Source organism: Arthrobacter sp. V1I7 (assembly GCF_030817015.1).
In the GTDB taxonomy this organism is placed as follows: domain Bacteria; phylum Actinomycetota; class Actinomycetes; order Actinomycetales; family Micrococcaceae; genus Arthrobacter.
On record NZ_JAUSYS010000001.1, the window covers coordinates 2,392,322 to 2,507,664 of the forward strand.

Sequence of the window (115,343 nt, forward strand, 5' to 3'; positions counted from 1 at the left end):
CGTACAACGGCTTCGAATTTCCTGATGTCAGCAGACGGCAAGGAAAAGCTTGAGGATATGTGGGGCAACCCCAAGGGCGATACCAAGGGCTGCTACGACCCGGAAACGTTCAACTACGACGTGAAAAAGCTGGGCGGGTCCTCTCACAGCCGAAGCTGAAGGTCGAGGGGCCCCAGCATAGGACGTTCAGGGCGACACTCCCCGGCGGCTCCGACGCGCCATCGGTTTCTGGTGGATAACGGGAGGCACTTCTTTACGGGTGCCTGATCCGGACTGCCCGTGCCGGTGGACATGTTGTGTGCAGCGGTGGCCGAGCGTGTTTCCGGCTCCTCGTAGTGTCAGCACCCCACCCCTACGATGGTCACCCAGACGAAGGAACAGGTGGTCTCGGGTGAACGAACAAGGCAGCGGCAAGGCGGCCCCGGCCATGTCGCGGAAGTGTGGATCGCGGCATCCGCCTGGCCTTGGCGCTGCTCCGCACAGTGTTCGATGTGCTTGAAGTGATGGGACGGTGAACGGCTGCCAGCGGTGAGCGGTCGCGGTGGGTCAGAGATTCGCGGGCCGATGTCGACCAGTATTGCAACTGATGCAATAATCGTCGCCCGCGGCCCGTCTCCGGCACCACGATGGTTTGTCGATGCAGCCCGTTGGGCTGGCGCGTAGCCGGACGTCGCTACCTTTCCCGTGCGAGGGCGGCCTGACCTATCAGGAGTTTCAGGGTTGTAGGGCATGTCCTCGGTATTGGGGGCAATTCAGATTATGGCAGCAATTTCTTCGACTGCTTCTGACAATGCCGCCATGTATGCAGGGCTAGCGTGCAAAAAGGCATATGTCAGAGCCGTGACCCAAGCTTCCGGAAGCCACCCAACCTCTTTCGGCCCTGAGACTGCGCGCTTCCCCTGCAGCTTCGCGCAACTCCACCCGCGTCATGCTGCCCCGCTCCAGCAAGTAGCACTCCGGACCCTCCTACCCAGCGGTGATCCCTCTATCAGGACGGCACCCAAATCCAACGACCACAGTCAGGGTCATGAAAATACCATCTACGGCCACTACACGGGCCGCGCGACAGTCCTGGCTAGACCGTTCGCATGATCAATCGGATGAAATCCGAACATTTCAGTGGCTATCTCATGTAGCCATCCCGCGCAAGCGAATGAATGGGTATGAAGAAAACGACCACTCAACGGAGTACCCCTCCCGCAACCTGCCCGATCATGTCGTCCCGGCTAGCCGAGCCCATGAAGTAGCATCACGGCAGAAAGGCCGCGACGCTCAGGAAAGGAAGCAATCGGCCACAAGAACGGCCAGCGATAAATACGGCCTGATCTTCCAGGACAGGGCGCGGACACTGTCCACGCGGTCAGAAGCCAAATAGGCCCTGACCCGCGGAAACACTGTGCCCGAGGTGGGACTCGAACCGGACTCCAGCCCTCCGAAAACCGGCACTCCTCCGAAAACATCGCCAATACGGCCCAGTCTGACCGAGATACGACCCAACCCGAGGCCCAGCAAGGCGAACGGAGCGAAGCCCGCCACAGTCCGGCACCGGAACGGATTCCGAAGGTTTCGGCCACCGTATCCCGCATCGCGGCCAGCTGCCGGTGCGTATAGAGCACCCCTTTAGCGGGACCGGTTGACCGGACGTGAAGAGTAGCGCGGCTGGGGCAGTTGGGTCCAAAGTGCGAGACATCTATGCATCGGCGGCTTCTGCTTGCCCACCAACGCATCCGACAGCTCAGGGACGAGAACCGCCGTCTGCAGGATCGGCTGGCACGGGCGCATGGAACGCTGCGGGAGGCCCGACCTTGACGTCACACGGTTTCGGCCGTGCAACCGCGTCACACCGTCGCCGTCGTCTTTCCATATTGCATTCCTTCACCGAATGGTTGACAGGACGGGACCTACGCAACTTCATCTGACTGACGCTCTAGGATTTTGAACCGGGTTTAGAGACCGAGGTGCTTGTTGAGCTCATCCAGGGACTTCACGGTGGTGTAGTCATAGCCTGGAGTGATGGGGTCACAGCCACGGTCCAGCAAAACCAGGTTCCGGAAGCCCATTTCGTGCATCGGCATCAGGTCGTACCTGGTGTGGCAGGAGACGTGCAGGAAGTCCTCCGGCTTCGCGTTCAGGGTGTCGAGCATGTACTCAAACGCCTGGTAGCGCGGCTTGTAGGCCTGGGCCTGCTCGGCGGTGTAGACGGCATGGAAATCAGCGCCGAGCCTCGGAACGCTGATGTCCAGGAAGCTGTCGTCCGCGTTGGACAGAATCACCAGCTTGTAGTTATCGCCCATGAGCTTCAGCGGAGCCGGCACATCGTCGCGGGCACCCCAACTGCGTACAGCCTCAGCGAATTCTGCGCCAGCACCAGGGGTCGACCCAATGCCAAAAAACTTGCACACGCGGTCAAAGGAGTCCTGAAGGATCTGCTCGTAGGGCTTGTAGTCGCCGCTGACCTCGTCGAACCGGTACCCGCGGAACACCTTCTTGAACGCAGGCCACTGCTCTTCGGGCAACCGGCCCGCGAGCAGCCGGCGGGTAGTGGGATCAGTATCCCAGTTGATCAGCGTGCCGTAGCAATCAAAAGAGATGTACTTCGGCCGGAAGTTCGTGTCTGCCATATTTCGTCCGTTCATAGCCCTGCTGGCCCAGCTGGAGCAGGCCGAGGAAGTTTACCGGGACGACGATTTCGTCCCAACCGCTCAGTTCACGATCCCCGATGATGCCCCACGCAGTCCCACACATCCAGGTCTTCCCCGTCACCGTAGGGTATGAGGCGGAGACTGGCCTCCCGCTGCAGGTGATGCTGCAGATCTACGACGGCAAGCTGGAGCACCTCGCCATCGATACGGTCGCCGAAACCGAGGAAGCGGTAGAGGATCTGCTGGACCGCTGGCCGAACCCGGACGAGGTGCAGTACGTGGCCGCCGATTATCGCCGCAGTGGTTCTGTCTCAGAAACGTCCGTCGTAGCTGTCCCGCAGGCCCTGCGCGGTGAACCTCCAGCCTTCGACCAGTTCGCTCAGGTCGTTCTCCGGAGTTGCCCTGCCAAGCCCACGGACCAGCTCCATCTCAGCCTCCATGAACGCGGTCATCCTGTCCGCGTAGTCGATCAGGGCCCGGATCTTATCCGGCTCCAGCTCAGGCGGTTCAGGCGGCGGCATCTCGATCATGCCGGCCATTGAGATCCGGCTTGGAGCTGGCCGGATTGCCCGCTCCGTCGCTCAGACCACAGCCGGTCAGGGTAAGAAGGGCCACCCGTCCGATGGCCGCTGTCGACCGCCTGAGTACACGCAAAAGAAACCGCCTAGATGGATGCCCGAATCCGAAGGAATTGGGCATGGGAAAGACAAGGACGATTTAGGTTGGCCTTACCTCCCTACGTCGTAACAAAAGGCCGCCGGTCATCCGAGCTTTCCGCCGTCGAGCACTCCCGGCGCTCGAAGCCCCAGCCCCGCAATCAGGGAAGCAACGAGGCAGCTTCACGGCGCAACAACGGCTAGAACGTCTTGGCATCGATGACGAAGCGGTACCGCACATCACTGGCGAGGACGCGTTCATAAGCGTCGTTGATTTTGCTGGCCGGAATGACCTCCACCTCGGCCCCGAGCCCATGGGCAGCGCAGAAGTCGAGCATCTCCTGGGTCTGCCCGATGCCGCCCATCTTGGACCCGGCAAGGCTGCGCCGGAAACTGGCCAGTGACCAGGCGCGGTGCGTCAGCGGCTTCGAAGGCAGCCCCACGAGAACCATGGTGCCGTCCAGAGCAAGCAGCGAAAGGTATTCGTCAGTGTCGATATCAGCGGAGACCGTGTTGACGATCAGATCGAAATGACCATTCAGGACTTCGAAGGTGGAGGGGTCGGACGTGGCATAGTAGTGCTCCGCCCCCAGCCGGATTGCGTCCTCCTGCTTCTTGAGGGACTGGCTGAGTACTGTGACCTCCGCGCCCATGGCAGCCGCGATCTTGACACCCATATGGCCGAGCCCGCCCATGCCAATGATGGCCACGCGCTTCCCCGGTCCGGCATCCCAGGTCCGCAGCGGCGAGTACATGGTAATGCCCGCGCACAGCAGGGGCGCGGCGGCGTCCAGCGGAATGCCGTCAGGAATCCGCAGCACATACTTCTCGTCCACGACGATGCTGGTGCTGTAGCCACCCGCAGTCGGCAGGCCGTCCCGGCCCACAGAGTTGTAGGTGCTGGTGGATCCCACGAGACAGTGTTGTTCCTCGCCGGCACGGCAGTTGACGCATTCACGGCAGGAATCCACAAAGCAGCCCACGCCCACACGGTCCCCCACTGAATGGCGCGTCACCTTGGCTCCGACAGCCTCCACGACGCCGGCAATCTCATGCCCAACGACCACCGGGTAGTTCACGCTCGCCCAATCGCCCCGCGCGGTGTGGATATCAGAGTGACAGATCCCTGTGAACTTGATGGCGATCTGCACCTCGAACTCCCCGGGTTCGCGGCGTTCGACGGTTCCCGGCTGCAGGGGCGACGTGGCCGAGACTGCGACATAAGCTTTGGCAAGCGTGGGCATAGGGGCTCCTTTTCTATATCGATGCTGTCGTGAGAGGCAACCGGTCCGCGGTGCGGGCGTGAGGGTTTGCCAAGTGTTCGGGACGGAGGATCTCCTCGAGTTCATCGGCCGTGAGCAGTCCGTGTTCGAGGACAAGCGAGGTGACGCTGCGGCCGGTGGATAGTGCCTGGCGGGCGATGGAGGTTGCGGCGTCGTATCCGATGAGCGGGTTGAGGATGGTGACGACGCCGATGCTCGCTTCGACCTGGGAGCGCAGGTATTCCTTGTTGGCCGTGATCCCGTCGATGCAGTGGTCCGCCAGTGTGGTGCATGCCGCCGTGAGGTGGGACAGGCTGGCGAACAGGGAGCGCGCGATGATCGGTTCAAACGCGTTTAGCTGCAGCTGCCCGGCCTCGGCCGCCATGGTGATGGTCAGGTCATTGCCGACAACTTCAAAGGCGACCTGATTCACCACCTCCGGAATGACCGGGTTCACTTTCCCGGGCATGATGCTCGATCCAGCCTGGCGCGGGGGAAGGTTGATTTCGGCGAAGCCTGCCCTGGGTCCGGAGGAGAGCAGCCGCAAGTCGTTGCAGATCTTCGACAGCTTTACGGCCACACGTTTCAAGGTCCCGGAGAACAGCACGAAGGCACCGCAGTCCTGGGTCGCTTCCACGAGGTTGCCTGCCGTGATCAGCGGCAGCCCGGTGATGCGCTGCAAGTGCGTGCAGGCCTCGGCAGCATATCGTGGATGGGTGTTGATGCCGGTGCCGATGGCGGTCGCACCGAGGTTAATTTCGTGCAGGTGAACCATGGCTTCGCGAATGCGGCGTTCGTCCTCGTCAATCATCACCGCATAGGTGCTGAACTCCTGACCAAGGGTCATGGGCACCGCATCCTGCAGTTGCGTCCTGCCGACTTTCACCACGTCGTCGAACTCCACAGCCTTCCGCGCCAGCGCGCTGCGAAGATGTGCCATGGAGGCCAACAACACAAGGGCGCCCTGGATGGTGGCGATCTTGATCGCCGTGGGGTACACGTCGTTGGTTGACTGGCCCAGGTTCACGTCCCCATTCGGATGAATGGTGGAGTACTCACCCTTGTTCAGCCCCAGATGCTCCAGTGCACGGTTGGCGATGACCTCGTTGGCATTCATGTTCGTCGAAGTACCTGCCCCGCCCTGGATCACATCGACCACGAACTGCTCCAGCAGCCGGCCCTGCTCGATGTCCTGGCAGGCGCGCTCGATTGCGTCCTTTTTCACCTGATCAATCAGGCCGAGATCGAAGTTTGCGAGCAGCGCCGCATGCTTGACCTGGGCCACCGCTTTAACGAGCATCGGGTACGCGGAGATCGCCGTGCCGCTAATCGGGAAGTTCTCCACTGCACGCAGGGTCTGGATCCCCCAGTAAGCGGCGGCTGGGATCTCCCGGGCGCCCATGAAGTCGCTCTCCGTCCGGCTTCCTGTGGTTTCCAAAAGGGACGATTTCTCGGTCATGTCTCAATCCTTGTGCCGATTGCTCCGTAAGTGCCCTTGTGGGCGCCCCGAAACGGCTCATACGGAGCAATCGATGGGTTAGTTGGTTAGGGAGGGTTCAGGAAGCGGAGACGAAGCCAAGTTCCTTGTCCACGACGTTCTGCAGTGGCTCGCCTGTGCAGTACCGCATAAGGTTATCGAGAAACACCAGGCCGAGATCGTCAAGATAATCCTCGGTGTCCCCGCTCATGTGCGGAGTGATGATGACGTTCTCCATGCTCCACAGCGCGTGGCCGGCAGGGAGAGGTTCGGGGTGCACGACGTCCAGGGCGGCGCCGGCGATGGAGCCGGTGGCCAGTGCTTGGGTCAGGGCCCCGGTGTAGACGAGTTCACCGCGCCCGACGTTGATCAGATACGCGGAGGGCTTCATCGCGGCCAGCACCTCGGCGTTCAACAGTCCCCTGGTCTCGTTCGTCAGGGGCGCAGCGAGGACCAGGTAGTCGTAGTCCTGCACGATCCGGGCCAGGTCCCGGGAGGAATGGATCCGCCCGAAGTCAGCATCCCCGGCCCGGGCGGTGCGCCCGGCACCATCGACGTCCATGCCGACGGCGCCGAAGAGCCGGGCGGTTTCGCGCCCGATGGAGCCGGTCCCGACCACCAGCGCGCGCTGTCCCTGGATCTTGCGGGTGACCCGGTGCTGCCAGCGTTTTTGCTGCTGCAGCCGGAAGGAGCCCTGGGCGTCCTTGGCCAGATCCAGCACAAACCCCAGCGCGAACTCGGCGATGGACCGGCTAAGGACACCGCGGGAATTGGTGTAGGTGATGTCACTGCGGATGAGTTCATCAAAGAGCAGCTGGCTCACCCCCGCGGCCGAGACGTGGACCCATTTCAGGGACGCGGCCGCGCCCCAGTTCTCCTTCAGCGCCGGCGAGAAAGAGTGCCACTGGTACAGCACGTCCGCGCCGTCCAGCGCCTCGGCCAGACCATCAGCCTTGGTCAGCCGGACCTCCGCGAGCTCCTGGACCTCGGCCAGGCGGGGCGGCAGCGCCTCCCGGTACAGGGCCGCGACAACCGGCCGCCTGCGTTCCGCTGCAGCCGTCATGACGCCGGCACCGCCCCGGCGGTGGCCTGGTTCGTAGCGGCGAGGGTGTCGACGGCGGCCAGGACCGCGGCGGTGAACTCCATGGTTGAGGAGGTGCCGCCGACGTCGCGGGTGCCGTGACCGTGACGCAGGGCGGATTCGAACGCCGCCTGAAGGTGCGCGGCGGCTTCGGGGTGGCCGAGGTGCTCGAGCATCATGGCGCCGGACCAGATCTGCCCCACTGGGTTGGCCAGGCCCTTCCCGGCAATATCCGGCGCCGACCCGTGGACCGGTTCGAACAGGGACGGGAAATCGCCCTCCGGGTTCAGGTTCGCGCTGGGAGCGAGGCCGATGGACCCGGTCACGGCACCGCCAAGGTCCGAGAGGATGTCGCCGAACAGGTTGGAGGCGACAATAACGTCCAGGGTCCAGGGCTTCAGGACCAGGTGCGCGGCCAGTGCATCCACCAGTTCGCTGGTGAGGGTGACATCCGGGTACTCGCGGACCGTTTCGGCAACGACCTCGTCCCAGAACGGCATGGTGTGCACGATGCCGTTGCTCTTGGTGGCCGAGGTGAGCTGTCCGCGCCTGGACGCGGCCAGGGATGCGGCGAACCGTGCGGCCCGGGAAACCCCGAGGCGGGTGAAGACGGTGGTCTGCATGGCGCTTTCCTCGGGCACGCCCCGGTACATCCGGCCGCCGATCTCCGAATATTCCCCTTCGTTGTTTTCCCGGACGATGAGCATATCGATCGGATGCCCGGCTGCAAGAGGCGATGTGACGCCGTCGAGCGTTTTGACCGGGCGGAGGTTGATGTACTGCTGGAACTCCCGGCGGATGGGAATCAGCAGCCCCCACAGGGATTCCGTATCGGGGACCTCCGGGGACCCGACCGCGCCCAGGAAGATCGCGTCATGGTTGGCCAGCTGTTCCAGCCCGTCCTCGGCCATCATCCGGCCGTGCCGGGCATAGTAGTCGCATCCCCAGTCAAAATGCGTGAACTCCAGGTCCAGCGAATACAGGTCCGCGATCCGCTCCAGGCAGCTGATAGCCGCCGGAACAACCTCCTTGCCGATGCCGTCACCGGCGATAACTGCGATGCTGTGCGTGCTCATGAAGTCTCCGTCAGGCCGCCGAGGCTTTGCCAGCGCGGCTGCTCTCCAAGGTTGATGATGGTGCTCTTAGGTTCGGTCATTTCCCGGACGGCGTGCCGGACGCCTTCGCGGCCGACACCGGATTTTTTGAACCCGCCAAAGGGCATGGAGTCGATCCGGACGTCACTGGTTTCGTTGATGACGACGGCGCCGACGTGGAGCCTGTCGGCAACAGCCATGGCCACATCCACTGACTGGGTGAAGACACCTGCCTGCAGCCCGTAGGCGGTGTTGTTGGCCTCGTGAATAGCGTCAGAGACCTGGATGAACGGGATGAGGGAAACTACGGGGCCGAAGACTTCCTCGCGGATGACCCGGCAGTCTGAGGGGACATCGGTCAGGACCGTCGGTTCGTAGTACGCGTTGCGGCGCTGCCCTCCGGCGTGCACGGTGCCACCGGCGGCTTTGGCTTCCTCGACCCATTCCTCCACACGGCGGGCCTCTGCCTCGGAAATGAGCGGGCCGACGTCGGTGGTACGGTCGAACTTGGGTCCTGTTGTGAGGGACTTGGTGCCGCTGGTTACCTGTTCCAGGATGTTCTCGAACAGGGAGATGTGGATGTAGACGCGCTGCACGGACAGGCAGTTCTGCCCCGCCACACCGAAAGCTCCGGCAACAATGGCCTTGGCCGCAGCTTGCGCATCAGCGTCCGCGCAGACAATCGTGGCGTTGTTGCCGCCCAGTTCCGAGAGGATCTTCTTGGACCCGGCAGCGGCGGCGATGCGGTCGGCCGTCGCCGGGCCACCGGTGAAGGAAATCAAATCCACCTCGGTGTCCGTGATCAGCGCATTAGAGACACCGGGACCGGTCACTATCGCGGCGATGCGTCCCGTCGGGACGCCCGCTTCCAGCAGCAGCCGGACAAAGGCCAGCCCGGTCAGCGGAGTACGCGTCGAGGGCTTAAGCACGACGCCGTTGCCTCCGATGAGGGCCGGGCCCAGCTTGTGCGCCACCAGGTTCAGCGGATCATTGAACGGGGTGATCGCCGCGACAATGCCCACAGGCTTCCGGCTGTACCAGCCGATCTTGTTTCCGCCGGCCATGCTGTCCTCAAACCCCAGGGTCTCCCCCACCAACTCGCCGGAGGCGGCGGCCGAGAGCCTCAGGGTTTCGATGCAGCGGCGCACCTCGCGCTCCGCCTCGGTGATGGTCTTGCTGCTCTCGGCGGCAATGATCCCGGCGAACCGTGCAGACTGCTCAGCGAGCAGCACGGCAGCCTTTTCCAGCGCCTCCCGGCGGGAGCGCAGCGGCCACTCGTGAATCTGCAGGTGGCGGTGAACGTGCGCGACAGCACGCCGCACATCCTGGGGAGTTGACGTGCAGACCCGCCCCAACAACAGGGCGTCCTCCGGATCCCGGACCTCCACGGTCATGTCAGCGGTCTGCCACTGTCCTTCAAAGAAGGCACCCCCGGGGAGGTTGGCGATTGTTGCACGGCTGTAACCCGTTTCCGGGCGTGCGTCAGCGAGGATTGTCGATGGCGACATGTGATCCCTTGTCTCGGTGGTTCGGGTGGGTAGTCTGTCTCTGGGGGTTCGAAGTTGTCCGGCCGGTTCAGCCGACTAGCTGAACCGGCCGTCTACTTAATTCGGCTGTCTACTTGACTCGGTCGATCATCTTGGCTGCTGCGCCGATGAAGGGCAGGAACCAGGGCGGGCCGAAGTGGCCGGGCACGGGCGGGTTTTTCAGGTCTTCCCAGACATTTGCTGACTTGTCGCCGGCCATGTAGTGGGCCATCCGCTTGCCCATGTGGGCTGCCATCTGTACTCCGTGTCCGCTGTAGCAGAGGGAGTAGAAGAGCCCGTCGTGGACACCGGCGTGGACCATCTGGTCCATGGAGAGGTCCACCAGGCCGCCCCAGATGTAGTCCACCTTGGCGTTGGACAGATAGGGGAAGAGTTCGAGCATGGCCTTGCGCAGGATCTCCGCGCTCTTGACGTCCGAATCCGGGCTGGACAGCGCAAAGCGGGCCCGGCCGCCGAAAAGCAGACGGTTGTCCGGGGTGATCCGGAAATAGTAGGTCAGCATCTTGCTGTCCGAGGCCTGGCGGCGGTTCGGCAGGATGCGATTCACCACGTCCTCGGGAAGGGGCTCGGTGCAGATGATGAAGCTGCCCACCGGGATCACGCGGCGCTGTAGCCACGGGGTCACACCGCCTGTGTACCCGCTGGTGGCGACCAGGACCTGCTTGGCCCGGGTGATGCCGCGGAAGGTGTGCACATCGTGCACCGTGCCCGAGACCTTCTTCAGCTCCGTGACAGCGGCGTTCTCGCAGATAGCCGCCCCGGCGTCAGCGGCCACTTTCGCCAACCCATGCACGAACTTCCCCACGTGCAGGCCCGCACCGAGCGGGTCAAGCATGGCCCCCTGGTAGAAGTCCGTGCCGATTTCACTGTGGATCTCGGACTTGGGGATGACCGTAACGTGGTGGTCAACCAGCTTCGCCAACAGCTCCTGGGACTTCAGGAAGCCGTCGTAGTGGGACTCGTGGAACGCCAGCGACAGCTTGCCGAAGCGTTTGTAGTCGCAGTCGATGCCATTGTCGTGCACCAGCTTTTCGATGGTGTCGATGGCGTCGTTGTATTCGCGGAACATCTCCACGGCACGGGTTGCTCCGTACCGCTTGACTGCCGTGCTGAAGCTAATGGCCAGACCAGTGGTCGCCATTCCCCCGTTACGGCCCGATGCGCCCCACCCGACAGTGTGGCGTTCGAAAACAGCAACACTGGCGCCCCGCTGGGCAAATTCCAGGGCTGCGGAAAGTCCGGTAAAGCCGGCGCCGATGATGGCGACGTCGACGTTCTCGGGAACCGGCGTGCGCCGATAGTCCCCGGATGGTTCGGCTGTATCCAGCCAGTAAGGGATGAGTTTCACGGGTTGACCTTTCGCCTCAGGATCGGTTTAGAGACCCAGGTGCTTGTTGAGCTCGTCCAGGGACTTAACAGTGAAGAGGTCGTAGCCCGTGGTGATGGGGTCATAGCCACGGTCCAGCATCACGAGGTTCCTAAAGCCCATGTCGTGCATCGGATGCATGTCGTACCGGGTGTGCGAGGAGACGTGCAGGAAGTCCTCCGGCTTCGCGTTCAGGCTGTCCAGCATGTACTCGAACGCCTGGTAGCGCGGCTTGTAGGCCTGGGCCTGCTCAGCCGTAAGCACCGCGTGGAAGTCTGCACCCAGCTTGGGAATACTGATGTCCAGGAAGCTGGTGTCAGCGTTGGACAGAGCCACCAGCTGGTAGTTATCGCCCATCGTCTTCAGCGGAGCCGGCACGTCCTCGTGGGCAACCCAGCCGCGTACAGCCTCAGCGAACTCTGCGCCGGCACCCTCGGTCTGCCCGATACCCCACCGCTTGCACACCCGGTCAAAGGAATCCTGAAGGATCTGCTCGTAAGGCTTGTAGTCACCAAGGACCTCGTCGAACCGGTACCCACGGAACTGCTTCTTGAAGGTCGGCCATTGCTCTTCAGAGATGCGCCCATCAAGCAGACGACGCGTGGTGGGATCAATGTCGAAGTTGATAAGCGTGCCGTAGACATCAAAAGAGATGTACTTCGGCCGGAAATTTGTGGTCGCCATAGTTCGTCCGTTTCTTGAAGTTGTGTTGAGGGCGCGGGTGCCGAGCCTCATTTTCGTTCCAGGGCATGTACAGAACGAGTTGGAGCTTCGCCGTGGCAGGAGGCTCTGCTGTCCGATACATCGACTCTAGAACCGCAAATTGTAAATTGTCAACAACTTTCCGCTCCGCCCGCCGATTGGATAGCCTATCGATTTTTCTTTTCGTCAATTGTTGACAATCTGCAGTTCAAGGGGTTGCATTGGCTTAGATGCGGAACGAGATCGGGATCACAACCCCCGCATGAAGCACGACACGTCAGTACCACCCCAGCGCCTCGAAGTCAGGGATGCCGACCGGGCGGTCCCCTACATAAGCACTCGTTTTGGCGGATCAACTTCAGCCGAAACCATTCGAAGGGAAACACTATGAAGACCAGAAACAAAGTTCAGACCGCAGCTGCAGGCTTGGCTCTCCTGCTGGCGGTGAGCGCTTGCGGCGGCGCAGCCACTGGCACCACCGCCTCAGAAACGTCCAAGACCTCAAACACGACCGATATCTCCGAGGGCGTCCAGCCCAACGAGGCAGCTGTGAAGCTGCTCCCCCAGTCGTACAAGGACAAGGGTGAACTGACGGTCGCGATGGATCTTCATTACCCGCCCACCACCTTCCTGGCTGATGACAACGCCACCCCGATCGGCCTGAACCCGGATGTGGCGCGCCTGGTGGCGAAGAAGCTGGGGCTGAAGCTGAAGTTCGAGAACACTGCCTTCGACACGATCATTCCGGGTATCGACGGCGGCCGCTACGACTTCACGGTGACCACCATGTCCCCCACGGAAGAGCGGTTGAAGGTGCTGGACATGGTTACTTACCTCAACAGCGGTCTATCGGTGGCGGTAGCCCATGGCAACCCGCTGAACATCAGCAACGACGGCATGTGCGGTAAGAACATTGCGGTCACCAAGGGCTCGAACGCCCAGCTGAAGCACCTGCCGAACGTGTCGAAATGGACCTGCGAGGAAAAGGGCAAGCCGGCCATCAACGGAGTGACACTGCCAAATGTCCAGGAGGCGCTGACGCAGCTGGCGTCCAAGCGGGTTGACGGCGTCTTCTACGACACCCCGTCACTTGTCTGGGCAAACGAGCAGCAGCCGAACACCTTTACGGTCCTGACTCCGCAGGTGGATACCCGCACGGACCACATCAATGCCATGGGCCTGAAGAAGGGCTCTGCGCTGACGCCGGCGCTGCAGAAGGCCGCGCAGTCTGTCCTTGACAGCCCGGAGTACAAGGAGTCGCTCGACACCTGGGGTATGGGCGGCGCAGCCATCACCACGGCCAACCTTAAGTAGCAGGGGCGTCCCATGCAGCAAATGACTATCGAAAGAAGTGAACCCAACATGAGTGGGACGGACCCAGCGCTCAAGCCCCGGCTTCGGCGGCGAAGCACTTTCGAATACGTGGCGTGGGTTGTGTGCAGCCTGATCGGCATCGGCATCCTGATCTCGGTCTCGACGAACCCGAATTTCAAGTGGGGCGTTGTTGCCCAGTACTTCACGCACGAAACCATCCTCCGTGGGCTGATGCTCACGATCTTCCTGACCTTTGCCAGCATGGCCCTTGGAACGCTCTTGGGGCTGGGGCTGGCGATCATGAGGGCCTCGAGCATCAAACCGATCGCAGCCACCGCAGGTGCCTACATCACCTTGTTCCGTGGTACCCCGGTCCTGGTGCAGCTGATCTTCTGGTTCAACGTCTCCGCGCTGTACCCGAACCTGTCCATCGGCATTCCGTTCACGGACATCAGCACCGCGATCGACATGAACGCCCTGATGGCCCCCATCACCGCGGCATTGGTCGGCCTGACCCTCAATGAGGCCGCCTACATGTCAGAAATCATCCGCGGCGGCTTCTCCTCGGTCGGCAAGGGCCAGATCGAGGCCGCCGACTCGCTGGGCATGAGCGGTGCGATGAAGATGCGCAAGGTCATCATCCCCCAAGCGATGCCCTCGATCATCCCGGCCACAGGTAACCAGGTCATCGGCATGTTCAAGGGAACCTCCCTGGTCAGTGTGCTGGGCGTGGCCGAACTGCTCCAAAGCGCCCAGCTCATCTACGCCCGCACCTATGAGACCATCCCGCTGCTGATTGTCGCCAGCCTCTGGTACCTCGTGATGACGCTGCTGCTCAGCTACCCGCAGTCCAAGCTCGAGCAAAAATACTCCCGCGCAACTTCCAGGCTTCCCCGGAAGGCGAAGACGGTTGTGCTGACAGACCCGGAAGGTATTGCCCGATGAGCAACGACGGCACCATTCTTGCCCAGGGAATCCGAAAGTCCTTCGGCCCCAAAACCGTCCTGAAGGACATCAACCTGGACATCGCCAGCGGTGAAATCTGCTGCATCATCGGCCCCAGCGGCTCCGGAAAGTCCACTGTCCTGCGCTGCATCAACGGCCTGGAGACCGTCGACTCAGGGGTCCTGAAGGTCAACGGTGAAGACTTCGGCTACTACGAAACCGAGAACGCCTACCACGCCCTGCCGCCGAAGAAGCTGGCTGAGCAGCGTACTAGGGTTGGCATGGTGTTCCAGCAGTTCAACCTGTTTCCGAACATGACGGCCCAGGAAAACATCATGTCCGGACCCGTCCTGGTCAAAGGCGCCGACAAGAAGCAGGCAGCCAAGCGAGCGCACGAGCTGCTCGCCAGCGTCGGCCTGGCCGGGTTCGGGGACTACTACCCCGCCCAGCTCTCCGGCGGACAGCAACAGCGCGTCGCCATCGCCCGGTCCCTGGCGATGGACCCTGAGATCATGCTCTTCGACGAACCCACGTCCGCCCTGGACCCCGAAAAAGTCGGCGAAGTCCTGGCAGTCATGAAGGAGCTCGCCAAGAAGGGCATGACCATGGTGGTGGTCACCCACGAAATGGGATTCGCCCGCGAAGTGGCCGACTCCCTGGTCTTCATGGACGACGGCTACATCGTCGAACGCGGCGACGCCCGTGAGGTTCTTTCCAACCCCAAGGAGCGCCGCACGCAGGCCTTCCTGGAACAGGTGCTGTAACCGTGGACGGAAAGCTCGCCGTCATCGGCCTCGGAAGCATCGGAAGCATGACCCTGTGGCAGGCCTCCCGCCTGACCGACTCCGTCGTCGGATTCGAAGCAGCAGCCCCCGCCCACGGCCGCAGCGCCGTGGGCGGGGACACCCGCCTCTTCCGCATGCTCTACCGCGGAATCCCCGGCTACTACCCCATCCTGCAGCGCTCCCGCAGCCTCTGGGCCGAACTCGAAGCCGAAACCGGCCAGGACATCCTCACCCGCTGCGGCGGACTCTCGATCGGAACAGCCGATGGGCCCTACCTCCCCAAGCTCCTGGAAACCACCAGGACCAACGGCGCCGAACACGAAATCATCAGCCGCGAGGAAATGGCCGAACGCTACCCGCAGCACAAACTCCGCGAAGACGACATCGCCGTCTACGACCCCCACGCCGGGGCCCTGCGCACCGACCGTGCCGTCACCGCCGCGGTCGCAGCCGCCGAAGCCAACGGCGCCACCGTCCACACCAACACCCCGATCGACAGCATCACCGAAACCGGCGACGGCGTGGTCATCACCTCCGGCGACAAGTCCTGGACCTTCGAGAACGTCATTGTCTCCTCCGGCGGCTGGTCCCAAAAGCTCATGCCCGACTACCTCAAGGCCGCAACCCAGACCAAACGGATCTTCCTCACCTGGTTCGTAGCGAGGGACGCGGCCGAATTCTCCCCGGAGAGGTTCCCCATCTTCATCCGGATCTCCGGTGACCGCTCCATGTACGGGGCACCCACAGTCGATGGAGTGACGGTCAAAGCAACCCTCGATGGCCGCGGAGCACCCACACCGCAGGCTGATTCAGTCCCCCGGGAACTCACTCCCGCGGAAATCGCTGAAACCACCGAGACCGTCACCGAGTTCTTCCCCGGCCTGTTCCCCAACATCGTCCGCTCAGACGCCTTCCCGGACCTCTTCACCAAGGACGGCCACCCCCTCCTTGGCCCGTTCAGCGAAGGCAGCAGAATCTACTGCGCCACCGGCTTCTCCGGAGGAGGCTTCAAAAATGCCACCGGCTACGGCGAAATCGCCGCACACGAAGCCCTCGGCAAACAAACCTTCAACGGCCTCGGCTTCGTGCGGCCGCAGCGTTTCAGGACCCGTTAGTTCGCTCCTTCCACAAGGGATCTTTCGGCGAATTGTTGACAATCTACAGTTTCTAGGAAAGTATGAAGCCATGGCAACTCTTAGTCCTATCCTCAAGCAGGCCACGCCCGTAATCGTCGACCATGCCCTTGGCAGCTGGATCTATGCGACCGACGGCAAGAAATACCTGGATTTCACCACGGGAATCGGCGTCACCAGCACCGGTCACTGCCATCCTGACGTCGTGGCAGCTGCCCGCGAGCAGGTGGGCAAGATTGTCCATGCCCAGTACACCACCGTGATGCACAAGCCACTGCTTGAGCTCACGGAAAGACTGGGAGACTTCCTGCCCTCGGGGCTGGACAGCGTCTTTTACGCCACGTCCGGCTCCGAGGCTGTAGAGGCTTCCATCCGTCTGGCCCGTATGGCCACAGGACGGCCCAACATCATCTCCTTCCACGGAGGTTTCCATGGCCGCACCGTAGGTGCTGCGTCCCTTACCACTGCCGGCACAAAATTCCGCTCCGGATTCTCCCCGCTGATGGGCGGTGTTCACATTGCCCCATTCCCCCACGCCTACCGGTACGGATGGGACGAAGAAACCGCCGTTGCCTTCGCCCTGAAGGAACTGGACCAGCTCCTGGCTAGCATCAGCAGCCCGGCTGACACAGCCGGTTTCATCATCGAACCGGTCCTCGGAGACGGCGGCTACATCCCCACCCCCGTGGCTTTCCTGCAGGGCCTGCGGGAACGCGCCAACAAGCACGGCATCGTACTCATCATCGATGAAGTCCAGGCCGGCGTCGGACGCACCGGAAAGTTCTGGGGACACGACTGGGCAGGCATCACCCCCGATATCGTCATCACCGCCAAGGGCCTGGCCAGCGGATTCCCCATCTCCGCCATCGCAGCCTCAACCGAACTCATGAGCAAGGCCTGGCCCGGCTCCCAGGGCGGAACCTACGGCGGAAACGCCATCGCCGCCGCCGCCGGCGTTGCAACCCTCGGTGTCATCGAGCGCGAAAACCTGGTGACCAACGCCCTGGTCCGCGGCGACGAGCTGCGCGCAGGGCTGGAAAACCTCAAGGGCGACTTCGCGTCCATCGGAGACGTCCGGGGCCGCGGCCTGATGCAATCGGTCGAATTCACTGCAGCAGATGGAACGCCTGACGCTGCAACCGCACTCTCTGTCCAGCAAGAGGCAGTCAAGGAAGAGCTCCTTCTCCTCACCTGCGGACCGCACGGCAACGTCATCCGCATCATCCCGGCGCTCAACGTCACCAGCGACGAGATCCAGGCCGGCCTGGCCAGGTTCACCCAGGCGCTGAAGACAACAGCCATCTAATCCTTCCTTCGATCATTGAAAGCGTGACATGTCTTCCTCCTTTGACCCCACCAACATGCACACGGACCTGTTCATCGATGGCGCCTGGCAGAAGGCCGCCAATGGGGCGACGTTCCCGGTTGAGAACCCCGCCACCCATGAGATCATCGCGCACGTAGCCGACGGCGGCCCTGAAGAAGCCCGCGCAGCCATCGAAGCCGCAGGCCGCGCCCAGTCGAAGTGGGCGAAGTCCACGCCCCGCGAACGGGCCAACATCCTGCGACGCGCCTTCGAGCTGGTTATTGAAAACACTGACCGTCTCGCAGCGATCATGACCGCCGAGATGGGCAAGCCCCTGGCCGAGGCAAAGGGCGAAGTGGCCTACGGCGCGGACATGCTTCGTTGGTTCTCCGAAGAAGCCGTCCGCATCGGCGGAGACCACGCCACTTCCGTGGACGGCAACACCCGGATCATGATCACCAAGGAGCCGGTCGGCCCCTGCGTGCTGGTGACCCCGTGGAACTTCCCGCTGGCCATGGGTGCCCGCAAGATTGCCCCTGCCGTCGCCGCGGGCTGCACCATGGTCTTCAAGCCTGCCGAACTGACACCGCTGACGTCCCTTGCTTTGGTGCAGATCTTCAGGGAGGCAGGCCTTCCCGACGGCGTCCTCAACGTGGTCACGACCTCCAGCGCTTCCAGCGTGGTTGGGACCTGGACCAGCAGCGGCATCGCCCGCAAGATCAGCTTCACCGGTTCCACCGAGGTCGGCAAGATCCTGCTGCGCCAGGCGGCCGATAACGTCATGCGCTCCTCGATGGAACTGGGCGGAAACGCCCCATTCATCGTCCTCGCCGACGCCGATATCGAGAAGGCCGTTGAGGGCGCCATGAAGGCCAAGATGCGAAACATGGGCGAGGCCTGCACCGCCGCGAACCGCTTCTTCGTGCACCGGTCGGTGGTGGAGGAATTCAGCGAAAAGTTCGCCAAAAAGATCTCCGAACTACGGGTGGGTAACGGAGCCGTGGAAGGAACCGAGGTCGGCCCCCTGATCGAGCAGAAGGGCCTGGACAAGGTTGAGAGCCTGGTCCGCGATGCGGTGTCCAAGGGCGCGCGCATCCTGACCGGAGGAAGCCGCCCGGAGGGTCCGGGATACTTCTACACCCCCACCGTCCTGACCGACGTGCCCGTGAACGCGGAGCTGATGACCACTGAGATTTTCGGTCCGGTCGCGGCCATCACCCCCTTCGACAGCGAGGACGACGTGATTCGCCTCGCCAACGACACCGAGTGGGGTCTCGTTGGCTACGTCTTCACAGAGAACATGGACAAGGCCCTTCGCTTCTCCGCCGAACTGGAAGTAGGAATGGTCGGGCTGAACACTGGCCTTGTTTCCAATCCCGCAGCCCCGTTCGGAGGCGTCAAGCAATCCGGGCTGGGACGCGAAGGTGGCAAAATTGGCATCGAGGAATTCCTTGAGACCAAGTACACCGCAATAGCGGTCTAGAGAGCACAGTAAGCCGAAGAATGAAATGAGGGGGATCTCCATGGCCGCACCAGAAGGACTGTTTGTCCTGGAAGGAAGACCCACGGCGCAGCTGATCGCTGATCAGCTGCGGGAACAAATCGTCCAGGGGACCTTCCGCCCGGGACAGCAAATCAATGAATCTGCAGTGGCAGGCCAGTTGCGTACGTCCAGGGGCCCACTCCGGGAGGCACTGCAACGCCTGTGCCAAGAGGGTCTCCTGATCAGCCACCGTAACCGTGGAGTCTTCGTCCTGGAGCTTTCGACCGACGATATTAAGGAGATCTACGCCGTCCGCGAGGCGGTGGAACTCGCTGCGTCAAACACCTTGCTGGACGCCACACAGGAGCAGATCAACGATATCTGCCAGGTGCTGGAGAAAATCCTCAGGGACATGGCGAAGCAGGTTGCCGCATCGGACTGGCAAGCGATTGCAAGGCTGGATATGCAGTTCCACACCTCCTTCGTTGCCGGCACTGGAAACTCTCGCCTCATTCGGATTTACGAAACGCTGGCAGCCGAATCCAGAATGTGTATTCTCAACCTGGAAGTTTCCTATCCCCGCCTGGACGTACTGGTCCAGGAACACCAGAACCTGTTGGACCTGCTCCAGGCAGGCGACAGGAAGGGCCTGCAGCAGGCCGTCAAACGGCACCTGCACAAGGCTGTCGAGGATCTGACGGTTTCGAAGCAGGACGACGTGATTACCGCTTAGGGCTTTCCCCGGACAGCATGCGTAGTGAAAAGGTGGCCAGGTCTCATGGACCTGGCCACCTCTTGCTTTTCCGCCATTGTCGGATTCCCTCGAGGGCTACCTGAGACAGTGGGCGCTCCCGGGCGACCCGCCGAAAATACCCGGAAAACCTGTGTGAATTGTCGATGATCTGCGATTGGGCTGGGTGCATGATTAGTTAAGAACATTTAGGTGCCCCCGATCAGGACCCGGCTCCAGCACCACCCCGCAATGGGAGAGTAGTGATGAAAACCAGAAGCAAAGTCCAGAGCGCCGTTGCCGCATTGGCAGTTCTGTTTGCACTCGGCGCGTGCGGTCCCGGCGGCAGTGATCCGGCGCAAGAGGGCTCGAAGATCTCAAATACAGCTGACATCTCCGAGGGAGTCCAGCCCGACGAGGCCGCCGTCAAGCTATTGCCACAGTCCTACAAGGACAAGGGAGAACTGACGGTGGCGATGGACCTGCACTATCCCCCGACGACGTTCCTGGCTGATGACAACACAACCCCCATTGGTTTGAACCCGGACATGGCACGGCTGATTGCCAAGAAGCTTGGGCTCAGGCTGAAGTTCGAAAATACCGCTTTCGACACCATCATTCCCGGTCTTGACGGGGGCCGCTATGACTTCACCGCAACTACCATGTCCCCCTCCGCCGAACGGCTGAAGGTGCTGGACATGATCGACTACTTCAATGGAGGGGTTTCTGTTGCCGTGGCCCACGGCAACCCCCTGAACATCAGCAATGACAATATGTGCGGCAGGAACATCGCTGTCACCAAGGGCTCGAACGCCCAGCTGAAGCATCTGCCGAACGTCTCCGAATGGACATGCACGTCTAAGGGCAAGCCGGCCATCAATGGCGTTACACTTCCCAACGTCCAGGAAGCCCTCACGCAGTTGGCTTCCAAGAGGGTCGACGGCGTCTTCTACGACACCGTTTCGCTCGTGTGGGCAGACCAGCAGCAGCCAAACACCTTCACGATTCTGACTCCGCAGGTGGACACCCGCTCAGACCACGTAGTTGCCATCGCCCTGAAAAAGGGATCGCCGTTGACACCCGCTCTGCAGGCAGCGGTGCAGTCCGTCCTGGACAGCCCGGAATACAAGAAGTCACTTGCCACCTGGGGCCTTGAAGCAGGCGCCATCACCGAAGCCAAGCTCAACTAGCGGGTGCGTCCATGCGGCAAACCTTCTCCTTAAAGAAGTGAAACGACGATGCCTGGGATAGACCCTGTGCTCAAGCCACGGCTGCGGCGGCGAAGTGCCTTTGAATACGCCGCCTGGATTGCATGTTCCCTCTTGGCCGTGGGCATTCTCTACTCCGTATCGACCAATCCAAACTTCAAGTGGAACGTGGTCGCCAGATACTTCACCCACGAAACCATCCTCCGCGGCCTGATGCTGACCATCTTCCTGACGGTTGCCAGCATGGTCATCGGAACCCTGCTGGGTCTGATGCTGGCGATCATGAGGTCCTCCAGCATCAAACCCATTGCCGCCACAGCTGGCGTCTACATCACCTTGTTCCGCGGGACACCTGTCCTGGTACAGCTCATCTTCTGGTTCAACATCGCCGCCCTGTACCCGAATCTGACCATCGGAATTCCATTCACTGACATCAGCACTGCGGTGGACATCAACGCACTGATGGCGCCCATCACGGCAGCCCTGATCGGCCTGAGCCTCAATGAGGCCGCCTACATGGCCGAGATCATCCGCGGAGGGTTCTTATCCGTTGGCAAGGGCCAGATCGAGGCTGCCGACTCGCTGGGAATGAGCGGCGCAACAAAAATGCGCAAGGTCATCATCCCCCAGGCCATGCCCTCGATCATCCCGGCCACCGGCAACCAGTTCATCGGCATGTTCAAAGAGACCTCGCTCGTCAGTGTGCTGGGCGTCGCTGAACTGCTCCAAAGCGCCCAGCTCATCTACGCCCGGACCTACGAAACCATCCCACTGCTGATCGTCGCCAGCCTCTGGTACCTCGTGATGACCCTCGCACTGAGCTACCCGCAGTCGCTGCTGGAGAAAAAGTACTCCCGTTCAACCTCCAGGCTTCCCCGGAAGGCAGCAAAGGTTGTTCTGACCGACCCGGAAGGCATTGCCCGATGAGTACCGACGGCACCGTTCGAGCCCGCATAAACCAAGAGCGAAATGAGGGGATGTCCATGGCCGGAAAGGAAGGATTGTTTGTCCTGGAGGGAAGGCCCACGGCGCAGCTGATCGCCGATCGGCTGCGGGAATTAATCGTCCAGGGGGCCTTCCGTCAGGGACAGCAAATCAATGAATCTGCAGTGGCCAGCCAGCTGCGTACGTCCAGGGGCCCATTGCGGGAAGCACTGCAGCGCCTAAGCCAGGAAGGGATCCTGGTCAGCCACCGTAACCGCGGTGTATTCGTCCTGGAGCTTTCGAGCGATGACATCAAGGAGATCTACGCCGTCCGCGAGGCCGTGGAACTGGCCGCCGCAAACACGCTGATGGATGCCGGGCAGGAGAAGATCAACGAGACCTGCGACGTGCTGAAGGGAATCATCAAGGACATGGCGAAGCAGGTTGCCGTGTCCGACTGGCCGGCAATTGCACGACTGGACATGGAATTTCACACCTCCTTCGTTGCCGGCACAGGGAATTCCCGCCTCACCCGGATTTACCAGACACTGGCCGCCGAATCGAGAATGTGCATTCTCAACCTTGAGGTTTCCTACCCCCGGGTGGACGCTCTGGTACAGGAGCACCAGGTCCTCCTGGATCTGCTGGAAGCAGGCGATAGGAAAGGACTCCAGCACGCCATCAAACAGCACCTGCGGCAGGCCGTCGAGGATCTCACCGCCACAATGGCATCGGACGGACAGACGCCATCGAAACGATAACCGTCCGGCCGCGAAGAGCCCCCGGGCATCTGCTGCACAGGGGCTCTTGCACGCTGAACGTGGCGAACTAGGCGGGAAGATCCGCCACGACCCACATCTTGCGGAGCGTCTCGTGGATGGTCCAGGTGCCCTCCCAGCCGGCAGGGGTCACAAACAGAGAACCGGGACCGACATCGAAGCTGCTCCCATCCGGCTCAGTGATGGTGGCGGTCCCGCTCAGGATCTGGCAGATCTCGTCATAGCCGGGCCGTGTGCTCTTGAACTCTCCGGGAGTTACTTCCCAGATGCCCGTCTTCAGGCCGTCCCTGGCCCACAGGCGCAAGGACACCTCGGTCTGGCCGGGCGTGACTGACGTTTCCTTGGACTTGTGCTCCCCCGGGTTCTCGGTTGTTGCATCACTCATGACGGTCGCCTTGACCATAGTTACTCCTTCTTGGGCCATGCCGTGGATGTTCGTGCGGACGTGCCCACCTTCTTTGGTTGGGCACGATATATACCATACCAATTGTCAACAATTGACGATAGAATGGGAAGTGAAATTTCGCATTTGTGTATGAAACAGCTGACAGCCCGAGGACTCCAACAGAACCGGCCAGTGCGGAGGGGAAGGCCGACGGGGGTGGGGCATGGATGTCGGGCTGATCCTAGGGGCACACTTGCTAACGAAGACGGACCAGGAAGGCAGCAAAAATGCGACAAAGCCGTCGTGTATCAATGTGGACGTCCCTCGAGCGCGGAGACGTCGTCACTCTCAGCCTGAAGGGCGTTGAGTGCCACAAGGGCTCCGTTGACGATCGAACTGATGACGGTCGTACGATCTGGGTTATCGACAGAATTGGTGACCGGCGGCTGTTCCACATAGAGGACGACTACGAGTTGCTGATTTCCGGCGATGACTCCTCTTACTAAGACGGCTATGGGGGCGCCGGGCTACAAGAGCTATTTCGGGACGTCGAACGAGGATGCGCAATGCTCAGCCTGATCGTGCTCATCACAGCAGCGCTCGTGACCAGCTTTGGCGCAGCCTCGCTCTTACCCTGGTCAGCTACAGGAGCAAGTCCTAAGAAAAGGTTCAAAGATATGTCGCTGTTGCACATTGGCACCGGAGTACTTGCCCTGGGTTCGGTCCTCCTTGCTGTTCACATTCAACAAGGGGCGTTCCAGTGACTGCTCCGTCGCCAAAGGGGCCCGAGATGGTGTTCCATGACCCTCTCTCTAACGCAGCCCAGCAGCATACAGGCGGCTCCGACGTCCCCATCATGTATCGACGTGGCACACACGGACAAAGCCGATTCGAATCTAAACGCTCAAGGAGGAGAAGTTCTGCTACCAGAGCGGATGCGGTAAAAGCTGTTTCGCGGGACCTGGAACTCCTTGCTCGAAGCAAAGGAAACGCGCCGGGCTAGTGTACGCGCGACCGTGAGCGACGGAAGAGCACTGCATGAGGCATGGAAGACCCCTGTGCGGAGATAAGCTTCAGAGGAGCTTCGCTCCACCCCGGAGGGCTACCTCATGTCAGCGGGCATTAGTCTGATCGCGGGTCCGGGTCCAATAGCTGGGCAAGATGGAGCGTTGCCCTGGCGCCGTCGAGCTGCCTGACCTGCATCGCGCAGGAGAAGCCGTCCGCGAGAACGGGGGTGCCGCCGTCGGTACCCCGCATCGCGGGTGCCAGTGCGTTGTCGGCGACTTTCATGCCACCGAACACGGAATATTCATGGCAGTGGGTCTGGAGCACAACCTCGGACGGCACCGGGACCGCGGGGATGGCTTCCATCCTGTGGCCGCGAGTTCCCCCACATGGGCGGCAAAGCTGCGCACCCGTGCCGCCACCCGCCGGGCCTGCTCGGCGGGAACAAGTTCCGTAAGGTCCTTGCGCAGGGCCGCGGCGCAGCTGGGCTCGATGACGACAATCGGCCGGTCCGTTCCGTCGTCGAGTAGTTGAGCCGCACGTTGAAGCCCTTCTCTGGAAGGAGGTTCGCCAGATGGTAGCCCGAGACCTGCCGCTGGATACGGCCCAGCTCAGTGCGGAACTCGGCCAGATGCCCGTGCGCCAGGTCCCTGAGGGCGGCATTGAGTGATTCTGCCCGCACCGCCGACGGACGGTCTTCGGGATCGGTGGCGCACAGACCGGTGGAAGTGGCTGTGAGGCGGGCGCCGTCGGAGGTGACGACGTCCAGTTCCGCTACGTGGTCCGACATCCGGCCATAGCGCACTGAATGGTTGCCACAGGCGTCGTTGGCCACGGAACCGCCCACTGTGGCCCTGTTCTTCGATGAAGGGTCCGGGGCGAAGGTCAGACGCCGGCCGGTAGCCTGCTCCACTTTGCCGGACAGTACGGACAGGATGACGCCAGGCTCGACGTCGGCCACCCCCGATTGCTCATCGATTGCAAGGACGCGGGCCATGTGGCGGGAAAAGTCGATGACCAGGCCCGGGCCGATAGCGTTACCCGCCATCGACGTCCGCCGCCTCGCGGGACAACGGGCGTGCCGGTCTCGCGGCAGGCCTCCACGGCGGCGACGACGTCGGCGACGCTACGGGGGTACAGCACCGCCACCGGAGACACTCGGTAATTGGAGGCGAAGAAGGAATATTCGGCCAGCTGGCGAGGAGAAGTCTCTACGGGATGCCTGCTTCTTTAAGGCGTCGCACCAGGCCCGATGCATCTGCGGACGGCGGGGATGCTGCAGGCAGACGTGTTGGGAGGCCGGGTTTCCCGGCTGATTGCTACTCCACAGCCGAGGCGGTGCTTCCGGTCATGTCGAGGCTCCTGTCGCCGTTTGATGATCATCCTGGTGCTTCAGGCTGCCGAGGTGGCGGATCCAGCTACCGGGGGGCGAGCCGAGGCCTGCCCAGGTGGGTGCTCTTGCCCTGGCCATACCGGAGCAGGGTTGCCGCTGACTCAACGGAATCCCGGTCGCGAAGTCCTAAAAACGCCACTTGGAGCCTATGGTGAGGGATCAAATGTGCCTCTTCGCGCATGATTTGGACAAGGCGGGCGTCTGGAATCGAGGGGCGGGCAAGAGTAGCGTCGGAGGAACATCGCGGTGCCGGCACCAGCATGACGTTGGGGGGCCAGGCGCGCTGGACTTTGGTTTCTTGGAGGGACCGCGGTATGGCTGGTTGGAACGCTGACACTGCTGCCGGACCTGTCGGGGCCGGAACGATCACGTTGGTGGAAGGCACGTCCTTCTGCATTTCTCTGCCCAATGGGGACATCCATCCCGAATATCCGCATGGAGTCTTCTTCCAGGACACGCGCATCCTGTCCCGCTGGAGCCTGACGGTCAACGGCCAATCGCTGGAGCCGCTGGCCGCGGAAACGAAGGAACCGTACCGGGCTCTGTTTGCAGGGCGCGTTACCCGGTCGGACGGCTATGCCGACAGCCCCCTGATCGTGGAACGGCTGCGGGAAGTGGGCGCCGGCATACAGGAGCAGGTCACGGTCCGCAATTACTCTTTGGAACCGGTTGAATGCGTGATCTCGGTCCGGCCCGAAGCGGATTTCGCGGACCTCTTCGAGGTTAAGGAGGCACGGATCCAGCGGCGTTGGGAAGAAACGCGCGAAGTGGACGGTGATTCGCTGACCATCCAGGGCCTCTGGCAGGATGTCCGGAAGGGCATCATTGTTCAGGCGCCTGGAGCCGATGTCCTGCAGGACGCTCTCAGCTACAGGGTGTCTGTCGGGGCCCACAGCCAGTGGAGCACCATCCTGACCGCCGTGCCCAGCACCGAGGCGGCAAGTCCTCCTCCGCCGTCATTCCTCCGCTCAGAAGGGGAGGCCGTCTCTCCGCGTGACCGGCGGCGTCAGGAGTGGGTGGCGAAGATTCCCAAACTGCATATGGGCAACCACTCCATCGAACGGACCCTGCGCCGCAGCTACGACGATCTCGGCGCGCTGCGCATCGAAGATCCCAACCACCCGGAGCGGATCGTGGTGGCCGCAGGCGCCCCTTGGTTCATGACCCTGTTCGGCCGCGACTCACTGTGGGCCTCGGAAATGGCCGTCGCGGTTGACCCCTCCCTGGCCCTTGGAACGCTACAGACACTGGCTGACCGCCAGGGAAGCCTAGTGGACCCGGTCACGGAGGAGGAGCCGGGAAAAATCCTGCACGAAGTCAGGCTGGATGTTTCCAGCGGACTCGCGCTGGGCGGAAAGAACATCTACTACGGCAGCGTCGACGCCACTCCGCTTTTCGTGACGATACTGGGAACGGTGAGCCGCTGGGGTTTCGCGAAGGACACCATCGCCGCCCTGCTGCCCCACGCGGACAGGGCACTGGACTGGATCCGGAACCACGGCGACAAGGACAAGGACGGGTTCGTCGAGTACCAGCGCCTCAACCCCCGCGGGCTCCTTAACCAGGGTTGGAAAGACTCCTGGGACGGAATCAACTTCGCGGACGGCACGTTGGCCGAGGGACCCATCGCCTTGTGTGAAGTGCAAGCCTACGTCTACGACGCATACATGGCGAGGGCCTGGATAGCCTACGACGCCGGGGACCGGCCCCTTGCGTCCCAACTCGCCGACGAGGCCGCACAGCTAAAGAAACGGTTCAACGAACAGTTCTGGATCCCCGAACGCGGCTATTATGCCATTGCCCTGGACGGCAAGAAGCGGCAAGTCGACGCGTGCGCCTCCAACATGGGCCACTGCCTGTGGGTCGGCCTCGTAGATGACGACAAAGCGCCGATGGTTGCCGAACGGCTGATGTCCCCGGAAATGTTCAGCGGCTGGGGCGTCCGGACCCTCGCCAGCGACATGGGCGCCTACAACCCGGCAAGCTACCACAACGGCTCAGTCTGGCCGCACGACAACGCGGTCATAGTTGCCGGTCTGGTGCGCTACGGCTTCGTGGAACAGGCACAAAGGATCTCCACCGCCCTGCTTGAAGCAGCAGACTACTCAGACGGCCGACTGCCAGAACTGTTTTGCGGCTTCAGCCGGGAACAATTCACCGAGCCAGTACCCTACCCAACGGCATGCTCACCCCAGGCCTGGGCCGCAACCACACCCATCCAATTAGTGACGAGCCTGATGCGGTACGACACGCACGTTTCCCGCGGCGGATTCTGGATGGATCCGGTGCTCCCGGAATCCTACGGTGACCTGCACATCACCAATGCCCCCATAGCCGGTGGACGAATAACCATTGATATCGCCGGTTCTGTCCCGTTAGTGCAGGGGCTGCCCGACGGGATGGTGTTCCACCAAGGGCATAGGCCATACCTGGCCGAACTCATCGAGCAGGCCGGCCTGGGTCCAAAAGCCCACCGCGATGTCGGCACGACGCAGAACGAAAAGTGAAGGATTCGGAAACACCCGGATTCCCCCTGTCGCACCGAATCAGGGCTTTGATTACACCGACGGAAACGCATGGACAGTTCCTGGCCGTCGCTTCTCAGTGCTGCGATGATGGCAACGTCAAGGATGGCTTCCACCTCGTCTCGGGTCAGGCCTGTGGCAGGTACGCCCCGATGATCTCCGCTTCCGTGATCCCGGCCGCTGCGCGGTCGGTCTCCCCTGCTTCGGTGTAGATGCCGGCGGTGTCGCGACCGTGGCCGAGGTCGGGGTTCAGTTGCCGGCGATCTTCCTGATCGGCTTCATTCCGATGCTGCTGCTGGTGGCCCTGGGCTACCTGGAACTGAACAACGCCACGCCGGATTTCGGTACGTCCTTCACCTGGGCCACCCGTGCCTTCGGGCCGAGGGTCGGCTGGATGGGCGGCTGGGGGGCTGATAGCCGCCACGTTCATTGTGCTGTCCGACTTGGCCGCGGTCGCCGTGGACTTCTTCTACTTGATGCTTGCGCAGCTGACCGGCAACGAGGCCCTGGCCGAACTGACCACCAATCTGCCGCTGAACATCGCCACCACCTTCATCGCGCTGGCCTGCTGGATTTCCTACCGCGGGATGGAAACCACCAAGGCATTCCACTATGTGCTGGTCGGCTTCCAGCTGTTGGTCCTGACCTGGTTCGCCGTCGCCGCATTCGCTCATGTGGCCAACGGGACGGCCTTCCACGCCACTGCCGTCAAGGGTGAATGGTTCAACCCCTTCGCGGTGGAGTCCTTCTCCACCTTTGCCGCCGGCGTCTCGCTGTCCATCTTCATCTACTGGGGCTGGGACGTCACGCTGACCATGAATGAGGAGACCAAAGACCTGGAAAAGACCCCGGGGCGTGCCGCAACCGTCACCATCCTGGTGATAATGGTGCTGTACATGATGATGCCCCTGGCGGTGCTGGCCTCCGCCGGAGTCGGCGAGGGCGGAGAGGGTTAAAGGGGGCGCCCTGGGCAAATCCGGCCGAGATCCGTTCCCACCAGCGGGCCGCGAAGGTGCTTATTTTGTCCCGCTTCCATCGTCGTCGGCCGCGTCGGCGTCTTCTTCCGCTTCGGCCTCGGCCATGGCCGCCTCGCTGAAGGGGACGGCGGCCTGCAGCCCCGTCGCTCCCCGAACCGGGCCGAGCCGGCGCTGGCGCAGCGGGTCGCGGCGCAGGTCAGCGTACAGTGCCACACAGAGCCCGATGATTATCAGCACAAACGGGCTGGCGGCCAGGATGGTGAAAGTCTGCAGGGCAGCGAGCCCGCCGACGGCCAGCAGGACCGCGGCCACCGCGCCGGTGAGGACGGCCCAGAAGATCACCAGCGGCTTCCAGGGGTGCTTGCTGCCGCGTGTGGACAAGGTCCCCAGCACCAGGGCACCGGCGTCGGCGCCGCTGATGAAGAAGACGGCGGTCAGAACCATGACCACCAGCGCCGCCCCGATGAAGAATGGGTAGTTCTGCAGGGCCGCGAAGAACCCTGCCGCTTCGCTGCCGGTGCCGGCGATGTCCACGCCGTTCAGCTGCTGGTTCATGCCGGCTCCGCCGAAGATGACAAACCACACCATGCTGACGGCGGTGGGCACCAGCAGGACGCCCAGGACGAATTCCCGGATGGTGCGCCCGCGGGAAATCCTGGCGATGAAGGTGCCGACAAACGGGGTCCAGGAGATCCACCAGGCCCAGTAGAAGATGGTCCAGCTGGCCAGCCAGTCACTGCCGCCGAAGACGGCCGAATGGAAACTCATCGGGACCAGCTCGGTCAGGTAGGCACCGATGGCGGAGGGCAGCAGATCCAGGATGAAGAGCGTGGGGCCGGCCACAAAGACGAACAGCAGCAGGACTCCGGCCAGGACCATGTTGGTGTTGCTCAGCCATTTAATGCCCTTGGAGATGCCGCTGGCGGCGGAGAGCACCACGCCGACCGTCAGCACGCAGATCACGATGATCGGCACCGCGGCCGAGGGGTCTTCCTCGAATTTGCCGGTGCGCAGCAGCGCGAGGCCCGCAGCGATCTGCAGCGCCCCGAGACCGAGCGAGGTGGCCGTACCGAATTTGGTGCAGATGATGGCCAGGATGTCGATGGGCTTGCCCCAGCCCCTCTTTTCGATGCGTTCCTGGCCGAACAGGGACTGGAACGGGGCGCTCATCAGGTTGCCGCGACCCATCCGGTAGGTGGAATAGGCCAGCGCCAGCCCGACGACGGAATAAATCGCCCAGGGATGCAGACCCCAGTGGAACATCGTGTAGGCCATGGCGGTGCTGGCGGCCTCCGGGCTGCCGGGCGCGACGTCGACAAAGGGCGGCGGGGAAGCTAGATGGGTGACGGGTTCGTACACGCCGTAGAACATCAGCCCGATCCCCATGCCGGCGCTGAACATCATGGCGACCCAGGAGAGGGTGCTGAATTCTGTCGCTTCGCCTTCATAGGAGAGCGGGATCCGTCCGTAGCGGCCGAAGGCCAGGACCAGGGAAAAGACGACGAATCCGGAGGCCCCCAGGATGAACAGCCAGCCGAAGGTGCTGGTGATCCAGGACAGGGCCGCCGCGGCACCGTCCCCGACGGCACCCGTGAAGAACACGCCGAGCAGGATGAGCACCAGAATAATTCCGGCCGAGACGCCGAAGACCGTCTTGTCAACGCTCGCCCAGCCCTGGGCCCGCGGCAATGATGCGGGTTCCCCCAGCCGCTCCTCCAGGTCCTGGTTGTCGCTTGAATGATGCTTCATCGGACTCCTCACAAAATCGTGGGCTATGCCGGGTCATTGTACGGTCCACCGTCCGGGAGGATAGCTAGTTGTTCGCCGCGTGGCCTTCGTCAGTATAGTTGCCGGCATGAGTGACCGCGAAGAATCCCCAGCCCCGGAGCCCGCCGACTACACCCGGGACGGAGACGACGGACACACGGAATTCGGCGGCCACGGCCGCGTGGCCAAACGGGATGCACGGGTTGCCGCCTCTGCTGAGTGCGATGAAGCCAACGCGTCCATCAGCGTCGCCGTCGCTATCGGCGGTCTGCCAATCAACCTGACATCTATGCTGGCGAGCGTGCAGAACGACCTTTTCGATCTTACGGCGGACCTCTCCGTCCCGTTAAGCCGGCCGGAGCTGGCGCGGGCACGGATTGTCCAGGGACATATCGACCGGCTGGAACGTGCCGCGCAGCATTTCGCCGCGGATTCCGAGGACGTCAGCGGCACCGTGCTCCCCGGCGGCACTGCCGGGGCGGCGCTGCTGTATATGTCCCGGGCCGTGGTCCGGCGCGCCGAGCGGGCGGTCTGGATGGCCGTCGAGGAATATCCGGATACGGTCAATCCGGTGACCGCCCGCTATCTGAACCGCTTGTCGTCCCTGCTGTTCGTTCTGGCACGTGGGGCCAATGCCGAGCACGGGGACATCGTGTGGATGCCGGAGGCATCGGTGCAAGCCGGTCGGCACCGACACTGACACCGCCGCCACCCAGGGCCCCGGCGAGTAGGAACCGGCGGACCGGCGGCTCAACCCTCGATGCCGGTGGGCTCGTTCGGCGTGGGCGGCAGTTCGGTGCTGAGCCGGATTTGTTGGCCGTGATAGTCGAGCTCGAGCAGGCAGTGCAACCACTCCCCATCCCTTTGCCGCTCCAAGGCGTAGCATCTAGCTGACTGAGCACTGCCCGGTATGGCTGACGAAAGATCCCTATCAGTTCCGCACATGTTCGGCAAGCACCCGAAGCGTTGTGCTCACCGCCAACGGCGGTACTCTCGGCGCTACCCTGCGCGCGGACTCACTGGGTGAGATGGCGCCACTGGGCTTCACCCCAAGTGGTAGCCGGCCACGCGGCAAACGACGGAGCGACCACCGCCAGCTATGTTGTCGTCTACACCGATGAAACCGGAGAGGATGGAACGGAGCTGCACGCGTTACCAGACGACCCGATCAGCTATCTCGGAGCTCGTGTACACCGTTCCCCCGCCGAGTAGGGTCCGTGCCACCCGCACCTGATCAAAACTCAGGACCCGCGATCGGCCCCGTGAGAATCACCAGGTCCGCCAGCTTTCCAACCTGAAGGCCTGAAGGCTCCCGATCTCGTTCGCGATGCCCGAGGCTTCGGCAGACCCGAGCGTGTTAGCACGGATAGCGTCGTCGATACTCAGTCGTTCCTCCGGCTGCGCGGGTGTGCGCGATTCAGCGTTCAGGGCGTGCAGGTCCGCACCCAACCGGCACACGTTGCGGGATTCAGTCCCAACTCCCGTGCGGCCTGCGTCGTGCTCTTGAGCCGGTCAAACACGACGAAGAACTCAGCCTTCTGTGCAGGCGTGTATTTCCTCTGCCCAGCTTCCCGATTCCGTGGGACCCGCTCATGGAGCCGAGATTTATGGACCCATTGGTAGCACGTCATCTGATTTAAGCCGAGCTCCGCCGCGGCCGCGCTCACACTCCCACACCGGTTCAAAACCGAAAAGAACTGATCATTCTGCTCCGGCGTGTATTTCCTCCGGCTGGCAGTTTCTTTCGTTAAAGACGACACGGTCGTTGCAACTCCCAAAAATTCTGAGTGTTGCAACGACCGCTAGAACCCGCCGACTACCCCCGGCCTTTTGTGGCACTCCTACGGGCCACTCATAGCGCTTGGATGCGATTCTCGAAAAACCTATCTGCGGGGTGAAACTGATTTCTCTTAGTATCCGATGTCTTGGACTGTCGCCAGAAGGTGTTGCCGAGTACTGGCACTCCACGCTCAGAAAATGCGGGCGGCGATTTCCGCCGGTGCCGCCAGCAGTACCTCGATCTCCTCATCGAGCTGAACCAATGTCACGGATGCCCCCGCCATGTCCAGCGAAGTGCAGTACTCTCCGACATAGCTCCGTCCCACCGCGATTCCCTTGGCGGCAAGCTGCCCGTGAGCCCGCCCATAGAGCACGTATAGCTCGCTGACCGGGGTGCCTCCAAGCCCGTTGATCATCAGGGCCACCCGATCGCCGCCCGTGAAGGGCAGGTCCTCCACCACACTTTCCAGAAGCTCGTCGATGATGTCGTTCGCGGTAGTCATCGGAGCGCGGCGCCTGCCCGGTTCCCCATGGATTCCCACGCCCATCTCGATCTCGTCGGCACCAAGCTCGAACAGCGCGGATCCCTTGGCCGGCGGGGTGCAGGCGGTCAACGCCGCGCCCATTGTCCGGGTGCGGGCGTTGACCTTTTCTCCGATACGTACGAGTTCCTCGAGCTCCGCGCCGGCTTCAGCGGCCGCACCCACGGCTTTCATAACGAAGAAATTTCCGGCAACCCCGCGACGGCCCACAGTGAAGGTGGAATCTTCCACGGCGACGTCGTCGTTGATAAACAGGATCCGGATCTTGATCCCGTCGGCCTCGGCCATTTCCTGGGCCATTTCAAATGCCATCCGGTCGCCGGTGTAGTTGTTCACCAGTAGCAGGACCCCCTTCGGCGAGGCGAGCGTCTTGGCCGTCTCGTAAACGTAGTGGGCCGGCGGCGCGGCAAAAACATCACCCGGACAAGCGCCGTCGAGCATTCCCCTGCCCACTGTCATCACGTGCGCGGGCTCATGTCCGGACCCTGAGCCCTGGATGATGCTGACCTTGTCGTCGCGTGGTGCGTCTTTACGCATGATCAGGTTGTACTCGGGCACGTAGGCCAGTGTGTCGGGGTTGGCCAGCGCGATGCCCTGAAGCATCTCGGGCACAAAGTTCTTCGGATCGTTGACGAACTTCTTCATAACAAACTCCACTTCGTTGTGAGTATTAGGGGTGATTCGGGGTCAGCGGTCGAGCCACCGGACATTGGCCCGTTCAAGGATGATGGCGATCACCATGGCACCGGCATCCGGAGAGCCGATGCTGCGCTCCCCGCTGTAGCTGGCCCGGCCACGTCGTGCGGTCAGTGCACTCGTCGCCTCAGCCGCGGCACGTGCGGTCTTCGCTGCAATTTCGACGGCGGTGGCGGAGTCCGTGCCATCGGCAGTTGCTTGCTGCAACGCGTCAGCGACAGGGACCAGAACGTCCAACAGGGTCTTGTCGCCGACGTCTGCCCCGCCACGGGTCTTGATGCCGTCGATCCCTGCGCGCAGCATGGCGACGGCGTCGGCTCCGGTGAGCTCCTGTTTACCCTTTGCGACGGCGGCCGCGCGGAGGAACGCTGTGCCCCAGATCGGGCCCGACGTGCCGCCGATCCGTGCGGAGATCACCATCGCGACGCTCCGCAGAAAGGCCCCCGCGTCGCTGCGGTCGAAGGTGTCCCAGCCGCTCAGAACCATTTCAAAGCCGCGGGCCAGGGAGTAACCCATATCGCCGTCGCCCACCACGGCGTCCAGGTCGCAGAACTCCTGCTCTTTGTCGACCGCAGTCTCGGCGATGGTCCTAACAATGAATTCCGTGTCTATGAAGCTCTGCGCTGTCATGGTGCCTTGGCCTCCGGTGATTTCAGGATTGCGGTGAGTGTTGCCAGGGTGACTTCCCCGCGCGGGCAGAGGGTAAGCGGGTCGCTGAGAATATCGGCCGGCTCATCGATCTCCCCCAGGGAGGAAACCACGAGGGCGGCCCCTTCGAAGTTTTCTTCGGCGGTGTAGCTGCTAACGGTCACGAGGGTCTTCAGGCCGGCGGCGAGCGCTGCCCGCAGCCCGTTTTCGCTGTCCTCCACCACCACCGCGTCCTTCGCAGTAATGCCAAGGTCCGCGATAGCCAGTTCGTAGATATCGGGGGCCGGCTTCTTCCTCGCCACGACGTCGCCGGCATAGATCCTGAAGCCGGCCGCCCGTTCCTCGCCGACAACGTGTTCCAGCACCGCCCTGACGGATGATTCGGCCGAGGTTGAGGCAACCGCCAGCTGCCAGCCAGCGGAACGGGCTTCGTCAACAATTCGGACAATGCCGGGCCGCGCCGGCATCTGCCCGTCCTCAACCGCCGCCGCATAGTGCTGGGATTTTGACTTGTGCCAGGCCGCGAGAAGCTCCTTCTGGGCTTCGGGTGCGGCGGGCAATTTGTTGGCAACCACGAAGTCTGCAGTCAGAAGGCTGGCCATGCGTTCCTTGCCGCCGCCTATGCGGAGCAGGCCGGCATAGTCGGCCTCGCTCCAGTGCACCGGAAGTCCAAAGTCGGCGAACGTCCGGTTGAACGCCGGCAGATGTCCGTAGCGTTCCGTGTCCGCGAGGACACCGTCGCAGTCAAAAATCAGCGCGGGCATGGTCACCACCCCTTCCCTGCGCTGCCGAACTGCTTCGCCAGGGAGACGGTCAGGTCCTTAATGTCCCCTCCGACGTGTTGGAACAACGACGGCGGATCCCACTTGTCCGTTTGTTCGGCACGTTTGAGGAACTCAAGGTTGGACCGCATGTACTCGACCTTCAGTGCCGTGGAGATGTTGACTTTGGCACAGCCGTGGGCAATCAGGTCGGTGAACTGAGCGTCGGAAAGCCCGCTGCCGCCGTGCAGCGCGATCGGGATGTGCTGGGCGGCCACGATGTCGCTGACCCGCTGGAAATCCAGCACCGGTTCACGCGTGTACGTGCCGTGGGCGTTGCCGATCGCGGGGGCGAAGACGTCCACACCGGTTTGCCTGATGAAGTCCAGCGCCACCTCGAGCGGCTGGCGCACGGCCTCCTGAGCGGAGCCGATCCCGTCCTCGATGCCCGTGATGGCTTCGATCTCGCCCTCTACGTGGGCCCCGAACCTGCGGGCCTCGGCCACCACCTCCACAGTCTGCCGCAGGTTTTCCTCAACTGGCAGTTCAGACGCGTCGAAGAGCACCGAATTCCAGCCTCGCTCCAGGCATTCAGTGATCACCCCGCGGTCCGGGCAATGGTCAAGGTGGAGGGTGACCGGCACTTCGATCCCCGCCGTCATGCCCTCCCACATCCTGAACAAAACATCGGACCCGATTGACCGGACAGTCTTGACCGACGTCTGCACGATCACCGGGGAGTTCGCGTCAACCGCACCCGCGAGCACGGCCTCAAGGGTCAGGTCATTGAAAATGTTGATTGCAGGCACGCCGTAGCGTTCATCGAATGCGCGCTGCACGATGTCCTTCAAAGGCACAACAGCCATGGAAACTCCTTCGTTTGGGCTGTCAATAGTCGGCTCCCGGCCGGCGCCAACGGCAGATCCGGTCGAGCGGCCCACTAAGGGGGCAAATGCTTTAGGCCGGGCTTCAACGCCGGGCGGACTTGGCCGCCTCGGCCCGGTAGTCGGCAAAGGCTTTGGCCCGCTGTTCGGCGCCCTCCCGATCGCTGTCCAGATCCGGAAAAGCATCCAGGATCCCCTCGAAGTGGCTGCGGAGGCCGCCCTTCGTCTCCGGGTAGGGAAGGATGTAGAGCTCGTCGTCCTCGATAGCCTTTTTCACGTGCTCCGCCAGCACCACCGGGTCCATGCCGCTGCTGTACAGCTGGTGCTGCAGTGCGATGAATTCTTCGTCCGAACGGAAGCCGCTGTTGCTGGCCAGATGCTCGGGGCGGGTCTCCTGGGCGTGCGCGATGTTCGAGCGGATGCTCGCAGGGCACAGGACGGACACACCCACGCTGTGTTTGGGAAGCGCCATGGCGTAGCTCTCCATGAGATTGAAGACCGCCGCCTTCGTAGCCGAGTAGATGGCCGCCGTCGGGCTTCCCTCAAATCCGGCCATCGAGCCGGTCGTGACAATATGACCGTCACGGCCGCTTGCGATCATCCTGGGTACGAAGGTCTGCATGCCATTGATCACCCCGTGGAGGTTGACGCCCAGGATCCAATCAAAGTCTTCGTACGTGGCCTGCTCAAGCCGGCCGAAACTGTTGACGCCCGCGGTGTTGAACAGCAGCTGGGGCGGTCCGCCGTAGACGGCTTCCACTTCATCCGCGGCCGCCGCATAAGCGGCACGGTCCGAAATGTCGAGGCGCATGGAATGCACCTCAATGCCTTCGGCTCTCAACTTGGACGTTGCTTCATCCAGGGCATCCTGGCGGATATCAGCAATCACAATCCTGCAGCCGGCGCGGCCGAAGACCTGGGCCTGGCCAAATCCCGCGCCGGATGCGCCGCCTGTAATGAAGGCGACTTTGCCGTTGAACTCTTTCATTTGCCGGTCTCCCTACCGTCCCAATGGAATGATGCCGAGGTCATGAAGCAAGCTCGCCTTGTTCCACGAGGCCCACTCTTCGGCGATCTGCCCATTCTCAAACCGGCACATCACAATGCCCTGTGCCGTGATCGGCCTGCCGGTAGCACGGACGCCCATGTACTCCCCGCTGTGGGTACCGGTGGCTTCCCAGCGGTAGGCCGCACGATCGCCGTCGACGATGATGTCATGCTGCGTCCGCTTTAAATCCGGGAAGCCGGCGTAGAGCCTGCTCAAGCCGTCGGCCAGCCGTTCCTTGTCGTAATCGCCTTTGTCGCCGTGGCGGACGAAATCCGCGGCATAGTAATTCTGCAGGGACCCAATGGCTTCCTGCGGTCCGTCGTGGCCGAGCGCCAGCAACAAGTGCCGGCGGTTGTTCTCTTCGGTGGTCTTCTGGTCAATGCTCATCATTTTCTCCATTGCTGATTCGGTCGAGGACCGCGCTACCGGACCGGTTCCAGCCGTGCCCCGTCAAAGAATTGACCGGCCTGGTACACCAGGGGAGCCTTGTCCGCCGAGGCCGCCTCGACCACCTGGCCGACGAAGATCGTGTGTGAGTACGCCGGGATTTTGTATTTGACCTCCAGCTCGAAATGGCCGGCAACGCCAGCCAGGACAGGGACTCCCAGCTTGCTCAACTCCCACTCCAATTCGTTGAATTTGTCCCCGCCGGATTTCGCGAAAACGCCGGCCACGTCAACCTGGTCCGCGGCCAGGATATTGATTCCAATATGGGAACTTTCAAAGACTGCGGCGTAGGAGTGGGAGGATTCATTCACGCAAACCAACACCAGCGGCGGGTCCAGTGAAATGCTGGAAAAGGCATTCACCGCCAGGCCGCACGGCTTTCCGTCGACGGCGGCAGTGACGACGGTGACCCCTGTCGGGTACTGCCTGTGCACGCCGCGCACGCGGGTGCTGAGTGCGGCGGACTCCGCCTGGATGTCTGTGGTGGTGTTCGTCATTGTTCTCTCTCCTCCGGTGACGATGCGGTGACCGGCCTCAGTGCCGGGCCGCGAATTCAGATGTTCTGTACGGCGGGAAATCCACCCTGGATGAGCGCATGCCGGCTGGCCACCTGGGGCAGCCACTCCTCATGGGTGGCCGCGTAGAGCCGGTTCGCGCGGATGGCGTCCAGCACGATCTCTCCGACGTCTTCCACTTCCAGGAAACGGAAGCCCTTGCCGTTGCCCGAAATATCCACGTCGTAGAGCGAGCTGGACTCGGACGCGGGCTTGGTGCGCAGGCTGTTCACGATGTTGGTCCGCACGGGCCCAGGGATGAGGGCGGTGGCACCCACTACCGACCCGTCTTTCTCGAGTTCCATGGACAGCACTTCCGTCAGGCCCAGCACTCCGGCCTTCGCCGCCACGTAGGCTCCCAAGTTGGCGGGCGGGGAGAGCACCGACATTGAGGACGTGTTGATGATCTGGCCCCAGTCCTGGTTCCTTTTCAGAATGGGCAGGAACGAATGCACGCCGTGGATGACCCCGAAGAGGTTGACGTCCAGCATCCACCGCCAGTCCTGGAGAGTCAGTTTTGACATTGGGCCCATTGGCCCAACACCGGCGTTGTTGCAGATAACGTGGACCTCCCCGTATTCGGCAACCGCCCGGTCTGCCAGGGCCTGCACGCTCTCGGCATCAGTCACGTCGGTCCGCACGCCCAGGACTCCAAGCTCCTGCGCTGTAGCGGCCAGGGCCGCATCATCAATGTCGGCGATGATGACATTCGAGCCGTTCGCCAGGAAGGTCCTGGCGATGCCCTTTCCGATGCCCGAGGCACCGCCGGTGATGACCGCCGTCGCTCCGGAAAATTCCACGGTCCTGTTCATGTCCACTTCTCCTCTGTCCTGCATCAGTGCAGTTCGTAGCGCTTGAGCTTGCGGTATACCGTCGCCCGGGACATCCCGAGCCTTTCCGCCGCAACGTTCCGGTTGCCCTCGGCATCGCGGAGGGCGACCATCAGGGCCTGCCGTTCCACGCGTTCCATCTCCCCGAGGCAGCGGCCGGCCTGGCCGCTGCCGTAGCGGGCCGGGAGATCTGCCTGCTTGATCTCACGGCCCGCCGCACGAATCCGCGACGTGGCCAGTACCTGGCGCAGCTGGCGGACGTTGCCGGGCCAGTCGCTGGCCACGAGGGCAGCGACGGACTTCGCTGCAAGGGAACTGGCTCTGCCATCGGACCCTTCCAGCTCGCGGAGGATTTCCCGGCAAAGCTCGTTGAACTCGTGGGCTCGCTCCCTGAGCGGCGGAACCGGCACCACAACCGGAAAACTCTCGCGAACGAAAACCGACGGGCTGTCGTCGTCCACCTGTTCGGACGTTGTTCCGACCAGCGAGCACGTGGCCCTCGCGACAAGGTCGGACACGGTGGTCATCAGCCTCAGTGGGATTTCCTCAATGTGGCTGAGCAGGACGATGGATCCCGCGTCCTCCACTGACTGCTGCAGTGCTTTGAGCCACCGGTCCTCGTCCAGGTGTGCCACAGAACCGTCGATCTCTGCGACGTCGGAACGGGGCGACTTCCGTCGCAGGGCCTCCGATCCGATGAATCGTTTGCCGGTTCCCCGTTCGCCGGTAAGAAGTACTGCGTGGCCCGCTGCCAGGGCCTGGCCGAGCTGGCGCCGCGCGTCCGGGCGGTCCAGCTCTGCGAGGTCGCGGCCGCCCAGGTCAAAATGGACAGAGGGGTTGGCGGATTCGGGCTCGAACGTCAGCACTGCTGCGAAGTCCCCCCGCGCTTGTTCCACGGGTGCGATCTGGACCGACGCAACAATCCCTGAGCTCAGGCGCCGCCGCACCGTTCGGGGCTTGGACCGGGCGCATGCTTCTTCGGCCAGGCGGCGCAGGAGCTCCTCATCGGCCTCTCCGACGAGTTCCCGAGACTGGGTATTGGTGATGAACAAGGATTTCGTGATGCCGACGACGGCGCCACGGAAGCGCCGCTGCGTCCGCAGGAAGACGTCGAAGAAGACCCTCTCCCCGTCGGCCCGGCTAGCCAGCAGCTGGGCCTCGATGGACCTGCCGATTTCAGCCACCAACGGCAGAAGCGCTGTTGATCCGTACTCCCGGCGGCAGTGCACCCCCAGGGTTCCGACGAACCGCTTGGTGTAGGGGTCCCGGATGTTGACGCCTGTTGTGGTGATGATCCCCGTGTGCATCTGGAAGTGCTCGGTGCCGGAAATGATGAAGGACTGCTGTTGTTCCTGCGCGCAGCCGATGCCGTTGGTGCCGATCTGGTCCTCAGCGAAGCACAGCCCAGGCCGCAGGTCCACCTGCCGCATACGCTTTGCCTGAGGCGAATCGCCGACCACGGCGGTGAGGAGCCTGCACGCCCGGTCGGTGAGGAAGCCCCAGGAGCTGAGATCGGAGATCTGGTCCTCGAGACGGTTCATGATGGGCTGGGCGATCTGGGCGAGCCGGCTCTTCGGCGTGAAGTCCTCGTCGAACGGAATCACCGTGGACCAGGGGTCCACCCCGGCCAACAGCGACCGCTTCCAGGAGAGCAGGACGTCGCGGCGGACCTCCGGATAGTCATCCGGGTCCAGCAGCAGCGGATCCTTTTGGATCAATTCCAGTTTGATTTCGCCGATCCGATCCCACTGCTCCGGCTTTGAGGGAACGGGAAGTCCGGGAACGCGCGGCTGTTCAGTCATGGCTGCGCTGCCCTGCCCTGGAGTCCTGGCGTCCTGTGTCATTTCCCTGCCTCTCGTTCGTACGTGCCCACCATGGTGTTGTGGTGCCAGGTGCCGGCCGCCTTGCTGTGGCCGACACCTGGCACCTGCCTGGCCTAGGCTGCCACGCTGACCTTCTGGCCGTTCAGACTGCGGGCCTTCGGCATGACTTCGCGGGCAAACAGCTCAAGGCTGGCGCGGGCCTGGTCGTAGGGCATGCCGCCGAAGCACGGGGCGATGATGATTTCAAAGTCGCCGAGCGTGTCCCGGATCTCTTCGATCTGGCCCAGGATGTGCTCCGGGTTTCCCCAGAGTGCCGTTTCGGCGTACTTGTCGGCAGCGCCCTGCAGCCCGGCTTCCTGGATGCGCTTTGCGGTATCTGCGTAGCGCTCATAGCCCTTGGTGGTGGCGAAGTGGTCGCCGGCCATTTCATAGTGGTCCACGTTGGAGTGGAAGAACCGGGAGATGTATTCGAAGTGGCGCTCCTGGGCTACTTCGTTGTCCTCGTGGCAGTACATGTTCACGTTCAGGCAGATGGCGGGGGCCACCACGCCGTGCTTTTCCTCGTACATCTCGCGGTAGCTGGTGAAGTTGCCCATGAGGTCCGGGACCGGACGAACGATGAACGACATCAGCCGGGCACGCAGGTTCACGGCGGAGACGAGCGAGTCCGGGGAGCCGGCCACGCAGTAGCGGCGGTCCGCGAAGGAGCCGCGCGGTCCCGGCCGGAGTTCAGCGCGGGGCTGAGGGTAGAAGCGGCCGTCGCCTTCGATGATTCCGGATTCGACGGCGTCGAAGATCATGGCGGACGCCTCGTCGAAGCGTTCGCGGGTTTCCTCCAGCGGGATGCGGAACGGTACGTACTCCTTGCGGGACAGGCCCCGCCCCACACCCAGGAGCAGGCGGCCCTTGGAGAGCGTGTCCACCATCAGCGCCTTCTCGGCCACGCGCAGCGGGTCATTCCACGGCACGATGATGGCGCCGGTCCCGAGCTTGATTTCCTTGGTCTGTCCTGCGATGTTGGCCAGCAGGAGGAGGTTGTCCGGGCACATGGAGTAGTCGCTGAAGTGGTGCTCAACAGCCCACACGCTGTCGTAGCCCAGAGCCTCGGCGCGCACCGCGAGGTCGAGCTCGCCGTCGTACATTTCCTCGTCGGTGAGGCTTTCGTCCAGCTTTCCGAAGCCAAGGTTGATCCCGATGTTCAGCATCGAACAGGTCCTTTCAGTGGATGGCATTTTTTGTAATCCACATCACTAGGTGATGTATTTGATCTCACAGTATCGGCGGTGCAAGCTCATTGATGTCTCACTTTGAGACTGTGAAGAATCCCGGCCCGGAGAGCCGGGATTCCCCGAAAAGGAGGCCTCAGGCGGTCGGCCCGGCCCCGCCGTCGAACTTGTAGATAGTGTCGGCCCGCAGGAAGTCGTCCACGGCCTCAGGCCCGTTTTCGCGCCCGGAGCCACTCGCCTTGGTGCCTCCCCAGGGCGCAGCCATATCGGGCAGGTAGCCATTGATGCCGAAGGATCCTGCCTCGATCAGGCAGGCCAGAGCCAGCCCCCGTTCCACATCGCCGGTCCACACCGAACCGGCCAGACCGTAAGGGGAGTCATTGGCGATGCGGACTGCATCATCCTCGTCCTTCGCCCGGATGATGCAGACGACGGGGCCGAAGATCTCTTCCTGCGCGACGGCCCACGCGTTGTCCACGTCAGCGAAAACGGTGGGCCGCACATAAAAGCCCCGCTCAGGAACCTCGCCTGTGACACCGCCGCTCACCAGCCGCGCCCCGGCCGAAACGCCATGCTCGATGTACTCGTTGATCCGCTGCCTTTGTTTCCCTGAAACCACCGGCCCCATCGTGGTGCCCTCGTCAAGCGGGGAGCCGAGGACCTGGGACTTGGCATAGCGCCGGTACCCCTCCACGATTTCCTCATAAACGTTTGGAGTGGCGATGACGCGGGTCTGCGCGAAGCAAGTCTGCCCCGCGTTGAGGAAGGACAGCGGGGGCAACTGCGACAGCGTGTGGACCAGGTCTGCGTCGTCCAGGACCACCGCCGCGGACTTGCCGCCAAGCTCCAGGTTCACCGAGCCGAGCCGCCCGCCGACTTCCCGGGCAATGCTCCTGCCCACCGGAGTGGAACCGGTGAAGGCGACCTTCCCGACCTTGGGGTGCGCAACGAGCGCCCGCGCGAAGTCAGGTCCGCCCGCCACGACGTTCACCACGCCGGGCGGCACTCCCGCCTCAGCCATGATGTCGGCGACCAGATACCCGCTGAGGGCATTTTCCTCCGCCGGTTTGATAACCACGGTGCAGCCGGCAGCCAGCGCGGGGCCCAGCTTGGTGGCCATCAGCATCAACGGATAGTTCCACGGCACGACGGCCGCAACCACCCCCACCGGGCTCTTTCGCACGATCACCTCGCCCTTGAAGGCAAAGGGTGCACGCCGTTCCTCCAGTTGAACGTTTCTGGCGATCCCGGCGTAGTACCGCAACACGGCCACGGGTCCCGCAACGTTATTGAATGCCGAGTCCCTGAGCGGCATCCCCATTTCCTGGGTGACCAGAAGCGCGACTTCACTGCCCCGGCCCTCCCACGCGCGGGCTATGCGTTCCAGCAGGTCCGCCCGTGTTGCGCCGGAGGTCATCGACCAGGCCGGCAGTGCGCTGTGGGCTGCCTCAACGGCTGGCCCGGCGTCCTCGGCTGTGGCTATCACTGCCTGGCCGAAGACTTCCTCTGTGGCGGGATTCACCAAGTCACGCTGCGTGCCTTGCGCGGTTTCCTGCCACGCGCCACCGATGAACATCTTTGTTCGGTTCATGCCGTTTCTCCTCAAAAGGTCACAATTGCCTTGACGGTGTGTCCTGCCGCACTGTCCTCGACAGCCTGCTGGATCTTGTCGAACGGGTACAGTTCCACGAACCGTTCGAAGGGGAACCGCCCCGCCTGATGCAGGGCGATGAGTTCCGGAATGAACTTTTGGGGCACGGCGTCTCCCTCCACGATGCCCACGAGCCGGCGTCCGAAGCCCATCACGCTGTGGTCCAGAACGATTTCCGAGCCGGGACGGCCGAGCCCGATGAGTCCCGCCGTCCCCCCGACATCAAGCACGTCCACAGCGTTCCGAACAGCGGTCATGTTTCCGCTGGTCTCGACCGAGTAGTCGGCACCGCCCTCGGTGATGTCGATGATCTGTTGCCGGACATCCGCAGCACGCGCGTCGACCACATGGGTGGCACCAAGAGCCAGGGCCAGCTCAAGCCGGCTTTGGTTCACGTCACAGACGACTATGGTGGTGCAGCCGCTGACAACCGCGGCGAGGAGCGCACTTAGGCCCACACCGCCGGCACCGAAAATGGCGATGGAGCTCCCTGCCCGGGCATTCAGGCTGTTGAGGACGCCGCCAGCGCCGGTCTGGATGCCGCATCCGAGCGGACCAAGAAGCCGCAACAGCTCAATTGGCGTGTTGTCCGGAAGCTTCACTATGTTGCGTGGACTGGCCAGTGAGTATTCCGCGAAGGAGGACTGCCCGAAGAAGTTTCCACCGATCTCCTGCCCGTCCTCCCGCCGGATGCTGCGGCTTCCGTCGGCGCGGGTCCCGCACATATTGAGTGGGATAAAGCCGCGGCAATGAGCCGGACTGCCCGTAAAGCACTTGTCGCAGTCCCCGCAGGAGGCGAAGGACATGATCACCTTGTCGCCTGGAGCCAGGCCCCGGACGTCCTCACCGACAGCTTCGATGATGCCGGCGCCCTCGTGGCCAAGAACCTGGGGCGACTGGACTCCGTTTCGGACGCTCAGGTCCGTATGGCAGACTCCGGTCGCCACGAGTTTGACGAGGACCTCGTCCGCGCGCGGCTCGTCCAGCAGCACGTCCTCGAGTTCGAAATCTCCGCCGGCCTGGTTGACCACGGCGGCCTTCATATTAATCACGGGGTCCTTTCGGGTTGCGGCCGCGGCGCAGGGGCGCCCGGCGTCTGAATGAATGTTGCACGTGGTGCCCTACCGGAGGTAAGCGGTCAGCCGCCGTTTCGTCTGCGGGTTGCCAGGGAGCGGACCTTCCGGCCACCGCTGCGGAGCAAATGCGAAACACCTCGCGGTTCAAAGACCATGACGAGTACCAGGGCAAGACCGTAGACGAGCAGGCCGACTTGCCCAACCGGGATGCCAATGGCCCCTGACTGGCTGAAGTCTTCCTGCAGAAACGGAATGTACTCCGCATACTGTGTGGCCAGGACGGGGATCGAGCTGATAATGGCGGCTCCGACCACAGGCCCCCACGTGGAGCCCAGGCCCCCCACCACCGCGATGATCAGCAACTCAAGGCCCATGCTGATGCCGAACTGGTCCGCTTGGACAAAGCGCAGCTGGGCCAGGAGGAGTCCGCCGGCCAGGCCTCCAAAAGCACCGGCGATGATGAATGCCTTCATCTTGACGCTGCCCGCATTGATGCCGGCGATCTGGGCGGCCGTTTCCGCCTCGCGGACGGCTGTCATCGACCGGCCGAAACGGGTTCGGTGCATGTTTACCACTGCCACCATGCAGGCTGCCACGCAGAGCCACACCAGGATGAACAGGCCCTGTTCGTAGGTGTATTTCATCCCGCCGATCGTGAGTTTGCCGAAGTCAACGAAGCCCAGGGACATGCTGGGGGCCGCGGAAATTCCGGCGTTGCCGCCGGTGATGAAAGGCGTATTGACGAAGATGTAGTTGCCCACGAAGATCAGGCCCAGGCTGAGCACAATCTGGAACACTCCCTTGAGCCGCAGCGTCAGGGGTGCAACGATGGCTGCGGCGAGTCCTCCCCCGATAGCGGTTGCCGGGAGCCAGAGTACGAGCGGCAACTCCGCGATGCTGCCGAGCGCGACGCCGGTGAAGGCACCAACGCCGACGAACACACTTTGCGCCAGGGAAATCTGCCCGGCGTAGCCGGAGAGCACGTTGAGCCCGATTGCGGCGATGGCAGAGACGCCGATGGTGCCCCCGAGGGAAAGCAGGAAGGGGCTGCCGACGCTCAGCGGAATCATGAGAATAAGCAGGAATGCCACGCCCAGCATGATTCGCTGCCCGGTGGACCGGCAGAGGCGGGACTCGTCACGCCATCCACGAGTGGCAGTTTTGTGCGATGTCAGGGGCTTGACCAGGTCGGTTACGGCCACGGGGATCACGCCTTCCTAGTTTCGAGTTTCTTGGCGAAGCCGTCCGGCTTTACCAACAGCAGCAGAATGAGGCCCACCCAGGGCAGCGTGGTGGCGAATCCCTGTCCGAAGGTGTCCGGGGCATACCCTGCCGCGTACGTCTGCGCCAGCCCGAGTGTCAGGCCGCCGTAAACGCAGCCCGGCAGCGACGAGAGGCCGCCGAGAATGAGGGCTGGAAGCGCGGTGAACGCCACCTGGTCCAGGTTGGCCACCAGTCCCCCGCCGATCTCGGTGGAAAGCATCATTCCCGCCAAAGCTGAGGCGGCGCCGCACATGGCCCAGGCCGTTGCCGAAATTACATGGGGGTTGATGCCCTGCGCCCGTGCCGCTTCGGGATCATTGGCCGCAGCACGCATGCCCACGCCGATCCTGGTGTGCTGGATGATGTAGTAGAAAACGCCCAGCAGCATCAGACTCAACAGCACACACCAGATGTCCCGCACAGCGATCGCGATGCCTCCCAGCCGGACCACATCCAGGCCCCACGGGTCCTCGATGAGATAATTCAACGGGCCCCAGATACTCACCACCGCGGCCTGCGCAATGGAGATCAAACCGAGGCTGACGAGCAACACGGACATGTGCTCGATCGACTTGTGGCCCTTTCCGCTAAGCCGCGAAAAGAGGAACCGCTCTCCCAGCACGCCCAGTGCCGCGCAACCCACCGCCGCAAGCGCCACGGCCAGGACGAAATCCAGCTTCCACAGCACGTGGAACTGGTACGTCAGGTATGCGCCCAGAAGAACCAATGCTCCCGGCAGCATGTTGAAGTGGCCTGTGGCCTTGAGCAGGACGGCGAATCCGATGGCCACCAGGGCATACAGGATGCCCAGGGAGACGCCGGACGCCGTCAGCTGGATGAAACTATTCACTGGTGGCCCCTTCCAGGAGCAGCTTGGTTTGCACATCGGCCTCGTCAGTCGCGCCCAGATAGGCCGCGATCACCCGCTCGTTCTGCTGGATTTCCGCCGGCGTGCCCAGACCGATCACTTCGCCGAAATCAAGGGCCAGGATGCGATCGGCGATTCTCATCACCATGGCTACATCGTGTTCGATCAGCACTACTGTGAGGCCAAGACGATCCTTAAGCTCCAGCACATAATCGACGAACGTCGCGGTTTCTTCGTGGTTCATGCCGGCCACCGGTTCATCCAGCAGCAACAGCTCGGGACTGGAGGCCACCGCCTTGGCGATCTCCACGCGTTTCCGGATACCGTACGGCAGGGTGCCCACGACGGTGTCGCGGTGCGCCTGCAGTGCCATGAGTTCCATGAGCTCGTCGGCCCGTTGCCGGGCCTGTCGTTCTGAGCGGAAGACGCTTGGCCAACGGAGGGCAGCTGCGACGGCCCCGCCACGGACCTGCAGGTGACCGCCGACCAGGACGTTCTCGGCAACTGTCATTGACCCGAACAGCCCGAGGTTCTGGAATGTCCGCGCTACGCCCATACCGGCAATCTCATGTGGTTTCTTGCCGATGAGCTCCTGCCCGTTGATCTGGATCGACCCGGTGGGATTGACGAGTCCGCTCAGGCAGTTGAACAGCGACGTCTTGCCGGCACCGTTGGGACCCAGAATGGCAAAAAGCTCATCCCTTTTCACATCGAAGCTCACGTCCTTCAGCGCAACCACTCCGCCGAATTCGAGCCTCACCGCTTCCACGTTCAGCATCAGTGACGTGCTCCGTTCTCAATTTTTTGACTGGCTGCCGGGGCTGCGATTCCGAGGTACAGATCGCGCAGGGTGTCGTCTTCGAGCAACGCTGCCGCCGTGCCCTGGTGTTGGACCCGCCGGCTGTCCAGGACGTAGGCGTAGTCGGCGATGGACATCGCCGTCGCCACGTTCTGTTCAATGAGCAGGACGCTGCAGCCCTGTCCATTGATTTCGACGATGATGTCCCTGATCTGGTTGACGATCAGCGGCGCCAGCCCCAGGGACGGCTCGTCGAGCAGGAGCAGCCTGGGCCCTTGCATGAGGGCACGTCCCACTGCGAGCATCTGCTGCTCGCCGCCGGAGAGCAGCCCCGCGGCGAGGTCGTTCTTCCGCGCCAGGACAGGGAACAGGTCCACCACGTTCTCGTATGCCTTCGCGGCGGCTGCCTTGGACTGGATATAGCCGCCGGCCTTGAGGTTGTCACGCACACTGAGGTCCGTGAATACCCGCCTTCCCTCAAGGGAGATGGAAATTCCCTTGCGAACCCGGGCCCAGGCGCTTTGGCCCGAGACATCGCTGTCCCGATACCGAATCGCACCGCCCGCAATCGTGCCGCCATGGATTCCCAAGAGCCCTGATATGGCACGCAGCAAGGTTGTCTTCCCGGCCCCGTTGACGCCCAGGAGGGCAACTATCTCTCCTTCGAAGACGTCAAGGCTCACACCCTCAAGGGCGGATATCGCGCCGCCGCTGTAGGCGACGGAGAGGTCGTCCACCGACAGCACCTTGGCGGCGTGTGAGCGGTCGGGACTCTGCCGAGCGGTCCGTCTCTCGCTGTTCATGGTTTCTCCTTGTGGTGCCATATCAGGCTCATGGGATTACTTGCTGAGAACTGAGGCGTTGTATTTCTGCGCCACCTCGGACTGGAAGCCGTATTCCTTCAGCTTCAGGCCGGTCTTGGCGGACTCGTCGACAGTGAAGATCGAGACGGTGTTGCCGGACGTGCGCTCGTCCAGGTTCTGGCCGTAGTTGAAGGCGCCGCCGGCAAGGCCCATGTCGTCCACGGTGCCCAGCGACTTGGCGACGTCCAGCAGCTTCTCGCGTGAGAGGTCACCTGCTTTGACGGCCTTTTCGAGGACGGCGACCGTGGTGACTGCCGCCATGTACCCGGTCTGGTAACTGTTGGCCATGGGCTTCGCCTCGGGGTCGATGGCCGCGATGTCCGTTTCCATCATCTTTTGGCCCTCGGCGGAGGCGTCGCCCCACTCCGTGCCGGTGACCACGAAGCGGGCATTCTGCTTGATGTAGTCGGCGGCGGGTCCGGTGGCGAGGCTGGCGTTGTAGGCGGTGTTGCCGGCCAGCCAGCGGGCGTCAAAGTTCAGCTGCACGGCGCGTACGGCCGCGTTTTGGATGGTGGCGCCGGCTCCGCCGAGGTCAACAACCCCGCAGCCGGCCTCCTTCAGCTTGGAAATCTGCGGTGTGAAGTCCTGGAGTCCGCTCGGGTAACGCACGGCTGCGCCGGTTTTCAAGCCGAGTTCCTTGGCGGCAAAGTTGAAGCCGTTTTCAACCTGTGTTCCGAAGTCATCGTCCTGCAGCAGGGCGCAGTACGTCGCGTCCTTGAGGCCTTCTTTTTCCGCCAGGTACTGGAGCCCCGCAGCGTGATAGGTGGCATAGAACGGGCCGAAAGGAACAAGGTTCGGATTGGAGATCAGCTTTTCGTCCGAGGACGCCGGCACGGCGAGAATGTTGTCCGTCTTCATCTGCGGAAGCAACGCGGACGTAATGCTGCTTCCCAGCACGTTGGTGAACATCAGGACGTTGCTTTTAAGCGAGTTGTACAACGGAACTGCAACTGACGGGTTGTACTCGGTGTCCACGTTCTTGACCTTGATGGTGAAGCCTTCAAGGGGACCGCCCGGCTGGGTAGCCCTGTGGAAGTAGGCCTCCGCGCCGGTGATGTTCGTGGCTGCCGGAGCCCAGATCCCGGACGTCGGCACCATGGAGCCAATGGTGATTGTTTTCGTCGCGGCGTCGAAGCCGGGGACGCTGACCAGCGCCTTGGCACCCTGGCCTGCTGAACCGGCGTCATTGTTGGATACGGCAGTGCCAGCACAGCCGGTGAGCATGAGGGCGGCGGTGGCCGCCAAAGCGAGTGCGCGTCGTCGAGCAGTCATTTTACTTCTCCTTTGAAGGAATTACGGGTAGTAGAACATGGCTGGGGAAAACTGACGTGCAGAAGACCGATTGGGTTGCCGGCGACAAGTCGTCCTGTGTGACTTGCCCGGCCAGCTTGCCCGTGCCGGAATTGCGGTCAAAGCACGGGAAGTTCGAACTCGCGATGTCTATGCGGATTCGGTGGCCCTTCTTGAACACCTGGCTCGTCGCGACCAGGTCGATGGTGTATTCGTAAACTTCCCCTGGTTCCACGGTCGAGGGGGTATCCATGCCATTGCGGTAGCGCGCACGAACTATCCCGTCCGCCACTCCCATGGCTCGTCCGTCGGGGAAAACGTTGACCAGTTTCGCGGTGAAATCCGCGTCCTCAGCCGAAGTTGCCGCGAACAACGTGACGCTTAGCGGGCCGGTCACCTCCATGTCCTGGTCCAGGACAGAGCTGGAGAACCGGAGCACGTCGTCGCGGCTGTCCAGCACACGCTGGTCCCGGGACCCGGGCATATAGCCCGCTCCGCCGTCGGGCCCGCCGTTGATCAGGGTCCCGCCGCCGACGGTAGGCACGGGGTCATGGGGATCATGGACGTACCGCAGGGGGTCTGCGTTGCCTGCCGGCACCGTGGCACTGAGCAAGCCGTCCGGCTGCAGGTACCACTTCTGCCAGTCGGTTCGCGCCAGCGGCCATTCCTCCTCCGACCGCCAGCGGTCGGTCCCCATCACGAAGATCTGGACCGGCGGAATCGAACTCGGGGTGCCGTCGACACTTTCGCGAAGGAAGCGCATCTGCTGCTCTTCCAAGCGGATAACCTGTGCTGCGCCTGCCGCGAAGTGCAGCTCTCCGGCCGCCCCGGACTGGTCTGCGTGCGTCCAGGGCCCGATCACCAGATGCTGATTGATTCGGGCCTCCTCGGTCTCGGCTCCGTGGGCAATCGCGGTGTAGTTGTCCAGGGTGCCGGCAAGGAAAAGATCGAACCAGCCGCCGACGTGCAGGGCCGGTACGGCTGTTCGGGTCCGGTCCTTGGTGTAGTTGATCCCGTCCCAGTAACCGCTGTCCGTTTCCTTCTCAAGCCACGTCGTCCAGCTGGGCAGGACGTCGCTGATCGCTGTGAGATCAGTCAGCGGCAACGTGCGGAAGGTCGCTTCCATGTCGCGTGTCATGCCCAGGAACGCGCCCATCTGCGCCGCAATGTCTTGCCCGCGCTGTGCCCGCTCCCCCAGCGTCTGGGCCGTCTTCAGCATGTGCCACCCCAGGCCCTGCCCGAGCTGCATGGCTCCCTGCCTGTAGACCAGTCCGTCCCGGTAGTTGTTCGTCGCGACGATCGGGACGATGGCGGCCAGTCCTTCGGGGTTCTTCCCGCTGACAGCCAGCTGCGCCATCCCAAGGTATGAGGCTCCGAACATGCACACCTGACCGTTTGCCCAGGGCTGGTCGATGAGCCAGGCAATAGTGTCCAGGCCATCGTTCGACTCGTTTTCAAAGGCCTGGAGCACACCGTCGGACTCTGCAGTCCCACGGCAGTTCTGGACAACGACGGCGAAGCCGGCGGCCAGCGCCGGGGCCACGGGCAGCGTCCGCGCCATCGACTCCACATACGGTGTCCGGACAAGAAGCACTGGCTGGGGCTCTGCTGACAAGGAGCGATAGGCCGTAGCGACAAGGACGATTCCGTCCCGCATTGGAATCCGGACTTTTTCCATCACCCGGGATTCCATGGTTTCCATGGTCTGTGTCATAGCCTGACAAGCAACCTTTCGCTCTCGGAGCAGCGTTGCTCCGTTGGCCCACTGTGAGGCGTCTCACATACACTACGTGGCCGGTCCGGGATCATTTGTCTCAAATTGAGACTGTCAATTTGGCTGGTTTCGGGCAGGCCGAAAGAGCCCCATCGCAGCCGCCGACCTGGCACGGCATCGATCAGGAAGCCGGTTGGCCTTACTTCAGGCAAGGCCGACGACGGCGGCAGTGTAGCCGCCGCCGTCGTCGTTCAATGTCCGCCCTGGCGGTCAGGGGACTTCGATGGTCACCACTGCCGGACCGAAGACAGACGCCTCGGCCATCAGGCCGGTCTTTGAGGTGACGGCCCGGGAGACGCAGCAGGCCATTTTCTCGGTGGCGTTTTGCTGCCTGGCACTGTAGAAGACGTCACGGTGGTCGATGGCACCCTCGAGCCTGAGGATTCGGACCTCACAAAGCCCGCATTCGCCCTTGCGGCAGTCGAACATCATGTCGGCTCCGGCATCCTCGAGGGCTTCGAGCATGGACCGGCCCTGCACCACTGGAACCTCCAGTCCCAGGCCGGGAACCTTGACGATGAATTCCTCAGGGTCGTACCAACCGCTGTTGCCGAAAGTCTCGTAACGCAGGTTGGGGTAGCTGAGCTCGCGCTCGGTCCAGCTGCGACGGACGGCGTCCATGAGCCGGATGGGGCCGCACATGTACAGTTCGGTGCCGTCAGCGGCACTGGCCACCAGCCGGTTCACGTCCAGGGACGTTCCCTCATCGTCCACGTGAACCACGAGGTTCGTCCCGTGCAGCTCCTGCAGCTCCGCCAGGTAGGCCATGGCCGCACGGCTGCGGCCTGCATATACGAAGGTGTAGTCCATCCGCAGGTTTTTCAGTACGCGGGCCATGCTGATGATGGCCGTAATGCCGATGCCGCCGGCCAGCAAGATGTAGCGTTCCGCCCCCACCCGGAGCGGAAAGTTCTGCAGCGGCTGGGTCATCTCCAGCTGGTCCCCCGGCTGGAGGGTGTGCATGAAGACTGAGCCGCCGCGGGACAGCGGAGCTCTCAGCACGCTGATCACCAAGCGTGCGCCGTCCTCGCTTGACTCCACGACCGAGTAGGAGCGTTTATCGGTGTGGCCCTCAATTCTGGCCATCACATCGATATGTGAGCCTGGTTCCGCCGTCCGGGGCAGGGCCGGCTCGATCACGATGCGCTGGATATCGGTGGCGACGTTCCGGACTTCGACAACTGTTCCCAGCTGCCAGACTTCAATGTTTGTTGCTGCCATGACTATTTCAGACCTATCTCGTTGCTGTCCCGCGCTAGGCGACAGGGACCAGTCGTCCCTCGGTTTCGAGCTGGCGTTCGATGAGGCGCCGCACCCACATGCCGCCGGCGTCGATGTTGAGGTTGTAGAACTCGTAGTCCGGGTTTGCGTCGATGGCGGCCTGCTGCGCCGCGAGCATGGCCTCGTCCTCCCCGAAGACGCCGTGTACGCCTTCGCGCAGCTGGGTGGTGATGAGCTGGCTGTCCAGGCGGTAGTTGCGCATGAACGCCCAGAAGTAGTGGCATGACTTGTTGCTTTCGGGCGTGATCGCGTTCATCACGAAGCCGTTGACGCCTTGGCTGCGGTCGCCTTCGAAGGCGCCGGTGCCCGCCTTCGCCACTCCCACGTCGATGTTAATGACGGACGGCGAGCGGAAGGTGATGATCTGCCAGCGGTCTACTTTGCCCTCGAAGCCGGGAAACTTATCGCGCATATTCTTGCGCCAGAACGGCGGTGCGTCGATGTTGAACATCCAGCGTGCAACCGTGACGGTGCCGCCGTCGTGCGTGACCACGAAGTCGGATTCGCTAAGCTCCTCCTGGCCTATCGATGAGGAGTGGACGAATTCCTCGTGCGTGAGGTCCATCAGGTTGTCCAGCACCAGCTGGTAGTTGCAGGGGGCGTAGATGGTCTCGCCGTCGCCCGCCCATTCCTTGGAGTCCAGTTGATGCATGTCCGGTACGAGCTCCGGGTCAGCCTTGGTGGGATCGCCGAGCCACACCCAAACGTAACGATGGCGCTCCACCACGGGGAAGGACGGCACTGTGGCGCTGGGGTTGATGGTCTCCTGCGCAGGCATGGACACGCAGCGACCCGCCGAGTCGTAAATGATGCCGTGGTAGGGGCACTGAATTTGGTCCTTGCCCACGGTCTTGCCCATGGACAGCGGGGCAAGCCGGTGCCAGCAGGCGTCGGCAAGGGCCACCGCCCTGCCGTCCTCAGTGCGGTACAAGGCCAGCGGGCGGTCCGCGATCCGCCTGGACATCGGCTTGCGGGTCACTTCGTAATCCCAAGCGGCGACATACCAGACGTTCAGCGGATAGCCGAGGACCTTGTTCGTGGTGGAGCTCTGCGTCCGGATAGCTGTCACGGTTCTTCCTTCCTGTCGCCGGGCCGCATCGACATTAACGCCCCCGGATCGGATGTATGAAAAATTTGATACCTCGGTAACTATCGGGATAAATAACTATCTCCATAGATAGTGGGGCGGGTCACAGACTATCTATGGATATAGTTATTGGCAAGAGCCTAGGAAAAGAGTCTTTCTGTGAGTCTTCGCTACGCACTGCTGGCACTGCTGACGGTCGAACCCATGACGGGCTACGACCTGTCCAAGCGGTTCGAGTCCTCCGTTGCCTATGTGTGGCACGCTCCCGATTCGCAGATCTACCCCGAACTGCGTCGGATGGAAAAGGACGGGCTTTTAGTCGGGGAAGAGGTCCCTTGGGGACCACGCGGCAAAAAGACGCAGTACCGGATCACGGGGGAGGGTGCGGCGGCATTCCGGGAATGGATCAACACCGCGTTGGAGTACTCCCGGGAGCGCGATCCGGTTCACCTGAAGGCCGCCTACCTGGAATGGGCGGAACCTGCGTCGGCAAGGGCGCTCATGGAAGCCCACATTGCCCACCACACGCTGCGGCGCAAACAGTGGGAAGGCATGGTCCAGGAGCTGCGCGGCGGCACCAGCGTCATGTTGGGTCGCCGGCTTGCCGTAACTCCGGCGGCGGACCATGAGCGCACCACCGAATACAAGATCTTCACCTACGAGGGCCTGATTGCGCGTGCCGAGACAGAAATAGCGTGGGGCCGCCGTGGCCTGGAGCTCATCGATTCCCTCGAGGATGGTTCCTGACTTCGACGTACGCGCGGCGGGGGCCTAGCTCTCCCCGTACATCTGGCGCAGGTCGGCCTTGCGGATCTTGCCGCTGGCGGTCCGTGGCAGCTCGTCCACAATCACCACAGACTTGGGGATCTTGTACCGCGCCAGGCGGCCCTCCAGATGGGCACGGACTTCGGCCTCTGTCACGGCGTGTCCGTTCCGGACGGTGATTATGGCTTTCGGCACTTCACCCCATTTCTCGTCCGGCACGCCGATGAGGGCCACGCTTCCGATAGCCTCCAACTCGATCACGATCTGCTCCACCTCGGCCGGGTAGATGTTCTCGCCCCCTGAAATGATCATGTCCTTGAGCCGGTCGGAGATGTATATAAAGCCTTCGTCGTCGGCGTAGCCCATGTCCCCTGATCGGAACCACTCGTCGTCAGCAAAACTGTTCCCGGTGGCGTCCGGCCGATTCCAGTATTCGCGGATGACGTTGGGGCCCTTGACCTCGATTTCCCCCACCGTGTGGGGTCCCTGTACGCTGCCTAGCGGATCAACAATGCGCACATCCGTGAAGAAATGCGGCAGACCCACAGAGCCCATCTTGTCCCGGCTCCGGTCCGGCTGCAGGCTGGTGGCTCCCGGCGCGGTTTCGGTCATGCCGTAGCCGCCGGAGAAGGACAGCCCCCGGCTCTCGTAGGCTTCCATCACGCGGTGGGGCACGGCCGAACCGCCGCAGGTGAGCTTCTTGAGCGAACTGAGGTCGGTAGATTCCCAGGCTTCGTGCTCAGCGAGCATCTGGTAAGTGGTGGGAACGCCGCTGATCATCGTGGCCTTATACTGCTCGATCAGAGACAGTGCCCGGCCGGGATTGAAGCCAGGTTCCAGTAACAGGGTGCCGCCCTTAAGGAAGACCGGCACGACAGCCATGCCGAGCGATGCTACATGGAACATTGGCGAGATGACCAGGGCCACGTCACTGCTGACCACGTCGTAGTCCACCAGCACGTTGTAGGAGTTCCAGGTGATGTTGCCATGGGTCAGCACGGCTCCCTTGGGACGGCCGGTGGTGCCTGAGGTGTAAAGGATGATGGCCGTGTCGTCCAAGGTGACCCGGATATCGATGCGGTCAGCGGAGGCAGCCGTCCGTGCTTGGGCGTAGTCCTCGGCGCCATCGGAGGCGTGGGTGGAATGCGTATCACGGACCACAAGGCGGTGGCGGACGGCCGTGTCCTGGGATCCCCCGACAGCCAGGCCGTTCAGGGCTGCGGCGTTGATCAGCACTGTGGCGCCCGAGTCCTGAAGGGCGAACTGGATTTCCGGCGGGGCGAGGCGCGTGTTCAGCGGCACAAAGATGGCGCCAAGGGTGCCTGCCGCGAAGAACGTCTCAAGGAACGAGGGATCATTTTCGCCCAGGTAGGCCACGCGGTCCCCCTGCTGCACGCCGCGGTCACGTAGGGCATTGGCCAACCTGTCCACGCGGTCGGCCAGTTCTCCGTAGCTGGTGCGGGTGTCGAGGTAGATCAGCGCGGTCTTGGTGGCGGATTTCGCTCTGCGGCGTTGCAGCCACGAACCCACTCCTTCGTTGTACATGTGAGCAGAACCTTCCTGTAATAGGGAGCGGGCCACGGAAGCGGCTCGCGGGCAACATTGCCAACCGGGCCGCCGCCTTCGCCTGCTAGGCGTAGAAGCGGTAAAGGGAGTGCGCGACGACGGCGGGCTTGGTGCCGCCTTCAACCTCGATGGTCTGGTCCACGCCAATTTGCACGCCGCCAGCAATTTCGGTGACGATGGCGATCTTCGCAGACATCCGGATCTTGGAGCCCGCCTTGACCGGGGACGGGAAGCGGACCTTTTCCAGCCCGTAGTTGACCTTGGTCTTCACACCCGTCACGTCCAGCAGTTCGGTCCAGAACGGGATGGCCAGGGACAGGGTGAGGAAACCGTGCGCGATGGGCGCGCCGAAAGGGCCGTCCTTGGCCTTTTCCGGGTCCGTATGGATCCACTGGTGGTCGCCCGTGGCGTCGGCGAAGGTGTTGATCTGCTCTTGGGACACCTCGATGTAGTCGGTGTAGCCCAGGTCGTGGCCTTCCATGCCGGCCAACTCTTCGAACGTTACGGTGGTGATGCTCATGATGCTCCTTAGATGTTGTCGATGATGATCAGCGGAATGCGCTGAGGCCGGTGACGGCCCGGCCCACTATAAGTGAGTTGATTTCGTGGGTGCCCTCATAGGAGTAGACGGCCTCGGCGTCCGCGAAGAACCTGCCCACACTGTTGTCCAAAATGATGCCGTTACCGCCACAAATTTCGCGGGCCAGGGCCGTGGTTTCCCGCGCCTTGGCGGCGCACCACATCTTGGCCAGGGCCGAGTTTTCGTCCTTGTAGATGCCCTCTGCCTGCTGCTGGGTCAAGCGGACCACCATGCCAAGGGACGCGGTGACGTTGCCCAGCATGGCGGCGAGCTTTTCCTGGATGAGCTGGAACCCGCCCAGCGGCCGGCCGAATTGTTCACGTTCCTTGACGTAGCGGAGGGCAGCCTCATAGGCGCCGGCCTGGAGCCCGGTGGCGATCCAGGCGACGTCTGAGCGCATGTTCCGCAGCAGCCCGGCAATGTCACCGAAGCCGTTCACGTTCTGTAGCCGGTGGTCGTCCTGCACTACAACATTGGTGAGCGTGATGTCCGCGTTCTGCATGATGCGCAGGGACATCTTGCCTTCAATTTTGCGGAGCGCTACGCCTGGGTCGTCCGTGCGGACCAGGAAGGCCTTGACCTGGCGGTCGGCCTCGTCGCGGGCAAAAACAGCGATATAGTCGGCGGTAGAGGCGCCACCGATCCAACGTTTGACACCGTTGATCACCCAGGCGCCGCCGTCCCTGCGGGCACTGGTTTCCAGCCCGCCGGCAATGTCTGAGCCGTGGTCCGGTTCGGTAAGTGCAAAAACACCACTCATCTCAAAGCTGCGAATCAACGGATCCCACGCCGCTGCCTGTTCCGGGCTGCCGCCCAGGTTGACCGCTGTCCGGAACAGCCCGGACTGGGCGTTGTAGAACGTGGCCACGGAGGCGTCCGTGCGGGCGAGTTCAAAATTTCTAAACCCTCCGTACAAAGCTCCCGGGACTGCACCGTCCCGGGTAAGTTCCGGGGGTTCCATCAGGTTCAGGTCCACCAGCGGTTTGATGATCTGTTCCGGGAATTCGCCACGTTCCCAGTAGTCGGCCAGGAGTGGCTGGATGTCATCATCCAGGACTGTGCGTAGCCGGCCCAGCACTTGGCGTTCGTCTTCGCTGAGGAGGGTGAAGTAGCCGTACTGGTCAGAAGAGTAAAAAGCGGTCATGATGCTACCTGGGGGTTTAGTCCCAACAGCCGGACGGCGTTGTCCTTGATGATCTTCGGCCGCACTTCGTCCTTGATCGTGAGGTCGGCGAAGTCGCTCATCCAGCGGTCCGGGGAGATCAACGGGAAGTCCGAGCCGAACAACACCTTGTTCTGTAGGACCGAGTTGGCCTGCCGGACCAGGATCTCCGGGAAGTATTTGGGCGACCAGCCGGAGAGGTCGATCCACACGTTGGCCTTGTGCGTTGCCACCGCGATGGCTTCTTCCTGCCACGGCACCGACGGGTGCGCCATGATGATCTGCAGTTCGGGGAAATCTGCAGCTACGGAGTCGAGCAGGATCGGGTTGGAGAGCGCCAGCTTAAGCCCAAAGCCTCCCGGCAGTCCGGAGCCGATGCCCGTCTGCCCTGTGTGGAAGATGGCCGGAAGCCCAAAGGACTGCAGGAGCTCCCACAGCGGATAGAACTGCTGATCGGAGGGATCAAAGTTCTGCACCGTGGGGTGGAACTTGAAGCCGCGGACGCCGAAGTCGCCCGCCAGCAGCCGAGCCCTCTCAAGGGCTTCGGTATTCGTGGTTGGGTCCACGGAGCCGAAGGGAATCAACACGTCATTATTACGGGCCGCACCGATCGCGATTTCTTCGCTGCTGTTGGGCTTGTGTCCCAGCGCCCGGCGGGCGTCCACCGTGAAGACGACGGCGGCCATCTTGCGTTCACGGTAAATCTCCGCAATGTCGTCCAGGCCCGGGCGGGGGCCGTTCGTCTTGAAGTACTTGCTGGCCGCGTCCACCAGTTCCTGCGGCAGGGCGTTATGCCCGTGATCGTCCACCTCCACGTGGACGTGCATGTCGATCGCGGTAAGCGATTCAACATCCAATGCGGATACGTAGCTCATGACTGCTACTTGACCGGAACGGGTTCGGGACGCAACTCTGCGGGCAGTTCCGGGAATTCTTCGCCCACGCTTTGGAGCCTCTTGCCGAACAGACCGTCAAAGGAGGAGATGAGGTCCTCGTAGCCCCAGCCGCCCTCGCAGTATTCGGTGGCGGCGGCCTCGGGGTGGGTCCAGAGCTGCAGCCGGTCACCGCCGGCACCGATGACCTGGCCGGTGATCCCGGCCGCCGTGTCAGAGGCAAGGAAGGCAATCAGCCCGGCGACGTCGTCGGCCGTTCCGAAGCCCAGTTCGTGGCGGAAGAAGGACGGCATGGCCTCGCCGCGTTCGTCCGCTTCCACGGCCTTCTGGAAGTACGGGACTGTTTTGGTCATGGCAGTCGCAGCGACCGGGACGACGGTGTTGACCGTGACGCCGGCCTTCTTCATTTCCTGGGCCCAGGTGCGGACCATGCCCACGATCCCGGCCTTGGCCGCGGCGTAGTTGGTCTGGCCGAAGTTGCCGCGCTGCCCGGTGGGCGAGCCGATGGTGATGATCCGGCCGGCGATGCCGTTCTCCTTGAAGTAGCCGAAGGCTTCCCGGGCACACGTGAACGTGCCGCGGAGGTGGACGTTGATCACGGCGTCAAAGTCGTCGTCGGTCATCTTCAGCAGCGACTTGTCCCGCAGGATGCCGGCGTTGGTGACCAGGATGTCCAGCCGGCCAAACGCCTCAACTGCTTTCTGCACCAACGCCTTTGCGGCTTCGGTGCTGCCGACGGGGGCGACGACGGCGACCGCGCTGCCGCCTTCGGATTCAATGGTGCGCACCGCGTCCGCTGCGACGTCCGCGTCCACGTCGTTAACAACGACGGAGGCACCCTGGCGTGCGAGCTCCCTTGCGTAGGCGAGGCCGAGGCCCCGTCCGCTCCCGGTGACGATTGCTACTTTGCCTGACAGGCTCATGGCTCTCTCCTTTGGTTCTACTATGCGTATGCGCGGCGCTGCCGTTAGGAGTCCCGGCGCATGAGGGTTCGCCCCAATGACAACCCATTTAGTTCAGACTGTCAATCATTCTATTTATAACTATTCTATTCCCGTTGTTCTGCTGTATCGTTGAGAAAGACATTTTGATGATTCATTCAGATTGGACGCATGAGGGCCCATGCCAGGAGCAATTACGGACAGTGTCGAACGATCCCGTGCGCCAGTGGGACCCGCGTCGACAGACCCGTTGCTCGCCATTGATCTGGCCAAGGAAACGCTGTTCCTCGCGGCCCGCACGATCAGCATCGGAACGGCACGCGCCAACGCAATGTTGGCTCCATTAGGTCTGAAGGTTAGGTCCTACTCCGTGCTCGCCCTTGCCTGCACCGCCGACGCCCCATCCCAGCGCGAACTGGCGGATTTCCTGTGTCTCGCGCCCAGCCAAATCGTCGCCCTCGTGGACGGTTTGGAACGGCGCGACCTGGTGGAGCGCCTCAATGTTCCGGGGGACCGGCGATCCAACGTCATCCGTGCGACGTCTTCCGGCAAGATGCTTTACACGCGTGCCTCCGAAACCGTTCGAGAAGCGGAAGACATTTCTCTCCATGAACTGACGGCCGAGGAACGCAACCAACTCCGCAGCCTGCTTCAAAAGACTGCCTTCACTCCGGCCGTCTAGAAAGGCGTTCTGGGGTAATCGCTGACGACGTGAGCGCATCCTCGGGACGGGTCGGATCCCGCTCCGGGGACGCTGTCGGGCAGCCGCGCCGTCCTTGGTTGTGATGTTTTGGAACCCCATTTCGCCATCCAAGCATCTCAGCTGTCGCTTCGATAAGTCAGCCACCGCGAAATTGACGCTCTAAGAGCATGCTCCCCGATTGCAAGGCCCTCGGATTCGTATGAATTCGCTATTTCGGGAAGAGGGTTTGGACCCCAGGGAAGCGCGGTCAGAGTTCGAGCACCAACTTCTTGCCCTTGCAGCGCGAAACGCAGATCATCATGACCTCGGACTCCTCGCGCTCCTTGCCGTTCAGCACGGCGTCACGGTGGTCCGGCTCGCCCTCCAGCACGAAGGTCTCGCACGTGCCGCAGGTTCCGCCGCGGCACGAGGATGGCGCCGCAACTCCTTCCCCCGCGACGCGATCCAGGATCGACTCGCCGGGCATAATCGTTATCGTCTTGCCGAGCAGCGACAGCTCCACCTCGAACGGGTGGTCTGTTTCACTCGCCACGATGTTCTGGTTCGTGAATCGCTCCAGATTCAGATCGACGTCCGTACCGTCCACTTCCGCTTCCAGCGCGTCCAGGAGCCGCGCAGGACCGCAAGCGTAGAGCGCGGCGCCGGCGGCGTCCGCCACGATGGCGGGCAGCGCCATCCGCTCGCCTTCCGAGCTCAGGTACCGGCGCACGTGATCGCCGTAGCGTTCAAGGTCGGCGCCGAACGCCATCGTCGAAGGCTCGCGGCCGGCATAGTGCAGCTGCCAATCCGCGCCCGAGGCCTCGGCAGCGGCGATCATCGGCAGGATCGGCGTGATGCCGATGCCGCCGGCAACGAAGACCATGCGGTCGGCGACCGCGTAGCCGAAGAGGTCCCGCGGCGCAGATACACGCACGAGCTGCCCTTGGCGCACCTGGGAGTGGATGTGCCGGCTGCCACCCTCGCCCTCCTCCTCAAGAAGAACCGCGATGCGGTAAGCCGTACGGTCGGCAGGGTCGCCGCAGAGTGAGTACTGGCGCACGAGCGCCACCTCGCCAGGGCGGTCGATGTGCACGTCGATATGCGCCCCCGGAGTCCACTCCGGAAGGGGTCCGCCCTGCGGGTTCGTGAGGATGAGGCCGGCAATCCCGCTTGCCTCATCGATTCTCGAGGAGACCTGCAGGGTCAGCATCGTGTTCTCCTTTCGGGCGCGCTGCTGACTCATCGAGTGCGGACTGCGCGGTGCGGTAGTTGACGTTCTTAGCCTGCTGGATGAGTTCGTAGACCTCGGTACGGAGCGCCGCGAACTCGGGCAGCGAGCGGGTTGTGAGCTGGTCGCGGTCATGGGGCAAGTCGACCCGCACCTCTTTGAGCACGAACGTTGGCGCGTGCGAAAGCACGAGCACCCGCTGCGCGAGGTAGACCGATTCGTCGATATCGTGGGTGACGAACAGCACTGTCACCCCGAGTTGCCTCCAAAGGTGTCGCACGAGGTCCTCGAGTTCAGCGCGGGTCTGCGCATCGACGGCCGCAAACGGCTCGTCCATCACGAGGATGTGAGGCTCGTATGCGATGGCCCGCGCGATGGCGACACGCTGCTGCATGCCGCCTGACAGCTGCCATGGGTGCTTCTTACCCGCTCCGGCCAGCCCAACGGCCTCCAACGCCTGTGTGACGAGGCGGGTCCGCTCGGGCTTCGTAATGCCCTTGGCCTTCAACGGCAGCTCGACGTTGTCGTAGACGGTGAGCCATGGGTAGAGGCTGCGACCGTACTCCTGGAGGACGACGGCCATGCCCTCGGGCGGACCGTTGACCGGCTTGCCCTCGAGCAGCACCTGACCGGACGTCGGGGCGAGCAGCCCAGACACGCACCGCAGGAAGGTCGTCTTGCCGGCGCCCGAGGGGCCGACGATGCAGACGAGCTCGTTCTTGCCGATCGCGAAGTCGAGGTTTCCGATCGCTTCGACCGCCCCGTTGCCCGACCCGTAGACCTTGCGCAGTTTGTCGACATGCAGCATGACATTGTTTTCGTTCTGGGCCATAGCCCTCACCTCTCCTGAGTTTGCATGCCCACGTACCAACGCAGCACACGACGCTCGATGAATTTGAAGATGACGTTCGCGGCGACGCCGATGATGCCGAGCAGGATGATTCCGCTCCACATCTCCTTGAATTGGAAGAGCCGCTGGAACTGGATGATGTTGAAGCCGATGCCGTTGGTTGAGGCGAACATCTCGCTGATGACCATCATGATGATGCCGATCGATAGCGACTGGCGGGCACCGACGAAGATCTTGGGGGATGCAGCGGGCAACACCACGGTCGTAAGGCGCCGCCAGCCGCCGATCCGGTAGGACTTGGCGGTATCGATCTGCGTCAGATCGACGCCTCTCACCCCCTCCACGGTGTTGATCAGAATCGGCCAGATGCAGCCGAAGGCGATGACGGTGAGCTGCATGTTCGCGCCGATCCCCGTGACGAGCATGACGACCGGTACGAGCACCGGCGGCGGGATCGCGCGGAAGAGCTCGAACACCGGCTCGACGTAAAGACGCAGCCGACGGATCGACCCGACAACGACGCCGATGGTGATGCCAATGACGAGGGCGCAGATGTAGCCGACTAACAGGCGCATCAGGCTCGGGAACACATCGGCGCTGAGGCGGCCGTCGAGCCACGTCTTCGGGAACACCCCGACGATCGCGGTGGGAGAAGGCCAGTAGAGGCTGCGGGAGATACCGGCATACAGCGTCCACAGCGCGATCAGTACGACCGGTACCGCGAAGGTGACGAACATCCAGCGAGGTGCCTTCATGGTCACACCACCTCCGATCGAACCGAGGCGTGCCAGAACAGCGCGCGGCCCTCGATCAGTCGAGTGCCCGCGTTGATAACGACGCCGAGCAATGCAGCGACCAGCACGAGGGCGTACATGTTCGAGACGGCCGCCGAGGACTGCGCGTTCGCGATGAGCTTGCCCAGCCCTGGGGAACCGATCACCAGCTCGCCGGTGATCTCGAGAATGAGGGCGACGGAGGCGGAGAGCCGGATTCCGACGATGAGGTACGGCATCATGCTCGGCCAGATGACGCGAAGGATGGTGCGCGCGCGGCCGAGGCGGTAGCTCGTGGCTGTGTCGATGGCGACGCGGTCCACGTCGCGTACGCCGTAGATCACCTGCAGCAGTACGGGCCAGATGCTCGCGAAGATAACCAGCAGTAGGGTGGCCTGCATCGTGGTGCCGTACAGCAGCGCGGCGATCGGGACCAACGCCACCGAGGGAATCGGGCGCAGGAACTCGATGGTGGAGGCTAGCATCCGGTCGATGAGTGGAACACTCGCGATCACCACGCCAAGCACGGTCCCGGCGACGACGGCTACCAGCAGGCCGATTAGCCAGCCGGCGACGGTGGCACGGAGAGCATGCCAGAAGGTCAGCGATTGAAGTTGGGCGCCCAGTGCCTCTGCGATCTCGTGCAGCGGCGGGAAGTAGAGGGGATTGACGATCCCGGTCTGCGGCAGCACTTCGATCAACACGCCGAGGGTCAGGATCCCCGCGGCGCCATAGAGAAACGGCGCCAGGTTGACCGATCTGCGCTCGCGTTTAGCGGACGTCACGATCACTGATGCCGCGGTCATCGGGCCGTTCCGTTCGTCGATGTGCCTGATAGCGCCAACGCGCGCGCGAGAGCTTCGAACTGGAGGGCAACGGCGACGGCGCCTGGATCGGGGATGCCGATGGCCCTGTCTCCGACATAGCTGCTGCGGCCGAGGCTCGGCTTCAGCGTCGCGGTGGACGTTGCACCCGAGCGCGCGGCGTCGGCGGCATCAACCGTCCGCTGCTTCGCAGAGGCTCCGCCGGCCGCGGCAAGGGATTGGGCGGCCGGGTGCAGGGCGTCGATCATCGTGCTGTCGCCGGGAGCCGCGCCCCCCACGACTTGCACGCGCGCGGAGCCATCGCCGAGGGCCGCCGACCAGTCTGCGGGGCTCGGCGCTCCATCGATCCCGGCAAGACGCTCGGCCATCGCCAGCAGCAGCAGGCTGTAGAGAGGTCCGGACGTTCCTCCCACCTCACGACGCACGATATCGGAGACGGCGGTGAGGTAGCGGGCAGCATCCGGCTGGGTGTAGAGGCGCGCGGATGCCGCGCACACCGCCTTCGCGCCGCGTGCCAGATTTGTTCCGAGGTCGCCATCGCCGACCTGGCGATCAAGATCCGTGAGTTCGGACTCGGCATTTATAAGCGCGTCCGCGATCGCCTCGGTGAATTCGTGGATTTCAGCGACATCCGGCGAGGAGGCGCCCCCGTCGGTGTCTGCCTCGAAGAGTTCGGGGGCGGCGACCGTGACCGCACCCGAGGGGCCGAGTAGCGGCGTCGTCTGTGGGAAAGCGACCACGCGAGCGTCGTCGGCGAGCAGCTCAAGCAGTTCAGCATCGACGGTGGCCACGGTAAGAGAGGCACCGGGCATTTCGAGGGACGTGAGGAAAGGCCCGGCCCATGTCATATGTACCCGCAGATCACGTGCGGCGAGTGCCGCGAGCACGTCGCCCTGCAGAATGCGCAGGTCGAGGTCGGGTGTGCCGCCGAGAGAGTTGATGAGGGCGACGACGTCTGTGCCGGCGGAGAGTCCGCGATCGGCGACGATGGTGTCGACAAGACGCTCGGCGATGTCGGCCGACCGAGCAATCTCGCCCAGTTCGCTGCCGGCTTCGCCGTGGATGCCCAGGCCCCACTCGATCTCGGTGTCGCCAAGGGCGAAGTTCGGTGCAGTGGCGCCGGGGAGGTAGCAGGGGCCGAGGGCGACACCCATGGTCGCTGTCCCCGCCAGGAGCCGCTCGACCGCTGCGACGATCTGAGCGGGCGGCCAGCCGCGCTCCGCGGCCGCCCCCGCAATCTTGTGCACGAGCACGGTGGCGGTGAGGCCGCGGCGACCGGCCCCAGAGGAGTCCCCCAAGGCCGCGTCGTCCGCGACGATGATCATCTCGACCGGGATACCCTCGACGCGCGCCATCTCGGCTGCCAGACCGAAGTTCAGCCTGTCGCCGGTGTAGTTCTTGACGATGAGCAGGGCCCCTGTTTTCGTCGCCGTGGCGACGATGGCTGCGTACACGTTGTCGACGGACGGCGACGTAAAAACGGGACCGAGAACGGCGGCATCCAGCATTCCCGTCCCCACATATCCGGCATGCGCCGGTTCGTGTCCGGACCCGCCGCCGGAGATCAGGGCGACACGGTCGTCCTGCTTTTTTGACTCGGGTGAGCGCACGATGATGGGGAGGCCGGCAACTCGCGCCAGATGCGGGTTGGCCGCGACCAAGCCGGTGATGTAGTCCTCGATGACCGCCTCGGGGGCGTTGATGATCTTCTTCATATTATGGCTGTTCTCTCGAAGGAAGGTGGGTGATTATTCGCTGTCGATGAAGGCAGCAGCCCGCTTTGCAGCGCCCTCGGGGTCCTCCATCGACTTGGCGTCTGCTGCGAGGTTCGCGATCAGGTGCAGGTTGTCGTAGGTGAGGCCCCATTTGAAGTTCGTAAGGGTCATCGTCTCGATGAGGCCCGGGCTGATCTGCGTGAAGTTGCCCAGTTGCGCACGCACGGCATCAGGGTGCTCGGTGCTGTAAGCGAAGGACTTCTCGAGCGCACGGTTGAATTGCTCAATCATCGCTGGATCCTTCTCGGCTTTCTCCGCGGTCACGAAGTACAGCGCCGTTACGAAATCGGGATCGGCGTCGACATAAAGGCTCGTGACGAGGCGCGCGCCCTGGCCCTCCATCACTCCCAGAAACGGCTCGGAGACGGATGCCGCGTCGATCTGGCCATTCGCAAGTGCCGCGCCCATGTCAGGAAGAGGCATTTCGACGAATTTAACCTTTGCCGGGTCACCGCCAGCCTTGCGCACCGATGCCCACAGCGCCACCTCGTGGAGGCCGCGGAGGGCGTTCACCGCTATCGTCTTGCCCTCGAGGTCTGCAGCCGCCTTGATGGGGCTGCCCTCGAGCACGAGCAGTCCTCCGTGATCCTTGCCCTGCATCCCGGTCGTACGGCCGCCGGCTGCGATCGCAACGACGGGGAGCTCGGCGTCAACAGCCTGGAGCAGGTTGACGGAACCGCCGTACTGTACGTCATACTGCCCGTTCAGCAGCGCCGGAATCATCGCGGCGGTGCCTTGACCGAACTCGATATTCAGGTCGAGCCCTTCCTTGGCGAAGAAGCCCTGCTCTTCGCCGACATACAGTGCAGCCATGTCTACGACGGGAACGCCGACGACCTTCACGGTTTTCAGCTCACCGCTGCCGGCGGGTATGGTCGCTGTCGACCCCGGCGTACCGGGGCTGCAAGCCGTGAGGGCGAGGGCGAGGACCGCGCCCAGCCCGGTCAGCATCTTTGCTGGTCGCTTCATGTGGTAACTCCTCGTGTTTGTGATCGTGCGGTGTAGCGGCGGTTGCCGCTACCGGAGGGTGACTCGCATAGGGAGGTCTTCGAATCCCCGCAGCCAGTTCGAGAAGAACGGCACGGGGTCCCCCGCAAGTTCGATAGTCTCGACTCGTCGGGCGAGCGCGGAGAGCAGGCACGTGGCCTCCATCCGTGCCATCATCTGGCCGACGCATCCGTGGATGCCCGTACCGAATGCCATGTGTCCACTCGGGTCCCGGGAGAGGTCGAATGCGTCCGGATCATCCCAGCGGCGCGGATCGCGGTTCGCTGCGGCCAACGCCATGATGACCTTCTCGCCGGCACCGAGGCGGATACCGCCGAGCTCGGTTGCCTTCGACGTTGTCCGACCGATGTACGGGCTCGGCGGGCTCCAGCGCAGTGCTTCTTCGAAGACCTTTCGCGCGAGGCCAGGGTCATCGCGCAGAGCCGCCCATGCCTCGGGATGTTCGGCGAGAGCCTTGAGTGCGAACTGTATGGCGAAGATCGTGGTGTCGACACCCGCCGAGAGGAACGTGCGCACCAGCATCCCGGCATCCTCTTCGGTGATCTCTCCCTCATCAACGTACCCGTAGATGGTATGGCCGAGGCCGTCCGGCACGAGTGCCTCGCGGCGCATCTGCCAGTTCACGAAGGTCGATGCCTCGTCGGCGGCTGCCACGGCCGCGTCGTAGAACTCGTTTCGTGGTCCCATGGACTGGAAGTTGAGGTTGGAGTACGGGAGCAGGTGCTCACGCCCCTCCGGCTGGAACCCGACGGCGTCGGGGAGCACTGTCAGCGGGAACTTCTCGGCGAGCTCGGTCGCGGCGTTGAACTCGAGCTTGCCGACCACGGAGTCAACGAGTTCGTCCGCCTGTTTCTGGAAGCTATCGGTGAGGCGTCGGACGACTCGCTGACTGAGGACCGATGTCATGATCCGGCGGTACTTCGTGTGAGCGGGTGGATCGTTCTCGAGGATGACGCTGGGCTTGCGCCAGTTTTCGGTCTTCTTCGTGTTCGTGATGCCTGTTCCGGCCGAGGATTCGAAAGTCTCATAATCGCGGAAGACCTGGTCGACGACGTCGTATCGGCCCGTGAACCACACACTGTACTGCTCACTCCAGACCACGGGCGCTGATTCGCGGATCGCCGCGTCGATCGTGAGCGGACTGGTCAGTCCCTCTCGAGAGAAGGGGTCAACGTCGAGGACGACAACATCGCCGGCCATCATCGGGTCATGCATACAAACTCCATTGTTCGGCCGCGTGTGACTTAACTCACGTGGACTGAGGTTCCACAAGAGTACATATAATCTTGTTCACTTTCAATCATGATTAGAGTTAAACTAGAGTCAAAGAGTTGGATAGAGGGCGAGAGCCGCCCACCGAAGGGACGTTAGACTCATGGACGAGCGCAAGGGAGCGTCGGACGAAGTGGACGCGCGGGCCGTAGGGCAAGGTCTTGTCACCAAGAAGCTGCCGGGTACGATCGTGCGCGATGAATACACGCCGGCTCTGCTCGGGCTGCTCTCCAATGTGCTCGTCTGGGGCGGCTCCCGCGTCATCCATAAGGTCCATGGCGTAGGAACCAATGAGTGGCGCATCATCAGCGGGCTCGGCAATCACCCGGGCGCAACCTCTGGGGAGCTCTGCGAGATCCTCGGGATCAACAAGTCGATCGCATCCAAGAGCGTCAACGTGCTGCTTGGTCGAGACCTCGTCGCGCAGATCAACGGCCCCCGCGGATCACGCCACCTCTACCTCACCCCCGAGGGCGCACGCGTCCACGACGACCTCATGCCGATCGCGATCAAACGCCAGGAGATCCTCCACGAGAGCCTAACGCCCGAAGAAGTCGTGCAGCTGAACTCCTTGCTGGTTCGGATGCTGAGCTCGGCCGAGGCGATGCAGCGCTACGAGGCGGAGATGCTCGCCGCTGACGGAAGTGGTGAACCGGGCGAGGCGTCGGCGGGCCGGCGCCGGCGTCACCGCACGCTGAGTCTGATGCGCAGCGGGTCGAACGGCGTGTCGGGGATGTAGTTGAACATAAAGAGCGCGTCCGCCTCCGCGGCGAGGCGCGTCGCGTATACGAGCGTGCCCTCCTGCGCCCCCGCGACCTCGCCCAGTCGCACCAGCGCGAGCCGGCCAGGGTTCGTCGCCAACTCGACCCGGTCCTCCCCGGGGTCATCGATCGTCAGCGCATCGCCGGTCACCTGAACGCCGATCAGGGGCACGATCAGGGCGCCGGCGTGGGCACGCAAGACAACCGACCCGTCGAGGAACAGCACACCGTCAGCATCCACGCTGCCGTTCATATGCACGCCATCCGCAAGCGAGAACGTAGCCCCGCCCGTCGTTTCGATCTCGAACGCACGGTCACGCTCCATATACGACAGCAACGAGCCGCGGATGCCCCACTCGAGCACGGCATCACAGTTCGGCGGTAATCCACTCACCGGCCGATTCTAACCTAGGGTGCCCGGAGCGGTGCTTCATCCATCGCATCTCGGTAGTGGCGTCGTTAATTGCCTGCCGTCCGCCTTGACGCAAGCTCATGCCGGAGGAGCCCAGTCCCCTATGGGCGCATTCTCCGCGTCGTTGACGGCCTGGTCGTGTCTGCGCAAGCCCTCCGCCCCTCCGGGATCTGCGCCCACCGGAGATGATTCATCCCACCGGAGATTATTCATCTCCGGTGCTTCACCTGTTCCCATGAAGATTCGCCGATGCCTGGCCTCCGGATGAAGGGGCCTCCGTCGTCCACACGCCAGCGGGTCCACACTCACCGGAAATTTGTCCACATGCCGGATCTCAAGTGACTCTGATCTGCAACAACACTGCGTAGGTTCCTGGGTTTCAGTTCCACACACCTCGCTCTGAGCCACTGGCTCGCAGGCCGTTCCATCCGGTGCTACTGCCCTCGCCGGCGCCACGCGCCTGGGCAGCGGCTTGGTCATACAATGTCTGCTGGTATTGCCACGCTGTCATCAGTTGCTTGTAGGTCGCCATCTGCCACTTTTCTTTTTCCTCCTGGGTTCGCCTGCAGATCGCTTTGAAAGTGATCACCGCGGAGTGGATGTCGTAGCCCACAGCCCCGACCGGAATCGTTCCTGACGAACCTAAAGTGGTCAGCGCGTCCACCTCCGTTTGAGCACCCGGTGAGTAGTGCGTAAATTCCCCCTGGCTGATGGACATCGCCGTGCCCAAGGAGAAGTTGCCGCGTCGGCGTCTGCCAAGGTTTGCTCGCAGTGCGGCAAGAACGCCTCCCCCGCCGCCGTCAGTCGCACCGAGCGCGAAGTGCGTTCAAACAGCGGAACACCAACTTCCCGCTCGAGCTGGCGGATCTGTTGGCTTACGGCCGGCTGGCTGACGTGGGGCACAATCGCGGCGCGGCCATAGTTAAGTTCCGTTCCACCGGCAACGAAAGTCCTCATCCAGCGAAGTTCCATGGACCAAGGGCATGCGCGCCGCTGAGTCCCCGCCCGCACGGACCCGACAGTCCCGACTGCTCAACGGCGACCGGCTCACCGGATCTAGGCCCGCACCCTCTTAGCCGTCATCCTCGTCCAACCGGAGTGCACTGGAAGGGACTCCGCAGTCCTTGGTGTAGCAAAGCTGTTGTCGGACTCCGCATCGCCGAACGAGATGGCGACCTGCCGCCCGTCGTCGACCAGCAAGTCATGCAGTCCCATGTGCCCCCCGCCATGAATGAGTTGCAGCCACACCGCTGCCAAGACCGGGAGGGGAGCAACCGGCTACAGCAACGGCCACCAACAAAAACGGGCCCCCGAAAGGGCCCATATATGAACCTTTGTGCACACTCAGAGGCCCACAAGCCCTGGACAGGGAAAACACTGTGCCCGAGGTGGCAAGGCAGCTTCCCCAAAACCACTACCCGCGACGGCGGCCACCTCGGCACCGGCCCTATAAAAACCTTTCCGCCCAACGGCTACGGCCTCTATGAAATGGCCGGCAGAGTCAGAGGATGGCGTGCCGCCACCGTCGCGCTGCAATGAAACCGTGGTCAGTGATGCGTCAAGGGTTTCGACGTTGTTTTCAAGACGATATCTTCACTGTCTTTTCCAGTCGGGTCTGGCATGCGGCGGCGAGATATGGCGCTGTCCGGCTCTCCTTGGAACGCGCGACGACGGCTGGTGCCCCTGCGGCGAGGATCTCGCCGCCGCCGTCACCACCGGCGGGACCCGGGTCAATCACCCAGTCAGCCGCGGCCACCACATCCATCTCGTGTTCAACCACGATTACGGTGTTTCCAGCGTCGACGAGCCGGTGTAGCTGCGTCATCAGAAGCTGGACGTCCGCCGGGTGCAACCCTGTGGTGGGTTCGTCCGGCAGATAGAGAGTATGGCCGCTCTGTGGGCGCTGTAGTTCGGTGGCGAGCTTGATGCGCTGAGCTTCACCGCCGGAGAGCTCCGTGGCGGGCTGACCGAGCCGCAGGTAGCCCAGACCCACTTCGCGCAGGGTCTGCAGGCTGCGCAAGGCGGCGGAGACATCGGACAGGAGATCCAGCCTCTTCTCAGGCTGTGGTCTGCGAGTGTTCGGCAGGGCCGTCTGGCGGGATGGTGGTCTCCAAGGTGCCGGCGAAGCCAGTGGTGCGGGCCGCAGCGCTCCCGTACCTGAAGCTTCGGAACCGCGGACAAGCCTCTGAACCGTGCGTCCGGTGCCGCTACCGCCGGCGGGCTGGGCCCTGTCCCGCAAGGTTCCCTGGTGGTTGACGGAAGCTCCCAAGTAGGGAGGAACCGCCGTCGACATCGGCGCTGGCCCCGGCGTAGGCTGGGAGCATCGGCGCATGTGCCCGGTCACTCTGCGTCGATACCTCAATCGATGAAGGAGGACCAATGAGTGCCGTACGTGAATTCATGACTACGGATGCACAGTGTATTAAGGAGAACCAGTCCCTCGTAGATGCCGCACGGATGATGCTGGATCTGGACTGCGGATCGTTGCCGATCTGTGGTGACGACGGCAAGTTGAAGGGTATGATCACCGATCGGGACATCGTGCTCAAGTGCGTTGCAGTGGGCCGTGATCCACGCGAGATGATGGCTCGCGACCTCGCCGCGGGCAGGCCGCACTGGATTGACGCCGATGCGAACGTTGACGCCGCCATCGAAATGATGGAGAAGTACCAGGTCCGGCGGCTCCCGGTCATTGCTGACCATAAGTTGGTAGGCATCATCAGCCAGGGTGACATCGCGCGCAACTACTCAGAGGAGCGGGTGGGCGAACTGGTGGAGCACATTTCGGAACGCAAGCGAATGCAGTCGAGCAGTTCATAACGTCAAGCAATTCATCAGCAAACAAGCGCCACGGAGTACTCTCCGTGGCGCTATTTTGTGCCTGCTCATGGCCTTGTCCGAGGCTTACACGGTAAACGTATCCAGGTGATTTTGGCGGCTTCCTCGGCACCGAGTTTCTCCTTGTCTACCTCGGATCATGTTGCCTGACCCCTTCCGGAACCGGCACTAGGGCGTGTTGCTAAACGCTTTGAAGTTTGGTTTCCGTCAGGCTTGATTCATGGCAGCAAGGCAGCAAATTTCCGACAAGGCATGGGCAGTGATGGCACCGCATTTCCCGGTTTGGAAGGGGAACGGGCGTCCGATCATGGACATGCGGCGGACGCTGGAGGGCATCGTATGGCGGTTCCGCACCGGGGCGCCCTGGCGTGATGTGCCCGAGAGATTCGGGAACTGGAAATCGGTCTACGGGCGCTTCGCAGACTGGACCAAAGACGGTACCTGGGCCAGTGTTCTCGCCGCAGTTCAGGCAGCCGGCCAGCGTGCCGGCGATGTCGACTGGACCGTGTCGATGGACGCGACGATCACCCGCGTGCATCAGCACGGCGCCACCCTTCCCCGCACCATAGGGGGGCACCGCTGGGCACCGTGTGACCACAGCAGAAACGCGACGCCCCCGGACTTTCGCTCACCGTGGTGAGCCGGAGGCGCCGCGCTGACCTGCGGAAAACACTGTGCCCGAGGTGGGACTCGAACCGCATTCCAGCCCCTGCAAACACAGGGAACCCCAGAAAACATCGCCAATCCGAGCCAGTCCGACCGATATACGAGCCAGTCCGAAGCCCAAAGTGTGGACACTGTACACACTCTCCTTTTTGCCCTATTTTGAACGTTACCGGGCAGGCCCCTGCCTTCCGCTGCTACTTATGAGGCTTTCCCTCATCCCGCCGGGAAACCATAATTCCTGGGAACAAACCAAGGAGCAGCGCATTGGTTACACACACTACTTTTCCAGGCTAATCGCGGCGCCTGTTGTCCTGGCCAAGCCAAGAATCGGACCAGCCAGAAGCACTAGGACCTCTCGTTGTCATTCTGAAGGCCCCGATGATAGCTGAGCGGGGCCTCCGCGCAACCAGGGCGCTGCCGCGCCGGCCCCGGGAACTTCCCCACCGCGACGTGACTGCTCCTACGGCCTGACGAAGTTTCCGAACCCCGTTGCCGGTTCCCCAAGTTGCACTCCAGCCCCTCAACCAGCAGCTGGTCCCCTACCAGAACGACACCCCAGCCCAACGACCATAGTGAAATCACGATTAAAAAGTAACTACCCAAGCGCGTCCACAGACAATGCAACCGGCATCGAACAGCTACCAACTGGCAACTTGACGGAAGGTCCGTTATCGGCGCTTAAAGAACGAGAGTAGAAGCAGTTGCGAGAACTCCCGTTCGACGAAGAAAACACCACACCCTCAACCAGCATGACAGTGACTTCTTCGGCCAGTGCGGCCAGGATCCGGGCACGGACGGCCCCGGCTCCGCTGGTACAGACGCCGAAAGCAGGGACGCCATGGCAGGTAAAGAGTTTCCTTGTGACCCAGATAGCCGAGCCCCGCGGCCGCGAGCTGCTTGAGGGTGTTACTGACGCTGAACCGCTGCGGATGGGTCTGGTACAAGGTCTCGAAGATGTGCAGTTGCACTGCCGGGCCGATGAGCTGCAGTGGCGTCACGGGCAGGTCCAGCGGATCCAGGGCACGACTCTTCGTGCATCAGCATCCTAGCAATCGCCGTTTCCGCTGTTCGGGCTCATGAATTGAAGTTTCTGCCTCAGAAGTTCTGACTGTCGTTTTCTGGATTTGTCATGGCGTTTGAGCAGTTCGGCGAAGGCGCAAGTCGCTCCGCTCGACCACACTGGGATTCACTATGTTTTCACGCACGTCCCCCAGCAGTGCGGTGGGCCCTTTGCAATCACTGCTCAGTTGTTTACATCGATGACGACTCTGCCAGCGATTTCTCCGCTGAGGATCGCTTTGCCGAGTGAACCGATAGCACTCATCGGTTCCACCGTTGTGATGCTGTCCAAAACAGCGAAATCAAGCTCATCGGCAAGACACGCCCATGCTCGATCTCGCAGGGAGTGGGGTGCCCGGACAGAGTCTATTCCGAGAAGGCTGATCCCGCGGAGGATAAAGGGAAGGACCGTCGTGGGCAGATCACTTCCTCCCGCAAGTCCGCATGCAGCCACACGCCCGCCGTACCTTACTTGGGACAACACTGAGGCGAGGGTGCGGCCACCTACTGTATCGATTGCGCCTGCCCACCTCTCTTTTTGCAGTGGGCGCCCCTCCCTCGAGAGTTCATCCCGGGCAACAATCTCTGATGCACCAAGCAAGCGCAAACGCTCGGACTGTTCTGGCCTGCCCGTCGCGGCATGCACTTCGTACCCGCGGCCATTAAGGAGAGTGGTAGCCACGCTGCCCACACCCCCGGCTGCCCCAGTAACGAGGATAGGACCGTCCTCAGGTTCGTTCCCGCCCCTTCAAGCGGAAGGATGCACAGCATGGATGTTAGGCCAGCCGTTCCTATCGCCATGGCTCGTACAGAGTCGAGACGGGAAGGCATCCGTGTGAGCCACTGGGATTGGACCCGCTGACGCTGCGTGTATCCTCCGGGATGAGTCTCGGAGAGTCCCCATCCGGTTAGGAGAACTTCATCGCCTGGGCGGAAGCCAGGATCAGTGGAGTCAGAAACCACCCCAGCTAGGTCTGCACCGCAAACCATCGGAAAGGTCCGCGCGATTGGCGCGCTAGCTGTAACTGAGAGGCCGTCCTTGTAGTTCAGGGACAGTGCGTGACGTCAATTGTCACGTTGCCGGCCGGAAGGTCAGCATCTTCCCAGTCCTCAATTTCGGCCGGCCCGTCCCCGCGGACGACGACAGCTTTGAATGTGCCCATGAAATTACCCTTCATGTCCGTCTATATTGGTCAAGATCTATTCAGGAGCGCCCTGTTAGCCGTCTCCCGCCCTCTTGAGATGGCGATGATCCCCAGTATGACTACCCCGATTACCCAAAACGCCGGTGAGAGCGAGTTACCCGTCGTGGGGATTGTTGGACGAGTTTTCAGTACCAGCAATTGCGCGGCGGTCACGATGCCGATGCCCTTGGCCGCGAGCAGGGCCGGAGAGGTGGCCTTCACGAGGGCGCGGAGCTGGTCAGTCGCTTCGTCGATCTCTTCAGTTAGGCCGTGGTGGCGACGGGCGAGGTGGCGCAGGGCAATCATGGTGGCAGCCTCGGTCCCGGCGAGCACTTCACCCGAGCGGACGCGGCGCAGGGCCTCGAGCAGGGCTTTGCCGGTGTGCCGGGCGAGTTTCTCGCGCTGGGCTGCAGGGGCGGTGACCAGAACGGCCTTGATTTGGCGCAGCACGTTCGCCTGGCCTGCACAGCCGAGTCACGCACCAGGTGCAGGACACGGATCGATTCCACGGGACCGTTGGCGCGTTTGGGTGCCGGCAGGTCATCGTGGGCAAGAGCTTCCCGGGCGGCGGCCACCGCGTCCAGAGGGTCGGATTGCCGCCCAGGCGCCGCGCGGCCCTGTTGGGGCGGACGATTTCTGCGACCTCGAAACCGTTCTGCTGCAGGTGGCGGGCCAGGCCTGCTCCATAGGAGTTGGTGCCTTCAACCCCGAACCGTGCCGGTTCACAGTGCGCCAGGACGAACTCTGCCAAAGCCGCTTAGCCTACCTGGTCGGCCCGGAACTGCCGGTCTGCCAGCAATTCGCCGGTCCCTGCGTCCAGGACCGCTGCGTGATGGGTGTCCGCATGCGTGTCGACGCCGACGCCGACGACAACCGTGCGTTGATTTGTCATGATGGAAGTGCCTTTCGCTCGAGCGCGGGGGGACGGGAAGAAACCAACACAGCGGGCCAGCCGATCAGGCGAGGGTTTCTTTCACGGGCGTTCTCATCCGTCAAATCTTGAGGTTATAAGGAGACCCCGAGCGCCGCCAGCCGTATGTTCCGCCCCGGGCAAGTCGTCGTGATGTTCGAGGAGCGCGAGGATCGCAGGAACGAGTGGGAGCCGACGCAGGTCAGCCAAGGGCTGGCAAGCCACAGCTTCGCCGCCGCTGCCTTCAATGTGGCAAGGTCTCCACCGCTGCCGCGATGGGTTACCACATGAAGTCATCCGGCCACGTCGGTCTAGAGGACGTGACAGCGTAGGTCATCCCCTATTTTGAGGCCCCATCGGCGCACCGATGGGGCCTCTTGTATGCCGCGCTAAAAAAGGATGGTGCTGGGACGGACATCTGTACAAGGTTCCTGTTCCACTCGACAACTCGGTGTGGTACGAATGGGACGAGCGCAAGGAACCGTCTTGCAACTTAGTGTTGGTCCGAATATTTGGAAAGGTAAGGACTAAAGTGCTTTCACTCGGAGTTGTTCTACTAATCCTTGGTTATATTTTCAACATTGGAATCCTGATAACTATTGGGTGGATTCTGGCTGTTATCGGCCTCGTGCTTTTCGCGCTCGGTGCAACCGGACGCCCTCTTGCCGGAAGACGGTATTGGTACTAATCGCGCGCCCCGCGCCACTAGAGACCGCACATCAATTGGAAAAGTGCACCGGCGGCACTTCGGATCAGGCCTGCCGCCACCCGGATCGCAGCGGCCGAAAGACATCCGCCCATGCGTGCGAGCGAGGCATCCGCCCCCGTGTGCCGCGGCGAGTTGGACGAACTCCGCGCGTGACTCGACGTGGACACCACTGCTATCGCCGACGGTTGGCGCTAACCTGAGCGGCGTCGCACAGTTGTCCACCGAGACCGCTCGCCCACCTGCCCGAGTGGCTCGACGGTACAAAAGCTTTACGAGAAGCCTGAGGAGCTCAGGGAAATCGGCCGACGGAACCTTGAGGGGCTGCGCGAGTCACCTCGGGCTCCCATCGCCCAGCGGTGGCTTGACCGATGGGAGCAACTTCTTGGCCTTCCCGTCCGGGAGTTGGAGCAGGAGATGCTGCGGGACGATGAGGAGGCCGCTGACCTCCGACAGATAAGCCCATTTGCGGGAGCGCTCTCTGAGCTGGAGAGGTGGGCGGCGTTGGTCAGGGCCCGGTATCTTGCGGCGGGATAAGCTTGAACATGCGATCCGGGCGGCCACGGAAATCATCCAGCAAGATCGGGTGATCATCATCGGCAGCCAGTCGATCCTCGGCTCCTACACAGAAGACCAGCTTGGCGACAATGTCGCCGGAAGTGGACATCGCCCCCATGGACGATGATGATGCCAAATGAACAGTCGTTGATGCCATGGCAGACCCAAGGCATTCACGATCTGAGACGACGCCACCCAGCCACATGTCCTGTGTGAAACCGAGCACGAGATCAAGGTGTGGCGAGACCGGATGAACACAGCTGTGCCCTCTTGTGCCGCAGGCTGTGCCACAACAGAGTTACTTCTCCCTGTGGGCGGGCGACATATGGACCGATATCGGCCAGGGCCACGGGCGGCCTGTGGCTCGGCTGCTGGCGTTGCTGCGGACCCACATCGCGTGTCGCCAACACGCCGCCAGAGACCGATCTTTGCACGCAGCGACTCTCACACACCCACAGCGGCGCACTCCGGCGTCTCGAACAATCCTGTCCTCCCTGCGCTGAGATTGCACCTAAACAGCCCCAGTCATGCAGCACCCACCCGCCCACACCATGAAGGTGAGACAGAGGAACCCGGAATCCCGGCCAGGATCGCCCTCCAAAAAAGATCGAAAAATTCTGCTGACTCATGTAGTAGCCCACGAAAGCCACCATGAACAGGTATGCAAACAAGAATCCGCAACTAGCAGCCCGCGGCCCCGGACCCGATCGCGAATCAGGTCATGTCGCTCCGGCGAGTAGTGACCATGAAGAAGTGAAAGGCGAAACATTAGCCAGCCCAGGAGAAAGGAAGCATCGGCCACGCGAACGGCCAGCCACAACTGAACAGGGGTTCCCACTGAGGAGTCCAGATCATCTCAGCACAGGGTGTGTACAGATGTGTACACAGTACACAGGGTTAGAGGCCCTTAAAAGGCCTCCAGCCTAGGGGAAAACGCGTGCCCGAGGTGGGACTCGAACCGGACTCCTGCCCTTGAAAATCCGCGATGTCGCCGAAAACCTCCCCAATCCGTCGCAGTCCGACGCCGGTACAACCGAATCCGAAGCCCCAGGTGTGCACATTGTGCACACCCTCTTTTGTGAGCATTTCTGCTGCTTTGCCATGCGCAGCACCCCTTCGCCGAGTCAGAGTCCCGCTTCATCGCGGGCTGTCGCTCCGCGCTGTGGTCCGATTTTCCACCTTGAGCCGGAACGCGACGCACGACCTTGGCCGGGCATTGATGTGCGGAGCGAGCCGAGGACTGCGATTCAATGAACGTCATAGTGTTGCGACCTCCCTTGACCATCTCATGGGCGAGATGACAGAGGAGAACATCACCAGAACTTCGCTCTATCAAGCAACGGACAGCATCAAGGCCCCAGCGCGTTCCAGAACGACAATACGTCGATTATCGACTTTCTAGCACAGCTCGGGGGAAAGGTCTAGGAGGCTGCTGAAATAGGCGGGGCTGGGCGCGTCGGCCGGACTCGTGAGGCTGGTAGTTAAGACTGGTCTTATGCAGGGACGCGAGGACGCTCAACGCGGGTACTTGGATGTGGAGGCGCTGGCTGGAGAGTTGTTGGCTCCGGGCAGCGTCTTCGCTTTTCTGGCCAAAAATCGGGGGCGCCTGTTTCCGGATGCAATGATGGAGGACCTCTTCCCGTCGCGGCGGGGCCGACCTTCAGTTCCGGCGCCGGTCACCGGTTCGGTGCTTGTGCTGCAGGCATTGCAGGGGCTCTCTGACCGGGAAACAGCCGAGGCTCTGACGTATGATCTGCGGTGGAAGGCCGCGTGCGGGTACGGGCTGACCGATACGGCATTCCACCCGAGCACGCTGACGTATTGGCGCCGTCGTCTGGCCGCCTCCGATAACCCGCACCGGATCATGGAGGCCATCGCCGAAGTCGTGGCGGAGACCGGAATCCTGAAGGGCAAGCGCCGGCGGGCGGTGGATTCAACAGTCCTGGACGACGCGGTCGCGAGGCAGGACACCATCTAAGGCCTCAGCCGAGGAGCTATCAGGTCTGCGCCGGTGGGTCGCGTTCTACAAGCAAGAACGAAGCCTGCTGCTCACCGGAGACGTCGTCCGAATGGACGGCCCCGACTCCAAAATACTGGTCCACGGGGTTGTCAGCAGAGACCGTGCACGGGCGATCTTCGCGGTTGCCGCGCTCGACAGCCTGTACCCGGATCCGGCCGGACGCCTGAAGCTCCGCGGACTCGACCCGGACGGTCCTGGCACACGTCGGTCTGGCATCCCCCCAGAATCCACCCGGACCAGGTGGTTCTGTACCGCATCACCAGGACCGGCTAGGGCACCGGCAAACATACTTGTTTGCCCGGGAATACAATCTGATTCTGCTCAGTTATGAGTGTAGTCACTACCGCGAGCGATCAGTAAGTGGATTTACTGTTCGACGACGGCCGAACATCGGCTGGCGCGGTTGTGATGCTCTGACACTTCGAACGCAAAAGGATGAACTCCCATGACCTTGTCTTCTCTTTGGCAACCCTTCAGCCTTGGCCGCCTGGACCTTCCCCACCGGCTGGCGCTGGCACCAATGACCCGAAGCCGTTCCAACCCGATGGTACGCCGGGTGACCTGGCCGCTGAATACTACGGGCAGCGCGCTTCCCTGGGATTGATCATCACCGAGGGCACGCAACCGTCGGCGGACGGGCAGGGCTATCCGAACACGCCGGGGATCTACACCCCCGAGCAGATCGAGGGCTGGCGGAAAGTCACCGAAACGGTGCATGCCGGTGGTGGGGCGGTGTTCATCCAGCTCATGCATGTGGGCCGGATGGCTCACCCGGACAACACCCCCCACCACTGTCAGCCGGTGGCACCGTCAGCGATCTCCGGGGACCAGGAAATATTCACGCCAACAGGATTGCAGAAGACGCCGACGCCGCGGGAGCTGAGCCCGGAGGATATCCAGGCCACCGTGGCTGAGTTCCGTCACGCCGCAGCATCCGCCATCGCCGCCGGCGCCGACGGAGTCGAAATCCACGGCGCGAACGGCTATCTCTTGCACCAGTTCCTCTCCCCCAACGCCAACCACCGCACCGACTCCTACGGCGGATCCGTAGAAAACCGGTCCCGGTTCGTGATCGAGATCGCCCAGGCCCTGACGGAGGAAATCGGGGCGGACCGGGTTGGCATCCGCCTCTCCCCCGCCATGCCCCTGGGCGGAATCGACGAGGGCGACACCGAGAGTATGCGCACCCAGTACCGGCACCTGGTCGGCGAGCTCGCCACCCTGAACCTGGCATACCTGCACCTTCACCATGTGGGCGACGACGAACTGCTCCGCTCCCTCAGGGACGTATGGCCGACGGCGGTCCTGGTGGTCCGTTACGGACGTAACCGTGAACAGATCGCCGGCGACATCGAGGCGGGCCTTGCCGACATCGCCCCGCTGGGCCGCTTCGCGCTGGCCAACCCCGACATCGTCGAGCGGCTGCGTTCCGACGCCCCGCTGAATGAGATGGACCCCGCAACCCTCTACGGCGGCGGCGCCTCCGGGTACACCGACTACCCAGTCCTTGCCCACGCCTGATCCAGCGCCCCAAGCTGCCCGCCCTGGTTGATCCCCTTGCAGCCCTGGGCGGGCAGTCCCGAAAGACTCATCAGCACTATTCGCGCTGACCGGCGCGGATGCAGTCCCGTAACAAGAAAGACCAAGAAATGCCCTCACTAAATGGAGCAGTCGTCCTCGTCACCGGTGCAAACGGCGGCATCGGAACCCACTTCGTCCACGACGCCCTCGCCCGCGGTGCCAGCAAGGTCTACGCCACGGCCCGCACCCCCCGCACCTGGGAGGACGAGCGCATCGTCCCGCTCACCCTCGACGTCACAGACCCCGCTTCCATTCAGGCCGCAGTCGCAGCCGCCGGGGACGTCACGGTGTTGATCAACAATGCCGGAGCTTCAGTGACAAGCCCGGGCATCCTCACCCACACCGATGCGGAGATCCGGACCAACGTCGAGACCAACTTCCTCGGCCCACTCTTCCTCGCCCGGGCCTTCGCACCGATCCTGTCCGCGAAGGATGACCTGGTAATCATCGACATCCACTCCGCCATGAGCTGGTACGCCGTCGGCGGCATTTACAGCGCCACCAAGGCCGCCCTCTGGTCGGCCACCAACTCCCTGCGTCTGGAACTCGCCCCCAAGGGGGTCCACGTGGTGGGCGTCCACGTCGGGTACGTAGACACGGCGATGGCCGCGAACGCCACCGACCCCAAGATGGACCCGGCCGACCTAGTCCGCACCGTACTGGATGCCGTCGAAGCCGGCGAGTACGAGGTCCTAGCCGACGAGACTTCTGTGCAGCTCAAGGCCGGCCTCAGCGCCCCCATCGAGGCCCTCTACCCCCAGCTGGCCGCCAAGACCACCTAGAACACCTGTGGCGCCGTGGTCATGAAAAACCACCTCACATGACCACGGCGCTTCCCACACCCGGATCATCAAACCGGCATGCCCGACTGCGCGAGCAGGGGTGGACTATGGTGACCCCGCTTCGAACTCAGAACGAGCGGTCCGCGGCTCTCCCCTGCTCGCAACGATCAGGCTTCCCCCTTGGCGGAAATCTGAGCTCAGTCATAATTGATTATGATCATGTTAGTCCTTTCAAGTCCAGGGAGTGCCGGTACCGACCACCTGCCCGCGGCAGGGGCTCCCCAGACATATCGCTGCACCGAAGGCACCAACTACTAACCAACACCTCCAGAAGGAGCATCACAGCATGCGGGCATTCGTCGTCACCAAGTACAAGGAGCCGCTGCGCGAAGCGGAGGTTGCTGAGCCGACCGTCGGCGAGAGGGACGTGCTCGTGCAGGTTCAAGCGGCGGGCCTGAACCAGTTGGACGAGAAGATCCGGCTGGGCGAGTTCAAGCAAATCCTCCCTTACAAGCTCCAGCTGATCCTCGGCAAAGACGTGGCCGGCACCGTCCTGCAGGTCGGGGCTAAGGTGCGCGGGTTCAAGCCCGGTGATGAGGTTTACGGCCGCCCCGGCAAGGACCGCATCGGCACGTTCGCCGAGCGCATCGCGGTCGCCGAGGATGACCTTGCGTTGAAGCCTGCATCGGCCAGCATGGAGGAGGCCGGCTCGCTGCCGCTGGTGGCGCTGACCGCATGGCAGGCCCTCGTTGAGCGGGGCAACGTGCGTCCCGGACAGAAGGTTCTCATTCACGCGGGAGCCGGTGGGGTCGGCTCTATCGCCATCCAGCTCGCCAAGCACCTCGGCGCGACCGTTGCAACCACCGCGAGCGGCTCCAACGCCGGCTTCGTGCGCGACCTCGGAGCGGACATCGTGATCGACTACCGCACCCAGGACTTCGAGCAACTCCTCAGCGGCTACGACCTCGTGCTCGACAGCCTCGGCGGGGAGAACCTCGAGAAGTCACTGCGCATCCTCAAACCCGGTGGCAAGGCCATGGGTATCTCCGGACCGCCGGATCCGGCGTTCGCTCGCAAAGCCGGGCTGAATCCTGCGCTTCGCCTGGCAATCACTCTACTCAGCACCAAAATTCGCCGGAAGGCCAGGAAGCTCGGCGTCAGCTATGAGTTCCTCTTCATGCGCGCCAGCGGCGACCAACTGCGCCAGATCGCATCGCTGGTCGACGACGGCGTGCTGCGCCCCACCGTAGGGAAGGTCTTCAGCTTCGACCAGACCCGAGAGGCGCTGCAGTCCCTGGCCGAGGGCGGCATCCGCGGCAAAGCAGTGGTCGCCCTGACCCACTGAACCGCCACCTTTTCCACCTCACAAACCACGCAGGAGCACAACCGTCATGGACAACACCGGCACCCCGCACGACTCTGTCGTCACCTCGTACGCGATAGCACCTACCAAAGCCCTCACAGCCGAAGGTGTCACCTACGCCTACCGGGAGCTGGGGCCGAAGGGCGGCATCCCCGTCGTGTTCTTCGTGCACCTCGCCGCCACATTGGATAACTGGGATCCCCGGATCATCGACCCCATCGCGAAGAACCGCCACGTCATCACCTTCGACCAGCCCGGTGTCGGCGCTTCCACCGGGCAGGTTCCCCACAACATCGAGGCAATGGCCGACGACGCCTACATCTTCATCAAGGCCCTCGGGTTCGACAAAATCGATGTCTTCTCCTTTTCATTGGGCGGCATGATCGCCCAGGACCTGGCCCTCAAACATCCCGACGTTGTCCGCAAGCTCGTGCTGACCGGAACCGGCCCGCGCGGCGGCAAGGATATCGACAAAGTCGTCGGCACCACCTACTGGGACATACTCCGCGCAACCCTGACAAGGTCCGATCCCAAGGAGTTCCTGTTCTTCAACCGCAACACCACCGGCAAACCCGCAGCGAAAGCGTTCATCAAGCGCCTCCAGGAGCGCACTGCCGACCGTGACAAGCCGATCAGCACCCGTGCATTCCAAACGCAGCTGAAGGCAATCCAGGCCTTCGGCCGCTCCGCCCCGTCAGACCTGTCTACGCTCGCGCACCCCACCCTCATCGCCAACGGCGACAACGACCGCATGGTGCCATCCGTCCTCTCCGAAGACCTGCACCGGCGCATCCAAGGATCCGAGCTAATCATCTACCCCGACTCCGGCCACGGCGGCATCTTCCAGCACCACGCCACATTCGCTCCGGCCGCCGTCGACTTCCTGGCCACCTGACCAGAAATGCCGCTCGCGGAGGGCTATACTCATAACTGAGCCCAGTCAGTTTATCTCGAGGAGAGCCTGCATGCCTGTCGCATCCCAGCCGCTTGGACGGCGTGAGCGGAACAAGCAGCAGAAGCTGGACCGCATCACCGCCGCAGCCAGCGAGCTGTTCGCTAAGCACGGCGTGGAGGATGTCACTACCCAGCAGATCGCCGATAAGGCCGACATCGGCACCGGAACCCTGTTCCTCTACGCCAAGACCAAGGGAGAACTCCTCCTGCTCGTGCAGAACGCCCACTACGCCGAAGCGCTCGAGCGGGGCCGGGCCGATGCTGAAACCATCCCGAATGCACTGGATGCAGTGCTGTCCATCGTGCGGCCGATCGTGGAGTGCAACCGTATCCAGGTCGATAACGGGCGCACTTATCTGCGGGAAATGGTCTTCGGCGACCCGGCCGAGCCGCACCACAGCCAGGCTCTCTCCATCGTCGCGCAGACCGAGGAAGCCATCGGCGCCGTCCTGGGCCGCGATGAACTTCTCAATGCCGATGATGCCGCAACAACCGCACGCATCGTCTCGGCGATCATGTTCCTCAGCATGGCAGTGAATGCAAATCCCGCTCTTCGCACCGAGGACATTGTGCAGGACATCAGGACCCAGATCCGCCTGCTCCTGCCCCGCTAACGCACGAACCTTCACCTATCGCCGCCAGGCTTGCCGCATGTCAGCCGGAACTACACCCCAACCTGACAAGGGTTTCCTTCCCTGGAGTGCAAAAGCAGCGGGAATTGTTTGCTGCCACCGCCCACAGCCGGGGACAATTCTTAGAGGTTATCCACCGCTGCTACTGCCAGGGAGCTACCCAACGGCTCCCAATCCCAGCCGTGGATAACCTGAATTGACCCCAGCTATGGACGGCTCAGAGGGGGATCAGATCCGGCCGCGTGATCAGCAGGGGCGGGTTTGTCCGGCCGAGGCCGGTTGACGGAATCGCGGTTATCGGCGTTCCAAAACAAGCGGGGGAGTGCCCGGTGAGTATGTCAACATGACTCAGGACCACTGAGACGGCCTGATCCAGGACCACACTGGGCCTGACACAGCATCGTCTTTAGGCTTGCAATTTCGAGTGGAGCTCTGGCTCCCCGTTTGATGGACGGTATTCGGGCGGCCAAGGAGCCCGCCTTCGGGGTGGGCTGTTTTTGGATGCTCGTCCTCCCGGGCACCGCCTGGCAGCGCCCGGGCCGGGGGCCCGGTTTCACAGCTGGATGCCGGCCCTTACGGCGTCGAGCGGGAAGGGGCTGCTGCCCGGGTGCGTACGTGCGCGGGGTCCGAAGTGTTGCACTCGTCCCGGCTGGTCCAGACACGGTAACGATCCGTGCCCTCGCGGTGCGATCCGCGGGTCCTCGTCAGAACCCGCTTAGCCAGAGACGGTTCTAGCGTTTATCTTCGATGAGCGCGGCGAGCCCCGAGAGGCCGTTAGCGCCGGCGACGGCTCGACGGACGACGTTTGCGCGGGCACTGCCAAGCGCTTCTGTGGCCGTGGAGAACAGGTCCATGTCGATGAGTTCGAGTCCTGTGAGGTGCGCCGAGTTCTCAACGGTGATCGCCGGCCCAAACGCTTCAAGGGCGAAACTCGTGGCCGATCCTGAGCGGAAGACTTCAAGCAACGGGGTCAGGGGAAGCCCGAGTTCCTCCGCGAGGGCGAGGATTTCGATGAGGTTCTGGTGGTTCATCATCATGAGCGTGTTGTTGAAGAGTTTTCCGGACTGGCCGGAACCGATGGCTCCGATATGGATCACCCGTTTGGAGAACGTGTTGAAGACTGGCCGCAGCCGATCGACCACGGCTTCCTGCCCGCCGACGATCGTTGTGAGTTGACGCGCGAAGGCGACGGCGCGGCCCCCACTGACGGGGGCGTCGACCACTTCAATGCCGTAGGGGGCGGCAAGTTCAGCGAGCTGCTGCATTGCCCGTGGGGTGCCCGTGCCATGGTTGACGAGGACTGAGCCGCGCCGCATGTGTGCGAGCAGGCCTCCTGTTGTGGCCACTTCGAGGTTGTCCGAGTCCTCAGGCAGGCAGAGGGCGACGATGTCGCTGGCGGCGGCCAGTGCGGCAACGGTTGCATGTGCGGTGAAGGGGACGCCGGTGAGTGCTTTGAGCGAGGCCGGACGGCGCGCCCATACCTGCAGCGGATAACACGCGTCGGCGATGGCGGCGGCTATCGGCGCCCCCTGGTCTCCGAGCCCAACGAACCCAACGGTTGGATGGGCTGATCTTTGCGTTGTGGTCATGATGTTCCGTTCTGGAATAAAAGAGGGTCTGTATAGAGGGGCGGATCGCCCAACGTCGATGAGTAGCAGAAATGCCGGGGCGTGTGGGCTGCTGCTGGTCCAAGCACCCCACACGTGCGGCATCCGTGGTGAGGGCGCAGATGGGGCAGGTGCCCCGGGCGCCTAGGTGTATTACCCACGGAGGTTGGTGACACGGCTGGCGGGTGGTTGACCCTTGAGTGAGGTGTGGCCTCGGTTGTGATTGTAGTGGTGCAACCAGGCGGGGAAAGCGGCAACACGCTCGGCCTCTGATGCGTAGGGCTTCGCGTAGGCCCATTCGTCGAGCATGGTGCGGTTGAACCGCTCAACCTTTCCGTTGGTCTGGGGGCGATAGGGGCGCGTGCGTTTGTGCTTGATGTCCGCACCGAGAGCCTGGGCGAAGACGCGGGAGCGGTAGCAGGAGCCGTTATCTGTCAAGACCCGGCTCACCGTGATCCCGGCGGCGTTGAAGGCAGCGTTTGCCCGTTCCCAGAAGCCGGCGGCGGTTTCTTTCTTCTCGTCAGAGAGGATCTCGGTGTAGGCAAAGCGGGAGTGGTCATCGACTGCGTTATGCAGGTAAGCGTAGCCGGGCCTGCGGTTGGCGTTTGTGCCGGTCTTGTTCCGGTTCCCCGCGGCCCGGCCGGTCACGCGGTGTCCGCCGCCGTCAGGAATCCGGCCGAGTTTCTTGATGTCCACGTGGACCATGTCCCCGGGGTTCTGGTGCTCGTAGCGGCGGATCACCCTGCCCGTGGCCCGGTCCAGCCACGACAGCCTGGCAAGCCGGTACCGGGAGAGGACCTTGTGCACGGTGGACGGGTGGATACCGAGCAGGTAACCGATCCTCGCCGGCCCCCAGCGGCGGTTGACCCGCAGCGCGATGATTCGTCGTTCCCGCCGGGCAGGAGTGCGGCGCGGGGACCGGGACGGCCGGCTGGAGAGGTCCTCCATGCCGTCTTCGCCCAGCTCCCGGTAGCGGCTGGCCCAGCGCGCCGCGGTCGGGACGGAGACCTGAAAACGTTCTGCAGCCCGACGTAACGGCCAGCCGTCCTCGACAATGCACTTTGCCAGCTCGATCCGTCCCCTGCGGGCGAGAAAAGCATTAGGGTGGGACATTGAAGACCTCCGTTTGTGGAATTGGACTCTAGACAAGCCCCACTCCACTCGGAGGTCTTCTTCATGTCACCACACCACGCCGACCGTCACTAACGTCTGTGGTTAATACACCTAGGCCCGGGCCAGCTCGACCGGCGCGATTGCGTCGAGTTCGGCGACAGCGTCCGCCGGCAGCACCAGCTCGGCAGCGGCCATGTTCTCGCGCAGGTGGGCAACTGATGAAGTTCCCGGGATCACAACGGAGGTCGCGGAGCGCTGCAGGAGCCAGGCCAGGGCTGTCTGCTGCGGGGTAGCGCCGAGCCGGGTTGCGACGGCGGTGAGGACATCGGACTGTAGCGGCGAGAAGCCGCCGAGCGGGAAGAAGGACGCGAAGGCGATGTTCTCGCGGGCGGCACGGGCGACGAGTGCGTCGTCCTCACGGTTGACGAGGTTGTAAAGATTCTGTATGGCAACGACCGGGGCGATGGTCAGTGCCTCCGTCAACTGGGCGTCGGAGATGCCGCTGAGGCCCAGGTGCTTAATAACGCCCTCCTGCCGCAGTTCGGCCAGGGCTGTGAACTCGCGGGCGATGGAATCATCGGTCGTTCCATCGTGTGAGCCCAGCCGAAGGTAAACGACGTCCAGGACGTCCAGGCCAAGGTTCTCGAGGTTGGAGTAGACCTGTTCTTTCAGTGATTCCGGCCCCGTATTGGGGATCCATGAGCCGTCCTCGCCGCGAAGCGCGCCAACCTTGGTGAAGATGTGCAGGTCCTTGGCGTACGGGCTCAGGGCTTCCTTGATGATTCCGTTGGTCACGCCAGGTCCATAGAAATCGGCGGTGTCGATGTAGTTCACGCCGAGCTCTAGGGCAGTGCGGAGCACAGCAAGCGCCTGGTCACGGTCTTTGGGCTGGCCGAACACATTCGGGCCGGTCAGCTGCATGGAGCCGTAGCCGACCCGGTTGATGGTGAGGTCGTCGGCGAGAGTAAGGGTTCCACCGGGTGTGGTTGTCATGACTGTTTCCTTTCAAGGGGGTACCAGCCGAATAACTAACTAACTGGTTAGCTAAAGTATGATCCCTATCTAACCGGTTAGTCAAGTAGACTGGTGGGAACGAGAGGAAATGCCATGCAGAACGCAGAAGCCACTAAGGAGCGCATCCTGAAAGCAGCACTGGGCGAGTTTTCCGCGCACGGGGTAGCCGGAGCGCGGGTTGACCGCATCGCGAAGGCGGCCGGCTGCAACAAGAACCTGATCTACATCTACTTCGACAACAAGGAGACGTTGTTTACGACGGTCCTGGAGCGGAACCTGGCCCGCGTGTACGAGGACATGCCGTTCACGCCCGAGGACCCGGCAGCCTTCGCCGGGCGGGTGTTCGACTTCTCGATGGAAAACCCGGACCTCCTGAGGCTCCTGGCCTGGTCTACTCTCGAAAAATCGGTCAAACTCCCTGCCGGCCGCTCCGGCTCCCACAATGCGAAAGTCGCCGCGGTCGCCCAGGCGCAGGTAGACGGGAAAATCAGTGCCGCGTTTTCCGCCCCGTACGTCATGACGTCGATCATGGCACTGGCGACCTCGTGGTCCCCGGCTTTTCCCTTCGGGATGGCACCGGACGAGCACCAGCCCGCCCCGGCGGAGTTGCGACGCTACATTGTCCGCACGATCTCAGCCATCACGGAGGGCAGCGCAGCCGACGAAGGGTCGCCGAGGCAGGGCTAAACCGACACCAAACGGTTAATACGGCGCCGGGCTCCCGAGGTGCGGGACTGTAATTTAAACGGTGTAACTCCGGAGAATTAGGAGGTTGCCGTGACTGATGTGATTAGTGATGTGACTGCTGCGACGAGCATGGTTGCGCCGGCTCCGGCGGACGCGCTGGATGAGCAGTTGGTGCAGCAGCTGAGTGAGCGGGCGCGTGCGGAAGGCCTGCGGCTGACCGGTGAGGGCGGGCTGCTGTCCCGGCTGACGAAGATGGTCGTGGAATCGGCGCTGGAGGGCGAGATGGAGGACCATCTGGGCTACGCCCGGCACGATCCGGCTGGCAGGGACGGCGGGAACTCGCGGAACGGCACCCGGTCCAAGGAGCTGTTGACCGAGGCCGGTCCGGTGCAGATCGCGGTGCCGCGGGATCGGGACGGCTCGTTCACCCCGGAGCTGGTCAGGAAGCGGCAGCGCCGCCTGTCCGGGCTCGATGACCTGGTCATCTCGCTGTCCGCCAAGGGACTCACGTACGGGGAGATCTGCGCCCACCTGGCCGAGGTCTACGGCGCGGAGGTCTCCAAGCAGACGATCTCCACCATCACGGAGAAGGTCTTGGAGGGTTTGTCGGCCTGGCAGAGCCGACCGCTGGATCCGGTCTATCCGGTGATCTTCATCGACGCGGTGATCGTGAAGATCCGCGACGGGCAGGTCACGAACCGGCCGATCTACGTGGCGCTGGCGGTGACCTGCGAGGGCACCCGTGACATTCTTGGGCTCTGGGCGGGCGAGCACGGTGACGGGGAGGGGGCGAAGTACTGGCTGCGGGTCCTGTCCGAGATCAAGAACCGCGGCACCCAGGACTGCCTGATTGTGGTCTGTGACGGGCTCAAGGGCCTGCCCGAGGCCATCGCCACCGTCTGGCCGCAGACGATCACCCAGACCTGCATTGTTCACCTTTTGCGCAACTCGTTCCGCTACGCGTCGAAGAAGGACTGGTCCGCGATCGCGAAGGACCTCAAGCCCGTCTATACGGCGGCGTCGGAATCCGATGCCCTGGACCGGTTCGTGGAGTTCAGCGAGAAGTGGGAGAAGCGCTACCCGGCGATCATCCGGCTGTGGACCAACGCCTGGGCCGAGTTCGTGCCCTTCCTGCAGTTCGACCGCGAGATCCGCACGATCATCTGCACGACCAACGCCATAGAGAGCATCAACGCGCGCATCCGGCGAGCCGTGAATGCCCGCGGACACTTCCCCACGGAGCAGGCCGCGCTCAAATGCGTCTATCTGGCGGTCATGAGTCTGGACCCCACCGGGACGGGCCGACAACGCTGGTCCAACCGCTGGAAGGCTGCGCTCAATGCCTTCGAAGTCACCTTCGACGGACGCCTGTCCGCCGGCAAGAAATAAAATCAAAACCAGTTACACCGAAAACTTGACGCTGATACTGGAAGGGTCCGGGAATGCAGTGACCCGATACTTGACTGGCGGCCCCCTTCGGGGGACCTGTCCTTGACCTGATTTGTCCTGCGTTCCCGGGACCAGCCGTGGGCTCTGCCGGTTCATGACCTCATAGGAGCATGACCGATCCCATGACCAGTTGGCCCTGCCATGGTGCGCGTCCCTTCAGCGTCCTGTCTGCGGCCGACAGGGCCAACGGTGACAACCCGAACCGTTGCTTGGAAGGACACCATATGCCACACGCGAGAGCGGATGTCGACGCGGCCGGACGCGTCGCCGGGGTCGACACCCACACCGACACTCACACCCTTGCCATTCTCACCGAGAACGGCGCGGTGGTCTCCACCGCGACGTTCACGGCGGACAGCCGTGGCTATGCCGCGCTCATCGATGCCGTAGCCTCAGCCGGCCCCGTCCGGGGGATCGGTGTCGAGGGCACCAACTCCTACGGCGCCGGCCTGACCCGGGCCCTTCAGTCCGCCGGACACACCGTGCTGGAAGTCCTGCGCCCTACCCGGCAGGTGCGCCGGATGAATGGGAAATCAGATCCTGTCGACGCAGTCGAAGCTGCCCGTACGGTGCTTTCCGGCCGTGGCATCTCCATCCCGAAAGACACCAACACCGCCGCTGAATCCATCCGATTCCTGCTCGGCGCGCGGAAACGGTTCGTCTCCTCCATGACCTCGATCTCCAACGCCATTAAAGGGCTGCTGATCACCGCTCCAGAACCGGTCCGCGCCAGATACCGGGACCTGGACACGGACGCGCTGCTGCGCCGTCTGGCCAGTAGTCGTCCTGGATCCGATCTGGCCGGCCCTGAAGACGCCGCCGGGCTGGCCCTGAAGACGATGGCTTGCGCCCACCAGGAGCTCTCAGACCGCGTCGCCGGCATCGAGACGCAATTGCATGAACTCGTCCAGGCGCACCACCCAGCATTGCTGGATGTCTACGGCGTCGGGACCCTGGTCGCCGCGCAACTCGTCGTGACCGCGGGCGGCAACCCAGAGCGGATCCGCAACGAAGCGTCGTTCGCCGCGCTCTGCGGCGCCGCGCCAATCCCGGCGTCCTCCGGGCGCACCACCCGCCACCGGCTCAACCGTGGCGGCGACAGACAGGGTAACGCCGCCCTCCACCGCATCGCACTCGTCCGAATGCGCCACGACCCCAAAACCCGCGCCTACGTCGAGCGCCGCACACAGGATGGCAAGAGCAAGAAGGAAATCATCCGCTGCCTCAAAAGGGCCATCGTCCGAGAGATCTACCGCATCCTTACCAGCCCAGCAGTAAGGACGGTCCAAGCCGACCTCCGCGCCATTCGCACGAAAAAGAACATCACCCTCAGTCAAGTGGCCGTAGCCTTAAGCACGTGGCCCGCCCGGATCTCCGATATCGAGCGCAAAGCCCGGCCGCTGCCCGAACTCGCCGATCGCTACAGAAACTGGCTCGCCACCGCTTGACACACGATAGGAGCATCAGACCCCGAGGTGCGGCCGCCCGGAGTCGATTTCACCCATTCCTGTCCTGGACATTGTCCGGTCCGGATTGTCACCGCCAACACGGCGTTGAGCGCGGACTAACAACCAGCGGGTTTAAGTGTGATGTCCGTTAATGGTTCCCTGCAGGACGCTGGGCAGCCTCGTTGTCTTTGGATGGCTAAGCGTTTTGTTGGGAGATGGTGTGGGCGAGTCGGTAGGAGTCGGTGCCGGTTTCGATGATGGTGCCGTTGAAGGTGAGGCGGTCGCGTGTGCGGTGGCGTAACTGCCCCGTCGGGATGCCTCCTCAGTGACCACGCGGGGCGTTCGGGGAGAGGCTCCGGCTCGCTGCAGTGGCTTCGCAACGGCAACGTATTGCGTTGCCGGCCACATATATGTATTATTATGTGGTCGGCAACTAAAGTCATTACTTACCCCTTATGAAAGGCCCTAATCATGACGACCATCTGGGAACCCGTAAACCTTGGCGGCTTGTCCCTGCCGCACCGGCTTGCTCTCGCCCCAATGACCCGTAGCCGCGCGAACTATGACGGCACCCCGGGCCCGCTCGCTGCCGAGTACTACTCGCAGCGGGCCTCTTTGGGATTGCTGATCACGGAGGGCCTGCAACCCTCCGCTGACGGCCAGGGCTACCTCTCGACGCCTGGCATCTACACGCAGGCCCATATGGATGGATGGAGGGAGGTGACGGCCGCGGTACACAAGCAGGGTGCGTCGATCTTCTTCCAGCTCATGCACGCCGGACGCATGGCACATCCCGACAACACCCCCCATCACCGCCAGCCCGTCGCACCCTCGGCAATCGATCCCGGGATTGAAATGTTCACAACTTCGGGCATGCAGCCAGCACCTGTTCCCCGCGAAATGACTGCCGGGGATATCGCCGCCACGATCGCAGATTTTCGCCACGCTGCCGCGTCGGCAGTTGCGGCAGGCGCCGATGGCGTGGAAATCCATGGGGCCAATGGCTATCTTCTGCATCAGTTCCTTTCGCCGAACTCCAATCACCGGGAGGACCACTACGGGGGATCGGTTGAGAACCGCTCTCGCCTTGTCATCGAAATCGCTGCCGCCGTTGTCGATGAAATCGGTGCCGAGCGCGTGGGCATCCGCCTCTCGCCCGGTTTGGCGATTGGCGGCATCGACGAAGGGGAACATGCCGGCGAGCAATACCGCCACCTTGTCGGTGAACTGGCAGAACTCAACCTCGCATACCTCCACCTGTTCCAACTCGGTGATGAGGAGCTGCTCACCGACATCCGTGCCGCCTGGCCGAATGCCTTGCTGGTGCTCCGCGCCGGTCGCGCCGTCAATGAGCTTGACCGGGACGTGGAGGCGGGCCTCGCGGACATCATTCCCCTGGGCCGCTGGGCACTGGCCAATCCGGACGTTGTAGACCGTCTCCGCACGGGAGCGCCCCTGGCAGAGGCCGACCCGGGTACGTTTTACGGTGGAGGGGCAGCCGGATACACCGACTACCCCACATACACCCACGCCTGAACAGCGAATGACGAGGACCCCATGGGCAAGACAGAACCGACTCCTGAGCATGAACTGCACACAATGGGCGAATTCCCGGTGAGCTGGGCGGTGTTCGCCCTCGCCCGGACCCACCGCGCGAAGGCAGCAGCGCTGCTTGGCAGCCTGGGCCTGTTCCCGGGCCAGGAACTGATCCTGCTGCAGCTCTGGGAAAGCGACGGCCTTTCGCAAAAGACGCTTGGCGCCATGCAAAAGCTCGACCACTCGACGATCGCCAAATCCATCAAACGCCTGGAGGAAGCCGGGCTGGTACGCCGGGAACGCTCATCCGAGGACGCCCGGGTGTCACTCGTTCACCTCACCGACGCCGGTCGTAGTCTGGAGCCGGCGACCCGCGCCGCATGGGCGGAACTTGAGCGGTACTCTGTCCGCAACCTCACAGCCGATGAACGCCATAGATTTATCCGGCTCGTTGCGAAAATAACAGCCAACGAGCGCTAATACATTCCCTGAAGTGCTAGCGCCCGGTACCTCGCAGAGAACAACTATCCATATATGTGGTCGGCAACCAAATAGCTTTGACCATTCTCACGACAGTAAATGGAGCACCACATTGAAAGCACACATTCTTAACAGCTACGGAGCCGATACCCTCTTCCTCGGTGACATCGAGGAGCCCACAGCAGGGCCCGGCCAGGTCAAGGTCCGCGTCGAGGCCATCGGCATCAACCCGGTGGACTGGAAGATACGCAATGGATTCCTCGCGGACATGATCCCCCTTCGGCTGCCCGCCGTCATCGGCACCGACATCGCCGGAACAGTAGTCGATCTTGGTGCAGGGGTCGCCGGTTTCGCCATCGGCGACCGCGTCGTGGGATTCGCGGACAGCGGCGCATTTGCAGAGTTCGCCGTCACCAGAGCAGCCCGTCTAGCCCTAATACCTGAGGCCTTGGCCACTGAACGGGCCGTCACCTTGGCGACATCAGCCGAAACAGCGCTTCGGGGGTTGAACCTGCTGGCACCCGACCCCGAATCCACCCTCGTCGTCAACGGCGCGGCTGGCGCAGTGGGAAGTGCCGTGGTCCAGATACTCGTCGCGGACGGCCACACCGTCATTGGCACCGCCGGTACGGCAAACTTTGACTATGTACGCTCCCTCGGCGCCATACCCGTAACGTACGGCGCCACAATGCTCGACGAGATCATCGCAGCAGCACACCAGGGGGTTAACGCAGCATTCGACACTGCCGGGCGAGGGTTTATCGGCCGTATGGCAGGGCTCGTGCCAGCCACCCGAACGGTGACCATAACCGATTTTGCGGCAGCAGCGAGCGGCGCCATCGTTGCTGGCGGCGATCCCACGGCCCTCACCGCAGAGACGATCGCGCCGGTGCTCGATCTTGCCTCCCGCGGCTCGTTCCGCACGGAGATCGCCCGGCTCTTCCCGTTCGAGCAGCTGCCCCAAGCCCTAGCCCTCAGCCAGGCCGGACACCTGCGCGGAAAGATCATCGTCACAGGGCCGAACACGCACTAAGGCCACGACCATCCCGCAACCCAAACCCGCTATATCCGAACGAACATCTGAACCCGAGTAAAAGAGAGAAACAGTACATGCCAACCACGCCAGTGCGCCCACCATACGATGCCGAACTTGCCGCGCTCCTCGACAACAGCCCGCTCCCCACGACGGTTACCGCCGATATGATCGGCTTTCTCCGAGCGAACCCCTTCGGACCCACACTCGACGACCTCGTGGCCACCCGCCCAATTACACACGCAGAGTACAAAATTCCAGGCCCCGCCGGCGATCTTGTCGCCTCAGTCTTCACCCCGACTGACAGCGAAGAGTCAGCGCCGGCGATCTACCATCTGCACGGTGGCGGAATGATCCTCGGCAACCGTTTCACGGGCATCAGCCACGTTCTGGACTGGGCCGTCGAACACGGCGCCGTCGTCGTCTCCCTCGAGTACCGTCTCGCTCCCGAAACAACCGCCCCGGGCCCTGTCGAGGATGCCTACGCTGGGCTGGTCTGGCTCGCCGCGAACGCGTCCAGCCTCGGGGTTGACGCCGACCGCATCATGATCACAGGAACCTCCGCCGGTGCGGGGCTCGCCGCAGGTGTGACGCTGCTGAGCCGCGACCGCAGAGGGCCCGCCTTGATCGCGCAGATGCTTCTGAGCCCCATGATCGATGACCGCGGCACCACAGCGTCGAGCCGACAGTACACCCAGACCGGTTCATGGAGCCGTGAAAGCAACGACACAGGGTGGACGGCCCTGCTTGGCGACCGCCGCGGCACATCCGGAGTGGACATCTACAGCGCCCCCTCGCGAGCCATTGACCTGACCGGCCTCCCACCAGCATTCATTGATGTCGGGTCGGCCGAAGTCTTCCGCGACGAAGACGTGGCATACGCCACCGGTCTCTGGGCGCACGGTGTGCAGGCAGAGTTGCACGTATGGGCAGGAGGCTTCCACATCTTTGATGGAGCAGCACCCGAGGCCCGACTCTCCCTGGCAGCCGTGGCAGCACGGGACTCATGGATGATACGCACCCTCGGTCGCTGACCAACGAGAAAAACGGGCAAAGTAGGCGCCGGCTGTTGACGCGGTTGCCCCATGGTTGCTTCTAAGAAGACGGTGCATGCGAGTGGGGATGGTCAACTTCTCGCGATGGTCGCCACGCTTTTTGAGCCCTGATGGCCTGCTGAATGCGCGATGTGATGTCACGAAGCTGACGCAACTGAGCCGCCGACAATGGGTCGAGGACCAATCTCCTAACGGTGTCCGCATGCACCGGAGTTGCCTCACCGAGCATCGTTCCAGGACTACGTCGCCCTTCTCTCAGAGGAGGCTGGTGCGCCACCTTACCTAGCGCCGCAACTCGCGATCCTCGCGGAGGGCGCGCAGACGACGGCGGCCATCGCCGGCACCTCCGATGCTGCCGGGCAGGCGCGACATGCGGCCGGAGTCCTGATCGACGCAGCATTGGGCGGGGAAGCTCCAAGCGTCGCCTAGATGTATTACCCACGGAGGTTGGTGACACGGCTGGCGGGTGGTTGACCCTTGAGTGAGGTGTGGCCTCGGTTGTGATTGTAGTGGTGCAACCACGCCGGGAAAGCGGCAACACGCTCGGCCTCTGATGCGTAGGGCTTCGCGTAGGCCCATTCGTCGAGCATGGTGCGGTTGAACCGCTCAACCTTTCCGTTGGTCTGGGGGCGATAGGGGCGCGTGCGTTTGTGCTTGATGTCCGCACCGAGAGCCTGGGCGAAGACGCGGGAGCGGTAGCAGGAGCCGTTATCTGTCAAGACCCGGCTCACCGTGATCCCGGCGGCGTTGAAGGCAGCGTTTGCCCGTTCCCAGAAGCCGGCGGCGGTTTCTTTCTTCTCGTCAGAGAGGATCTCGGTGTAGGCAAAGCGGGAGTGGTCATCGACTGCGTTATGCAGGTAAGCGTAGCCGGGCCTGCGGTTGGCGTTTGTGCCGGTCTTGTTCCGGTTCCCCGCGGCCCGGCCGGTCACGCGGTGTCCGCCGCCGTCGGGAATCCGGCCGAGTTTCTTGATGTCCACGTGGACCATGTCCCCGGGGTTCTGGTGCTCGTAGCGGCGGATCACCCTGCCGGTGGCCCGGTCCAGCCACGACAGCCTGGCAAGCCGGTACCGGAGAGGACATTGTGCACGGTGGACGGGTGGATACCGAGCAGGTAACCGATCCTCGCCGGCCCCAGCGGCGGTTGACCCGCAGCGCGATGATTCGTCGTTCCCGCCGGGCAGGAGTGCGGCGCGGGGACCGGGACGGCCGGCTGGAGAGGTCCTCCATGCCGTCTTCGCCCAGCTCCCGGTAGCGGCTGGCCCAGCGCGCCGCGGTCGGGACGGAGACCTGAAAACGTTCTGCAGCCCGACGTAACGGCCAGCCGTCCTCGACAATGCACTTTGCCAGCTCGATCCGTCCCCTGCGGGCGAGAAAAGCATTAGGGTGGGACATTGAAGACCTCCGTTTGTGGAATTGGACTCTAGACAAGCCCCACTCCACTCGGAGGTCTTCTTCATGTCACCACACCACGCCGATCGTCACTAACGTCTGTGGTTAATACACCTAGACGCGGGCGCCAAGCCGATCAAGCCACCAACATGGATCGCTCTCTCGGGATGGTAGCGGCATTTTGCAATCTCGGGCCTGTGTCCAGCTACGTCTCTGGGTTGTCTTCCCTGTTAGCTGAAGCCGATTGACGCTGTGGCGGTCCCTGGAAGCCGGCGCTGTCACAGTAATGCCCCGCGAGGTAAAGGGACCTTTTCCCGGAGGCTGTCGTCCAAGATCAGATGCCTACGCCCACCACTCGCGCGTCGACTGTCTCCACGAGCTGCCGCGCATCCAATGAAACTTCATAGTTCCTTAGATATTCGTTGTGGGCTCCGGAACCCGCCCCGGGCAATGAGTCTGCGGTTGAGCTCGTGCCGTGTCGGTCACCGAGGCGCGGCACCCGAGAGCAGGCGGGCGACCGTCGCTGGAGAGAACGTCGACGGCGACCGCCACCATCGCCCGCGATGGCTCGGCGAACTACGCCTTCGACATCACCTGGGACGTGGAACCCCTGGATCCTGCACGTACTCCCCCGAGGGTCGTTCACACCGGTTCGATCGCTAGTTTCCTCTCACCAGGCGCCGGCAACGTTAAAGCAACACTCCAGGAACTCCGCAGCGAGTGCATCATCACCTACGATCCCAACATCAGGCCAGCCCTGCTCGGAACCCATGCCGAAGCACTGCACGCTTTCGAGGAACTGGTACACCTCAGCACCGTCGTCAAACTCAGCGATGAGGACGCATAATGGCTCTACCCGAAGAAGGCCCTGGAGGAAACCGCAACCCACATCCTTGGGCTGGGAGCGGACCTGGCTGTCATCACCAAGGGCTCATCAGGCTCACTGCTCGCCACACCCGCCGCCTCCCTCAGCATCCCGGCAGTGAAAACCCCTGTGGTTGACACCATCGGCGCTGGCGACTCCTACATGTCGGCCCTGATCCTGGGCCTCCTCACCCGCGGAACAGGCGGCCTCGCGCCATCCGTCCTTGACCAGCTCGGACGCACAGCGGCCACTGCAGCCGCGATCACCGTATCCCGGGCCGGCGCCCGGCCTCCCACTGAAGATGAACTCCGGGCGACGCTTCAGCTTCAGCCCCAGCTGCAATTGCACTCCTGACACGACCCTCCAGGCGACTGCGCTGAACGTCGGCAATGCGGCGACTTCACGCCCGGATAAGAAACCCTTGACAGCGATATAGTAACGCGCGTAACCTCGATCACATACCCGAGTAACGCGCGTTACCTAATGGCACCATCACCGACCACCACCGGAGCATTCAATGGCGAAGACCACCACCCCGAACCACTCCGGGGCTGCACGGCAGCGGGGTGTGACCATGAATGATGTTGCCAAGCACGCCGGCGTTTCCCGGACCGCGGTCTCGTTCGTGCTGAGCAACCGCGAAAATGCCAGCATCTCCGAGGAGACCCGCATTCGGATCAACGAAGCTGTCCAGGCCCTGGGCTACCGCCCGAACGCCGGAGCGCGTGCACTGGCATCCCAGCGCAGTGATTGGTACGGCATTGTCACCGAGATCGTGACGGCACCTTTCGCCGTCGACATCATCAAGGGTGCTCAAGACCAAGCCTGGCTCGACCGCAAGTTCCTGCTCATCGCACCCTCCGACCAGGCCGATGCCGTAGGACCCAACCAGGGCATGGAAGACGCCGCAACCGAAAAGCTGCTGGAGCAGCGCGTGGAAGGACTTCTCTACGCAGCCACGTTCCACCGTGGCGTGCACGTGCCGGAAAGCACCAAGGAAGTACCCACCGTCCTGATCAACTGCTTCGACGCCGACGGGAAGCTGCCCTCGATTGTCCCGGACGAACGTGCCGGGGGCCGCCTCGCCGTCGAACGTTTGCTCCGGGCCGGCCACCGCAGGATCGGAGTCATCAACCTGGACCCGGCTATTCCCGCAGCAATCGGGCGTTTGGAGGGTGCACGCGAAGCACTTGCCGAAGCCGGTTTCGAGCTGGACCCGGAGCTCGTGGTGCCCGGATTTGCCACGGCGGACGGCGGGTATGAGGCCGCGTGCCACATCCTGGACCGCTACCCACAGGAGGACAGGCCAACCGCGCTGTTCTGCCTCAACGACCGCATGGCGATGGGCGCTTACGACGCCATCAAGGAACGGGGACTGACCATCCCCGCAGACATCGCCGTGATCGGCTTCGACAACCAGGAACTCATTGCAGCCTACCTCAGGCCAAAGCTGACCACGGTTGCGTTGCCATTCGAAAAAATGGGCGCTCTGGGAGTCCAGACGCTCGCCGCTCTGACAGCAGGACAGCCGATCACTGCCGACCAGCAATTGGTCGACTGTCCGCTGCTAGAACGCTCTTCGGTCTGACCGCGAAATCAATTTCGAAGAGCTAACCCTTACCCACCCCTTCACCTTGCTGATGAAGATAGGAAAGAGATAACCATCATGACACAACCCCGATACCTGAGGTCTGCCCGCATCACCGCGGCCGGGCTGGCGGTAGGCGCACTGCTGCTGACCGGCTGTGCAGCCACCGTCAACAAGTCAGGCACAAGCTCCTCGACTTCGGACAACACGAACGCCATGCTCACCATCCCACGGGAAGACATGAGCACCTTCGACCGCAACTTCAATCCCTTTGCGCCCGCGGTGAATCCCATGGTCAACCAGGCGATCTACGAACCCCTGTTGGTCTTCAACCCGGCCAAGGGAGACACGACGCCGTGGCTCGCCACCGAATGGAAGACTGCTGCTGACGGCAAATCCATCACCTTCACCCTGCGCGACGGTGTGAAGTGGTCCGATGGCAAGCCACTCGTGGCCGACGACGTCGCCTACACGTTCGAGCTGCAGAAGAAGCTCAAGGGCGGCTACGAGTACCTCGTCGGCGCCACCGCCGAGGGAACCAACAAGGTGACCTTCACCTTCAACAAACCTTGGTCTCCGGCGCTCTACGAAGTGGGCCAGCTACCCATTCTGCCCAAGCACATCTGGTCTGCGATCGCCGACCCGGCGAAGGACGCCAACGCCACGCCCGTGGGAACAGGACCTTACACAGAGGTCGATTCCTTCCAGGCTCAGTCCTACGCACTCAAGAAAAACCCCAACTACTGGCAGCCGGAAAAACAGAAGATTGCTGGCATCAAGATGCTTGCAATGTCCGGCAACGACGCAGCCAATCTGGCCAGCGTCAACGGGGATGTCGACTGGTCCACCCAGTTCATCCCAAACATCGAGAAGACCTTCATCTCCAAAGATAAGGAGCACCGCCACTACTGGTTCCCGCCCACGGGTGCCATGATCAATTGGCAGCTCAACACCACCAAGGCTCCGTTTAACGACCCAAAGGTGCGCAAGGCGCTCAGCATGGCCGTGGACCGCGACCAAGTGACCAAGATCGGGATGAGCGGCTACGCCCAGCCCGCCGACTGCACCGGCCTTTCCGGCAACTACGAGAAGTGGAAGAACCCGGCCGTCAAGGACAACTGCAGCTGGACCAAGCTCAACGTGGACGAAGCCAACAAAGTCTTGAACGAAGCCGGCTACCCCAAGGGGGCCGACGGCAAGCGCACCTTGAAGGATGGAACGCCTTTCGAGTTCAAGATCTCCGTGGGCGCCAGCTCCTCCGACTGGCTGTCCGTAGCCAACGTGATCTCACAGAACCTCCAAGCAGTGGGAGTCACGGCCAAGGTGGACTCTCCGGACTGGGCCTCCGTGGTGGCCGGATACGAAAAGGGCACGTTTGACTCCGGCATTGTCTGGAGCGCCAACGATCCCAGCCCGTTCAAGTACTTCAACAATGCCATGGGCAGCACCACAGTGAAGCCGGTCGGCACCAAGACGTTCGACAACTACCACCGCTTTGGTGACCCCAAAGCCGATGCGCTCCTGCAGGATTTCGTTGCCGCCGGCGATGAAGCCAAGCAGAAGGACGTCGCGTACAAGCTCCAGGAAGAATACAACGACGCCGCCCCGCTGGTGCCGCTGTTCTCAGGACCTGAATGGGGCAACTACACCGACGTCCACTTCACGGGATGGCCGTCGCAGGACAACCCTTATGCCACACTTTCCGATCGTTCTCCTACCACGGTGCTGATTCTCACCACTTTGGAACCGCGCAAGTAACAGCTGGGCCGGGCCCCGCAGGCCCAGCAGCCCGGCATGCCCGGCGCCGCATCACCGCGCCGGGCATGCCGCCCCCTCCCCATTACCGCAATACCTGAATGGAGGAAACCGTGCGCTTTATCCTGCGCCGACTGGGTTTCTACCTGATCGCCTTCTGGGCGTCCATCACCTTGAACTTCCTGCTCCCGCGCTTCATGCCCGGTGACCCCGTCTCGCGCATGTTTGCCCGTACCCAGGGCAAGATGCAGCCTGAACAGATCGACGCACTCCGTAAGCTGCTCGGTGTGGACGACCGTCCCATCTGGGAGCAGTACATCGACTATCTGCACAACATTGTCACGGGCAACATGGGCATTTCGATTTCCCGCTTCCCCGCCCCCGTCACCGAGGTCATCGCCGCCCAGATCGGCTGGACCCTCCTGCTCGGCGGCACCGCACTGGTGATTGCCGCCGTCGTAGGTAACTTGCTGGGCATCCTGGCCGCCTGGCGGCGCGGCGGCGCTATCGACTCCGCGCTTCCGCCGCTGCTCGTGTTCATCGGCTCGTTCCCGTACTTCTGGCTCGCAATGGGTGCCCTGTACCTGTTCGGCGTCGTGCTTGGCTGGTTCCCCATCCGCCACGCGTTCACTGACGGTGTAGAACCCGGCTTCACCTGGGAGTTCCTTTCCGACGTCGGCGCCCACTTGGTGCTTCCGGCGCTGACAATCGTGCTGGTGTCGATCGGCGGGTGGATGCTTGGCATGCGCAACACGATGATCGCAACCAACTCCGAGGACTACATCACCATGGCCGAGGCCAAGGGACTACGTCCGGGACGCATCATGTTCCGCTACGCCGCACGCAACGCCATGCTCCCCTCGGTGACCAGTTTCGGCATGAGCCTAGGCTTCGTGGTGGGCGGTGCCATGCTGACCGAGGTGGTGTTCGCATATCCCGGCGTCGGCTACCAGCTCCTCAACGCCGTCCAAGGCCTCGACTACCCGCTTATGCAGGGCCTGTTCCTGACCATCACCGCCGCCGTGCTGCTGGCCAACTTCCTGGTGGACATCCTCTACGTCCGCCTCGACCCGCGCGTGCGCAGCAACTGAGGGACCCATCATGACAACCGCAATTCTGAAGCAGCCCAGTGAGCCCACAGAGCCCACAGCTGCCCGCAAGCCCAACCGCAGTTTCGTCCACGGACTTATCACCAACAAGAAGGCCCTAGGGGGCATGATCGTGATGCTCGTGTTCATCGCGCTTGCGTTGCTGGCCCCCGTGCTGTTCCCCGGCGACCCGTCCAGGATCACCGCGATGGCCTCGCTGGAACCGTCTCCCGAGCACTGGCTCGGCACCACGGCTAAAGGTCAGGACGTGCTTGCCCTGACTGTCCACGGCTCCCGCAGTTCCCTGTTCGTCGGGTTGACTGTGGGCTTCGCATCCACCTTCATCGGCATTTTGGTGGGCCTGGCCTCGGCGTACTTTGGCAAGTTCATTGACGAAGCACTGTCCCTGGTGACCAACGTCTTCCTGCTCCTGCCCGGACTGCCGCTCCTTGTCATCCTGGCCGCGTTCCTGCCGCCGGGTTTGGGAACCGTAATCCTGGTCCTCGTGGTCACCGGCTGGGCTGGGTCGGCACGTGTATTGCGCTCTCAGGCGTTGTCCATCCGCTCAAAGGACTTTGTGGCGGCGGCCGTGGTGTCCGGCGAACGGGCGGGCCGGATCATGTTCCGCGAGATCCTGCCGAACATGGCCTCGATCGTCATGGGTACCCTGCTGGCCTGCGTCATCTACGGCATCGGCGCCCAGGCCGGCCTGGAATTCCTTGGACTGGGCGACGTCAGCACCGTTTCCTGGGGCAACAACCTCTTCTGGGCCGGCAATGAGGGCGCCCTGCTCACCGGAAGCTGGTGGGTGTTCGTCCCCTCGGGTGTCTGCATCGCACTGGTCGCGTTCGCCCTGGCGCTCATCAACTACGCCGTGGACGAGGTTACTAACCCGCGGCTGCGGAAGATCAAAACCCCAAAAATTACCGAAAGGAGCGCCGCAAAGTGACTGTCTCCCAAGTCTCCTTCGGCTCCCACGAGCCCGTTCTCGACGTCAGGAACCTCACCGTAAAGTACGTCGGCGACACCCGCTCCACTACCGCCGTCGACAACGTTTCCTTCAGCATCGGCACCGGCGAGGTGTTCGGGCTGGCGGGCGAGTCCGGCTGCGGGAAGTCGACCATCGCCAACTCGATCATGCGGCTGCTCAAGGATCCCGCGAAGATCGCCGCCGGCAGCATCTCCTTTGGCGGCAAGGACGTCCTGGCCATGAGCCCGGAGGAATTGCGGCGTTTCCGCTGGCAGGACGTGGCCATGGTGTTCCAGTCGGCCATGAACTCGCTTAATCCGGTGCTGACTATCGGGGAGCAGATTGCGGACATCTTCACCACCCACGCCGGCTACTCGCGCCAGGAATCCCTTCGACGCGCAGGCCAGCTGCTGGAACTTGTGAGAATTGACCCCGCTCGCCTCAAGTCGTACCCGCACCAGCTTTCGGGCGGCATGCGCCAGCGTGCGGTGATCGCGATGGCCGTTGCGCTCAAGCCGTCGCTGCTGATCCTGGACGAACCCACCACGGCCCTGGACGTCGTAGTGCAGCAGGAAATCATGGCCCAAATCAAGGAACTCCAGCGCGAACTGGGCTTTTCCGTCCTCTTCATCACCCACGACATGTCCCTCATGGTGGAACTCTCGCATCGTATGGCCGTGATGTACGGAGGCCGGATCGTGGAGACCGCGAAAGCCCATGACGTCTACACCAACCCCCGCCACCCCTACACTCAGGCCCTGATGGGTGCATTCCCGCCGCTCACCGGTCCGAGGGTTCCGCTGACCGGACTGCCCGACGGCGTGAAGTTCCGGAACATCCCGGACCTCACCGAAGCAGCACCCGGCCATTTCGTGGCATCTGTCAGTGCCGACGCTGAAGCAGCCGTCCTGGAAGGAGCCGCACGATGAGCCACGCTGTACTGTCTTCCTCACGTCCAGACGTTTCCACCCAAACCCCTGCCCTCGAGGTCCGCGGACTAGGTAAGTCATTCCCCATTGGCGGTCTGTTCTCCCGTCAGTCGGTCCGGGCTCTGCACGGCGTCGACCTGACCATCGGCCGCGGCGAAATCGTGGCCCTCGTGGGAGAGTCTGGGTCGGGTAAGAGCACCCTGGCCCGCTGCGTTGCCCGGCTCGAGAAGCCGAGCTCCGGCGCGATCCTGCTCGACGGCGTCGACGTCCTCAAGCGCGACCGTGTCCAGGCATCGCGAGCCTTCCGCTCGCAACTGCAGATGGTCTTCCAGGATCCCTTCGGCTCGCTGAATCCTGCCCACAGAGTGGAGCACTTCCTGCGGAGGTCGCTGGCGATCCACCGGAAGGGCGGCAGCTCCGAGACAGCGACGCAGCAGCGACTCGAGGAGCTCATGACCACCGTGGGCCTGCAGGCCGACATGCTGAACTCCTACCCGCACGAGCTCTCCGGCGGGCAGCGCCAACGAGTCGCGGTTGCCCGGGCCCTTGCCGTGGAACCACGGGTCATCCTCGCCGACGAACCCACCTCCATGCTGGATGTTTCGGTCCGGATCGGCGTCCTGAACCTGATGCGAAAGCTCCGCGATGAGCAGGGAATCTCCATGCTCTACATCACCCACGACCTCGCCTCGGCCCGATACCTGGCGGACCGGACGGCGGTCATGTTCGCGGGAGAGCTCGTTGAAGAGGGCGAGTCCTTGGATCTCCTGGCCAACCCAGCCCACCCGTACACGCAGCTGCTGGTCTCGGCCGTCCCGGATCCGGCCCGGGCAGGCTCTTACGATCCCGTCCGCCGTGCCGAGCTGCGGCAGGCTGTGATGGCGTCGACCAGCTGCGCTTTCGACGGCGACCCAAACCAGACCTGCTCGGCCGAGGAACCCGTTCGCCACCGCGTGGGCGACCCCGAAAACCGCCACTGGGTGCGCTGCCACCTCTACCGCCCACGTGCTGGTGCCGGCGGCCATGCACTGGCGGCTGAACCCACGCTGGCAACTGAACCCACAGCCAAGCAAACCCCATGACAGAACAGACCCACCCGCTCGCTACCGCTTCTACTTGGTTTCCGCTGCCGGTTGGCTCCAAGGTCACTACGGCGTAAGCCAGTGGAACGGCGCCTATCACCTCTTGTACCAGTACAACCCGGAGGGCACCTTCGCCCACCGGAGCGAGTCGATCAGGAATGGGACGGCTACGTGTCCCAGCCCGAGAAGGTCGGCGTCGACATTGTCGAGGACTACCAGCGGCCCACGACAACGACAAAAAGTGCCCCCTAACTCTCCTCAGCGGTGAGTCGGCGTCTCAGCCATCCGCCCACCAGCTCCACTCATCCACCTGCCGGCATTCCTACGGGACCTGCAGAGACCACTCCTGCCCAAGAAATGAGACCTCACCTTCATGACTGCCGCGACCGACACGATAACTGAGACCTTCCGCCCGGCCCTGCACTACACCGCGAAGGACACCTGGCTCAACGACCCCAACGGCCTGATTTTTCATGAAGGCGTCTACCACCTCTACTACCAGAACAACCCGCTGGGAGACGTCTGGGGAAACATGTCCTGGGGCCATGCCACCTCCACCGATTTGCTGACTTGGACCGAACACCCCGTCGCCATCGCCTGCGACGGGAACGAGGAGATCTTCTCCGGCAGCATCGTCCATGACCGTCACAACACCAGCGGCTTCGGCAGCGGATCCGTTGCCCCCCTTGTGGCGATCTACACCAGCGCCTTCAAACCGGGCTCCGAGCATGAGGGCGTCCAGGCCCAGTCCCTGGCCTACAGCCTGGACGGGGGCTATAGCTGGACAAAACACGGAGGCAACCCTGTGCTTAACCGCGGGTCCGCCGACTTCCGCGACCCCAAAGTCATCCGGTACGACGACGGCGCGGGCAGCTACTGGGTGATGGTCGCTGTCGAAGCCAAAGACTTCCAGGTGGTCTTCTACAAATCCGACGACCTGAAGAACTGGGAACCGCTGAGTACCTTCGGCCCGGCGAACGCCACCGGCGGCATCTGGGAATGCCCGGACCTGTTCCCCCTTCCTGTGGACGGCGACCCGGAAAACCTCAAGTGGGTCCTAACCGTCAACCTCAACCCCGGCGGACCCAACAACGGCTCAGCCGGCCAATACTTCGTTGGCGACTTCGACGGGAAATCATTCATCTCGGCCAGCACTGTCAGCGAAGGCGTCCAGGATCCCGACCGGCTGGGCGAATACCAGTGGCTGGACTGGGGCCGGGACTACTACGCCGCCGTCTCCTTTTACGACGCCCCGGATAACCGCCGCCTCATGATTGCCTGGATGAATAACTGGGAATACGCCAACCACATCCCCACCACACCCTGGCGCAGCCCCATGAGCCTCGCCCGCGAAATCACACTCCAGACCGTTGACGGCAGCGTCTCCATGATCCAGCAGCCCGCGGGCGACTGGACCGCCCTGGCCGACCCGTCCAAATCCTTCACCCTTTCAGAAACTACCATTTCCGATACGACGCTGGTTTTGGACGGCGCGGCCGGAACGGTCCAGCGCATTGACGCTACTTTCGCGCCCGGAAGCGGGGAGGAATTCGGTCTTATCGTCCGGGGAGATGGCGTGCAGGGGACGCGGGTGGGCATCCGGCCCGGAGAAGACTCCTTAGTTGTGGACCGCCGGGAATCAGGGATTACAGATTTCCATGAAACCTTCCCCTCTTGCGACTCCGCTCCCATTCAACCGTTGGACGGGGGCTATCACCTCACAATCTTCGTGGACCACTGCTCTGTTGAAATATTCGCCCAAGGCGGTCAGGTCACCATGACCGAGCTAATCTTTCCGGCCGACACCAGTACCGAGGTGGCCGTCTACGCAACCGGCGGAACAGCAACCGTGAACCACCTGCAGATCACACAGGTTGCGTAGAGCGGGTACCCACGGGGCTGCCATCAGGTTGAACCACACCCCAACCTGACGTCAGGCAACAACCTCAAAGCCGTCGGAATAGAGTCCATCTTCCTTATTGCGGACGCAACCTTGCGCAGTCCTAGATTTCAACCTGACACTTCTGGCTCGTTCCTTGGCGGCCGGGTGACAGCGGGAGTCACATGTGGGTTTGCGTCAGCTGAGGGTGCGTCCGCGAATCACCATTCCGTCATGTAGTCATCCAACGGGCTGGCCATGAAGGAATATGAAAGACCAGCCAGGCAGCAGGCACGTCAACTCGGGACATCGCGCCAAAAATCCACACCCTCATGTAGTAGACGCCGAAAGCAACCATGAACAGGTATATCGACGGAAAAACCGTCGATCCAGGGAAGAACGGCGATGCGAGCTTCATGGGCTCCGAATACGGCGATGCTGGTTCCCCGTCGGGCAAGGTAACCCGCGCCAGAGCGCTTGCGGCCGTCCGGCGGCACCGGTTCCCACCGCTTGGGCACAAGTCATGCCGCCCTCCCCCGGACCCGCCATGAAGAAGCAGCAAAGCCACCATGAACCGAGAAAGAGAAGAACGGTGAGCAACCAACGACCTAGAAACGAAACCCAAGCTCGATTTTTTCACGTCATGTTGGCAGAGCCATGAACGTCCATGAACTGGTAACAAACAACAACCCGTCCATCCAGGAAGGCAAGGAGGCACCCGGCCATAGCACCAGCCACCAATGAAAAAGGCCCCGAAGGGGCCCGCACAACACAATTTGTCCACACTCAGAGGCTAAAAAGCCCTGAACAGGGAAAACACGTGCCCGAGGTGGGACTCGAACTGCATTCCAGGCCTTGCAAACAATGGGAACCCGCGAAAACATCCCCAATCCGAGCCAGTCCGGCCGATATACGACCGAGTCCGACTACCAAAGTATGCGCATTGTACACACGGCCTTTCTGACAGATTTTAAGCGACTCCAAGCGACTGCCGTGCCCTCCCTTCAGGGGGCGCGGCAGTTCTCTGTTGTGCCGAATGCGCTTTTCGATCAGGGCTGCCAGACGCTGCGGGTCCACAGTGCAGCGCAGCCGAGCACGATGTCTCAGCCTTGTGCCAAGTGGAGTTGCGGCTGGCGGAGAGTGTCTTTAGGATTCCTGCCTGGCCGGAGCAGATGCCGATGGTGTGCTGGCGGCGCACCGCCTCGGCGAATTCAATGAATATGCGGTGCTCGAGGCCTGGGTCGCCGGGTCGATTGGAACCTTCGTCGACTCGCCGATAAAGGTACTGCCTTCGGTAAACCCGTCCTTTAGACTGCGCGGATCGAAATGACCTCGTAGACCATGGCCGAGCTCATTGCCGGTCCGCGGCAGGTCAACCGGCACGGCGGGCCGCGGTGAGCATGCAGTTCGATGTCGATACGCGCCGGGTGAGGAGGGGATCCGGTGATGTGGATCCGCCAATGATCACCGTCGCGGGAGGTCTCGACCACCCTGTAGTCATTCCGGCCGGCCGGGCCGAAACGCCTGAGCGTGGCCGCGACGGCGGTCTGCTGTGCTGGGAAGAGATCCGTGTATCCGCGCAAATGCTCCGCGTGGATACGGCCCGCGAGGTGTTCTTCGATCGTGGCGACGGACGACCCCCCGTCCAGATTTCCGTAGTAGACACCGTCGGGTGCAACCACGACGTTGGCTGCGAACCTGTCACCTCCTACATGCGAACATTCCCACACCAGCTCCGGCCACCGCTCACTCAGCGCGCGTCCCACGGGCCGTCCCCACACGGCACAGCATTGGTCATGTTGACTGTGAGTGCAGACCAGGATGACGGGCGGATAGCCGAGCGTTCCGGGGAGGCTGAGGGCTCTCGCAATCTCCGCCAGATCCTCATCCTTGCCCCACGTTCCCCATTGCTGACGATAGGCGCCCGAATCCTCATGGTGCAGTACTGCCCAATGGCTCTGACCCTCACGGCGGCGGGGGCCGGGCCGTCTCACCAGCAGCACCCGCGCCCGCGCCGCCTTCGTGGCGGAGAGCACGAGTGCTTTGGTCTCAGGCTCGAGACCAAGCCCTTCGAAGCCATTGAGAGGCCACCCGCCCCGGTACTCGATGAGGACCCAGATGCCGCCGTGCGACGCTGTGCCTGCAATCGGGTCGCCGCGCAACCGGGCGCCTTCAGAGCAGAAGAAGCGCTCCGTGGCCGCCACTGTGGCGAAGTCACTGTCTAGATCACTGTTCAACGGGAACGAGGACCCCCGCGCGCAACAGTCTTTCAACGAGTTCGACGCCGAGATCACTCGCGGTGTGAATCTCCCCGTCGAGCAGGCGCGTTACAGAAGGCAGATCGGTCGCTGGGAAGTCGAGCCAACCCACGCGCGTGGTCAGGCGCAATCCCTCTAGCCGTGCTTCCAGTGCATCGCGAAGCCGGACCACAGACTCGGGGCTTAGGCCGCCGACAGCCGCGAGCTGGGCCAGCGGTCCCAGCGGTGCCGGGCGACCCTGTCCTCGCCGGGTGCGGTGGAACAAAGAACTGGTTTCAGCCTCAACGACAGCAGCGGCGAGCCGCTCACGCACGACGTCGATCTGCCCGTTTGGTCCGTCGACGCCCAATGGCAATGTACGGCGCATCTCAGGATCGTCGCACAACACTGCGAGCGCGGCCTGGGCGAGCTGTTCGGCCAATGCGTAGCGGGTCCAACTGTGGATTCCAAGCGTGAGGTGGATGGAGACTTCGCCCTGCGCCTGTGCGGCATGCAACCAGCCACGCGGCAGGTAAAGGACATCCCCTGGATCAAGCACCGTGTTGATATAGGCCTCGCCTTTCGCGGCCTCGGCCACGGTGGAGCGGCGATCCGTCCAGGGTTGATCACGCAACGGGTCTGTGTGAACCGGCTCATGGATGATCCAGCGTTTTGTCCCCTCGATCTGCAGGACGAAGACGTCGTGCACGTCGTAGTGATCGTCGAACCCACGGTTCTGAGGCGGCGTGATGTAGGCATTGGCCTGCACCGGATGTCCGAGCTCGGTGCTTAGCCTGCTGCTGAAGTCCGTGACAGGCTCCCATGTGCGGTGCAGTGCCTGCAGCACGAGCGTGGCACCGTCCGCGAATTTGCGCCAAAGCGCTGTGTCGTCGAGCTGGTCAGAGATGGTGGCGCCGACGCCGGCGGGAGAGGTGAATGACGAGTCGGGAAATGTAGAGCCGCCCTTGGCAACGCGGAGAAAAGGTGTGCGCAGTCCCCGGCGCGAGACCAGTTCGTCGACGGCCTCGGCAGAGAACAGATCGGAGAAGTCGCTTGCGCCACGAGTGAGCAGCGCCGTGCGCCCCCAGACGTCGTCGGCGAACCTCTCACGGCCAATCTTAATCAGGCGTGTCTCCAGGACCCCGCCGCTTTCCAAGGCGTCGGGGTCCTGACAGTCCTTGCGGGTGGTGCTCAAAATTTAGATGCCCCGTCCCGCGGCTCCCCCATCGGCTCCTCCGTCAGCTCCACCATCGGCACCGCTGTCAGCTCCACCATCGGCACCGCTGTCAGCTCCACCATCGGCACCGCTGTCAGCTCCACCATCGGCACCGCTGTCAGCCCCACCATCGGCACCGCCATCATGCATGCCGGGGACGCCGGCCGCGCCACCGTCCGCGGGCCCTTCCTGCTGGCTTGGATCCTGCTCTGGACTGGTCATGCTTCCTCCCGAGAATCGAATCGCTAGGATCAGCTCCGTTACTGGCACCTGATCACCCAACCGGGCGATCCTTCATCGGCACCGCCCGTGATCACCCTAGCGGCACGGGCCAGCTCTGGGAACAACCCTTTTCTACAACTCAGATAGAGTCAGAACTGGGACAGTCCTATTCGGCCCTCGGCGCGGAGTCCAACCGGTTATCGGCGTTTATTTTCATCCCTGGAAGGGGACGAATTCGAGGCTCTTGAGCGCCCTACGAACGAAAATGTAGACACGCTATCAGCCCCGGCGGTCCGAGCCCTGCCGGATGAGGACCGCCGGGAGTGTGAGTCAGCCCGCAAAATAGATGGTATCGCTGCGAGGCAATGTCAGCTCGCTTCGGCGCCGACGGCCGTGCGGGCGAGCCGGAGCCAGGTGTCCACTACGGTGTCGGGATTTAGGGAGACGGAATCAATGCCTTCCGACACCAGCCACTCAGCGAAGTCCGCGTGGTCGCTTGGGCCTTGGCCGCAGATGCCCACGTATTTTCCGCGTTCCTTGCATGCCTTGATGGCCATGCTCAGGAGCTTCTTGACGGCAGGATCACGTTCATCGAACCCGGCCGCGACAGTGGCCGAATCACGGTCCAGGCCCAGGGAGAGCTGCGTCATGTCGTTGGAGCCGATGGAGAATCCGTCGAAGTACTCCAGGAAGTCGCCTGCCAGCAGCGCGTTGGAGGGGATTTCGCACATCATGATTACCTCGAGGCCGTTCTCGCCACGGACAAGCCAGTTCTCTGCCAGCAACGCGATGACGCCGCGGGCTTCATCGAGGGTCCGCACGAACGGGATCATGAGCTTGACGTTGGTCAGGCCCATTTCATTGCGAACGAAAGACAGGGCCTCGCACTCAAGGTCGAAACAGTCCCGGAATGATGGGTCCAGATAGCGTGAGGCACCACGGAAGCCGAGCATCGGGTTTTCCTCGTGGGGCTCGTACGCGGGCCCGCCAATCAGGTTGGCGTATTCGTTGGACTTGAAGTCGGACATCCGCACAATGACCGGCTCCGGCGCGAACGCCGCCGCGATCGTGGACACCCCTTCGGCCAGCCGTTTGATGTAGTAGTCGCGCGGGCTGTCGTAGGCGGCAATCCGTTCCCGGATTTCCGCGGCGACGTCCTCCGGCTGGGTGTCCAGGTTCAGGAGGGCCTTGGGGTGGATGCCGATTTGGCGGTTGATAATGAATTCCAGCCGGGCTAAGCCCACCCCGTGGTTGGGCAGCTGCGCGAAGGTGAACGCCTGTTCGGGGGTGCCCACATTCATCATGACCTTGACCGGGGCCTCCGGCAGGTGGGTGACTTCAGTTTCCTCGACGCTGAAGTCCAGAAGGCCTTCGTAGATCACGCCGGTCTCCCCGTCGGCGCAAGAGACCGTCACTTCCCGGCCGTCGGCGAGGACGTGCGTAGCATCCCCGGTTCCGACGACGGCGGGAATCCCGAGTTCCCGGGCAATGATGGCTGCGTGACAGGTGCGTCCGCCGCGGTTGGTCACGATGGCGGACGCACGCTTCATGATCGGTTCCCAGTCCGGGTCGGTCATGTCCGCGACGAGGACATCGCCGGTCTGGAAGGTTGCCATCTGGTCGATCGCGTTGAGGATGCGGACCTTGCCGGCGCCGATGCGCTGGCCGATGGCGCGGCCCTCGGCCAGCACCTGGCTGGTCCCGTTGAGGCGGAAGCGGCTCAGGCTGCCGGAGGCCCGGCGGGACTGCACTGTTTCGGGGCGCGCCTGCAGGATATACAGGTTGCCGTCGACTCCGTCCTTGCCCCACTCGATGTCCATCGGGCGGCCGTAGTGGTTCTCGATGGCGAGGGCGTGCCGCGCGAGCTGTTCGACGTCGTCGTCGCTGATGCTGAAGCGGTTCCGCATTGAGGTGTTGACGGGTATCAGATCGATGGTGCGGCCGACCTCGGTGTTGGTCGTGTAGGTCATTTGAAGGGCCTTTTCGCCCAGCCCGCGCTTGAGGATCGCGGGCCGGCCAGCCTCCAGTGCAGGCTTGTAAACATAGAACTCGTCGGGGTTTACGGCGCCTTGGACGACGGCCTCGCCGAGGCCGTAGGAGGACGTGACGAACACGGCATCGCGGAACCCGGACTCTGTGTCCATGGTGAACATGACGCCGGAGGCCCCGACGTCGGAACGGACCATACGCTGGATCCCTGCCGAGAGCGCCACCTCGGCATGTTCGAACTTGTGGTGCACGCGGTAGGCAATGGCGCGGTCGTTGTAAAGGGACGCGAACACATCCTTGATGGCGAGCAGGATGTTCTCGATGCCGCGGACATTCAGGAAGGTCTCCTGCTGGCCGGCGAAGGAGGCGTCAGGAAGGTCTTCGGCGGTAGCGCTGGAACGGACGGCCCAGGAAAGGTCCTCGGAGCCGTCGTGCCTGTCCACCAGCTGCTGGTAAAAATCCCGGATCTGCGCTTCAAAGTCAGGCAGGAAAGGCGTCCGGCGCATGAGTTCGCGGATTTCCTGGCCCGCGGCGGCAAGGGCAGTGACGTCGTCAGTGTCCAGGCCCACCAGCCGGTCGACAATCTTTTGGTCCAAGCCGGAATCTGCCAGGAAGCTGCGGTAGGCATCCGCTGTTGTTGCGAAGCCGTCGGGGACAAGGACCCCGGCAGAGGTCAGGTTCTGGACCATCTCGCCCAAGGAGGCGTTCTTTCCGCCTACGCGGTCCAGGTCCTTCAGTCCAAGCTCGGAAAACCAAAGTACGTCTTTCGTCATTATTACTGCTCCTTTGCAGATGATGGCGTGCAAGTGTCCCCCACCCGTGCCCGGCAATCGCCGGTCAGGGGGCGTAGATTTTCTTTCACAGTGGCAGGTCTTCAGGGCTCTTTCCACATGACATGACGTGCGCCACATATTGCCCATTGAAATGTTTCGTCAGTGCTTAATATTCATCCGTTGCAGGATGGACGCTGCCATTTCCTCCACTGAGACGGTGGCCGAATTCAGGTACGGGATCCTATGAGATATGTACAACTGCTCGGCGCTGCGCAGCTCGAAGCCGCACTGCCGCAGCGAGGCGTACGGTGAGCCACTGCGGCGTTCGGTGCGAATCTGGCTCAGGCGCAGGGGGTTGGATGAGAGGCCGAAACACTTTGCAACGAACGGTCTGAGGGGCTTGGGGAGCCCTTCGCGTTCAAAGTCTTCGTCCACCAGCGGGAAGTTCGCCGCAAAGATGCCGTGTTGCAGTGCCAGGTACATGGTGGTGGGCGTTTTGCCGCAACGGGACGGAGCCACCAGAATGACCTCCGCTTTTTCGAGCGCACGCAGGCTCTGACCGTCGTCGTGCTCCATGGCGTACTCGACGGCCGCCATACGGGCTTGATAACGCGCCGCGTTTCCGAGCCCGTGTGCCCGCCCCGGTTCTCCGCTGGCTGGGGTGCCGAGTGCGTGCTCCAACTGCCCGACATGCATCCCAATGAGATCCACGACGGTCCCCTTGCATGTCGCCAGAATCTGCCTGATATCGCTGCTGACCGCGGTCGAAAAGACAATCGGCTGCGGGCCACTGGCGGCGACGCCGTCGATGGTCTTGACTACGGATCTGGCTTGTTCGGCTGTCGTGATGAAGGGGACCGTGATGCGGTCAAAATGGTTCGCGGGGAACTGCGTCAACAAGGTGTTGCCGAGCGTTTCCGCGGTGATGCCCGTACTGTCCGAAAGGAAGTAGACGGGTCGACGATCGTCCTTGGTCATAAACGAATTCTCCACCAATGCCGTCTGGCTGCATCAGCGACCCCGCGGCCGGCCCGCGCGACAGGCTGCCCGCGTGTCACGTCACCAACGCCGGTACCGGGTGGGGCGGTCGGTATGAGCTCTGCATAGTTTCAGCTGCGCTAACTCTGTAGTTGAGGCCGAGGTGGTCGCGGGTCACCCACACTTCGATGGACTCGCACCTTTCGTAGAGCCTCCTACGTCCAGTGTCTTCCTGAAGCCATACTATGGCTCCATCGGTCGTCACCCCGTCAATGATGCCGCGCGCCAGTGTTCGTCCTTCTTTGACGATTTCGGCTGTGGCACCCTCTACAGAGGCCCAGTCGTCAACTTGTCGGCTGCCGTTGTTTCTTGTGTGCATAATCTTCCTTTCGGCTCCGGGAAGGGCTTCGGTACGGGTGTGGGTGCACTGAGTTAGAGGCCTAGCCTCGCAGCCGCGAGGCTAGGCCCCTAAGGAATAAGTTCAGCCCCTGCCAGCTTCAACTTCTCTGACTCCGTTTCCGAAGCAGGTCCGGTCTGCCC

The 115,343-nt window shown here is 62.8% G+C and carries 98 protein-coding genes and 10 pseudogenes; 45 read left to right on the forward strand and 63 right to left on the reverse strand.

Annotation, left to right across the window (positions count from 1 at the left end; translation table 11 throughout):
- Positions 1–24 precede the first annotated feature (24 nt).
- On the forward strand, positions 25–159 hold the full coding sequence (locus QFZ69_RS11085; RefSeq protein ID WP_306918137.1) for a hypothetical protein: 135 nt from the start codon (positions 25–27) through the stop codon (positions 157–159).
- Positions 160–1,479: 1,320 nt separating this feature from the next.
- Here the strand turns inward: QFZ69_RS11085 and QFZ69_RS11090 are convergent.
- A pseudogene (locus QFZ69_RS11090) lies at positions 1,480–1,678 on the reverse strand (AMP-binding protein); the annotation flags it as partial.
- 268 nt (positions 1,679–1,946) lie between these two features.
- Positions 1,947–2,621, reverse strand: a complete 675-nt coding sequence (locus tag QFZ69_RS11095) for a haloacid dehalogenase type II (RefSeq protein WP_306918139.1) — start codon at positions 2,619–2,621, stop codon at positions 1,947–1,949.
- Between the two features lie 98 nt (positions 2,622–2,719).
- Here QFZ69_RS11095 and QFZ69_RS11100 point away from each other — a divergent pair, with 98 nt between their 5' ends.
- Entirely contained in the window at positions 2,720–3,184 is a 465-nt protein-coding gene (locus QFZ69_RS11100) for a hypothetical protein (RefSeq protein WP_306918141.1), read from the forward strand.
- A 314-nt stretch (positions 3,185–3,498) separates the two neighbouring features.
- Here the strand turns inward: QFZ69_RS11100 and QFZ69_RS11105 are convergent, their stop codons facing one another.
- From QFZ69_RS11105 to QFZ69_RS11135, 7 genes are all read right to left on the reverse strand, one after another.
- Positions 3,499–4,542 carry an NAD(P)-dependent alcohol dehydrogenase gene (locus tag QFZ69_RS11105; RefSeq protein ID WP_306918143.1) on the reverse strand — a complete coding sequence of 348 codons (1,044 nt, stop codon included), beginning with the start codon at positions 4,540–4,542 and terminating at the stop codon, positions 3,499–3,501.
- Positions 4,543–4,555: 13 nt separating this feature from the next.
- Positions 4,556–6,019, reverse strand: coding sequence for an aspartate ammonia-lyase (gene aspA / locus QFZ69_RS11110; protein ID WP_306918145.1), 1,464 nt, complete (start codon positions 6,017–6,019; stop codon positions 4,556–4,558).
- 97 nt (positions 6,020–6,116) lie between these two features.
- Entirely contained in the window at positions 6,117–7,100 is a 984-nt protein-coding gene (locus QFZ69_RS11115; RefSeq protein ID WP_306918147.1) for a D-2-hydroxyacid dehydrogenase, read from the reverse strand.
- Positions 7,097–8,194 (reverse strand): tartrate dehydrogenase, encoded by a 1,098-nt coding sequence (locus tag QFZ69_RS11120; protein WP_306918148.1) that lies wholly within the window; start codon positions 8,192–8,194, stop codon positions 7,097–7,099. Before QFZ69_RS11120 ends, QFZ69_RS11115 begins: the two co-directional genes overlap by 4 nt.
- Complete coding sequence (locus QFZ69_RS11125) at positions 8,191–9,720, reverse strand: aldehyde dehydrogenase family protein (protein WP_307000109.1); 1,530 nt, start codon at positions 9,718–9,720, stop codon at positions 8,191–8,193. The genes QFZ69_RS11120 and QFZ69_RS11125 overlap by 4 nt, the downstream gene beginning before the upstream one ends.
- Before the next feature lie 109 nt (positions 9,721–9,829).
- Entirely contained in the window at positions 9,830–11,107 is a 1,278-nt protein-coding gene (locus QFZ69_RS11130; protein WP_306918153.1) for an FAD-binding oxidoreductase, read from the reverse strand.
- Between the two features lie 27 nt (positions 11,108–11,134).
- Complete coding sequence (locus tag QFZ69_RS11135; RefSeq protein WP_306918155.1) at positions 11,135–11,809, reverse strand: haloacid dehalogenase type II; 675 nt, start codon at positions 11,807–11,809, stop codon at positions 11,135–11,137.
- A 405-nt stretch (positions 11,810–12,214) separates the two neighbouring features.
- Here QFZ69_RS11135 and QFZ69_RS11140 point away from each other — a divergent pair, with 405 nt between their 5' ends.
- From QFZ69_RS11140 to QFZ69_RS11185, 10 genes are all read left to right on the forward strand, one after another.
- Positions 12,215–13,141, forward strand: a complete 927-nt coding sequence (locus tag QFZ69_RS11140; RefSeq protein ID WP_306918157.1) for an ABC transporter substrate-binding protein — start codon at positions 12,215–12,217, stop codon at positions 13,139–13,141.
- 48 nt (positions 13,142–13,189) lie between these two features.
- On the forward strand, positions 13,190–14,086 hold the full coding sequence (locus tag QFZ69_RS11145) for an amino acid ABC transporter permease (RefSeq protein ID WP_307000111.1): 897 nt from the start codon (positions 13,190–13,192) through the stop codon (positions 14,084–14,086).
- Positions 14,083–14,850 (forward strand): amino acid ABC transporter ATP-binding protein, encoded by a 768-nt coding sequence (locus tag QFZ69_RS11150; protein WP_306918161.1) that lies wholly within the window; start codon positions 14,083–14,085, stop codon positions 14,848–14,850. The genes QFZ69_RS11145 and QFZ69_RS11150 overlap by 4 nt, the downstream gene beginning before the upstream one ends.
- Positions 14,851–14,852: 2 nt before the next feature.
- A complete protein-coding gene (gene solA, locus QFZ69_RS11155; protein WP_306918164.1) occupies positions 14,853–15,986 on the forward strand; it encodes an N-methyl-L-tryptophan oxidase in 1,134 nt (377 codons plus the stop codon).
- Between the two features lie 70 nt (positions 15,987–16,056).
- Complete coding sequence (locus QFZ69_RS11160) at positions 16,057–17,310, forward strand: aspartate aminotransferase family protein (RefSeq protein ID WP_306918165.1); 1,254 nt, start codon at positions 16,057–16,059, stop codon at positions 17,308–17,310.
- Between the two features lie 28 nt (positions 17,311–17,338).
- The gene (locus QFZ69_RS11165) at positions 17,339–18,793 is read left to right on the forward strand and encodes an NAD-dependent succinate-semialdehyde dehydrogenase (RefSeq protein WP_307000113.1); all 1,455 of its coding nucleotides are present in this window, start codon (positions 17,339–17,341) and stop codon (positions 18,791–18,793) included.
- A 40-nt stretch (positions 18,794–18,833) separates the two neighbouring features.
- Positions 18,834–19,526 carry a GntR family transcriptional regulator gene (locus QFZ69_RS11170; RefSeq protein ID WP_306918166.1) on the forward strand — a complete coding sequence of 231 codons (693 nt, stop codon included), beginning with the start codon at positions 18,834–18,836 and terminating at the stop codon, positions 19,524–19,526.
- A 263-nt stretch (positions 19,527–19,789) separates the two neighbouring features.
- Entirely contained in the window at positions 19,790–20,713 is a 924-nt protein-coding gene (locus QFZ69_RS11175; RefSeq protein ID WP_306918168.1) for an ABC transporter substrate-binding protein, read from the forward strand.
- A gap of 138 nt (positions 20,714–20,851) precedes the next feature.
- Positions 20,852–21,658 (forward strand): amino acid ABC transporter permease, encoded by an 807-nt coding sequence (locus QFZ69_RS11180; protein ID WP_306918170.1) that lies wholly within the window; start codon positions 20,852–20,854, stop codon positions 21,656–21,658.
- A 56-nt stretch (positions 21,659–21,714) separates the two neighbouring features.
- Positions 21,715–22,416, forward strand: coding sequence for a GntR family transcriptional regulator (locus tag QFZ69_RS11185; RefSeq protein WP_306918172.1), 702 nt, complete (start codon positions 21,715–21,717; stop codon positions 22,414–22,416).
- Between the two features lie 67 nt (positions 22,417–22,483).
- On the opposite strand, the gene QFZ69_RS11190 is transcribed toward QFZ69_RS11185, so the two are convergent.
- A complete protein-coding gene (locus tag QFZ69_RS11190; RefSeq protein WP_306918173.1) occupies positions 22,484–22,819 on the reverse strand; it encodes a cupin domain-containing protein in 336 nt (111 codons plus the stop codon).
- Positions 22,820–23,385: 566 nt separating this feature from the next.
- On the opposite strand from QFZ69_RS11190, the gene QFZ69_RS11195 reads away from it, so the two are divergent.
- Positions 23,386–23,583 (forward strand): hypothetical protein, encoded by a 198-nt coding sequence (locus QFZ69_RS11195; RefSeq protein ID WP_306918175.1) that lies wholly within the window; start codon positions 23,386–23,388, stop codon positions 23,581–23,583.
- 358 nt (positions 23,584–23,941) lie between these two features.
- Here the strand turns inward: QFZ69_RS11195 and QFZ69_RS11200 are convergent, their stop codons facing one another.
- The gene (locus tag QFZ69_RS11200; protein ID WP_306918178.1) at positions 23,942–24,109 is read right to left on the reverse strand and encodes a hypothetical protein; all 168 of its coding nucleotides are present in this window, start codon (positions 24,107–24,109) and stop codon (positions 23,942–23,944) included.
- A gap of 19 nt (positions 24,110–24,128) precedes the next feature.
- Positions 24,129–24,982 (reverse strand): annotated as a pseudogene (locus tag QFZ69_RS11205) (FAD-binding oxidoreductase).
- 549 nt (positions 24,983–25,531) lie between these two features.
- Between QFZ69_RS11205 and QFZ69_RS11210 the strand changes: the two are divergent.
- Both QFZ69_RS11210 and QFZ69_RS11215 read left to right on the forward strand, forming a co-directional pair.
- A complete protein-coding gene (locus QFZ69_RS11210) occupies positions 25,532–27,724 on the forward strand; it encodes a glycogen debranching N-terminal domain-containing protein (RefSeq protein ID WP_306918182.1) in 2,193 nt (730 codons plus the stop codon).
- 151 nt (positions 27,725–27,875) lie between these two features.
- A pseudogene (locus QFZ69_RS11215) lies at positions 27,876–28,695 on the forward strand (APC family permease); the annotation flags it as partial.
- Positions 28,696–28,758: 63 nt separating this feature from the next.
- On the opposite strand, the gene QFZ69_RS11220 reads toward QFZ69_RS11215, so the two are convergent.
- The gene (locus tag QFZ69_RS11220) at positions 28,759–30,468 is read right to left on the reverse strand and encodes a BCCT family transporter (protein WP_373461886.1); all 1,710 of its coding nucleotides are present in this window, start codon (positions 30,466–30,468) and stop codon (positions 28,759–28,761) included.
- 106 nt (positions 30,469–30,574) lie between these two features.
- On the opposite strand from QFZ69_RS11220, the gene QFZ69_RS11225 reads away from it, so the two are divergent.
- Entirely contained in the window at positions 30,575–31,186 is a 612-nt protein-coding gene (locus tag QFZ69_RS11225; RefSeq protein WP_307000115.1) for a cob(I)yrinic acid a,c-diamide adenosyltransferase, read from the forward strand.
- Positions 31,187–32,456: 1,270 nt separating this feature from the next.
- Here the strand turns inward: QFZ69_RS11225 and dhaK are convergent.
- The 20 genes from dhaK to QFZ69_RS11325 all read right to left on the reverse strand — a co-directional run bounded on the left by dhaK (position 32,457) and on the right by QFZ69_RS11325 (position 53,658).
- Positions 32,457–33,452: a dihydroxyacetone kinase subunit DhaK gene (dhaK, locus tag QFZ69_RS11230; RefSeq protein ID WP_306918186.1), complete on the reverse strand. Its 996-nt coding sequence runs from the start codon at positions 33,450–33,452 to the stop codon at positions 32,457–32,459.
- Positions 33,453–33,494: 42 nt separating this feature from the next.
- Positions 33,495–34,133, reverse strand: a complete 639-nt coding sequence (gene dhaL / locus QFZ69_RS11235; protein WP_306918188.1) for a dihydroxyacetone kinase subunit DhaL — start codon at positions 34,131–34,133, stop codon at positions 33,495–33,497.
- A complete protein-coding gene (locus QFZ69_RS11240; protein ID WP_306918190.1) occupies positions 34,130–34,915 on the reverse strand; it encodes an HAD-IA family hydrolase in 786 nt (261 codons plus the stop codon). The genes dhaL and QFZ69_RS11240 overlap by 4 nt, the downstream gene beginning before the upstream one ends.
- 2 nt (positions 34,916–34,917) lie before the next feature.
- Positions 34,918–35,778: a class II fructose-bisphosphate aldolase gene (locus tag QFZ69_RS11245; RefSeq protein ID WP_306918191.1), complete on the reverse strand. Its 861-nt coding sequence runs from the start codon at positions 35,776–35,778 to the stop codon at positions 34,918–34,920.
- 103 nt (positions 35,779–35,881) lie between these two features.
- Complete coding sequence (locus QFZ69_RS11250) at positions 35,882–36,784, reverse strand: SDR family NAD(P)-dependent oxidoreductase (protein ID WP_306918193.1); 903 nt, start codon at positions 36,782–36,784, stop codon at positions 35,882–35,884.
- Between the two features lie 12 nt (positions 36,785–36,796).
- Positions 36,797–37,231 carry an ester cyclase gene (locus QFZ69_RS11255; protein WP_306918195.1) on the reverse strand — a complete coding sequence of 145 codons (435 nt, stop codon included), beginning with the start codon at positions 37,229–37,231 and terminating at the stop codon, positions 36,797–36,799.
- Between the two features lie 35 nt (positions 37,232–37,266).
- Positions 37,267–37,788, reverse strand: coding sequence for a flavin reductase family protein (locus tag QFZ69_RS11260; protein ID WP_306918197.1), 522 nt, complete (start codon positions 37,786–37,788; stop codon positions 37,267–37,269).
- 56 nt (positions 37,789–37,844) lie between these two features.
- Positions 37,845–38,657 carry an SDR family NAD(P)-dependent oxidoreductase gene (locus QFZ69_RS11265; protein WP_306918199.1) on the reverse strand — a complete coding sequence of 271 codons (813 nt, stop codon included), beginning with the start codon at positions 38,655–38,657 and terminating at the stop codon, positions 37,845–37,847.
- A gap of 23 nt (positions 38,658–38,680) precedes the next feature.
- A complete protein-coding gene (locus QFZ69_RS11270; RefSeq protein WP_307000117.1) occupies positions 38,681–40,477 on the reverse strand; it encodes a sigma-54-dependent Fis family transcriptional regulator in 1,797 nt (598 codons plus the stop codon).
- 134 nt (positions 40,478–40,611) lie between these two features.
- Entirely contained in the window at positions 40,612–41,703 is a 1,092-nt protein-coding gene (locus QFZ69_RS11275; protein ID WP_306918204.1) for an LLM class flavin-dependent oxidoreductase, read from the reverse strand.
- Positions 41,704–41,860: 157 nt separating this feature from the next.
- Positions 41,861–43,315, reverse strand: a complete 1,455-nt coding sequence (locus QFZ69_RS11280; RefSeq protein WP_306918206.1) for an aldehyde dehydrogenase family protein — start codon at positions 43,313–43,315, stop codon at positions 41,861–41,863.
- An 11-nt stretch (positions 43,316–43,326) separates the two neighbouring features.
- A complete protein-coding gene (locus tag QFZ69_RS11285) occupies positions 43,327–44,418 on the reverse strand; it encodes an NAD(P)-dependent alcohol dehydrogenase (protein WP_306919663.1) in 1,092 nt (363 codons plus the stop codon).
- 95 nt (positions 44,419–44,513) lie between these two features.
- Positions 44,514–45,653 carry a branched-chain amino acid ABC transporter permease gene (locus tag QFZ69_RS11290; protein ID WP_306918208.1) on the reverse strand — a complete coding sequence of 380 codons (1,140 nt, stop codon included), beginning with the start codon at positions 45,651–45,653 and terminating at the stop codon, positions 44,514–44,516.
- Positions 45,654–45,658: 5 nt separating this feature from the next.
- Complete coding sequence (locus QFZ69_RS11295; RefSeq protein ID WP_306918210.1) at positions 45,659–46,564, reverse strand: branched-chain amino acid ABC transporter permease; 906 nt, start codon at positions 46,562–46,564, stop codon at positions 45,659–45,661.
- Entirely contained in the window at positions 46,557–47,360 is an 804-nt protein-coding gene (locus QFZ69_RS11300) for an ABC transporter ATP-binding protein (protein WP_306918212.1), read from the reverse strand. Before QFZ69_RS11300 ends, QFZ69_RS11295 begins: the two co-directional genes overlap by 8 nt.
- Positions 47,360–48,184, reverse strand: coding sequence for an ABC transporter ATP-binding protein (locus QFZ69_RS11305; RefSeq protein WP_306918214.1), 825 nt, complete (start codon positions 48,182–48,184; stop codon positions 47,360–47,362). Before QFZ69_RS11305 ends, QFZ69_RS11300 begins: the two co-directional genes overlap by 1 nt.
- Before the next feature lie 36 nt (positions 48,185–48,220).
- Entirely contained in the window at positions 48,221–49,516 is a 1,296-nt protein-coding gene (locus QFZ69_RS11310) for an ABC transporter substrate-binding protein (RefSeq protein ID WP_306918216.1), read from the reverse strand.
- Position 49,517: 1 nt separating this feature from the next.
- On the reverse strand, positions 49,518–51,248 hold the full coding sequence (locus tag QFZ69_RS11315; RefSeq protein ID WP_306918218.1) for a CocE/NonD family hydrolase: 1,731 nt from the start codon (positions 51,246–51,248) through the stop codon (positions 49,518–49,520).
- A gap of 270 nt (positions 51,249–51,518) precedes the next feature.
- Complete coding sequence (locus QFZ69_RS11320) at positions 51,519–52,529, reverse strand: PDR/VanB family oxidoreductase (protein ID WP_306918221.1); 1,011 nt, start codon at positions 52,527–52,529, stop codon at positions 51,519–51,521.
- Positions 52,530–52,563: 34 nt separating this feature from the next.
- A complete protein-coding gene (locus QFZ69_RS11325; protein ID WP_306918223.1) occupies positions 52,564–53,658 on the reverse strand; it encodes an aromatic ring-hydroxylating dioxygenase subunit alpha in 1,095 nt (364 codons plus the stop codon).
- Between the two features lie 177 nt (positions 53,659–53,835).
- Between QFZ69_RS11325 and QFZ69_RS11330 the strand changes: the two genes are divergently transcribed.
- Positions 53,836–54,423 carry a PadR family transcriptional regulator gene (locus QFZ69_RS11330; RefSeq protein WP_306918225.1) on the forward strand — a complete coding sequence of 196 codons (588 nt, stop codon included), beginning with the start codon at positions 53,836–53,838 and terminating at the stop codon, positions 54,421–54,423.
- Between the two features lie 24 nt (positions 54,424–54,447).
- Here QFZ69_RS11330 and QFZ69_RS11335 read toward each other — a convergent pair whose 3' ends face one another.
- The 5 genes from QFZ69_RS11335 to QFZ69_RS11355 all read right to left on the reverse strand — a co-directional run bounded on the left by QFZ69_RS11335 (position 54,448) and on the right by QFZ69_RS11355 (position 59,565).
- Positions 54,448–55,986 carry a long-chain fatty acid--CoA ligase gene (locus QFZ69_RS11335; protein WP_306918226.1) on the reverse strand — a complete coding sequence of 513 codons (1,539 nt, stop codon included), beginning with the start codon at positions 55,984–55,986 and terminating at the stop codon, positions 54,448–54,450.
- 85 nt (positions 55,987–56,071) lie between these two features.
- Positions 56,072–56,527 carry a MaoC family dehydratase gene (locus QFZ69_RS11340; RefSeq protein ID WP_306918228.1) on the reverse strand — a complete coding sequence of 152 codons (456 nt, stop codon included), beginning with the start codon at positions 56,525–56,527 and terminating at the stop codon, positions 56,072–56,074.
- A gap of 28 nt (positions 56,528–56,555) precedes the next feature.
- Positions 56,556–57,731, reverse strand: a complete 1,176-nt coding sequence (locus tag QFZ69_RS11345) for an acyl-CoA dehydrogenase family protein (RefSeq protein WP_306918229.1) — start codon at positions 57,729–57,731, stop codon at positions 56,556–56,558.
- Positions 57,728–58,624 (reverse strand): amidohydrolase family protein, encoded by an 897-nt coding sequence (locus QFZ69_RS11350; RefSeq protein ID WP_306918232.1) that lies wholly within the window; start codon positions 58,622–58,624, stop codon positions 57,728–57,730. Before QFZ69_RS11350 ends, QFZ69_RS11345 begins: the two co-directional genes overlap by 4 nt.
- Positions 58,625–58,629: 5 nt before the next feature.
- Positions 58,630–59,565 (reverse strand): SDR family oxidoreductase, encoded by a 936-nt coding sequence (locus tag QFZ69_RS11355; RefSeq protein ID WP_306918234.1) that lies wholly within the window; start codon positions 59,563–59,565, stop codon positions 58,630–58,632.
- A 199-nt stretch (positions 59,566–59,764) separates the two neighbouring features.
- Here QFZ69_RS11355 and QFZ69_RS11360 point away from each other — a divergent pair, with 199 nt between their 5' ends.
- Positions 59,765–60,265, forward strand: a complete 501-nt coding sequence (locus QFZ69_RS11360) for a MarR family winged helix-turn-helix transcriptional regulator (protein WP_307000119.1) — start codon at positions 59,765–59,767, stop codon at positions 60,263–60,265.
- A 268-nt stretch (positions 60,266–60,533) separates the two neighbouring features.
- On the opposite strand, the gene QFZ69_RS11365 is transcribed toward QFZ69_RS11360, so the two are convergent.
- Genes QFZ69_RS11365 through QFZ69_RS11395 form a run of 7 tightly spaced genes read right to left on the reverse strand, consistent with a single transcriptional unit; the run spans position 60,534 to position 67,938 of the window.
- The gene (locus tag QFZ69_RS11365) at positions 60,534–61,475 is read right to left on the reverse strand and encodes a PDR/VanB family oxidoreductase (RefSeq protein ID WP_306918237.1); all 942 of its coding nucleotides are present in this window, start codon (positions 61,473–61,475) and stop codon (positions 60,534–60,536) included.
- Positions 61,441–62,325 carry an ABC transporter ATP-binding protein gene (locus tag QFZ69_RS11370; protein WP_306918240.1) on the reverse strand — a complete coding sequence of 295 codons (885 nt, stop codon included), beginning with the start codon at positions 62,323–62,325 and terminating at the stop codon, positions 61,441–61,443. Before QFZ69_RS11370 ends, QFZ69_RS11365 begins: the two co-directional genes overlap by 35 nt.
- Positions 62,326–62,330: 5 nt before the next feature.
- The gene (locus QFZ69_RS11375) at positions 62,331–63,098 is read right to left on the reverse strand and encodes an ABC transporter permease (RefSeq protein ID WP_307000468.1); all 768 of its coding nucleotides are present in this window, start codon (positions 63,096–63,098) and stop codon (positions 62,331–62,333) included.
- Between the two features lie 2 nt (positions 63,099–63,100).
- Positions 63,101–63,922: an ABC transporter permease gene (locus QFZ69_RS11380; protein ID WP_306918244.1), complete on the reverse strand. Its 822-nt coding sequence runs from the start codon at positions 63,920–63,922 to the stop codon at positions 63,101–63,103.
- Positions 63,919–65,655, reverse strand: a complete 1,737-nt coding sequence (locus QFZ69_RS11385; protein WP_307000121.1) for a dihydroxyacetone kinase family protein — start codon at positions 65,653–65,655, stop codon at positions 63,919–63,921. The genes QFZ69_RS11380 and QFZ69_RS11385 overlap by 4 nt, the downstream gene beginning before the upstream one ends.
- A 33-nt stretch (positions 65,656–65,688) precedes the next feature.
- Complete coding sequence (locus tag QFZ69_RS11390; protein WP_306918248.1) at positions 65,689–66,684, reverse strand: ABC transporter substrate-binding protein; 996 nt, start codon at positions 66,682–66,684, stop codon at positions 65,689–65,691.
- 48 nt (positions 66,685–66,732) lie between these two features.
- A complete protein-coding gene (locus QFZ69_RS11395; protein WP_306918251.1) occupies positions 66,733–67,938 on the reverse strand; it encodes a cytochrome P450 in 1,206 nt (401 codons plus the stop codon).
- Between the two features lie 160 nt (positions 67,939–68,098).
- On the opposite strand from QFZ69_RS11395, the gene QFZ69_RS11400 reads away from it, so the two are divergent.
- Positions 68,099–68,734 (forward strand): MarR family winged helix-turn-helix transcriptional regulator, encoded by a 636-nt coding sequence (locus QFZ69_RS11400; protein WP_307000123.1) that lies wholly within the window; start codon positions 68,099–68,101, stop codon positions 68,732–68,734.
- Here QFZ69_RS11400 and QFZ69_RS11405 read toward each other — a convergent pair.
- The 3 genes from QFZ69_RS11405 to QFZ69_RS23345 form a co-directional block, all read right to left on the reverse strand.
- Positions 68,680–69,150, reverse strand: coding sequence for an HtaA domain-containing protein (locus tag QFZ69_RS11405; RefSeq protein WP_307000124.1), 471 nt, complete (start codon positions 69,148–69,150; stop codon positions 68,680–68,682). The genes QFZ69_RS11400 and QFZ69_RS11405 overlap by 55 nt on opposite strands.
- 397 nt (positions 69,151–69,547) lie before the next feature.
- Positions 69,548–69,886, reverse strand: coding sequence for a hypothetical protein (locus tag QFZ69_RS11410; RefSeq protein ID WP_306918256.1), 339 nt, complete (start codon positions 69,884–69,886; stop codon positions 69,548–69,550).
- Complete coding sequence (locus QFZ69_RS23345; RefSeq protein WP_373461887.1) at positions 69,820–70,140, reverse strand: LysR family transcriptional regulator; 321 nt, start codon at positions 70,138–70,140, stop codon at positions 69,820–69,822. Before QFZ69_RS23345 ends, QFZ69_RS11410 begins: the two co-directional genes overlap by 67 nt.
- Before the next feature lie 354 nt (positions 70,141–70,494).
- Here QFZ69_RS23345 and QFZ69_RS11415 point away from each other — a divergent pair, with 354 nt between their 5' ends.
- Entirely contained in the window at positions 70,495–70,707 is a 213-nt protein-coding gene (locus tag QFZ69_RS11415; protein WP_306918258.1) for an SUMF1/EgtB/PvdO family nonheme iron enzyme, read from the forward strand.
- Positions 70,708–70,747: 40 nt separating this feature from the next.
- On the opposite strand, the pseudogene QFZ69_RS11420 reads toward QFZ69_RS11415, so the two are convergent.
- Positions 70,748–71,194 (reverse strand): annotated as a pseudogene (locus tag QFZ69_RS11420) (ABC transporter); the annotation flags it as partial.
- A 353-nt stretch (positions 71,195–71,547) separates the two neighbouring features.
- Between QFZ69_RS11420 and QFZ69_RS11425 the strand changes: the two are divergent.
- The 3 genes from QFZ69_RS11425 (at position 71,548) to QFZ69_RS11435 (ending at position 73,721) form a co-directional block, all read left to right on the forward strand.
- Positions 71,548–71,988, forward strand: coding sequence for a CBS domain-containing protein (locus tag QFZ69_RS11425; RefSeq protein WP_306918260.1), 441 nt, complete (start codon positions 71,548–71,550; stop codon positions 71,986–71,988).
- Positions 71,989–72,226: 238 nt separating this feature from the next.
- Entirely contained in the window at positions 72,227–72,646 is a 420-nt protein-coding gene (locus tag QFZ69_RS23350; RefSeq protein ID WP_373461888.1) for a transposase, read from the forward strand.
- Positions 72,647–73,532: 886 nt separating this feature from the next.
- On the forward strand, positions 73,533–73,721 hold the full coding sequence (locus tag QFZ69_RS11435) for a hypothetical protein (RefSeq protein WP_306918261.1): 189 nt from the start codon (positions 73,533–73,535) through the stop codon (positions 73,719–73,721).
- Between the two features lie 194 nt (positions 73,722–73,915).
- Here the strand turns inward: QFZ69_RS11435 and QFZ69_RS11440 are convergent, their stop codons facing one another.
- The 4 genes from QFZ69_RS11440 to QFZ69_RS11455 all read right to left on the reverse strand — a co-directional run bounded on the left by QFZ69_RS11440 (position 73,916) and on the right by QFZ69_RS11455 (position 77,246).
- On the reverse strand, positions 73,916–74,422 hold the full coding sequence (locus QFZ69_RS11440) for a zinc-binding dehydrogenase (protein ID WP_306918263.1): 507 nt from the start codon (positions 74,420–74,422) through the stop codon (positions 73,916–73,918).
- Between the two features lie 502 nt (positions 74,423–74,924).
- Entirely contained in the window at positions 74,925–75,365 is a 441-nt protein-coding gene (locus QFZ69_RS11445; RefSeq protein WP_306918265.1) for a hypothetical protein, read from the reverse strand.
- A 307-nt stretch (positions 75,366–75,672) separates the two neighbouring features.
- On the reverse strand, positions 75,673–75,807 hold the full coding sequence (locus QFZ69_RS11450) for a hypothetical protein (RefSeq protein ID WP_306918267.1): 135 nt from the start codon (positions 75,805–75,807) through the stop codon (positions 75,673–75,675).
- Positions 75,808–77,039: 1,232 nt separating this feature from the next.
- Complete coding sequence (locus QFZ69_RS11455; RefSeq protein ID WP_307000126.1) at positions 77,040–77,246, reverse strand: hypothetical protein; 207 nt, start codon at positions 77,244–77,246, stop codon at positions 77,040–77,042.
- Between the two features lie 1,338 nt (positions 77,247–78,584).
- Here QFZ69_RS11455 and QFZ69_RS11460 point away from each other — a divergent pair.
- The 6 genes and pseudogenes from QFZ69_RS11460 to QFZ69_RS11485 form a co-directional block, all read left to right on the forward strand.
- Positions 78,585–79,064 (forward strand): annotated as a pseudogene (locus QFZ69_RS11460) (transposase); the annotation flags it as partial.
- Between the two features lie 490 nt (positions 79,065–79,554).
- Positions 79,555–80,630 (forward strand): annotated as a pseudogene (locus QFZ69_RS11465) (alkene reductase).
- A 128-nt stretch (positions 80,631–80,758) separates the two neighbouring features.
- Positions 80,759–81,472, forward strand: coding sequence for an SDR family oxidoreductase (locus QFZ69_RS11470; protein WP_307000129.1), 714 nt, complete (start codon positions 80,759–80,761; stop codon positions 81,470–81,472).
- 346 nt (positions 81,473–81,818) lie between these two features.
- On the forward strand, positions 81,819–82,817 hold the full coding sequence (locus QFZ69_RS11475; protein ID WP_306918273.1) for an NADP-dependent oxidoreductase: 999 nt from the start codon (positions 81,819–81,821) through the stop codon (positions 82,815–82,817).
- A gap of 46 nt (positions 82,818–82,863) precedes the next feature.
- Positions 82,864–83,730 carry an alpha/beta fold hydrolase gene (locus QFZ69_RS11480; protein ID WP_306918276.1) on the forward strand — a complete coding sequence of 289 codons (867 nt, stop codon included), beginning with the start codon at positions 82,864–82,866 and terminating at the stop codon, positions 83,728–83,730.
- A gap of 70 nt (positions 83,731–83,800) precedes the next feature.
- Entirely contained in the window at positions 83,801–84,403 is a 603-nt protein-coding gene (locus QFZ69_RS11485; protein WP_306918277.1) for a TetR/AcrR family transcriptional regulator, read from the forward strand.
- Between the two features lie 749 nt (positions 84,404–85,152).
- Here the strand turns inward: QFZ69_RS11485 and QFZ69_RS11490 are convergent.
- The 3 genes from QFZ69_RS11490 to QFZ69_RS11500 all read right to left on the reverse strand — a co-directional run bounded on the left by QFZ69_RS11490 (position 85,153) and on the right by QFZ69_RS11500 (position 88,134).
- Positions 85,153–86,010 carry an NAD(P)-dependent oxidoreductase gene (locus tag QFZ69_RS11490; protein ID WP_306918279.1) on the reverse strand — a complete coding sequence of 286 codons (858 nt, stop codon included), beginning with the start codon at positions 86,008–86,010 and terminating at the stop codon, positions 85,153–85,155.
- 171 nt (positions 86,011–86,181) lie between these two features.
- On the reverse strand, positions 86,182–87,141 hold the full coding sequence (locus QFZ69_RS11495; RefSeq protein ID WP_306913615.1) for an IS481 family transposase: 960 nt from the start codon (positions 87,139–87,141) through the stop codon (positions 86,182–86,184).
- A 111-nt stretch (positions 87,142–87,252) separates the two neighbouring features.
- A complete protein-coding gene (locus tag QFZ69_RS11500; RefSeq protein ID WP_306918281.1) occupies positions 87,253–88,134 on the reverse strand; it encodes an oxidoreductase in 882 nt (293 codons plus the stop codon).
- Positions 88,135–88,248: 114 nt separating this feature from the next.
- On the opposite strand from QFZ69_RS11500, the gene QFZ69_RS11505 reads away from it, so the two are divergent.
- The 3 genes from QFZ69_RS11505 (at position 88,249) to QFZ69_RS11515 (ending at position 91,739) form a co-directional block, all read left to right on the forward strand.
- Positions 88,249–88,842 (forward strand): TetR family transcriptional regulator, encoded by a 594-nt coding sequence (locus tag QFZ69_RS11505; protein ID WP_306918282.1) that lies wholly within the window; start codon positions 88,249–88,251, stop codon positions 88,840–88,842.
- 129 nt (positions 88,843–88,971) lie between these two features.
- A complete protein-coding gene (locus tag QFZ69_RS11510; RefSeq protein WP_306919544.1) occupies positions 88,972–90,231 on the forward strand; it encodes an IS256 family transposase in 1,260 nt (419 codons plus the stop codon).
- 284 nt (positions 90,232–90,515) lie between these two features.
- Complete coding sequence (locus QFZ69_RS11515; protein WP_306912914.1) at positions 90,516–91,739, forward strand: IS110 family transposase; 1,224 nt, start codon at positions 90,516–90,518, stop codon at positions 91,737–91,739.
- Between the two features lie 196 nt (positions 91,740–91,935).
- Here the strand turns inward: QFZ69_RS11515 and QFZ69_RS11520 are convergent.
- A pseudogene (locus tag QFZ69_RS11520) lies at positions 91,936–92,022 on the reverse strand (AAA family ATPase); the annotation flags it as partial.
- A 188-nt stretch (positions 92,023–92,210) separates the two neighbouring features.
- On the opposite strand from QFZ69_RS11520, the gene QFZ69_RS11525 reads away from it, so the two are divergent.
- From QFZ69_RS11525 to QFZ69_RS11545, 5 genes and pseudogenes are all read left to right on the forward strand, one after another.
- Positions 92,211–93,275 carry an alkene reductase gene (locus QFZ69_RS11525; RefSeq protein ID WP_306918284.1) on the forward strand — a complete coding sequence of 355 codons (1,065 nt, stop codon included), beginning with the start codon at positions 92,211–92,213 and terminating at the stop codon, positions 93,273–93,275.
- A 21-nt stretch (positions 93,276–93,296) separates the two neighbouring features.
- Positions 93,297–93,755, forward strand: coding sequence for a MarR family winged helix-turn-helix transcriptional regulator (locus QFZ69_RS11530; protein ID WP_306918287.1), 459 nt, complete (start codon positions 93,297–93,299; stop codon positions 93,753–93,755).
- A 112-nt stretch (positions 93,756–93,867) separates the two neighbouring features.
- Positions 93,868–94,788 carry an NADP-dependent oxidoreductase gene (locus tag QFZ69_RS11535; protein ID WP_306918289.1) on the forward strand — a complete coding sequence of 307 codons (921 nt, stop codon included), beginning with the start codon at positions 93,868–93,870 and terminating at the stop codon, positions 94,786–94,788.
- A 77-nt stretch (positions 94,789–94,865) separates the two neighbouring features.
- A complete protein-coding gene (locus QFZ69_RS11540; RefSeq protein ID WP_306918291.1) occupies positions 94,866–95,822 on the forward strand; it encodes an alpha/beta hydrolase in 957 nt (318 codons plus the stop codon).
- 240 nt (positions 95,823–96,062) lie between these two features.
- A pseudogene (locus QFZ69_RS11545) lies at positions 96,063–96,272 on the forward strand (TetR/AcrR family transcriptional regulator); the annotation flags it as partial.
- Between the two features lie 5 nt (positions 96,273–96,277).
- On the opposite strand, the pseudogene QFZ69_RS11550 reads toward QFZ69_RS11545, so the two are convergent.
- Positions 96,278–97,235: pseudogene (locus QFZ69_RS11550) on the reverse strand (IS481 family transposase).
- Positions 97,236–97,743: 508 nt separating this feature from the next.
- Here QFZ69_RS11550 and QFZ69_RS11555 point away from each other — a divergent pair.
- From QFZ69_RS11555 to QFZ69_RS11590, 8 genes and pseudogenes are all read left to right on the forward strand, one after another.
- Positions 97,744–98,451, forward strand: a pseudogene (locus QFZ69_RS11555) (PfkB family carbohydrate kinase); the annotation flags it as partial.
- A 163-nt stretch (positions 98,452–98,614) separates the two neighbouring features.
- Positions 98,615–99,685 carry a LacI family DNA-binding transcriptional regulator gene (locus QFZ69_RS11560; protein WP_306918292.1) on the forward strand — a complete coding sequence of 357 codons (1,071 nt, stop codon included), beginning with the start codon at positions 98,615–98,617 and terminating at the stop codon, positions 99,683–99,685.
- A gap of 78 nt (positions 99,686–99,763) precedes the next feature.
- Entirely contained in the window at positions 99,764–101,443 is a 1,680-nt protein-coding gene (locus QFZ69_RS11565) for an ABC transporter substrate-binding protein (RefSeq protein ID WP_306918294.1), read from the forward strand.
- A 110-nt stretch (positions 101,444–101,553) separates the two neighbouring features.
- Positions 101,554–102,531 carry an ABC transporter permease gene (locus QFZ69_RS11570; RefSeq protein ID WP_306918297.1) on the forward strand — a complete coding sequence of 326 codons (978 nt, stop codon included), beginning with the start codon at positions 101,554–101,556 and terminating at the stop codon, positions 102,529–102,531.
- A 10-nt stretch (positions 102,532–102,541) separates the two neighbouring features.
- A complete protein-coding gene (locus QFZ69_RS11575) occupies positions 102,542–103,477 on the forward strand; it encodes an ABC transporter permease (protein ID WP_306918299.1) in 936 nt (311 codons plus the stop codon).
- Positions 103,474–104,427 carry an ABC transporter ATP-binding protein gene (locus tag QFZ69_RS11580; RefSeq protein ID WP_306918301.1) on the forward strand — a complete coding sequence of 318 codons (954 nt, stop codon included), beginning with the start codon at positions 103,474–103,476 and terminating at the stop codon, positions 104,425–104,427. The genes QFZ69_RS11575 and QFZ69_RS11580 overlap by 4 nt, the downstream gene beginning before the upstream one ends.
- Entirely contained in the window at positions 104,424–105,509 is a 1,086-nt protein-coding gene (locus QFZ69_RS11585; protein WP_306918303.1) for an ATP-binding cassette domain-containing protein, read from the forward strand. Before QFZ69_RS11580 ends, QFZ69_RS11585 begins: the two co-directional genes overlap by 4 nt.
- Positions 105,510–105,882: 373 nt before the next feature.
- Positions 105,883–107,391: a glycoside hydrolase family 32 protein gene (locus QFZ69_RS11590; protein WP_306918305.1), complete on the forward strand. Its 1,509-nt coding sequence runs from the start codon at positions 105,883–105,885 to the stop codon at positions 107,389–107,391.
- Positions 107,392–108,695: 1,304 nt separating this feature from the next.
- On the opposite strand, the gene QFZ69_RS11600 is transcribed toward QFZ69_RS11590, so the two are convergent.
- The 5 genes from QFZ69_RS11600 to QFZ69_RS11620 form a co-directional block, all read right to left on the reverse strand.
- On the reverse strand, positions 108,696–109,625 hold the full coding sequence (locus tag QFZ69_RS11600; protein ID WP_306918306.1) for a sucrase ferredoxin: 930 nt from the start codon (positions 109,623–109,625) through the stop codon (positions 108,696–108,698).
- Positions 109,615–110,820, reverse strand: a complete 1,206-nt coding sequence (locus QFZ69_RS11605) for a cupin domain-containing protein (RefSeq protein ID WP_373461889.1) — start codon at positions 110,818–110,820, stop codon at positions 109,615–109,617. The genes QFZ69_RS11600 and QFZ69_RS11605 overlap by 11 nt, the downstream gene beginning before the upstream one ends.
- Positions 110,817–110,972: a hypothetical protein gene (locus tag QFZ69_RS11610; protein ID WP_306918307.1), complete on the reverse strand. Its 156-nt coding sequence runs from the start codon at positions 110,970–110,972 to the stop codon at positions 110,817–110,819. The genes QFZ69_RS11605 and QFZ69_RS11610 overlap by 4 nt, the downstream gene beginning before the upstream one ends.
- A 459-nt stretch (positions 110,973–111,431) precedes the next feature.
- On the reverse strand, positions 111,432–113,825 hold the full coding sequence (gene ppsA, locus QFZ69_RS11615) for a phosphoenolpyruvate synthase (RefSeq protein ID WP_306918309.1): 2,394 nt from the start codon (positions 113,823–113,825) through the stop codon (positions 111,432–111,434).
- Between the two features lie 159 nt (positions 113,826–113,984).
- Complete coding sequence (locus tag QFZ69_RS11620; protein ID WP_306918311.1) at positions 113,985–114,803, reverse strand: pyruvate, water dikinase regulatory protein; 819 nt, start codon at positions 114,801–114,803, stop codon at positions 113,985–113,987.
- Positions 114,804–115,343 lie beyond the last annotated feature (540 nt).

Bases quoted from the DNA above. Each gene is read 5' to 3' on its own strand.
- QFZ69_RS11085 (WP_306918137.1), top strand. From the start codon at position 25: ATGTCAGCAGACGGCAAGGAAAAGCTTGAGGATATGTGGGGCAACCCC.
- QFZ69_RS11095 (WP_306918139.1), bottom strand. From the start codon at position 2,621: ATGGCAGACACGAACTTCCGGCCGAAGTACATCTCTTTTGATTGCTAC.
- QFZ69_RS11100 (WP_306918141.1), top strand. From the start codon at position 2,720: ATGATGCCCCACGCAGTCCCACACATCCAGGTCTTCCCCGTCACCGTA.
- QFZ69_RS11105 (WP_306918143.1), bottom strand. From the start codon at position 4,542: ATGCCCACGCTTGCCAAAGCTTATGTCGCAGTCTCGGCCACGTCGCCC.
- aspA (WP_306918145.1), bottom strand. From the start codon at position 6,019: ATGACCGAGAAATCGTCCCTTTTGGAAACCACAGGAAGCCGGACGGAG.
- QFZ69_RS11115 (WP_306918147.1), bottom strand. From the start codon at position 7,100: ATGACGGCTGCAGCGGAACGCAGGCGGCCGGTTGTCGCGGCCCTGTAC.
- QFZ69_RS11120 (WP_306918148.1), bottom strand. From the start codon at position 8,194: ATGAGCACGCACAGCATCGCAGTTATCGCCGGTGACGGCATCGGCAAG.
- QFZ69_RS11125 (WP_307000109.1), bottom strand. From the start codon at position 9,720: ATGTCGCCATCGACAATCCTCGCTGACGCACGCCCGGAAACGGGTTAC.
- QFZ69_RS11135 (WP_306918155.1), bottom strand. From the start codon at position 11,809: ATGGCGACCACAAATTTCCGGCCGAAGTACATCTCTTTTGATGTCTAC.
- QFZ69_RS11140 (WP_306918157.1), top strand. From the start codon at position 12,215: ATGAAGACCAGAAACAAAGTTCAGACCGCAGCTGCAGGCTTGGCTCTC.
- QFZ69_RS11145 (WP_307000111.1), top strand. From the start codon at position 13,190: ATGAGTGGGACGGACCCAGCGCTCAAGCCCCGGCTTCGGCGGCGAAGC.
- QFZ69_RS11150 (WP_306918161.1), top strand. From the start codon at position 14,083: ATGAGCAACGACGGCACCATTCTTGCCCAGGGAATCCGAAAGTCCTTC.
- QFZ69_RS11160 (WP_306918165.1), top strand. From the start codon at position 16,057: ATGGCAACTCTTAGTCCTATCCTCAAGCAGGCCACGCCCGTAATCGTC.
- QFZ69_RS11165 (WP_307000113.1), top strand. From the start codon at position 17,339: ATGTCTTCCTCCTTTGACCCCACCAACATGCACACGGACCTGTTCATC.
- QFZ69_RS11170 (WP_306918166.1), top strand. From the start codon at position 18,834: ATGGCCGCACCAGAAGGACTGTTTGTCCTGGAAGGAAGACCCACGGCG.
- QFZ69_RS11175 (WP_306918168.1), top strand. From the start codon at position 19,790: ATGAAAACCAGAAGCAAAGTCCAGAGCGCCGTTGCCGCATTGGCAGTT.
- QFZ69_RS11185 (WP_306918172.1), top strand. From the start codon at position 21,715: ATGGCCGGAAAGGAAGGATTGTTTGTCCTGGAGGGAAGGCCCACGGCG.
- QFZ69_RS11190 (WP_306918173.1), bottom strand. From the start codon at position 22,819: ATGAGTGATGCAACAACCGAGAACCCGGGGGAGCACAAGTCCAAGGAA.
- QFZ69_RS11195 (WP_306918175.1), top strand. From the start codon at position 23,386: ATGCTCAGCCTGATCGTGCTCATCACAGCAGCGCTCGTGACCAGCTTT.
- QFZ69_RS11200 (WP_306918178.1), bottom strand. From the start codon at position 24,109: ATGAAAGTCGCCGACAACGCACTGGCACCCGCGATGCGGGGTACCGAC.
- QFZ69_RS11210 (WP_306918182.1), top strand. From the start codon at position 25,532: ATGGCTGGTTGGAACGCTGACACTGCTGCCGGACCTGTCGGGGCCGGA.
- QFZ69_RS11220 (WP_373461886.1), bottom strand. From the start codon at position 30,468: ATGAAGCATCATTCAAGCGACAACCAGGACCTGGAGGAGCGGCTGGGG.
- QFZ69_RS11225 (WP_307000115.1), top strand. From the start codon at position 30,575: ATGAGTGACCGCGAAGAATCCCCAGCCCCGGAGCCCGCCGACTACACC.
- dhaK (WP_306918186.1), bottom strand. From the start codon at position 33,452: ATGAAGAAGTTCGTCAACGATCCGAAGAACTTTGTGCCCGAGATGCTT.
- dhaL (WP_306918188.1), bottom strand. From the start codon at position 34,133: ATGACAGCGCAGAGCTTCATAGACACGGAATTCATTGTTAGGACCATC.
- QFZ69_RS11240 (WP_306918190.1), bottom strand. From the start codon at position 34,915: ATGCCCGCGCTGATTTTTGACTGCGACGGTGTCCTCGCGGACACGGAA.
- QFZ69_RS11245 (WP_306918191.1), bottom strand. From the start codon at position 35,778: ATGGCTGTTGTGCCTTTGAAGGACATCGTGCAGCGCGCATTCGATGAA.
- QFZ69_RS11250 (WP_306918193.1), bottom strand. From the start codon at position 36,784: ATGAAAGAGTTCAACGGCAAAGTCGCCTTCATTACAGGCGGCGCATCC.
- QFZ69_RS11255 (WP_306918195.1), bottom strand. From the start codon at position 37,231: ATGAGCATTGACCAGAAGACCACCGAAGAGAACAACCGCCGGCACTTG.
- QFZ69_RS11260 (WP_306918197.1), bottom strand. From the start codon at position 37,788: ATGACGAACACCACCACAGACATCCAGGCGGAGTCCGCCGCACTCAGC.
- QFZ69_RS11265 (WP_306918199.1), bottom strand. From the start codon at position 38,657: ATGAACAGGACCGTGGAATTTTCCGGAGCGACGGCGGTCATCACCGGC.
- QFZ69_RS11270 (WP_307000117.1), bottom strand. From the start codon at position 40,477: ATGACTGAACAGCCGCGCGTTCCCGGACTTCCCGTTCCCTCAAAGCCG.
- QFZ69_RS11275 (WP_306918204.1), bottom strand. From the start codon at position 41,703: ATGCTGAACATCGGGATCAACCTTGGCTTCGGAAAGCTGGACGAAAGC.
- QFZ69_RS11280 (WP_306918206.1), bottom strand. From the start codon at position 43,315: ATGAACCGAACAAAGATGTTCATCGGTGGCGCGTGGCAGGAAACCGCG.
- QFZ69_RS11285 (WP_306919663.1), bottom strand. From the start codon at position 44,418: ATGAAGGCCGCCGTGGTCAACCAGGCCGGCGGAGATTTCGAACTCGAG.
- QFZ69_RS11300 (WP_306918212.1), bottom strand. From the start codon at position 47,360: ATGCTGAACGTGGAAGCGGTGAGGCTCGAATTCGGCGGAGTGGTTGCG.
- QFZ69_RS11305 (WP_306918214.1), bottom strand. From the start codon at position 48,184: ATGAACAGCGAGAGACGGACCGCTCGGCAGAGTCCCGACCGCTCACAC.
- QFZ69_RS11310 (WP_306918216.1), bottom strand. From the start codon at position 49,516: ATGACTGCTCGACGACGCGCACTCGCTTTGGCGGCCACCGCCGCCCTC.
- QFZ69_RS11315 (WP_306918218.1), bottom strand. From the start codon at position 51,248: ATGACACAGACCATGGAAACCATGGAATCCCGGGTGATGGAAAAAGTC.
- QFZ69_RS11320 (WP_306918221.1), bottom strand. From the start codon at position 52,529: ATGGCAGCAACAAACATTGAAGTCTGGCAGCTGGGAACAGTTGTCGAA.
- QFZ69_RS11335 (WP_306918226.1), bottom strand. From the start codon at position 55,986: ATGTACAACGAAGGAGTGGGTTCGTGGCTGCAACGCCGCAGAGCGAAA.
- QFZ69_RS11340 (WP_306918228.1), bottom strand. From the start codon at position 56,527: ATGAGCATCACCACCGTAACGTTCGAAGAGTTGGCCGGCATGGAAGGC.
- QFZ69_RS11345 (WP_306918229.1), bottom strand. From the start codon at position 57,731: ATGACCGCTTTTTACTCTTCTGACCAGTACGGCTACTTCACCCTCCTC.
- QFZ69_RS11350 (WP_306918232.1), bottom strand. From the start codon at position 58,624: ATGAGCTACGTATCCGCATTGGATGTTGAATCGCTTACCGCGATCGAC.
- QFZ69_RS11355 (WP_306918234.1), bottom strand. From the start codon at position 59,565: ATGAGCCTGTCAGGCAAAGTAGCAATCGTCACCGGGAGCGGACGGGGC.
- QFZ69_RS11360 (WP_307000119.1), top strand. From the start codon at position 59,765: ATGCCAGGAGCAATTACGGACAGTGTCGAACGATCCCGTGCGCCAGTG.
- QFZ69_RS11365 (WP_306918237.1), bottom strand. From the start codon at position 61,475: ATGCTGACCCTGCAGGTCTCCTCGAGAATCGATGAGGCAAGCGGGATT.
- QFZ69_RS11370 (WP_306918240.1), bottom strand. From the start codon at position 62,325: ATGGCCCAGAACGAAAACAATGTCATGCTGCATGTCGACAAACTGCGC.
- QFZ69_RS11375 (WP_307000468.1), bottom strand. From the start codon at position 63,098: ATGAAGGCACCTCGCTGGATGTTCGTCACCTTCGCGGTACCGGTCGTA.
- QFZ69_RS11380 (WP_306918244.1), bottom strand. From the start codon at position 63,922: ATGACCGCGGCATCAGTGATCGTGACGTCCGCTAAACGCGAGCGCAGA.
- QFZ69_RS11385 (WP_307000121.1), bottom strand. From the start codon at position 65,655: ATGAAGAAGATCATCAACGCCCCCGAGGCGGTCATCGAGGACTACATC.
- QFZ69_RS11390 (WP_306918248.1), bottom strand. From the start codon at position 66,684: ATGAAGCGACCAGCAAAGATGCTGACCGGGCTGGGCGCGGTCCTCGCC.
- QFZ69_RS11395 (WP_306918251.1), bottom strand. From the start codon at position 67,938: ATGCATGACCCGATGATGGCCGGCGATGTTGTCGTCCTCGACGTTGAC.
- QFZ69_RS11400 (WP_307000123.1), top strand. From the start codon at position 68,099: ATGGACGAGCGCAAGGGAGCGTCGGACGAAGTGGACGCGCGGGCCGTA.
- QFZ69_RS11410 (WP_306918256.1), bottom strand. From the start codon at position 69,886: ATGTCCATCAGCCAGGGGGAATTTACGCACTACTCACCGGGTGCTCAA.
- QFZ69_RS23345 (WP_373461887.1), bottom strand. From the start codon at position 70,140: ATGGAACTTCGCTGGATGAGGACTTTCGTTGCCGGTGGAACGGAACTT.
- QFZ69_RS11415 (WP_306918258.1), top strand. From the start codon at position 70,495: ATGAACCTTTGTGCACACTCAGAGGCCCACAAGCCCTGGACAGGGAAA.
- QFZ69_RS11425 (WP_306918260.1), top strand. From the start codon at position 71,548: ATGAGTGCCGTACGTGAATTCATGACTACGGATGCACAGTGTATTAAG.
- QFZ69_RS23350 (WP_373461888.1), top strand. From the start codon at position 72,227: ATGGCAGCAAGGCAGCAAATTTCCGACAAGGCATGGGCAGTGATGGCA.
- QFZ69_RS11450 (WP_306918267.1), bottom strand. From the start codon at position 75,807: ATGACAAATCAACGCACGGTTGTCGTCGGCGTCGGCGTCGACACGCAT.
- QFZ69_RS11455 (WP_307000126.1), bottom strand. From the start codon at position 77,246: ATGGCATCAACGACTGTTCATTTGGCATCATCATCGTCCATGGGGGCG.
- QFZ69_RS11470 (WP_307000129.1), top strand. From the start codon at position 80,759: ATGCCCTCACTAAATGGAGCAGTCGTCCTCGTCACCGGTGCAAACGGC.
- QFZ69_RS11475 (WP_306918273.1), top strand. From the start codon at position 81,819: ATGCGGGCATTCGTCGTCACCAAGTACAAGGAGCCGCTGCGCGAAGCG.
- QFZ69_RS11480 (WP_306918276.1), top strand. From the start codon at position 82,864: ATGGACAACACCGGCACCCCGCACGACTCTGTCGTCACCTCGTACGCG.
- QFZ69_RS11485 (WP_306918277.1), top strand. From the start codon at position 83,801: ATGCCTGTCGCATCCCAGCCGCTTGGACGGCGTGAGCGGAACAAGCAG.
- QFZ69_RS11490 (WP_306918279.1), bottom strand. From the start codon at position 86,010: ATGACCACAACGCAAAGATCAGCCCATCCAACCGTTGGGTTCGTTGGG.
- QFZ69_RS11495 (WP_306913615.1), bottom strand. From the start codon at position 87,141: ATGTCCCACCCTAATGCTTTTCTCGCCCGCAGGGGACGGATCGAGCTG.
- QFZ69_RS11500 (WP_306918281.1), bottom strand. From the start codon at position 88,134: ATGACAACCACACCCGGTGGAACCCTTACTCTCGCCGACGACCTCACC.
- QFZ69_RS11505 (WP_306918282.1), top strand. From the start codon at position 88,249: ATGCAGAACGCAGAAGCCACTAAGGAGCGCATCCTGAAAGCAGCACTG.
- QFZ69_RS11510 (WP_306919544.1), top strand. From the start codon at position 88,972: ATGGTTGCGCCGGCTCCGGCGGACGCGCTGGATGAGCAGTTGGTGCAG.
- QFZ69_RS11515 (WP_306912914.1), top strand. From the start codon at position 90,516: ATGCCACACGCGAGAGCGGATGTCGACGCGGCCGGACGCGTCGCCGGG.
- QFZ69_RS11525 (WP_306918284.1), top strand. From the start codon at position 92,211: ATGACGACCATCTGGGAACCCGTAAACCTTGGCGGCTTGTCCCTGCCG.
- QFZ69_RS11530 (WP_306918287.1), top strand. From the start codon at position 93,297: ATGGGCAAGACAGAACCGACTCCTGAGCATGAACTGCACACAATGGGC.
- QFZ69_RS11540 (WP_306918291.1), top strand. From the start codon at position 94,866: ATGCCAACCACGCCAGTGCGCCCACCATACGATGCCGAACTTGCCGCG.
- QFZ69_RS11560 (WP_306918292.1), top strand. From the start codon at position 98,615: ATGGCGAAGACCACCACCCCGAACCACTCCGGGGCTGCACGGCAGCGG.
- QFZ69_RS11565 (WP_306918294.1), top strand. From the start codon at position 99,764: ATGACACAACCCCGATACCTGAGGTCTGCCCGCATCACCGCGGCCGGG.
- QFZ69_RS11575 (WP_306918299.1), top strand. From the start codon at position 102,542: ATGACAACCGCAATTCTGAAGCAGCCCAGTGAGCCCACAGAGCCCACA.
- QFZ69_RS11585 (WP_306918303.1), top strand. From the start codon at position 104,424: ATGAGCCACGCTGTACTGTCTTCCTCACGTCCAGACGTTTCCACCCAA.
- QFZ69_RS11590 (WP_306918305.1), top strand. From the start codon at position 105,883: ATGACTGCCGCGACCGACACGATAACTGAGACCTTCCGCCCGGCCCTG.
- QFZ69_RS11610 (WP_306918307.1), bottom strand. From the start codon at position 110,972: ATGGTGGGGCTGACAGCGGTGCCGATGGTGGAGCTGACAGCGGTGCCG.
- ppsA (WP_306918309.1), bottom strand. From the start codon at position 113,825: ATGACGAAAGACGTACTTTGGTTTTCCGAGCTTGGACTGAAGGACCTG.
- QFZ69_RS11620 (WP_306918311.1), bottom strand. From the start codon at position 114,803: ATGACCAAGGACGATCGTCGACCCGTCTACTTCCTTTCGGACAGTACG.